This window comes from Streptomyces sp. NPDC028991 (genome assembly GCF_055564775.1).
Map to the genome: position 1 here is coordinate 121,026 of NZ_JBVHVP010000008.1, position 114,022 is coordinate 235,047.

95 protein-coding genes and 1 pseudogene (2 of these 96 only partly in view) are annotated in these 114,022 nt (G+C 73.0%); 48 read left to right on the forward strand and 48 right to left on the reverse strand.

The window, feature by feature from the left end; translation table 11 throughout:
- A protein-coding gene (gene alc / locus ACZ4V1_RS18635; RefSeq protein WP_468336831.1) for an allantoicase crosses the window boundary here: on the reverse strand, positions 1–892 show its 5' portion. It extends 239 nt beyond the left edge of the window; 892 of the gene's 1,131 nt are visible here — the first part of the coding sequence; the start codon lies at positions 890–892; its stop codon lies beyond the left edge, outside the window.
- A 61-nt stretch (positions 893–953) separates the two neighbouring features.
- A complete protein-coding gene (gene allB, locus ACZ4V1_RS18640; RefSeq protein ID WP_468336834.1) occupies positions 954–2,291 on the reverse strand; it encodes an allantoinase AllB in 1,338 nt (445 codons plus the stop codon).
- Between the two features lie 234 nt (positions 2,292–2,525).
- Here allB and allR point away from each other — a divergent pair, with 234 nt between their 5' ends.
- The gene (gene allR / locus ACZ4V1_RS18645; RefSeq protein ID WP_468336837.1) at positions 2,526–3,329 is read left to right on the forward strand and encodes an allantoin degradation transcriptional regulator AllR; all 804 of its coding nucleotides are present in this window, start codon (positions 2,526–2,528) and stop codon (positions 3,327–3,329) included.
- Positions 3,330–3,395: 66 nt separating this feature from the next.
- Here allR and ACZ4V1_RS18650 read toward each other — a convergent pair whose 3' ends face one another.
- On the reverse strand, positions 3,396–3,710 hold the full coding sequence (locus tag ACZ4V1_RS18650; RefSeq protein WP_468336840.1) for a DUF5955 family protein: 315 nt from the start codon (positions 3,708–3,710) through the stop codon (positions 3,396–3,398).
- A gap of 198 nt (positions 3,711–3,908) precedes the next feature.
- Between ACZ4V1_RS18650 and ACZ4V1_RS18655 the strand changes: the two genes are divergently transcribed.
- Both ACZ4V1_RS18655 and aceB read left to right on the forward strand, forming a co-directional pair.
- Positions 3,909–4,514 (forward strand): nucleotidyltransferase family protein, encoded by a 606-nt coding sequence (locus ACZ4V1_RS18655; protein WP_468336843.1) that lies wholly within the window; start codon positions 3,909–3,911, stop codon positions 4,512–4,514.
- A 184-nt stretch (positions 4,515–4,698) separates the two neighbouring features.
- Positions 4,699–6,321, forward strand: a complete 1,623-nt coding sequence (gene aceB / locus ACZ4V1_RS18660; RefSeq protein WP_468336846.1) for a malate synthase A — start codon at positions 4,699–4,701, stop codon at positions 6,319–6,321.
- Between the two features lie 71 nt (positions 6,322–6,392).
- On the opposite strand, the gene ACZ4V1_RS18665 is transcribed toward aceB, so the two are convergent.
- From ACZ4V1_RS18665 to bagB, 10 genes are all read right to left on the reverse strand, one after another.
- Positions 6,393–7,307 carry a HipA family kinase gene (locus ACZ4V1_RS18665; RefSeq protein WP_468336849.1) on the reverse strand — a complete coding sequence of 305 codons (915 nt, stop codon included), beginning with the start codon at positions 7,305–7,307 and terminating at the stop codon, positions 6,393–6,395.
- Between the two features lie 238 nt (positions 7,308–7,545).
- The gene (locus ACZ4V1_RS18670; RefSeq protein WP_468336852.1) at positions 7,546–8,232 is read right to left on the reverse strand and encodes a DUF6182 family protein; all 687 of its coding nucleotides are present in this window, start codon (positions 8,230–8,232) and stop codon (positions 7,546–7,548) included.
- A 25-nt stretch (positions 8,233–8,257) separates the two neighbouring features.
- The gene (locus tag ACZ4V1_RS18675; protein WP_468336854.1) at positions 8,258–9,388 is read right to left on the reverse strand and encodes a hypothetical protein; all 1,131 of its coding nucleotides are present in this window, start codon (positions 9,386–9,388) and stop codon (positions 8,258–8,260) included.
- Positions 9,385–10,251, reverse strand: a complete 867-nt coding sequence (locus tag ACZ4V1_RS18680; RefSeq protein ID WP_468336857.1) for a class I SAM-dependent methyltransferase — start codon at positions 10,249–10,251, stop codon at positions 9,385–9,387. The genes ACZ4V1_RS18675 and ACZ4V1_RS18680 overlap by 4 nt, the downstream gene beginning before the upstream one ends.
- Positions 10,252–10,352: 101 nt before the next feature.
- Positions 10,353–12,035: a GH3 family acyl-acid amido synthetase gene (locus ACZ4V1_RS18685; RefSeq protein ID WP_468336860.1), complete on the reverse strand. Its 1,683-nt coding sequence runs from the start codon at positions 12,033–12,035 to the stop codon at positions 10,353–10,355.
- Position 12,036: 1 nt separating this feature from the next.
- On the reverse strand, positions 12,037–12,726 hold the full coding sequence (locus tag ACZ4V1_RS18690) for a dTMP kinase (protein WP_468336863.1): 690 nt from the start codon (positions 12,724–12,726) through the stop codon (positions 12,037–12,039).
- Positions 12,727–12,930: 204 nt separating this feature from the next.
- Positions 12,931–14,037, reverse strand: coding sequence for a LuxR family transcriptional regulator BagY/FevT (gene bagY / locus ACZ4V1_RS18695; protein WP_468336865.1), 1,107 nt, complete (start codon positions 14,035–14,037; stop codon positions 12,931–12,933).
- Between the two features lie 122 nt (positions 14,038–14,159).
- On the reverse strand, positions 14,160–14,522 hold the full coding sequence (locus tag ACZ4V1_RS18700) for an SAV_915 family protein (RefSeq protein WP_468336869.1): 363 nt from the start codon (positions 14,520–14,522) through the stop codon (positions 14,160–14,162).
- A gap of 4 nt (positions 14,523–14,526) precedes the next feature.
- Complete coding sequence (bagC, locus tag ACZ4V1_RS18705; protein WP_468336872.1) at positions 14,527–15,633, reverse strand: bagremycin/ferroverdin biosynthesis 3,4-AHBA synthase BagC/FevH; 1,107 nt, start codon at positions 15,631–15,633, stop codon at positions 14,527–14,529.
- Positions 15,634–15,651: 18 nt separating this feature from the next.
- On the reverse strand, positions 15,652–16,425 hold the full coding sequence (bagB, locus tag ACZ4V1_RS18710; RefSeq protein WP_468336876.1) for a bagremycin/ferroverdin biosynthesis DhnA-type aldolase BagB/FevI: 774 nt from the start codon (positions 16,423–16,425) through the stop codon (positions 15,652–15,654).
- A 169-nt stretch (positions 16,426–16,594) separates the two neighbouring features.
- On the opposite strand from bagB, the gene bagA reads away from it, so the two are divergent.
- From bagA to bagI, 7 genes are all read left to right on the forward strand, one after another.
- Positions 16,595–18,184 (forward strand): bagremycin/ferroverdin biosynthesis tyrosine ammonia-lyase BagA/FevW, encoded by a 1,590-nt coding sequence (bagA, locus tag ACZ4V1_RS18715; RefSeq protein WP_468336879.1) that lies wholly within the window; start codon positions 16,595–16,597, stop codon positions 18,182–18,184.
- Positions 18,181–19,509 carry a bagremycin/ferroverdin synthetase BagE/FevW gene (bagE, locus tag ACZ4V1_RS18720; protein ID WP_468336882.1) on the forward strand — a complete coding sequence of 443 codons (1,329 nt, stop codon included), beginning with the start codon at positions 18,181–18,183 and terminating at the stop codon, positions 19,507–19,509. Before bagA ends, bagE begins: the two co-directional genes overlap by 4 nt.
- A gap of 3 nt (positions 19,510–19,512) precedes the next feature.
- Positions 19,513–20,547 carry a phospho-2-dehydro-3-deoxyheptonate aldolase BagF/FevY gene (gene bagF, locus ACZ4V1_RS18725; protein WP_468336885.1) on the forward strand — a complete coding sequence of 345 codons (1,035 nt, stop codon included), beginning with the start codon at positions 19,513–19,515 and terminating at the stop codon, positions 20,545–20,547.
- A 130-nt stretch (positions 20,548–20,677) separates the two neighbouring features.
- Positions 20,678–22,054: a bagremycin/ferroverdin biosynthesis FAD-dependent oxygenase BagG/FevA2 gene (gene bagG, locus ACZ4V1_RS18730; RefSeq protein WP_468336887.1), complete on the forward strand. Its 1,377-nt coding sequence runs from the start codon at positions 20,678–20,680 to the stop codon at positions 22,052–22,054.
- A 100-nt stretch (positions 22,055–22,154) separates the two neighbouring features.
- The gene (gene bagZ / locus ACZ4V1_RS18735) at positions 22,155–22,529 is read left to right on the forward strand and encodes a bagremycin/ferroverdin biosynthesis copper chaperon BagZ/FevE (RefSeq protein WP_468336890.1); all 375 of its coding nucleotides are present in this window, start codon (positions 22,155–22,157) and stop codon (positions 22,527–22,529) included.
- A gap of 34 nt (positions 22,530–22,563) precedes the next feature.
- On the forward strand, positions 22,564–23,487 hold the full coding sequence (gene bagH / locus ACZ4V1_RS18740; RefSeq protein WP_468336893.1) for a bagremycin/ferroverdin biosynthesis o-aminophenol oxidase BagH/FevF: 924 nt from the start codon (positions 22,564–22,566) through the stop codon (positions 23,485–23,487).
- A gap of 168 nt (positions 23,488–23,655) precedes the next feature.
- Positions 23,656–24,654 (forward strand): AfsR/SARP family transcriptional regulator BagI/FevR, encoded by a 999-nt coding sequence (bagI, locus tag ACZ4V1_RS18745; RefSeq protein ID WP_468336896.1) that lies wholly within the window; start codon positions 23,656–23,658, stop codon positions 24,652–24,654.
- Positions 24,655–24,737: 83 nt separating this feature from the next.
- On the opposite strand, the gene bagJ is transcribed toward bagI, so the two are convergent.
- From bagJ to bagL, 3 genes are all read right to left on the reverse strand, one after another.
- Positions 24,738–26,096: a bagremycin/ferroverdin transporter BagJ/FevB gene (gene bagJ / locus ACZ4V1_RS18750; RefSeq protein WP_468336899.1), complete on the reverse strand. Its 1,359-nt coding sequence runs from the start codon at positions 26,094–26,096 to the stop codon at positions 24,738–24,740.
- Positions 26,093–27,541: a bagremycin/ferroverdin biosynthesis FAD-dependent oxygenase BagK/FevA1 gene (gene bagK / locus ACZ4V1_RS18755; protein WP_468336902.1), complete on the reverse strand. Its 1,449-nt coding sequence runs from the start codon at positions 27,539–27,541 to the stop codon at positions 26,093–26,095. Before bagK ends, bagJ begins: the two co-directional genes overlap by 4 nt.
- Positions 27,542–27,615: 74 nt before the next feature.
- On the reverse strand, positions 27,616–28,071 hold the full coding sequence (bagL, locus tag ACZ4V1_RS18760) for a MarR family transcriptional regulator BagL/FevM (protein ID WP_468336905.1): 456 nt from the start codon (positions 28,069–28,071) through the stop codon (positions 27,616–27,618).
- Between the two features lie 60 nt (positions 28,072–28,131).
- Between bagL and bagM the strand changes: the two genes are divergently transcribed.
- From bagM to ACZ4V1_RS18830, 14 genes are all read left to right on the forward strand, one after another.
- Positions 28,132–28,779 carry a bagremycin/ferroverdin biosynthesis UbiX family decarboxylase BagM/FevK gene (gene bagM / locus ACZ4V1_RS18765; protein ID WP_468336908.1) on the forward strand — a complete coding sequence of 216 codons (648 nt, stop codon included), beginning with the start codon at positions 28,132–28,134 and terminating at the stop codon, positions 28,777–28,779.
- A complete protein-coding gene (bagN, locus tag ACZ4V1_RS18770) occupies positions 28,776–30,269 on the forward strand; it encodes a bagremycin/ferroverdin biosynthesis UbiD family decarboxylase BagN/FevL (protein WP_468336911.1) in 1,494 nt (497 codons plus the stop codon). Before bagM ends, bagN begins: the two co-directional genes overlap by 4 nt.
- Before the next feature lie 187 nt (positions 30,270–30,456).
- A complete protein-coding gene (locus ACZ4V1_RS18775; RefSeq protein WP_468336914.1) occupies positions 30,457–31,542 on the forward strand; it encodes a prephenate dehydrogenase in 1,086 nt (361 codons plus the stop codon).
- An 864-nt stretch (positions 31,543–32,406) separates the two neighbouring features.
- Positions 32,407–32,745 carry a MerR family transcriptional regulator gene (locus ACZ4V1_RS18780; protein ID WP_468336917.1) on the forward strand — a complete coding sequence of 113 codons (339 nt, stop codon included), beginning with the start codon at positions 32,407–32,409 and terminating at the stop codon, positions 32,743–32,745.
- A 367-nt stretch (positions 32,746–33,112) separates the two neighbouring features.
- Entirely contained in the window at positions 33,113–33,445 is a 333-nt protein-coding gene (locus tag ACZ4V1_RS18785) for an alkyl sulfatase C-terminal domain-containing protein (RefSeq protein WP_468336920.1), read from the forward strand.
- Positions 33,446–33,467: 22 nt separating this feature from the next.
- Entirely contained in the window at positions 33,468–34,691 is a 1,224-nt protein-coding gene (locus ACZ4V1_RS18790; RefSeq protein ID WP_468336923.1) for a cation:proton antiporter, read from the forward strand.
- Between the two features lie 226 nt (positions 34,692–34,917).
- On the forward strand, positions 34,918–36,405 hold the full coding sequence (locus ACZ4V1_RS18795) for an ABC transporter substrate-binding protein (RefSeq protein WP_468336926.1): 1,488 nt from the start codon (positions 34,918–34,920) through the stop codon (positions 36,403–36,405).
- Positions 36,402–38,168: an ABC transporter permease subunit gene (locus ACZ4V1_RS18800; protein ID WP_468336929.1), complete on the forward strand. Its 1,767-nt coding sequence runs from the start codon at positions 36,402–36,404 to the stop codon at positions 38,166–38,168. Before ACZ4V1_RS18795 ends, ACZ4V1_RS18800 begins: the two co-directional genes overlap by 4 nt.
- The gene (locus tag ACZ4V1_RS18805; protein ID WP_468336932.1) at positions 38,137–39,096 is read left to right on the forward strand and encodes an ABC transporter ATP-binding protein; all 960 of its coding nucleotides are present in this window, start codon (positions 38,137–38,139) and stop codon (positions 39,094–39,096) included. Before ACZ4V1_RS18800 ends, ACZ4V1_RS18805 begins: the two co-directional genes overlap by 32 nt.
- Complete coding sequence (locus ACZ4V1_RS18810) at positions 39,093–39,773, forward strand: ATP-binding cassette domain-containing protein (protein ID WP_468336934.1); 681 nt, start codon at positions 39,093–39,095, stop codon at positions 39,771–39,773. Before ACZ4V1_RS18805 ends, ACZ4V1_RS18810 begins: the two co-directional genes overlap by 4 nt.
- A 318-nt stretch (positions 39,774–40,091) precedes the next feature.
- Entirely contained in the window at positions 40,092–41,840 is a 1,749-nt protein-coding gene (locus tag ACZ4V1_RS18815) for a hypothetical protein (RefSeq protein ID WP_468336937.1), read from the forward strand.
- A gap of 3 nt (positions 41,841–41,843) precedes the next feature.
- Entirely contained in the window at positions 41,844–44,720 is a 2,877-nt protein-coding gene (locus ACZ4V1_RS18820) for an ATP-binding protein (RefSeq protein WP_468336940.1), read from the forward strand.
- A complete protein-coding gene (locus tag ACZ4V1_RS18825; protein WP_468336943.1) occupies positions 44,717–46,156 on the forward strand; it encodes a hypothetical protein in 1,440 nt (479 codons plus the stop codon). Before ACZ4V1_RS18820 ends, ACZ4V1_RS18825 begins: the two co-directional genes overlap by 4 nt.
- Positions 46,153–46,614: a hypothetical protein gene (locus tag ACZ4V1_RS18830; protein WP_468336946.1), complete on the forward strand. Its 462-nt coding sequence runs from the start codon at positions 46,153–46,155 to the stop codon at positions 46,612–46,614. The genes ACZ4V1_RS18825 and ACZ4V1_RS18830 overlap by 4 nt, the downstream gene beginning before the upstream one ends.
- A gap of 354 nt (positions 46,615–46,968) precedes the next feature.
- Here ACZ4V1_RS18830 and ACZ4V1_RS18835 read toward each other — a convergent pair whose 3' ends face one another.
- The gene (locus ACZ4V1_RS18835; RefSeq protein ID WP_468336949.1) at positions 46,969–48,507 is read right to left on the reverse strand and encodes an IucA/IucC family protein; all 1,539 of its coding nucleotides are present in this window, start codon (positions 48,505–48,507) and stop codon (positions 46,969–46,971) included.
- Between the two features lie 130 nt (positions 48,508–48,637).
- Between ACZ4V1_RS18835 and ACZ4V1_RS18840 the strand changes: the two genes are divergently transcribed.
- From ACZ4V1_RS18840 to ACZ4V1_RS18850, 3 genes are all read left to right on the forward strand, one after another.
- Positions 48,638–50,137 (forward strand): IucA/IucC family protein, encoded by a 1,500-nt coding sequence (locus ACZ4V1_RS18840; RefSeq protein WP_468336951.1) that lies wholly within the window; start codon positions 48,638–48,640, stop codon positions 50,135–50,137.
- 62 nt (positions 50,138–50,199) lie between these two features.
- On the forward strand, positions 50,200–51,465 hold the full coding sequence (locus tag ACZ4V1_RS18845; RefSeq protein WP_468336954.1) for a VWA domain-containing protein: 1,266 nt from the start codon (positions 50,200–50,202) through the stop codon (positions 51,463–51,465).
- Entirely contained in the window at positions 51,465–52,280 is an 816-nt protein-coding gene (locus ACZ4V1_RS18850) for a hypothetical protein (protein WP_468336957.1), read from the forward strand. The genes ACZ4V1_RS18845 and ACZ4V1_RS18850 overlap by 1 nt, the downstream gene beginning before the upstream one ends.
- 42 nt (positions 52,281–52,322) lie before the next feature.
- Here ACZ4V1_RS18850 and ACZ4V1_RS18855 read toward each other — a convergent pair whose 3' ends face one another.
- Positions 52,323–52,961 carry a winged helix-turn-helix transcriptional regulator gene (locus ACZ4V1_RS18855; RefSeq protein WP_468336959.1) on the reverse strand — a complete coding sequence of 213 codons (639 nt, stop codon included), beginning with the start codon at positions 52,959–52,961 and terminating at the stop codon, positions 52,323–52,325.
- An 88-nt stretch (positions 52,962–53,049) separates the two neighbouring features.
- Between ACZ4V1_RS18855 and ACZ4V1_RS18860 the strand changes: the two genes are divergently transcribed.
- The 4 genes from ACZ4V1_RS18860 to ACZ4V1_RS18875 all read left to right on the forward strand — a co-directional run bounded on the left by ACZ4V1_RS18860 (position 53,050) and on the right by ACZ4V1_RS18875 (position 56,399).
- Positions 53,050–54,258, forward strand: a complete 1,209-nt coding sequence (locus ACZ4V1_RS18860) for a pyridoxal phosphate-dependent aminotransferase (protein ID WP_468336962.1) — start codon at positions 53,050–53,052, stop codon at positions 54,256–54,258.
- Positions 54,259–54,641: 383 nt separating this feature from the next.
- A complete protein-coding gene (locus ACZ4V1_RS18865) occupies positions 54,642–55,241 on the forward strand; it encodes a histidine phosphatase family protein (RefSeq protein WP_468336965.1) in 600 nt (199 codons plus the stop codon).
- A 36-nt stretch (positions 55,242–55,277) separates the two neighbouring features.
- A complete protein-coding gene (locus ACZ4V1_RS18870; RefSeq protein ID WP_468336968.1) occupies positions 55,278–55,922 on the forward strand; it encodes a hypothetical protein in 645 nt (214 codons plus the stop codon).
- A 54-nt stretch (positions 55,923–55,976) separates the two neighbouring features.
- Positions 55,977–56,399, forward strand: a complete 423-nt coding sequence (locus ACZ4V1_RS18875; protein WP_468336971.1) for an acyl-CoA thioesterase — start codon at positions 55,977–55,979, stop codon at positions 56,397–56,399.
- 45 nt (positions 56,400–56,444) lie between these two features.
- Here the strand turns inward: ACZ4V1_RS18875 and ACZ4V1_RS18880 are convergent, their stop codons facing one another.
- From ACZ4V1_RS18880 to ACZ4V1_RS18920, 9 genes are all read right to left on the reverse strand, one after another.
- Positions 56,445–56,966, reverse strand: coding sequence for an SRPBCC family protein (locus ACZ4V1_RS18880; protein WP_468336974.1), 522 nt, complete (start codon positions 56,964–56,966; stop codon positions 56,445–56,447).
- Between the two features lie 187 nt (positions 56,967–57,153).
- A complete protein-coding gene (locus ACZ4V1_RS18885; RefSeq protein ID WP_468336977.1) occupies positions 57,154–58,542 on the reverse strand; it encodes a nucleobase:cation symporter-2 family protein in 1,389 nt (462 codons plus the stop codon).
- Between the two features lie 268 nt (positions 58,543–58,810).
- Complete coding sequence (locus ACZ4V1_RS18890) at positions 58,811–60,199, reverse strand: 8-oxoguanine deaminase (RefSeq protein ID WP_468336980.1); 1,389 nt, start codon at positions 60,197–60,199, stop codon at positions 58,811–58,813.
- A 72-nt stretch (positions 60,200–60,271) separates the two neighbouring features.
- On the reverse strand, positions 60,272–61,684 hold the full coding sequence (locus ACZ4V1_RS18895) for a nucleobase:cation symporter-2 family protein (RefSeq protein ID WP_468336983.1): 1,413 nt from the start codon (positions 61,682–61,684) through the stop codon (positions 60,272–60,274).
- 64 nt (positions 61,685–61,748) lie between these two features.
- Positions 61,749–62,684 (reverse strand): factor-independent urate hydroxylase, encoded by a 936-nt coding sequence (pucL, locus tag ACZ4V1_RS18900; protein WP_468336986.1) that lies wholly within the window; start codon positions 62,682–62,684, stop codon positions 61,749–61,751.
- 7 nt (positions 62,685–62,691) lie between these two features.
- Entirely contained in the window at positions 62,692–63,093 is a 402-nt protein-coding gene (gene uraH, locus ACZ4V1_RS18905; protein ID WP_468336989.1) for a hydroxyisourate hydrolase, read from the reverse strand.
- Between the two features lie 2 nt (positions 63,094–63,095).
- Complete coding sequence (gene uraD, locus ACZ4V1_RS18910; RefSeq protein ID WP_468336995.1) at positions 63,096–63,605, reverse strand: 2-oxo-4-hydroxy-4-carboxy-5-ureidoimidazoline decarboxylase; 510 nt, start codon at positions 63,603–63,605, stop codon at positions 63,096–63,098.
- Positions 63,606–63,791: 186 nt separating this feature from the next.
- Positions 63,792–64,160, reverse strand: coding sequence for a helix-turn-helix domain-containing protein (locus tag ACZ4V1_RS18915; RefSeq protein WP_468336998.1), 369 nt, complete (start codon positions 64,158–64,160; stop codon positions 63,792–63,794).
- Positions 64,157–64,423 carry a hypothetical protein gene (locus tag ACZ4V1_RS18920; protein ID WP_468337001.1) on the reverse strand — a complete coding sequence of 89 codons (267 nt, stop codon included), beginning with the start codon at positions 64,421–64,423 and terminating at the stop codon, positions 64,157–64,159. Before ACZ4V1_RS18920 ends, ACZ4V1_RS18915 begins: the two co-directional genes overlap by 4 nt.
- A 139-nt stretch (positions 64,424–64,562) precedes the next feature.
- Here ACZ4V1_RS18920 and ACZ4V1_RS18925 point away from each other — a divergent pair, with 139 nt between their 5' ends.
- From ACZ4V1_RS18925 to ACZ4V1_RS18940, 4 genes are all read left to right on the forward strand, one after another.
- Positions 64,563–65,402, forward strand: a complete 840-nt coding sequence (locus ACZ4V1_RS18925) for a TIM barrel protein (RefSeq protein WP_468337004.1) — start codon at positions 64,563–64,565, stop codon at positions 65,400–65,402.
- Between the two features lie 48 nt (positions 65,403–65,450).
- Positions 65,451–66,341: a 2-hydroxy-3-oxopropionate reductase gene (locus tag ACZ4V1_RS18930; protein ID WP_468337007.1), complete on the forward strand. Its 891-nt coding sequence runs from the start codon at positions 65,451–65,453 to the stop codon at positions 66,339–66,341.
- 178 nt (positions 66,342–66,519) lie between these two features.
- Entirely contained in the window at positions 66,520–67,998 is a 1,479-nt protein-coding gene (locus tag ACZ4V1_RS18935; RefSeq protein ID WP_468337010.1) for a catalase, read from the forward strand.
- Positions 67,999–68,466: 468 nt separating this feature from the next.
- Positions 68,467–68,712, forward strand: a complete 246-nt coding sequence (locus ACZ4V1_RS18940) for a hypothetical protein (RefSeq protein WP_468337013.1) — start codon at positions 68,467–68,469, stop codon at positions 68,710–68,712.
- A 234-nt stretch (positions 68,713–68,946) separates the two neighbouring features.
- Here the strand turns inward: ACZ4V1_RS18940 and ACZ4V1_RS18945 are convergent, their stop codons facing one another.
- Both ACZ4V1_RS18945 and gcl read right to left on the reverse strand, forming a co-directional pair.
- Positions 68,947–69,168, reverse strand: coding sequence for a hypothetical protein (locus ACZ4V1_RS18945; RefSeq protein WP_468337016.1), 222 nt, complete (start codon positions 69,166–69,168; stop codon positions 68,947–68,949).
- A 173-nt stretch (positions 69,169–69,341) separates the two neighbouring features.
- Positions 69,342–71,126 carry a glyoxylate carboligase gene (gene gcl, locus ACZ4V1_RS18950; RefSeq protein ID WP_468337019.1) on the reverse strand — a complete coding sequence of 595 codons (1,785 nt, stop codon included), beginning with the start codon at positions 71,124–71,126 and terminating at the stop codon, positions 69,342–69,344.
- A 146-nt stretch (positions 71,127–71,272) separates the two neighbouring features.
- Here gcl and ACZ4V1_RS18955 point away from each other — a divergent pair, with 146 nt between their 5' ends.
- Positions 71,273–71,959 (forward strand): hypothetical protein, encoded by a 687-nt coding sequence (locus ACZ4V1_RS18955; RefSeq protein WP_468337022.1) that lies wholly within the window; start codon positions 71,273–71,275, stop codon positions 71,957–71,959.
- Positions 71,960–71,974: 15 nt separating this feature from the next.
- Here the strand turns inward: ACZ4V1_RS18955 and ACZ4V1_RS18960 are convergent, their stop codons facing one another.
- Positions 71,975–74,188, reverse strand: a complete 2,214-nt coding sequence (locus tag ACZ4V1_RS18960; RefSeq protein ID WP_468337025.1) for a trypsin-like serine protease — start codon at positions 74,186–74,188, stop codon at positions 71,975–71,977.
- Positions 74,189–74,237: 49 nt separating this feature from the next.
- On the reverse strand, positions 74,238–74,774 hold the full coding sequence (locus tag ACZ4V1_RS18965; protein WP_468337028.1) for a hypothetical protein: 537 nt from the start codon (positions 74,772–74,774) through the stop codon (positions 74,238–74,240).
- Positions 74,775–75,207: 433 nt separating this feature from the next.
- On the opposite strand from ACZ4V1_RS18965, the gene ACZ4V1_RS18970 reads away from it, so the two are divergent.
- The 3 genes from ACZ4V1_RS18970 to ACZ4V1_RS18980 all read left to right on the forward strand — a co-directional run bounded on the left by ACZ4V1_RS18970 (position 75,208) and on the right by ACZ4V1_RS18980 (position 81,685).
- Complete coding sequence (locus ACZ4V1_RS18970) at positions 75,208–78,558, forward strand: ALF repeat-containing protein (protein ID WP_468337031.1); 3,351 nt, start codon at positions 75,208–75,210, stop codon at positions 78,556–78,558.
- Positions 78,559–78,681: 123 nt separating this feature from the next.
- On the forward strand, positions 78,682–80,610 hold the full coding sequence (locus ACZ4V1_RS18975) for a DNA/RNA non-specific endonuclease (RefSeq protein ID WP_468337034.1): 1,929 nt from the start codon (positions 78,682–78,684) through the stop codon (positions 80,608–80,610).
- Between the two features lie 31 nt (positions 80,611–80,641).
- Complete coding sequence (locus ACZ4V1_RS18980; RefSeq protein WP_468337037.1) at positions 80,642–81,685, forward strand: hypothetical protein; 1,044 nt, start codon at positions 80,642–80,644, stop codon at positions 81,683–81,685.
- Between the two features lie 6 nt (positions 81,686–81,691).
- Here ACZ4V1_RS18980 and ACZ4V1_RS18985 read toward each other — a convergent pair whose 3' ends face one another.
- Both ACZ4V1_RS18985 and ACZ4V1_RS18990 read right to left on the reverse strand, forming a co-directional pair.
- Entirely contained in the window at positions 81,692–83,341 is a 1,650-nt protein-coding gene (locus ACZ4V1_RS18985) for an AMP-binding protein (RefSeq protein WP_468337040.1), read from the reverse strand.
- Entirely contained in the window at positions 83,338–85,011 is a 1,674-nt protein-coding gene (locus tag ACZ4V1_RS18990) for an AMP-binding protein (protein ID WP_468337042.1), read from the reverse strand. Before ACZ4V1_RS18990 ends, ACZ4V1_RS18985 begins: the two co-directional genes overlap by 4 nt.
- A 124-nt stretch (positions 85,012–85,135) precedes the next feature.
- Between ACZ4V1_RS18990 and ACZ4V1_RS18995 the strand changes: the two genes are divergently transcribed.
- The 3 genes from ACZ4V1_RS18995 (at position 85,136) to ACZ4V1_RS19005 (ending at position 89,942) form a co-directional block, all read left to right on the forward strand.
- On the forward strand, positions 85,136–85,972 hold the full coding sequence (locus ACZ4V1_RS18995; protein WP_468337045.1) for a helix-turn-helix transcriptional regulator: 837 nt from the start codon (positions 85,136–85,138) through the stop codon (positions 85,970–85,972).
- 147 nt (positions 85,973–86,119) lie between these two features.
- The gene (locus ACZ4V1_RS19000; RefSeq protein ID WP_468337048.1) at positions 86,120–88,951 is read left to right on the forward strand and encodes an AAA family ATPase; all 2,832 of its coding nucleotides are present in this window, start codon (positions 86,120–86,122) and stop codon (positions 88,949–88,951) included.
- Between the two features lie 202 nt (positions 88,952–89,153).
- Entirely contained in the window at positions 89,154–89,942 is a 789-nt protein-coding gene (locus ACZ4V1_RS19005) for a S1 family peptidase (protein WP_468337051.1), read from the forward strand.
- Between the two features lie 103 nt (positions 89,943–90,045).
- On the opposite strand, the gene ACZ4V1_RS19010 is transcribed toward ACZ4V1_RS19005, so the two are convergent.
- Entirely contained in the window at positions 90,046–91,155 is a 1,110-nt protein-coding gene (locus tag ACZ4V1_RS19010) for a winged helix DNA-binding domain-containing protein (RefSeq protein WP_468337054.1), read from the reverse strand.
- A gap of 123 nt (positions 91,156–91,278) precedes the next feature.
- Positions 91,279–95,070 carry an nSTAND1 domain-containing NTPase gene (locus ACZ4V1_RS19015; RefSeq protein ID WP_468337056.1) on the reverse strand — a complete coding sequence of 1,264 codons (3,792 nt, stop codon included), beginning with the start codon at positions 95,068–95,070 and terminating at the stop codon, positions 91,279–91,281.
- Between the two features lie 340 nt (positions 95,071–95,410).
- On the opposite strand from ACZ4V1_RS19015, the gene ACZ4V1_RS19020 reads away from it, so the two are divergent.
- The 4 genes from ACZ4V1_RS19020 to ACZ4V1_RS19035 are packed head-to-tail and all read left to right on the forward strand — an operon-like array spanning position 95,411 to position 98,573.
- Positions 95,411–95,782: a hypothetical protein gene (locus tag ACZ4V1_RS19020; RefSeq protein ID WP_468337058.1), complete on the forward strand. Its 372-nt coding sequence runs from the start codon at positions 95,411–95,413 to the stop codon at positions 95,780–95,782.
- Positions 95,779–97,230: a tetratricopeptide repeat protein gene (locus ACZ4V1_RS19025; RefSeq protein WP_468337060.1), complete on the forward strand. Its 1,452-nt coding sequence runs from the start codon at positions 95,779–95,781 to the stop codon at positions 97,228–97,230. Before ACZ4V1_RS19020 ends, ACZ4V1_RS19025 begins: the two co-directional genes overlap by 4 nt.
- A 43-nt stretch (positions 97,231–97,273) precedes the next feature.
- The gene (locus tag ACZ4V1_RS19030; protein WP_468337062.1) at positions 97,274–98,206 is read left to right on the forward strand and encodes a polysaccharide pyruvyl transferase family protein; all 933 of its coding nucleotides are present in this window, start codon (positions 97,274–97,276) and stop codon (positions 98,204–98,206) included.
- A 58-nt stretch (positions 98,207–98,264) separates the two neighbouring features.
- Positions 98,265–98,573, forward strand: a complete 309-nt coding sequence (locus ACZ4V1_RS19035; protein WP_468337065.1) for a DUF3040 domain-containing protein — start codon at positions 98,265–98,267, stop codon at positions 98,571–98,573.
- Between the two features lie 185 nt (positions 98,574–98,758).
- Here the strand turns inward: ACZ4V1_RS19035 and ACZ4V1_RS19040 are convergent, their stop codons facing one another.
- The 12 genes from ACZ4V1_RS19040 to ACZ4V1_RS19095 all read right to left on the reverse strand — a co-directional run bounded on the left by ACZ4V1_RS19040 (position 98,759) and on the right by ACZ4V1_RS19095 (position 111,550).
- Positions 98,759–99,655 carry a glycosyltransferase family 2 protein gene (locus ACZ4V1_RS19040; RefSeq protein ID WP_468337068.1) on the reverse strand — a complete coding sequence of 299 codons (897 nt, stop codon included), beginning with the start codon at positions 99,653–99,655 and terminating at the stop codon, positions 98,759–98,761.
- Positions 99,652–100,623 carry a glycosyltransferase family 2 protein gene (locus ACZ4V1_RS19045; protein WP_468337071.1) on the reverse strand — a complete coding sequence of 324 codons (972 nt, stop codon included), beginning with the start codon at positions 100,621–100,623 and terminating at the stop codon, positions 99,652–99,654. The genes ACZ4V1_RS19040 and ACZ4V1_RS19045 overlap by 4 nt, the downstream gene beginning before the upstream one ends.
- The gene (locus ACZ4V1_RS19050; RefSeq protein ID WP_468337328.1) at positions 100,620–101,675 is read right to left on the reverse strand and encodes a glycosyltransferase family 9 protein; all 1,056 of its coding nucleotides are present in this window, start codon (positions 101,673–101,675) and stop codon (positions 100,620–100,622) included. The genes ACZ4V1_RS19045 and ACZ4V1_RS19050 overlap by 4 nt, the downstream gene beginning before the upstream one ends.
- A gap of 143 nt (positions 101,676–101,818) precedes the next feature.
- Positions 101,819–103,189 (reverse strand): D-glycero-beta-D-manno-heptose 1-phosphate adenylyltransferase, encoded by a 1,371-nt coding sequence (gene rfaE2, locus ACZ4V1_RS19055; protein ID WP_468337074.1) that lies wholly within the window; start codon positions 103,187–103,189, stop codon positions 101,819–101,821.
- Between the two features lie 8 nt (positions 103,190–103,197).
- Positions 103,198–103,806: a D-sedoheptulose-7-phosphate isomerase gene (locus ACZ4V1_RS19060; protein WP_468337077.1), complete on the reverse strand. Its 609-nt coding sequence runs from the start codon at positions 103,804–103,806 to the stop codon at positions 103,198–103,200.
- A complete protein-coding gene (locus ACZ4V1_RS19065) occupies positions 103,806–105,023 on the reverse strand; it encodes a glycosyltransferase family 4 protein (RefSeq protein WP_468337079.1) in 1,218 nt (405 codons plus the stop codon). Before ACZ4V1_RS19065 ends, ACZ4V1_RS19060 begins: the two co-directional genes overlap by 1 nt.
- Positions 105,020–105,973: a glycosyltransferase gene (locus ACZ4V1_RS19070; RefSeq protein ID WP_468337082.1), complete on the reverse strand. Its 954-nt coding sequence runs from the start codon at positions 105,971–105,973 to the stop codon at positions 105,020–105,022. Before ACZ4V1_RS19070 ends, ACZ4V1_RS19065 begins: the two co-directional genes overlap by 4 nt.
- The gene (locus ACZ4V1_RS19075; RefSeq protein WP_468337085.1) at positions 105,970–106,959 is read right to left on the reverse strand and encodes a glycosyltransferase family 9 protein; all 990 of its coding nucleotides are present in this window, start codon (positions 106,957–106,959) and stop codon (positions 105,970–105,972) included. Before ACZ4V1_RS19075 ends, ACZ4V1_RS19070 begins: the two co-directional genes overlap by 4 nt.
- Complete coding sequence (locus tag ACZ4V1_RS19080; RefSeq protein ID WP_468337088.1) at positions 106,956–107,669, reverse strand: D-glycero-alpha-D-manno-heptose-1,7-bisphosphate 7-phosphatase; 714 nt, start codon at positions 107,667–107,669, stop codon at positions 106,956–106,958. The genes ACZ4V1_RS19075 and ACZ4V1_RS19080 overlap by 4 nt, the downstream gene beginning before the upstream one ends.
- On the reverse strand, positions 107,666–108,703 hold the full coding sequence (locus ACZ4V1_RS19085) for a glycosyltransferase family 2 protein (protein WP_468337091.1): 1,038 nt from the start codon (positions 108,701–108,703) through the stop codon (positions 107,666–107,668). Before ACZ4V1_RS19085 ends, ACZ4V1_RS19080 begins: the two co-directional genes overlap by 4 nt.
- Positions 108,700–110,340 carry a carbamoyltransferase family protein gene (locus ACZ4V1_RS19090; protein WP_468337094.1) on the reverse strand — a complete coding sequence of 547 codons (1,641 nt, stop codon included), beginning with the start codon at positions 110,338–110,340 and terminating at the stop codon, positions 108,700–108,702. Before ACZ4V1_RS19090 ends, ACZ4V1_RS19085 begins: the two co-directional genes overlap by 4 nt.
- A gap of 217 nt (positions 110,341–110,557) precedes the next feature.
- Positions 110,558–111,550: an NAD-dependent epimerase/dehydratase family protein gene (locus tag ACZ4V1_RS19095; RefSeq protein ID WP_468337097.1), complete on the reverse strand. Its 993-nt coding sequence runs from the start codon at positions 111,548–111,550 to the stop codon at positions 110,558–110,560.
- Between the two features lie 257 nt (positions 111,551–111,807).
- On the opposite strand from ACZ4V1_RS19095, the gene ACZ4V1_RS19100 reads away from it, so the two are divergent.
- Together ACZ4V1_RS19100 and ACZ4V1_RS19105 are read left to right on the forward strand one after the other, a co-directional pair.
- Positions 111,808–112,248, forward strand: coding sequence for an SRPBCC family protein (locus ACZ4V1_RS19100; protein ID WP_468337100.1), 441 nt, complete (start codon positions 111,808–111,810; stop codon positions 112,246–112,248).
- An 85-nt stretch (positions 112,249–112,333) separates the two neighbouring features.
- A complete protein-coding gene (locus ACZ4V1_RS19105; protein WP_468337103.1) occupies positions 112,334–113,221 on the forward strand; it encodes an endonuclease/exonuclease/phosphatase family protein in 888 nt (295 codons plus the stop codon).
- Between the two features lie 50 nt (positions 113,222–113,271).
- On the opposite strand, the pseudogene ACZ4V1_RS19110 reads toward ACZ4V1_RS19105, so the two are convergent.
- Positions 113,272–114,022: pseudogene (locus ACZ4V1_RS19110) on the reverse strand (XdhC family protein); its annotated part runs 398 nt beyond the window's last position; the annotation flags it as partial.

Genomic DNA, 114,022 nt, shown 5'->3' on the forward strand with positions numbered 1-114,022 from the left:
CGGCCGAGTTGCCCTTCAGGTACGCCGTGTCGATCTCGACCGCGCGGATCCGGGAGCGGTCCACCAGCCGGTAGCTGATCCAGTCGTTGCCCCGGTCGCGGCGGCGGCGGGTCTCCCAGCCGTCGTCCATCTTGCGGGAGCGGCCCGGCTGGATGGTGTTGGTGGCCGGCGAGTAGAAGAGGTTGGAGGCGTCCTCGACCTGGCCGCCGTTCTCCAGGGCGACCACGTCGAAGGTGCCGAGGGCCGTGAGCCAGGCCGGGTCCGGGACGACCTCGCCGTACACGCGCAGACGGGCGATGCCGCCGTCCGGGTGCTGCTTGAGCCGGAGGTGGGTGAAGCGCTGCTCGGCCGAGACGGCGAAGCCGTTGGCCGCGTGGCCGCCGACCGCGGTACGCGGGACGAGGGTCGTCCACTTCACGTCGTGCGCGAGCAGTTCCTCGGGCGACGGGGAGCCGGCGACCGAGGCGCCCTCGACGGAGACCGCCTGCGGGTAGTTGCCGCGGAAGTGGGCGGTGTCGACGACGATGCCGCGGATCACGCCGGGCGCGCCGAGGCGGATCAGCGCCCAGTCGTGGTCGTCCTCGGTCGGCCAGGGCTGCTCGGCCGAGACGCCGCGCCGCCGGCGGGTCTCCCAGCCGTCCATGACCTTGCCCTTGTGCCCGAAGTGCTCGGGGTCGAACTCGGCGGGCTCGGGCACCAGCAGGTTCTCGCGCTGGGCGAAGAACTCGTCGTTGGCGGCGACGACACCCGCGCCGAGCTGCCGGTCGGCAAGGTTGGCGTACTGGGTGAAGGGGAGGTCGGCGGTGCGGTAGTCCGCGTACGGGTCGCCGCCTCCGTAGGGGTTCGCGTCGCCGGTGAAGCTGGCCAACGAGGGATTCTGCTGGGCCGTCACGGTGATCAGGTGTTCCTTCCGGGTCGTTCGGGATGATCTGGATTCAGGAGGTCCGGACCTGTCAGGGCCGGGTGAGGAGCCGTCCCTTCGGCTCGGTGAACGCGCCGTCCGCCACGACGCGCCGTCCGCGCAGCCAGGTGGACTTCACGACCCCGTACAGGGTCTTGCCCGCGTACGCGGTGACGCGGTTGCGGTGCTGGAGGGCGGCCGGGTCGACGGTGAAGGTCTCGTCGGGGGCGAGGACCGCGAGGTCGGCGTCGTGGCCGGCCGCAATGGCGCCCTTGCGCCCGTCGAGCCCCACCTGGCGCGCCGTGTGCGTCGACATCCAGCGCACGATGTCCTCCAGGCCCAGACCGCGCTCGCGGGCCGCGGTCCACATGGCCGGCAGGCTGAGCTGGAGGCCGGCGATGCCGCCCCAGGCGGTGGCGAAGTCGTCGGTCTTGAGGTCGGCGGTGGACGGCGAGTGGTCGGTGACCACGCAGTCGATGGTGCCGTCCGCCAGCGCCTGCCACAGCAGGTCCTGGTTGGCGGCTTCGCGGATGGGCGGGCAGCACTTGAACTCGCTCGCGCCGTCCGGCACTTCCTCGGCGGTGAGGGTGAGGTAGTGGGGGCACGTCTCGACCGTGACCCGTACGCCCTCGGCGCGGGCGTCGGCGATCAGCGGCAGGGCGTCGCTGGAGGACAGGTGGAGCACGTGCACGCGCGCGTTGAGCCGCTTCGCCTGGGCGAGGAGGGTGGCGATCGCGGTGTCCTCGGCGTCGCGCGGACGGCTGGCGAGGAAGTGGGAGTACTCCGGGCCGCCCTGCTGCGGGGCCGCGGCCAGGTGGTGCGGGTCCTCGGCGTGCACGATCAGCAGGCCGTCGAAGGCCGCGATCTCCGCCAGGGACCGGGCGAGCTGCTCCTGGTCGAGGTGCGGGAACTCGTCCACGCCCGACGGCGACAGGAAGGCCTTGAAGCCGAAGACCCCGGCCTCGTGCAGCGGGCGCAGGTGCTTGACGTTGTCGGGCAGGGCACCGCCCCAGAAGCCGACGTCGATGTGCGCCTTGTCGGCGGCGACCTCGCGCTTGGTGCGCAGGTTCTCGACCGTCGTGGTCGGCGGGATGGAGTTGAGCGGCATGTCGACGAGGGTGGTGATGCCGCCGGCCGCCGCGGCGCGGGTGGCGGTCCAGAAGCCCTCCCACTCGGTGCGGCCGGGGTCGTTCACGTGCACGTGGGTGTCGACCAGGCCGGGCAGGACGACGTGGTCGCCGACGTCCTCCAACCGGGCGCCCGCCGGGACGGGGGCGTCGTACGGCAGGACGGCTGTGATCTTCTCCCCGGTCACCGCGATCGACGCGGCGCGTATCCCCTCGGGAGTGATGACGCGCGTCGAGCGCAGCACCAGTTCGGCTTCGGACACCCGGACCTCACTTTCTGCCGCTGATTTCAACGTTCTGTTGAAGGAGTCTTCATTCCCGCTTCCGCGCCGTCAAGAGGCACCCTTTGTGCGGGCATGCCCAGCGGGTCCACCCTGGACGTTTCCACAAAGCGGAATTAGAATTCCAGCAAGCAGAACGTAGCTACGTACAAGCCGGTAGTCAACCGGCCGCCGGGTACGCTTCTTTCTCCCCGCCAGCCTCGAAAGGAACGTGCCGTGCCGACGTCCAGCGCCAGCACCACCGACTCCGCCAGGTCCGCCTCAGGCGGCGTCCAGTCCCTGGAGCGCGCCTTCGACCTGCTCGAACGGATGGCGGACGCGGGCGGCGAGGTCGGCCTCAGCGAGCTCTCCGCGAGCAGCGGGCTGCCGCTGCCGACCATCCACCGCCTGATGCGCACGCTCGTGGCCTGCGGATACGTACGCCAGCAGCCCAACCGCCGCTACGCGCTCGGCCCTCGGCTGATCCGGCTCGGCGAGTCCGCCGCCCGGCTGCTCGGCACCTGGGCCCGCCCGCACCTGGCCCGCCTGGTCGAGGAGACCGGCGAGACGGCGAACATGGCGCTGCTCGACGGGGACGAGATCGTGTACGTCGCCCAGGTGCCGTCCAAGCACTCCATGCGCATGTTCACCGAGGTCGGCCGACGCGTCCTGCCGCACTCCACCGGCGTCGGCAAGGCGCTGCTCGCGGACTTCCCCGCGGACGAGGTGCGGGCCCTGCTGGGCCGGACCGGGATGCCGGCCGCGACCGAGAAGACGATCACCACGCCGGACGGCTTCATCGCGGCACTGGAGGACGTGCGGCGCCAGGGGTACGCGATCGACGACAACGAGCAGGAGATCGGTGTCCGCTGTCTGGCCGTCTCCGTGCCGAACTCCCCCACCGCGGCCGCCATCTCGATCTCCGGCCCGGCCGGCCGGGTCACGGAGGCCGCGACCGACCGGATGGTGCCGCTGCTCCAGCAGGTGGCGGCGGAGCTGTCGGAAGCCCTGCTCACCTCGAACGGCAACCCGGCCGCGTAGCCGGCACCCGCGCCGCCCGCACCCGCGCCGCCCGCACCCGCGGCGCGGGACTCGGTGGCGCGGGACTCAGCGGCGCGGAGGGTCGCCGAACAGCTCCACGGCGTGACGAACCTCCGTCAGCCCCCGGGACAGGGCGCTGACGGAGCCGATCGCGCCGGCTATCAGCAACAGGGCCCGGTGCAGCCGCGGCACCTCGGGGACACCGTGGCTCGTCATCGCGGCGAGATCGGCGAGTTCGTCCTCCGCGATGGCCCGGTCCGGGAAGTCGGCAGGCAGCAGGGCGAGTTGGCGGCGCAACCGGGACACCGCGGTCCGCAGTGCCGCCACCCTCACGTCCTCGTCACCGACGGTCACTTGCCTCTGCCCCAAGCTCCGCAACACAGCCGTACCCCCTCGCACCCCGTTGTGCGCCCCTACCTGGTGATCGTGCCGAGCGCCCCTGACGCGGGTCGGGCGCCGGGGACGCGGGCCAGTAAACGCCACCTCGTACCGGACGCGCCACCGCGCGGACCGAATTTCAGTCTTCCTAAACCCCGCGCACGCCGGAGCGTCCGGCGGGCGGTCAGGTATGCAGGACGCATGACCGACAACGAAGGCCAGGTAGCGGGGCTGCTGCTCGCCGCCGGGGGCGGGCGGCGACTGGGCGGACGCCCCAAGGCGCTGCTCGAACACCGCGGACATCCGCTCGTCGAACACGCGATCACGGCGTTGCGCGCGGCCGGTTGCGCCCGCGTGCACGTCGTACTGGGAGCGCGGGCGGAGGAGGTACGCGCGCGGGCGACGGCGACGCTCGACGGGTGCGTCGTCGTGGACAACCCCGGCTGGGAGCAGGGCATGGGGTCGTCACTGCGTGCCGGGCTCGGTTCACTGGCCGGGACGGGCACCCGGGCCGCACTGGTCTCGCTGGTGGACCAGCCCGGCATCGGCGCGGAGGCGATGACACGCGTGCGTGCCGGATACCGGGACGAATCGTCGCTCGCCTCGGCGGTGTACGCGGGCGTGCGCGGACATCCCGTCCTCCTCGGCGCCGCACACTGGGCGGGAATCTCCGCGACTGCCACCGGCGACCGGGGGGCACGCGCCTACCTGAGGGACCACGAGGCGGAGATCGCGCTCGTGGAGTGCGGGGACGTGGCGCGGCCGTACGACATCGACACCGAGGCCGACCTGCGCCACCTTGAGTGAGGAGCGTGGCACTGGGCGCCACCTTCCCTCGACTCAGAGAATCTCGACATCAACAAACCATTGAAGTTCCACGATGAGGAAACTACTATCCACTGACCAGAAGCACCCGACCGCACAACGGGTGCGCTATGCCCCATACGTGCTCGTTGGCACCCGGTGCCACCGCTGAAGGAAGTGACAGCTCATGTCCGCACCAGCGCCGTCCACGCTGGCCATCGTCGACGCCGAGCCCCTGCCCCGGCAGGAGGAGGTCCTCACCGATGCGGCGCTCGCCTTCGTGGCCGAGCTGCACCGGCGGTTCACGCCCCGGCGTGACGAGCTCCTCGCCCGCCGTGCTGAGCGCCGCGCCGAGATCGCCCGCACCTCCACGCTCGACTTCCTCCCGGAGACCGCCGCCGTCCGCGCGGACGACTCCTGGAAGGTGGCCCCCGCTCCGGCCGCGCTGCAGGACCGCCGGGTCGAGATCACCGGCCCCACCGACCGCAAGATGACGATCAACGCCCTCAACTCGGGCGCAAAGGTCTGGCTCGCCGACTTCGAGGACGCCTCCGCGCCGACCTGGGAGAACGTCGTCCTCGGCCAGCTCAACCTGGCATCCGCCTACACCCGGAGCATCGACTTCACCGACGAGCGCACCGGCAAGTCGTACGCCCTGCGCCCGGACGAGGAGCTGGCGACGGTCGTCATGCGCCCGCGCGGCTGGCACCTCGACGAGCGCCACCTCCAGGTCGACGGCCGGCCGGTGCCGGGCGCGCTGGTCGACTTCGGCCTGTACTTCTTCCACAACGCGCAGCGCCTGCTGGACCTCGGCAAGGGGCCGTACTTCTACCTCCCGAAGACGGAGTCGCACCTGGAGGCCCGGCTCTGGAACGAGGTGTTCGTCTTCGCGCAGGACTACGTCGGCATCCCGCAGGGGACCGTCCGCGCCACCGTCCTGATCGAGACGATCACGGCCGCGTACGAGATGGAGGAGATCCTCTACGAACTGCGCGACCACGCCTCCGGTCTGAACGCCGGCCGCTGGGACTACCTCTTCTCCATCGTCAAGAACTTCCGTGACGGCGGCGAGAAGTTCGTCCTCCCGGACCGCAACGCGGTGACGATGACCGCCCCGTTCATGCGGGCGTACACCGAACTCCTCGTCCGCACCTGCCACAAGCGGGGCGCGCACGCGATCGGCGGCATGGCGGCGTTCATCCCGTCCCGCCGGGACGCCGAGGTCAACAAGGTGGCCTTCGAGAAGGTCCGCGCCGACAAGGACCGCGAGGCCGGCGACGGCTTCGACGGCTCCTGGGTCGCCCACCCCGACCTGGTCCCGATCGCCATGGAGTCCTTCGACAAGGTCCTCGGCGACAAGCCGAACCAGAAGGACCGCCTGCGCGAGGACGTCGACGTCAAGGCCGCCGACCTGATCGCGATCGACTCCCTGGACGCCAAGCCGACGTACGCGGGTCTGGTCAACGCCGTGCAGGTGGGCATCCGCTACATCGAGGCGTGGCTGCGCGGCCTCGGCGCGGTGGCCATCTTCAACCTGATGGAGGACGCGGCCACCGCCGAGATCTCCCGCTCGCAGATCTGGCAGTGGATCAACGCGGAGGTCGTCCTCGACAACGGCGAGCAGGTCACCGCGGAGCTGGCCCGCAAGGTCGCCGCCGAGGAGCTGGCGAACATCCGCGCCGAGATCGGCGACGAGGCCTTCGCCGCCGGCGACTGGCAGCAGGCCCACGACCTGCTGCTCACCGTCTCCCTCGACGAGGACTACGCCGACTTCCTGACCCTGCCGGCGTACGAGCAGCTCAAGGGCTGACGCCCGACTCGGTGCAGGCCCGTTCGCGCCCCCGGTACCGCACAGCACCGGGGGCGCCGACGTAGGCCGGGTCAGCCCAGGTGCACGGACCAGTCCTGCTCCGCGGGCGGCTTGCCGTGCAGGTCGGGTACGCGCTTGAGCCAGTCGGGACGTCCCCGCCGGGTACGCGCGGCACGGGCCGCGTTCTCGGCGGCGAGCTCCTCGCGGGTCGGGAAGCCGCTGGGCAGCCAGTCGTGGGAGGCCCGGACGCGGGCGTGCAGGTAGCCGACGTAGGCGTCCCGGACCTCCTCCGGTGTGCCGAAGCCGGCCTCTGGGGTCAGCCACACCTCCGGCACCCGCGCCACCACCTCGTGCAGCAGCTCCCGCGTCATCTTCGGCGCCAGCTCGGCGTCGGCGGCCCGGACGTCGGGCGCGGAGTGGCCGAGCGCGTGGTGGCGGAAGTCGTACGCCTTCTCCGGCGGGGAGGCGCCCCAGCGGTGGTGGAAGACGAGGGCCGCCCCGTGGTCGATGAGCCACAGGCGCGGGGCGGCGATACCGAGGGTGGGCCAGACCATCAGGTTGGAGCTGTGCACCGTGCGGTCGACGTTCACGGTGAGGGCGTCCAGCCAGACGACGCGGCCGGCCTCCCCCGGGTCCACCGGGAACACCTCCGCGACCTCGGGCGTGAAGTCGGCGCCGCCCGACAGGTAGTCCATGCCGAGGTTGAGTCCCGCGCTGGCGTCCAGCAGGTCCCGCACCTCCTGGTGCGGTTCGCCGGCGGCGATGGACGGGGCGAAGCGCACGAGGACCAGCTCGGGGACGCGCAGCCCGAGCTCACGGGCCAGCTCACCGACGATCACCTCGGCGACCAGCGCCTTGCGGCCCTGCGCGGACCCGGTGAACTTCACGACGTAGGTGCCGAGGTCGTCGGCCTCGACGACGCCGGGGACGGAGCCGCCGGTATGCAGGGGCTCGACATAGCGAGTGGCAGTGACTCTCCTCAGCATTTTCCCATCCCGTCGCCCCTGTCGGCCTTGAAACCCATGGCGCCCTCCTGCGGTCCCGCACAAAGGGACCGGCTCGTCCTCAGCCCTGGGGAGAATCCGGGCGAGGCCGGCCACCATGCCGATCCTCCCGCCTCCCCGGCAGTCCGTCGAGGGCCGTCCTTCCCCTGCCGCCGGCTTCGGGCATGAAGTGAGCATAGTAACCGAGGGTGATCGCCGGCGATGTCGACGAGGGTGCCGGTCAGCCGTGAGCGGACGCCGGGGCCGCCGCGGCGACACCCGCGCAGGCGCGCAGCCGGCCGTCGGCCGCGTCGCGGTCGGGGACGACCCGCAGCATGGCGTAGGGCCCCTCGGCCGGGTCGAGTCGGGGCAGGTGCCGGAGCACGACCCCGGTGCCCGCGCCGATCAGCCCGCTCAGGACCGCCTCGGCCAGGGTGTGGTGGACGTGCACGAGGTAGTCGGCGAGGGACACCCGGGTGGTGACGACGTCGAGCCGGACCGTGCGAGCGTCCGGGCCGGCGTCGGCCTGGGGCGGGATCTCGATCCGGGCGGGCAGCGAGGGCAGGGCGGCCGCGGGGAAGAGCCGCAGCAGGCGCCGCAGCGGCGGGGCTTCGCCGGTGTCCTCGGGCAGCGTCCACGCCATGGCGCCGTCCGCGCTGACGTGGTGGAAGGCGAATCGCGGACGGAGGTTGTCGGGGTTGCCGGAGAGGAAGACCGTGCGGGTGTACGCGCGCAGCCAGGGCTCGCTCAGGGTGTCCGGCAGGTTCAGGGTGTAGCGCACCGCGGAGCGCGCGAACGTCGTGGGCGCGAAGCGCCGCAGCACGACCGTCACGGCCGTCCGGCCCGGCTCGGGCACCGGGCCCGCGTGCGGGGCCCGGCCGTGGACGCGGCGCTCGGCGTGCTCCTGGAGGTACCGCTGGGTGAACATGGGCGTCGCTCCTTCTGCCGGGCGGTCAGAGGTAGACGGCGGAGGCCACGGCGCGCAGCGGCACCCGCTGGTGCCTGCGCAGCAGCGCGGAGGTGAGCCGGTAGGGGTCCACGTGCGGCCGCCCGCCGGTCTGCCGGCGTACGAACTCCGGGGCCTCCGGGGCGGACGGCGGGTCCTCGCGGGCGAGCAGTGCGGCGGCGCGCTCGACGGTCTGGCGCAGGAGGTCCTCGCGGTAGGACTGCCCGTTCGGGCCCTTGCCGAGCCCGGCGACGAAGTACAGCCTCATGCCGAGCCGGACGGCCTCCGGTGACGCGTGGTCCCGCAGCGCGCCGGCCAGCCCCGCGACGGTGTGCGCGTGGGCGACGCCGTGACGGCTGGAGCGCACCGCGCCGTCGAGCGGGACCCGGTCGAGGCAGACCCGGTGCGCACGGGCGCCGCCGAGCGCACCGAGGAGTTTCTGCAGCAGGACGTAGTCCTGCGTCAGCTCGCGGTCGTGGAGCAGGACGATCTCGTCGTACTCCTCCACCGCGGGCAGCAGATCGCGCAGGGCGCAGCCCAGGTAGTTGGGGCGGCCGGTGGCGGACGTGGCGGGGCGCAGGGGCAGCCCCTGGGCGGTGGCGTCCAGGTAGACGGGGCCGCCGTCGTCGCGCGTGTCCAGGCAGAGTCCGTGCTTGGCGAGCCGTTCGACCGTCTCCTCGAACTCGAGCGCCGGCCGCCGTGTCGCGGTGAGGCCCGGGTCGTGCATGCCCAGCCAGGCGAAGTGGCCGCGCCACAGCTCCAGCAGCCGTCGGCTCACCGGGTGGGTCCAGCCGGTCTGCTCGACGGCGCGGACGTACGGCAGCAGGGCCGCGTCGCCGGGCGGGTCGGCTCGGGCCTGGAACTCCGTGTAGAGCAGGCCCGCTTCGTCCTCGGTGACCGTGCTCGGATCGGCGTCGCCGTGGACGCGGTCGAGGTACTCCCAGAAGCCGGCGGTCTGCCGGGTGCCGTTGAAGGCCGTGTTGCTGTAGAGGTAGTCGACGTCGCGGTCGTCGAGCATCCGCGTGGCGCGGTACATCACGTCCACCCACAGCAGCCCCTTGAGGTGGCTGAGTCCGAGTGCCTTGGTGGGGGTGACGGTGACCGGCGCGATCAGCACCCTGGTGCGGGGCGCGGTCACCGGCGCCGGCCGTGGACGAGGAAGACGCGCCCGACCCCGGGAGCGTTCCGCGGGGGGACCGGGTCGGGCCAGCGGCCGAAGTCGGCGCCGGGCTCGCCGGGTTGCAGGACCGTCGCCTCGATGCCGTACCGGGCGAAGAGCGCCTCCGGCTCGTCGTGCCCGGACAGCCACGGGCAGCCCCAGGTCTCGAACACGGCGAGCAGCGGCGCGACGGCGGGTGCGGTGAGGGCAGTCGCGCTGACCAGGTCAGCGGCGACCGTGCTGCCGGGCGCGGCGGCGTCCCGCACCCGGCACAGCACCTGGCCGACCTGGTCCTCCGTGAGGTAGTAGAGGAATCCTTCGAGCAGCCAGATCGAGGGCCGGCCGGGGTCGTAGCCGGCCTCGGTGAGCGCGGCGGTCCAGTCCGGGCCGAGCAGGTCGGCACCGACCCGGTGCCGGGTCGCCCGAGGGGGCGGCGGCTCGGCGCGCAGCACCGACTCCTTGGCCGCGAGGACGTCCGCGCGGTCGAGTTCGTAGACGTCGACCGGGCGCGGCCAGGGCAGCCGGTGGGCCCGGGTGTCCATGCCGGCCGCGGCGATCACGACCTGGGGGCGGTCGGCCTCCGCGACGCGGGCGAGCAGGAAGTCGTCGAAGTACCGGGTCCTGATGGCGTTGTAGGCGAACGTGCTCGGTACGGGCTCCGCGGGGCCGGTGCGGTTCGGCCGGGTGGCGTCGCCGATCCGGCCGAACAGGTCGGTGCCGAGGACGCCGGCCAGCCGGGCGGCGAACGGGTCCCGGAACAACCGGTCCGGGCGCCGGCTCTCCTGGGCCCGCAGTGCCGCCGTCAGGAGGGAGGTCCTGGCGACCGCGTCGAGTGTTTCCACGCATGCTCCTTGAAGAGGGGAAGGGGTGCCGGACGCCGGGGAGGCGACGACCGCCTGAACCGTCCGCCGGTACTGCCGGCGCCCGGCTGGTGCGGGCCCGCTCAGGCGTCGAGCAGCCGGCGCAACGCGGCGTCGTCGTTCTGGAAGACCCGGTCCTTCACCTGGGCCGGCCGCGTGCCCTGAGCGACCCTGGCCTGCCAGTCGGCGGCGAAGCCGCCGGGCGCGACGCGGCGCAGGTCGGGAGCGCCGAGGCGGGCGCTCGCGCGAGCCGCCCGGTATCCACCGGACCGCCCGCCGAGCGCGCTGTCCAGGGCCCGGGCGAACGCCTGGGTCTCCTCGTGCGACCAGCGGCCGAAAGGTTCCACGGCGAAGGTGTACCGCTGCGGGCCGTCCGCGCCGGGCTCCGGCGGGCCCGGCCGCGCGGGGCGCCCGGTCACCCGGCAGGTGGCGTTGCGGATCTCCAGGCCGGTGGCACCCGTCGCGCCGTGCAGCGCACTGACCACGTGCCCCTCGCGCAGCCGCTCACCGGCGGCGTCGGACAGGGTGCGCCGGCCGGCGTACTCGAGCCGGGGCACGCCCGCGACCCGGTCCACGACACGCACGACGTCGCCGAGGGCGTACCGGTAGAGGCCGCCGACATGGCTGAGGACGACGTGGTACTCGCCGCCCGGCACCAGTTCGTCGCAGAGCAGCGTGTCGCTGCCGGGCGACAGTTCGTCGTCGGCGTCGACGAATTCCAGCAGCCCGCCGGTGACCGCGGGCGAGCCGGCGGTGGGATGCCGGTCCAGCGCCACGGCGACGAAGCCCTCCGAAGCCGCCGCGGGGGCGGGCAGCGCGCTCACCCCGGGCCCGAACGCCTCGCGCAGCCGGGGAAGGTAGAGCGAGGCCAGTCCGGTGGTCCAGCAGAACAGCACTTCCATGCGCGGCCAGACATGGGCGGGCAGCGGGGCGCCGGCGCGATCGGCCAGCCCGTCCAGGAGCCTGGCGCGCTCCGGGTCGGGCGCGGGTCCCGGGTGGCCGTCGACCGTGCCGTCGTGCAGGTCCTTGACCAGGCGCGGCCACCACTGCACGAGTTGATGGGGCAGCGCGGCCACCGCGGCGGGGTTGATGCCGATGACGCAGCGCACGTCGTGCGCCATGGCGGCGCGCAGCCGTACGTAGCTGCGCTGGAGGTGGTCGGCCGGGTCCACGAAGGACGGCAGGGTGCTCCAGGGGGCGCGGCTGCCCGGTTCCGCCGCCAGCCGCTCACCGAAGGCCCGGCCGAAGTCGACCTGGCTGGCGCCGAGATGGGGGTGGCCGGAGCGGGTCGCGGCCGGAGCGGGCGCGGGGTCGTGCTTGAGGTTGAGCGTGGCATCGGGCCTGCGGACGGCTTCCGGGTGGTGCTCGACGATGTTCGCCCAGGCGGCGTAGTAGGGAGGGAAGAAGCAGGTCCGCATGAACTCCCGGGTGACCGGTATCCGTTTGCTGTCGCCGGTGCTGCCGCTGCTCTTGAAGAAGACCACGGGGGGATCGGCGCTCAGCACGTTCGGCCGGCCGGCGGCGGCGGCCTCCATCCACGGTCCGAGGTCCTCGTAGTCGGCGATGGGGACGGCCGCGCGGAAGTCGTCGACCCCCCGGCAGCGGGCGAATCCGTGCCGGCGCCCGAAGTCGGTGTCGGCGTTCGCGGTCAGCAAGTGCCGCAGGGCGCCGTCCTGTGCCGCCCGCACGTCGCCGAGCGCCTTCCGCAGCCCGTCCCGCTCGGCCAGCACCCTTTCCCGGTAGGCGGGGAACAGTTCTTCCGCCATGTCAGACACCGGCCCGGTGCCCCGTCGCGTGCACGACGGCGTCGACGGCGCGGTCGATGCCGCAACCGTGTTCGAGGGTGGTCACCTTCATGCCCGCCACCTCTGTGTGCAGCATGTCGCGCAGATCGTCCTGGAACCGGGTGAACGCTTCCTCGGTGGGCGTGTCGCCGTAGTGCTCCATCGGGTTCAGCGCCGCTCCCCGCCCGCTGCGTTCCCAGGCGACGGCGGACGGAACGTCGAGGTAGACGACCCGGTCGGGCTGCGGGAACGAGCGCCACCAGGAGAACAGCGACGGATTGGCGTATCCGAGCAGCGCGCACTTGGCCATGATCTTCAGGTAATAGGAATCCACGATCACCGGCCGTCCGGGCGGTGCGCCGGTCACGCGGTCGCGCATGTGCACCACGGCCAGCTGCACCAGGGTGAGGAGGATGTCGGGCGAGTAGCGTCCGGCCGGCGCCCTCAGGGCCTCGGACAGCAGTTCCCGGCGGGCTCGGCCGATCAACGGGTAGTCCGTGTCGAGCGGTTCCTGGTCGCAGGTGACCACCGTCCACGAACCGCGGTCGGCGAGACGCCGCAGCACCGACGACTTGCCCGAGTAGTCCGGGCCCAGCAGAACGGTGAATTCCGGGCCGTCGGCCCAGGGCGGCGCATACGGCGGGGCGCCGTACGGCATGGGTGAGGTCGGCATCGTCACTTCCTGGTAGCTGCTCCGCGGCCGGTCCGAGCACAGGCCGGCCCCTGCGCACGGCCGTGGACGCGCGCGGGCACGGCCGCTCGGACGGCGGCCCGTGCGGGGCCGCAGCGCGGTCGGTTTCTTTGGGTTGTGCCGGTTCCTTCGGCGCGCCGGGCCCGGGTCCGGCGCCCGGTCCGGTCCGCGGCGGCGGACCGGGGCCTAACTCCGCCGGCCGGTGGCGGAAGGGCCCATGGGCTGGTAGTACTCGGTGAACAGTCGGCCCACCAACTCGCCGCGGCTGGACACGCCGAGCTTTTCGAAGATCGCCTTGATGTGGTCGCGCACGGTGTGCGGCGACAGGTGGAGTTCCTCGGAGATCCCGCTGGTCGACAGGCCGCGCGCCACCCGCTGGGTGACCTCGAGCTCCCGTTCCGACAGCTCGTAGGCCTGCACGACGAGCGGCGTGACGTCGGAGACCGGGGCGCGTTCGATGATCACCGCGGAGACGCCCAGGCGTCCGTCCGCCTCCCGCAGGCAGGACGCGTGGCACACGAGCCAGCGGCCGGTGCGGGTGCGCATCCTGATCCGCGCGGTGTCACCGCCGCGCTCCTCGGCGATCGCCCTGGCCCGCATCGCGGTGCCGTGCACCCACAGGGGTATGCGCAGACCGAGCGCGGTGAGCGATGCGGGGCCCTGCGGCATCTCCTCCAGATAGCGCCGTGCTTCGTCGTTGACCGAGACGAGGGCTCCCTCGGCGTCGAACAGCAGCAGCCCGGTGCCGGTCAGAGCCGCGCCGGAGGGTTCGGGGCGCTGTTTGGCGTACGCCCTGATCAGGCGGGCGACCGGCGTGCCCAGGTCCTCTACGAACCTGCGCTCCCCGGTGGAGAACTCGGGCCGCCCCTTCTCCCGGAACAGGGAGACGTACCCGTGGGGGCGGCCGTCCACCCGCAGCACGGCCCGCAACTCGTCGTGCACCCCGCGCGGCGCCAGAAAACCCCGGTACAGGGAGCTGCGCTCGGGCTCGCCCTCCGTGGTCGCCCACAGGCTGGCCACCGGCACCGGCGCCAGCGCGAGGTCCCGGAACAGGTTGATCTTCTCCGTGAACAGCTCGTACTGCCAGTAGACGGCACAGCTGTGATCCTCGATGTTCTCCGCGAAGATCGGCGACGTGATCATGCCGGTCTCCGGGTCGGTGGCCCGCCAGACGGCGGCGTCGTACGGGACCGCCCTGCGCAGTTGCGTCGCGAGCGTGCTGAACAGCGTGTGCGGGCTGTCCGCACGTCCGGCACGTAAGAGGAGTTCGTCGCGACCGGGCGCAGTAGGCATCTCTCCGGCACTCCGTTCCGGGGTGGTCTGCGGATGATGAGGTGAACCTTGCCTGTCCCAACCTGCCACCACCGTACGCTACTTGGCGGCTGCGGACCGGTGACGGCGGCCGGAACCGACCGTCACCACACCTCGTCCGGCAGCCACTGCGCGTACCGCCGCGGACCGGCCAGGACGGGCCCGTCCTCGCGGATGACCACGGCCGGCGGGCCGGTCGCCTCCGGCATCCTCGGCATTTCCGGTCCGACGTACAGCGGGTCGAGCCGGATGTGCTCGATTCCCAGTGGCCGGAGCAGCGCCAGGAGTGCGGGCCGGGACAACCGGATCCACCGCTGGGTGGGTCCCAGCGCGGCGTGGAGCCGTTCCTCGCCGGTGAAGGCGAGGCCGACCCGCTCCTGGCCGGCGCCCGGCCGGGCGGTGCGCACGACGGCCACCGCGCCATCGAGGTCGCCGGCCCGGACCGGGACGTACAGGAGCGCGTCCACTACGTCACGTCTCGAGGCAGAACTCGTCGAGGGGGTAGCCGACGTGCCGGTCCTCCGTCGGCAGGAAGCCGAGCACCTTGTCGCCGGGCTTGAGCTCGGTGCTGTTGAGGACCTTGCCGCCCGGGCCGAGCACCCGCACGTGCCAGTCGTCCTGGAGGATCAGATTGACCTCGCGGCCGTCGGCGGAGACCGCGTTCACCGAGATCAGCGGCCTGGTCTCGATCTTGACCCGGCCGACGGTGACGAGCCGGGTGCGGCCCTCCACGTCGGACGCCACGACCTTGCTGCCGGCCTTCAGCTCGCTGAGGTAGTTGGTCCGGCCGTCCTTGGACAGCGTGTACGAGTGGATGGCGCCGGCGTTCACCCGGAACGGGCGGGTCGGCATGTACGGCAGCGGGTGTGTCTCGCTGACGCAGAGGATCATGCCCTTGGAGTGCGACCCGACCAGGATGCCCTCGTCCTCGCGGAAGTAGGTGCAGGTGTCGACGCAGGCACGCTCGCCCATGCCGACGTGCTCCGTGCCGACGACCTCCAGTTCGGTCAGGGCCAGGTCGGGGGTCTCGGCGTTGACCACGGTCTTCAGAGCGGTGGCGTCGCCGACCTTGCGGGGCGCCATCATGACGCCGTCGGAGCCGTGCTCCAGCACGCCGAAGATGATCTCGGCCTCCTCGACGTCGGCCGCCACCGTGATCAGGCTGCCCCGGGCGGCGGCGGACGCCGCGATGACGATCTCCAGCGGGATCTTGGTCGGGTCGCGGAAGAGCAGCAGGCTCCACTGCTCGGTGCGCGCCGACTGACAGGCGTCCTCCAGCGTCTTCGCGTCGGTGATCTCCACGAACCGGCCGAATTCCAGCCCCGGGTGCGCGAGCCGCAGCTCGGCGGGGGTGATTTTGTGGAAGTCGGGGTCCACGATGACCACGGTGGCCTCGCCGAAGTCCTCCGGGAGGGTCTTGCCACGGGGGAACAGCACCTTGGTGACGGTCGGGGGCAGGCCCTCCAGGGACGCCGGGTCCGCCGCGACGATGCCGTCGATCCGCTGGTGCAGCGCCTCTTGGACGATGGCGTCCCGCGCCTCGTCGACGCCTCGGATGTCCAGCCAACTGAGCTTCATGTGCAGGGCTCCTAGAGATCACTCACTGTGGATGAGGTCGGCCAGCTTCGCGGCCATGACGCCGGGATCGGGCGCCTCGAAAACGTTGCGGCCCATGGCCACGCCCGCGACGCCGGCGCTCAGCGCCTCGCTGACGTGGGCAAGGACCTGGCCCTCGTCGTCGTTGCGCGGACCGCCGACGGTGATGACCGGGACGGGAGAGCGGGCGACGATCTCCTTCATCTCCGTCACCGAGCCGACGTACGGGGCCTTCACCAGGTCGGCACCGAGATCGGCGGCCAGGGTCACCGCGTGCGCCACCAGCGCGGGGTCGTGCGGGTCGCTGATCCTGGGGCCTCGGGGGTACATCATCGCCAGCAGCGGTACGTTCCAGCGGTCGCAGGCCTCGGCGACCGCCGCCAGATCGGATATCTGCCGCTGCTCGCCGTCCGAGCCCACGTTGACGTGGACGCTCACCGCGTCCGCGCCCAGCCGCAGGCTCTCCTCGACGCCGGCCACCAGGTACTTGGCGTCCGGGTCGGGAGCGTGCACGGTGCTGGCGCTCAGGTGGACGATGAGCGAGGTGCTGCCGAACCAGGCGGGATCGACGTGCCGGAGACTGCCCTTGTGCAGGACGATCGCGTCCACCCGGTTGACGGCCAGTCGGCCCACGAGTGCGTCGATCCCCTCGCCGCCGGTGATCGGTCCCTGACTCACCGAATGGTCCAGCGGCACGATCAACAGCCGTTCGGAGTCGTTTCGGTAGAGGCGCCGCAGGCGAAGTCGCCTGCCGAACGCGCCGTTGGAGATCATGGGGGTTCCTCATTTCTCCGTGCCGGTCTTGGATCAACACTGAAGAGGGCGCGTATCTTCGGTGTCTCATCCGCGTATCGCGTGCGGCCGGTTTCCGATATCGACGGGAAACATCAGCGGTCAAGACTCGTGGGCAACCGGCTAGAAAGGTGTCCACAAAGTGACGACCATGAAGATTGACGGGCACGGCCTGAGCATCGCCCAGACCGTGGCCGCCGCATCCCGCGAAGGTTCGGAATTCGCGGTCTCCGAGGACGCGTTGCGGGCGATGAACGCCTCCCGGAACCTGAAGCTGGAGATCCTCGCGACCGGCAAGCCCATTTACGGGGTGACGACGGGTTTCGGTGACAGCGTCAACCGGCAGATATCACCGGAGAAGACCGCGCGACTGCAGAACGAGCTGATCCGCTACCACCTGAACGGAACCGGCCCGCTGGCCTCCGACGAGGTCGTGCGCGCCACCGTGCTGATCCGCGCCAACTGCCTGGCCCGGGGCAACTCCGGCGTCAGTCTCCCCGTCGTGGACCTGCTGCTGGACTTCCTCCGGCACGACATCCTGCCGACCGTCCCCGAGCGCGGTTCGGTCGGCGCCAGTGGTGACCTCGTCCCACTCTGCTACCTCGCCTACGCCCTGACCGGCCAGGGCAAGGTGCGCCACCGCGGCGAGACCCGCCAGGCCGCGGAGGTGCTGGCCGAGCTGGGCCTCGAACCGGTGACGCTGGAGGCCAAGGACGGGCTGGCGCTGATCAACGGCACCTCCTTCAGCGCGGCGTTCGCCGTCCTGAACACCGAGGCGGCGGCCGAACTCGCCGACGTGGCCGACATCTGCACCGCGCTGGCCAGCGAGGGGATGCTCGGCAACCGGGGCCACTACGCTCCGTTCATCCACAACGAGAAGCCGCACGGCGGCCAGGGCGCCAGCGCCGCGTTCATCCACGAGATGCTCGACGGCTCCTCGCTGGCGATGACATACGACCAGGTCGTCGACCTGAACGTCCCGCTGGACGGCCGGCACTACCAGAAGCTCGCGCGCAGCATCCAGGACCGTTACTCACTGCGCTGCGCGCCGCACGTCAACGGCGTGCTGCGGGACATGCTCGACTGGGTCCGCACCTGGATGACGGTGGAGATCAACTCCTCCAGCGACAACCCGCTGTTCGACCCCTCCACGGGCGCCGTGTACAGCGGCGGCAACTTCTACGGCGGGCACGTCGTCACCGCGATGGACTCGCTGAAGACGGCCGTCGCCGGCGTCGCCGACCTGCTCGACCGGCAGCTCGCGCTCCTGGTCGACGAGAAGTTCAACAACGGCCTCACCCCGAACCTGATCGCCCGGGTGGACGACGACGACACCGAGGCCGGGCTCCAGCACGGCTTCAAGGGCATGCAGATCGCGAGCTCGTCGCTCACCGCCGAGGCGCTCAAGCACGCGGGCCCGGCCTCCACGTTCTCCCGCTCCACCGAAGCCCACAACCAGGACAAGGTCAGCATGGCCCCGATCGCGGCACGCGACGCGCGCAACGTGATCGAACTGACCCGTGAGGTCGCGGCCATCCATCTCCTCGCCGCCTGTCAGGCCGTCGAGCTGCGCGGGATCGACGAGATGAGCCCCCGCACCAGGGCCGTGCACGCGCGCATCCGCAAGGAGGTCCCCTTCGCCGCCACGGACCGGCAGATGGACGGCGACATCGCCGCGGTCGTGGAGATGATCGCCTCTGGCGCCATCACCGAGGCCGCTCGGGCGGGAGGGGACCTGTGACCGTCGCCCTGAACGCCGAAGCGGCCGCCTCCGGTCCGGCGGCCGGCACACTGCCGGCCATCGGCGACTGGGAGTCCTTCGACGAACTGCGGGCGCTCCAGCGGGAGCGGATCGAGCCGACGCTGCGGCACGCTCTCGGCTCGCCGTTCTACGCCGGGCGTCTGGAGGCCGGGCAGGAGCTGTCCACGGTGGGCCTGACCGGGAAGTCGGACCTGCGCGACAGCTACCCCTTCGGCATGCTCGCCGTGCCCAGGGAGCGCCTGGCCTCCTACCACGAGTCCAGCGGCAGCACCGGCAACCCGACCCCCGCCTACTTCACCGAGGCGGAGTGGACCGACCTGGCCGACCGATTCGTCCGCAAGACCGTCCCGCTCGGTCCCGAGGACACCATGCTGGTGCGCATCCCCTACGGGCTGGTGCTCGCCGGGCACATGGCCCACTGGGCCGCCATGCGCAGCGGCGCGACCGTCGTCCCCGGCGACTGCCGCTCGCTCGCGGTGCCCTATTCGCGGGTCGTGCGCGTGCTGCGCGACCTCGAGGTGACGCTGACCTGGTCGACGCCGAGCGAGAGCCTGCTGTGGGTCGCGGCGGCCAAGGCCGCCGGCTGCTCCGCCGACTCCTTCAAGTCGCTGCGGGCGCTGTACGTGGCGGGCGAACCCATGAGCAACGCGCGCCGCCGCCGGATCGAGGAGATCTGGGGCGCCCCGGTGATCGAGGAGTACGGCTGCACCGAGGTCGGACCGCTGGGCAGTGACTGTCCGTACGGCCGGATGCACTTCTGGGCCGACCGGGTACTGCCGGAGATCTACGACCCGCAGACCGGGGAGATCGCCGCCGAGGGCGCCGGGCAGCTGGTCATCACCCCGCTGTACCGCGAGGCGATGCCGCTGGTGCGCTACAACCTCGAGGACCTGGTGGAACTGCGGTACGAGGACTGCCCCTGCGGGTGGAAGCTCCCCACCGTGCGGGTCATGGGCCGGCTCGGCCAGGGCTACACGGTCGCCGGGCGGCGTCTCGGGCAGATCCAGGTGGAGGAGATGGTCTACCGGCTGCCCGCCTCCCACGGCGTGCTGTTCTGGCGGGCCAGGGCCGAACGGGACCGCCTGGTCGTCGAGTTCGAGGCGTCCGGTCCGGGCGGCGCAGAGGCCGCCGCTTCGCTCGCCGCGTCCGTCGAGGCGGAGCTCGACGTGCCCTGTGTGGCCGGGGCGGTGCCCGGGGGCACGCTGGTGCCGACCGCGTTGCTCGCGGAGCAGCTGGACGCCATGAAGCCACGCAAGCTGTTCGGGCCCGACGAGGACTGGGGGCAGGCCGTTGTCCGGGGTTGAGACATGGTGATCGTGATGGCGCCGCAGGCCACGGCGTCGGACCTAGCCGCGGTCGTCGCGCGGGTCGAGTCGGCGGGTGGCGAGGCCTTCGTCAGCCGCGGGACGAGCCGTACCGTCGTCGGACTGGTGGGCGACATCGAGCAGTTCGGGACGCTCAGCCTCGGCGCCCTGCGCGGGGTCGCCGAGGTGGTGCGCATCTCGGTGCCGTACAAGCTGATCAGCAGGCAGAGCCACCCCGACCGCTCGGTGGTCCGGGTGGGCGGGGCGCCGATCGGTCCCGGCGCGCCGACGCTGATCGCCGGGCCCTGCGCGGTGGAGACGCCGGAGCAGGCGCTGCGGGCGGCGCTGATGGGCCGGGCGGCCGGCGCGACCATCCTGCGGGGCGGTGCCTTCAAGCCCAGGACCTCTCCCTACGCGTTCCAGGGCCTGGGAGAGGCCGGGCTGAGAATCCTCGCCGACGTGCGCGCCGAGACCGGCCTGCCCGTCGTCACCGAGGTGGTCGACGCCCACGACGTCGAACTGGTCGCCTCGTACGCCGACATGCTGCAGATCGGCACCCGCAACGCGCAGAACTTCGCGCTGCTGCAGGCCGTCGGCGACGTGGGCAAGCCGGTCATGCTCAAGCGGGGGATGTCCGGGACCATCGAGGAGTGGCTGATGGCCGCCGAGTACGTGGCGCAACGCGGCAACCTCGACATCGTGCTGTGCGAACGCGGCATCCGGACGTTCGAGACGGCCACCCGCAACACCCTGGACATCTCCGCCGTGCCCGTCGTCCAGCGGCTGTCGCACCTTCCCGTCATCGTCGACCCCTCGCACTCGGGCGGGCGGCGCGACCTCGTGCTTCCCCTGACCCGGGCGGCGCTGGCCGTCGGCGCCGACGGGGTCATCGTCGACGTGCACCCCGACCCGGCGGCCGCACTGTGCGACGGACCCCAGGCGCTCGTCCACGAGGACATGGAAGAGCTCGGCGCGGCGATGCGGGGCGAGACGGCCGCGGGGCACAGGATCCTCGACGGGGTCGCCTCCCTCCCGTAACGGTGAAGGCCGCCGGGCCCTGCCCGGCGGCCGGTCGCCACATCCTCCTCAAACGGGGGGTGGGACACGGCCCTCGCGGTTGAAAGAGTCTTTCCGTCCCGCCAAACGACCGGGTCCGGGAGGACTGAGGATGACGACAGGCAAGAGCATCGAGAAGCCGTACGCGGCGGAGCTCTCCGGACTGCTCCGGGGCCGGGTCCTGCTTCCGGGAGACGACGACTTCGCCCCGGAACTGGACGGGTTCAACCAGATCACCGAGCACTCCCCGGACCTGATGGCGGTCGTGGCGGGAGCCGAGGACGTGCGCGAGGCCGTGTCCTTCGCCGCCGCCCGCAGGATGCCGATCGCCGTCCAGGCCACCGGCCACGGACCGTCGACCGCGGCGGACGGCGGACTGCTGATCAGCACCCGCGGGATGCGCGGCGTCAGTATCGACCCGGCCGCGCGAACGGCCCGGGTCGAGGGCGGCACGCAGTGGTTCGAGGTGATCGAGGCGGCCGCCGAGCACGGCCTGGCGCCGCTCAACGGCTCTTCCCCGCTGACCGGGGTGATCGGCTACACGCTCGGCGGCGGGCTCGGGCTGATGGCCCGCAAGTACGGCTACGCCGCCGACCACGTCACCGCCCTGGAGATCGTCACGCCCGACGGCCGGTCGCACCGGGCCACCGCCGACCAGGACACCGACCTCTTCTGGGCCGTGCGCGGCGGCAAGGGCAACTTCGGCGTCGTCACCGCCCTCGAGTTCGGCCTCGTCCCGGTGTCGCGGCTGTACGGCGGCGGGCTGTTCTTCGCCGGCGAGGCCGCCGCGGACGTGCTGCACGCCTGGCGCGAGTGGGCCGCGGCCGTGCCCGAGGAACTCACCTCCTCGCTGGCGCTGCTGCGGCTGCCGGACGTCGAGGCGGTCCCGCCCTTCCTGCGCGGCCGGCTGACCGTGCACGTCCGGATCGCCTACCTGGGCTCGGCAGAGGACGGCGACAAGCTGGCCGGTTCGCTGCGCGCCGCCGGTCCGCTGGTCGTCGACACGCTGGCCGACATGCCGTACACGAGGTGCGGAGAGATCCACAACGACCCCACCGAGCCGATCCCGTACAGCGAGCGGTCGATGATGCTCCGCGAGCTGGACGAGGCGGCCGTGCGCGCGCTGCTGGAGCTGGCCGGCCCGAGCGCCGACTGCATCGACCTGGCCGTGGAGCTGCGGCATCTGGGCGGCGCGGCCGGCCGGCCGTCGAAGACACCCAACGCCGTCGACCACCGGGACGCCGCCTTCGCGCTGTCGACCCTCTCGCTGCCCGACAACCGGCCCCCTCTCGTCGTGGACGGCATGGCGGCCTGGGGCACCGGGCGGCGCTATCTCAACTTTCTGGCCAGTCCCGACACCGCGAATCTCGCCGAAAGCGGCTATGAACCGGCCACTTTCGCCCGGCTGGCCGAGATCAAGGCCCGCGTCGATCCGGAGAATCTTTTCCGATTCAACCACAACATCGCGCCCCGCCCCCAGCAGGTCTGATCTCGCCACCGTAGGCGCGATATACCGCTGATAGATCCCATTGCGAAGCTGGCCGGGACGATTACCACCGTTCGGTGGTTTACCTATCGGGAGGACATCAGTGAAACGACGTGACGTGATGAAGGGCATGGCGGGCGCCGTCGCGGTCGCGGCGGCGCCCGCCGCCGTCATCCACGCGGGCAGCGACTGGGCCGCCTCGAACGACGACGCGGCCGTCACCCAGGCGGCCGGGGAAGAGCCGGAGGACCTGTACACCGAGCAGTACAAGGGCCGCACGATCACCGTGTCGAAGAGCACCGAGAAGGTGCGGATCGACGGCAACGAACTGCACCTGATGAAGATGGGCGAGGGCGCCTACCTCAGCTCGATGTGCCACTACCGGTTCGAGCCCACCCCGCTGGCCGCCGGCCGGCAGGCCGTCGACGAGCTGCGTGGGGCGAACCTGCTGCCCTCCGGCGGCCACCACCATGCCTGACCCGGACGTGAGAGAACCGAGAAGGAAGAAGCCCATGGTTCCCGTTCGCAAGAACCACCTCAACATGACCGCCACGGAGAAGAGACGCTTCATCCGCGCGCTGCTCCGGGTCAAGGAGACAGGCGTCTACGACGAGCTGGTCCGGATACACATAAAGATCAACTCGGGTGACTACCTGGACAAGGACGGCGGCGTCGGCAAGCGCTGGGGTCACATGGGCCCGGGCCTGTTCCCGTGGCACCGCCAGTACCTGCTGGTCCTGGAGCGGGCGATGCAGCGGTTCGACCCCACCGTCACCATCCCGTACTGGGACTGGACCAAGGACCAGAGCCCCGACTCGCCCCTGTGGGCCGACGACTTCATGGGCGGCAACGGCCGGCCCGGCGACGGCATGGTCATGACCGGCCCGTTCGCCCGCTGCAACGGCTGGAAGCTCAACGTCAGCGTGGTACCGGTCGGCGACGAGCACCCGGCGTTCAACGGCAACTACACCGCGGACGACCGGGACTACCTGGTCCGCGACTTCGGCACCACCAACCCCGACCTGCCGACGACGAAGGAGTTGGAGGACACCCTCGCCCTCCCGACCTACGACACGCCGCCCTACAACTACACCTCGGGGTACGGCACCGAGACGCAGTCCCTGCGCAACCACCTGGAGGGGTACGCGAAGTTCCCCCACGAGGCCAACCTGGGCAAGCTGCACGGCGCCGGCCACACCTGGGTGGGCGGCCACATGCTGTACATCGGGTCGCCGAACGACCCCATCTTCTTCATGCACCACAGCTTCCTCGACAAGGCCTGGTCGATCTGGCAGAAGCAGCACCCGGACGTTCCGCAGTACCTGCCGGTGGAAGAACACCCGGACGTGCCCTCGCTGCACACGAAGCTCGCGCCCTGGTACACGATGACGCCGGCCGATCTGCTGGATCACACGAAGTTCTACCGATACGAATAGAATTATCCGGGGGCACCGGGAACAAGCCGGCATGCCGGACTTCTTGCGCCGCCGACGACAGTTGCCATCGACATTCTCACTGATGCCGATGGCAACTTCATTGGCACAGTAACTGGCGTTTACGCGCCCACGCGTCACCACTCGCACATCACTACCGGGGGTATAGATATGTGCGCTGACTACACTTTTCGAATACTTGGCCCGCTGTTCGTGACAAACGGCGGGGAACCGATCGAAATAAGCGGGATCCGCCGACAGAAGTTACTGGCGGCGCTGCTGCTCCAACCGAATCAGATGGTCAGCCTGGACCGGCTCGTCGATGCCATGTGGGACGACAAGCCGCCCGCGTCCGCCCACGGGCAGATCCGCATCTGCGTCTCCGGCCTTCGCCGCCTGCTCAGGGGAAGCGAGCGCGACAGCGTGATCGAGACGCACCCCTCCTGCTACCGGATCAGCGTCCACGACGAGGACGCCCTGGACCTGTTCACGTTCGAGCGGCTGGTCTCCCAGGGGCGGGCGATGGTCCGGGACAACCAACTGGAGCGCGCCGACCGGCTGCTGAAGTCCGCGCTCGAGCTGTGGCGCGGACCGGTCGTGGCCGGCCTCGACAGCTCGGCGCTGGCCTCGCTCGTCGTCAAGCTCCACGAGGACCGGCTGACCGTCCAGGAGGAGTACTTCGACGTGGCACTGAAGCTGGGGCGTCACCAGCAGATCATCGGCGATCTGACCGGTTTCGCCACCGAGAACCCCTTCCGGGAACGTGCCTGGGCCCAACTGATGCTCGCGCTGTACCACTCGGGCCGTCAGGCGGACGCGCTGGAGACCTTCCGCACCATCAGGATGCGGTTCTCCGAGGACCTCGGCATCGAGCCGGCGCGTGACCTGCACGTCCTGCACCAGTCGATCCTGGTCGGACGGCTCTCCTCGGCGGCCACCCACACGTCGGACCTGCTGGCGCCGCCCTCCCCCCGCGCACAGGGCCACCAGGGCCGTCCGGCCGGCGTCGCGCTGCTCTCCCGGACCTCGCCGAACCCCGTCGGCGGCGACCTGATGGAGCAGCTGCGACTGGAGAACGACCTGCTCCGCGTGGAACGCGACGGGCTCCGCCGGATCCTGTCCCTGTGGCTGGACCTGAACGACGGCGACACGGGCGTCCCCGTCTCCTGAACCGCCGCACGGCAACGCCCCTCCCCCTGCTCTCCGACGGAGCGAACAAGGGGGAGGGGCGTTTGGCCTCTGCGCCGTACGCGTCAGGCTTCCTGCGGCGCCCGGGCGGACGGGAGCGTCAGGGCGATCAGACCGGCCAGCAGCGGGAGCGCCGCGACGACGGCGAGCGCGCTGGTGAGGTCCATGTGCTCGGAGAGGGTTCCGGCCGCTGCCGAGCCGATACCGCCGCCGACGAAGAACAGCAGGTTGAGCACGCCCATGGCGCCACCGCGCCGAGCGGGCTCGAGGCGGCTGGAGAGCACCGCGGTGGTGAGCACCTGAGTGGCGGCGAACGTCGCCATGCCCATGGAGGTGCCGATGAGCATGACGACGATGCCGCCGTCGACGAGGCCGACGATGCCGAGGAACACCGCGCAGCTCACGGCGGTCACTGCGAGCAGCAGGCTGCCGCCCTTGCCGGCGGCGAGCTTGCTGGCCACGCGGGCGGCCACGGCACCGACGACCGCTCCCGGCAGCAGCCAGGCGCCGATCTTGAACACGCCCCAGCCGTACTGCACGGTGAGGATCTGCGGCACCGCGTACATCGCGGCGAACAGCCCGGCGTAGCCGCCCACGCCGATCATCGCGGAGGTCAGGAAGGTGCGGTCGGTGGCCAGGTCACGCGGGAGGAAGCCGTCGGGGCGCTTGCCGAGCTGCCTCAGCAGACCGGCCACCGACACCACGAGGACCACCGCCAGCCCGACCACCAGCGGGGTGCCGAGGTCGAGGGAGGAGGCCTGGATGAGCAGCAGCAGCGAGGTCGCACCGGCGCCCAGCAGGACGCCGCCGGTCACGTCGACTGCCTTGCCGTAGCCGGGGCGGGAGGCCGCGAGTTCCAGGCAGAAGGGCACCAGCAGCAGCGAGAGCGCCGGCAGCACCAGGGTCAGCCGCCAGTCCAGCCAGTCCGTCACCATGCCGCCCATGAGGGTGGCGGTGGAGGAGAACAGCGCCATGGACGCGCCGAAGATGGCCAGGATCTTCGCCCGGAGTTCGGGCGCCGCCCCCGAGGCGAGTGTGAGGGCGCTGGAGGTCATGGCGCCGGAGCCCGCGGCCTGCACGAACCGGCCGGCGATCAGGGTGCCGAAGTCCTGGGCGACCAGGCACAGCACCGCGCCCACGGCGAGGAACAGGGCGCCGGTGAGAAGGGTGTTGCGCACCCCCCACTTCTCGGAGAGCCGCCCGAAGAACGCGGTGCCCACGCCGAGCGCGAGGGCGTGCGCCGTGAGCACCCAGCCGGCGACCGCCGGGCGGACCTCCATCTCCATGGCGACGTCGGGCAGCGCCACGCCCGCGGCGGTCACGCCGAAGATCACGGGGCCGAAGAGAGCTCCGAGCCTGAGCCCGGTCAAGCCCGCACCGGGTGCGGTTGTCGGCGGGGCCTGCACCGCGCTGTTGGTGGTCATCGAGAGTCAACCCTTCCAGGATTCGTGAGGTGTGCCGAGTCGGCGTCTTCGTGTGGTCGGGGGTTTTCCGCGCGGGGCGTGCGCACGGCCCGCACGCGCGGCGGGATGGTGTGGTTGAACCGGAAGAGGTTCTCCGGGTCGTACCGGGCCTTGATCTCGCCCAGCCGCGCGTAGTCGGCGGGCGCGTAGCCCCGGTCGGCCAGCCGGGCGGTCCCCGGCCCGGCGAGGAAGTTGAGATGGCTGCGGCCCGTTCCGCGGTGCGCCATGCCGTCCACGACGTGTCCCGGACGTCCGCCGGGCAGGGCCAGCGTGGTCAGGCAGTACAGGGCGTCGCGGTGCTCGGCCGCGCCCGGCACCGCGACCGGCCGGCCCAGCGCGCCGCCCATGTGCCGGAGCTCGACCATGACGTCCGTGCAACCGCTGCCGGGACCGGCGAGGCGGAGCAGGTCGTCGACCGCGTCCGGGCCCAGTTCGCGCAGCATGGCGGAGCGTTCGTCGTAGGGGGTGGGGGAGGCCGGGTCGTTGTGGATGTCCGCGAAGCGGGTGTACGGCATCTCCCCCAGCGTGTCCACGAGCGTCGGGGCGACGGTTCGCAGGGGCCTGACCAGTCGCTCCCCCTCGTCGCCCGGGCCGAGGTGGGCGACGCGGACGTGCACCACGAGCCCGCCCCGCAGGAAGGGCGGGATCGGCTCCTGGTCGGGCATCCTCAGCAGCGCCAGCGAGGAGGCGGTCCGCTCCGGCACGGTCTCCGTCCACGACCGCCAGGCGTGCAGCACCTCGGCGAGGCTGTCGCCGGGGAAGAAGAGGCCTCCGCCGTAGAGCCGGCTGACCGGCACGAGCCCGAACTCCAGGGCCGTCACCACGCCGAAGTTGCCCTTGCCGCCGCGCAGCGCCCAGAAGAGGTCCGGGTGCCGCCGCGCGGTGGCGGTGCGGGGCAGTCCGTCGGGGGTGACGATCTCCACGGCGGTGACGTGGTCGGCGGCGAGGCCGTACGCGCGGGACAGCAGCGCCAGTCCGCCGCCCAGGGTGTAGCCGACCACCCCCACCAGCGGTGAGGAGCCGTTGAGCGGAGCGAGTCCGTGGACGGCCGCCGCGTCGACGACCTGCCGCCAGCGCGCGCCGGCCTCGGCCCGGGCGACCCGGGCCACGGGGTCGACGGTCACGCCGGTCATCCGGCGGGTGCTGATGAGCAGCCCGGTTCCCTCGGTGACACGCGAGGGGCCGTGGCCGGTCGCCTGGACCGCCGTCGGCAGTGCGGTCTCGGCGGCGAAGGCGACGGCCTTGCGCACCTGCGTGGCGTCCTGTGCGCCGAGGACCATCGCGGGCCGGTGCCGCAGGACCCGGTTGAACCCGGCGACCTCGGCCGCGTATCCCTCGTCCCCGGGCCTCAGCACCGGACCGGAAAGGCGGCCGGCAAGCCTTTGCGCGGTTGCCGGTCTGTACATGCGTCAGCCCTCCCAGGCGGAGCCAGTCGGTTCGCTGATCACACTTCCAGCGCCGGCTCGGAGGGCCCACCCCTCTATTGAGGGGAAGTGGGTTCCGGCATGTCGCCCAGGACACGGAGCATCTCGACCAGCTGCCCCGTCCGCTTCTCGCCCAGCAGTTCCTCCACCCGTGCGTGCAGTCGCGCAGCCTCTTCGACCGCCTCGGCCAGACGCCGGCGGCCGGCGTCGGTGAGGGCGACGATGCGGCGCCTGCGGTTCGCCGGGTCCATCTCCTTGGTCACCAGGCCGCGCGCCTCCAGGCGGTCCAGCAGGACGGTGAGCGTGGACCGGTCGACTGCGGCCAGGGCCCCCAACGCGGACTGGTCCATGCTGCCGTGGTCGTCCAGGGCGAGCAGCACCGCGAACTGAGGACTGGTCAGGTCGGGCAGGCGCTGCTGCCACAGCGCCGTCCACGCCTGTCCGGCCCGGCGCAGCTGATGCGGCAGCGCCTCTTCCAGTTGTGGCCGCGGCCGAGGGCTTGTGTTCGTCATGGCGACCAGTATATTCAGTACAAGGATATTCCGTACACGGAAGATTGCGGTGGGGGCAGTATGCGGCTGATCGTGGGAATGACCGGCGCCACCGGCGCGGCGCTGGGCGTTCGACTGCTCACCGAGTTGCGCGGGAACCCGCGGGTGGAGACGCATCTGGTGCTCAGCCGCTGGGCGCGCGCGACGGTGGAGCTGGAGACCGGGCTGAGCGCCCGCGAGGTGGCCGCGCTGGCCGACGTCACCCACTCGCCCGACGACCAGGGGGCGGCGATCTCCTCCGGCTCGTTCCCCGTCGACGGCATGGTGATCATCCCGTGCAGCATGAAGACGCTGGCCGGCATCCGGACCGGGTACGCCGACGGACTGCTGGGCCGCGCCGCCGACGTGACGCTCAAGGAGCGGCGCCGGATGGTCCTGGTGCCGCGGGAGACGCCGCTCAACGAGATCCACCTGGCCAACATGCTGGAACTGGCCCGCATGGGCGTCTCGATCGTGCCGCCCATGCCCGCCTTCTACAACCGGCCGGAGTCGGTCGACGACGTCGTCGACCACATCGTCATGCGAGTTCTCGACCAGTTCGGGATCGAGGCCGTCGGCGCCCGGCGCTGGGACGGCTTCCCGCGGCCGCCGGCCGGCCGGGCGGGCCTCGCGGCCGACGTCCCCGCCCTACGCCACAACGGCACGAAACAGAGGAGCGCCCGCTCATGACCGACCCCACGACCAGGCAGGTGATCCGGTTCGGCGAGCTGCGCGGCTACCTCGACGCGCTGGAGACCCTCGGCGACCTGCACCGCGTCACCCGGCCGGTGAGCGCCGACCTGGAGGCCGCCGCGATCAGCCGCCTGTCCTGCGAACGACAGTCCCCGGCCCCGCTGTTCGAGAACGTGGAGGGCGTCGCGCCGGGCTTCCGACTGCTCGGGGCACCCGCCGCCCTCAGCTCCGCCCCCGGCAAGCCGCTGGCCCGGGTCGCGCTGTCCGTCGGCCTGCCCGCCGGGACCACCGCCGCCGAACTGGTCGACCACCTGGCCCGCACCCGCGACGCAAAGCCCGTGCCCCCTCGGCGGGTCGCGCCGGAGAGCGCGCCCTGCAAGCAGAACACGCTGCTGGGCGACGACGCCACCCTCGACCGCTTCCCGGTGCCGCGGGTCCACGAGTTCGACGGCGGGCCCTACGCCAACACCTGGGGCATCATCGTCGCCAGGACGCCGGACGGCCGGTGGACCAACTGGTCCATCGCCCGGATCATGCTGATCGACGGCAAGCACATGACCGGCCTGGTGATCCCGGCGCAGCACATCGGCATGATCTGGTCGGAGTGGGTGAAGATCGGCGAGCCGATGCCTTACGCGCTGGTCCAGGGCGGCGACCCGGCCATCCCGTTCGTCGGCGGCGTTCCGCTGCCGCCGGGGGCCGACGAGGCCGGCTACATCGGGGCGCTGCACGGCGAGCCGGTCGACGTCGTGCGGTGCGAGACGGTGGACCTGGACGTGCCCGCGGGCGCGGAGATCGTCATCGAAGGGCACCTGTCCGTCGGCCGCGACGCCCGGGAGGGGCCGTTCGGCGAGTTCGCCGGATACGGCTCCACCGAGACGTCGATGCAGCCGGTGTACACGGTCGAGGCCATCACCCACCGCGACGACCCGATCTGGCCGCTGGTGGCCGAGGGCCGGCCGGTGGACGAGTTCCACACCGTGACGGGCGTCGGTCAGGCGGCCGAGGTCCTCGCGGAGCTGCGCGCCGCCGGGCTGCCGGTCACCACCGCCTGGTCGCCGCTGCGCGCCGCGTCCCACTGGATGGTGGTCACCGTCCCGCGGGACTGGCGGGAGCGGCTGCCCGGCGTGGACTCCGCCGAATTCACGCACCGGATCGGCAAGGTGCTCTCCGAGTCCCACTCGGGCCGCGCCACGGCGGCCACCTTCGTCCTGGACGACGACGTCGACCCGGCCGACGACACCGACCTGCTGTGGGCGCTGGCCACCCGGATCCACCCCCTGGACCGGGCGGAGGCGTGGTACGGCTTCGTCCACCCGCTGCTGAACTGCTACACACACGAGGAGCGCGCCGCCCAGTCCGGCCCGATCGTCTTCCACGACGGGCTGCTGCCCGCCCCCGGCGAGGGCCGGCTCCCGCACAGTTCCTTCGCCCAGGCGTATCCGGAGCGGATCCGCCGCCGGGTTCTCGAGCACTGGGACGACTGACGCCGCTCCCGGACCGGGGCGGGCCGCGGCGTGGGCACCACGTGCGCGGGTCCCGCCGTCCGGGCCGGCGCGGTCTTGGTGAAGGGTCCCTCCGATCATGGATGGAGCACGTGAACACTGAGCAGCAGCACGAGGGGCTCGCAGCCCTCCCCCGCCGCGCGGCGGCCCGGCACGAGGACGGCGCCCGATGAGGACCGCCCTGGTCATAGGAGCCGGTCTGATCGGTACCTCCGCGGCACTGACGCTCGCCGGACGCGGCGTCACCGTCCATCTGGCCGACCACGACCCGGACCGCGCCCGGACGGCGGCGGCCCTCGGTGCCGGCAGCGACGAGCCGCCCCTCGGCCCCGTGGACCTCGCGCTCGTCGCCGTGCCACCCGCGCACACGGCCTCCGTGCTGGCCGGGGCCATGCGCGCGGGGGCGGCGCGCGGGTATGCCGATGTCGCCAGCGTCAAGGGCGGCCCCCGGCGCGAACTGGAGGACCTGGGGCTCGATCTCGGCTCGTACATCGGCACCCATCCCATGGCGGGCAAGGAGAGCTCCGGCCCGCTCGCGGCGAGCGCCGATCTGTTCGAGGGCCGGCCCTGGGTGCTCACCCCGACGCCGGACACCGACACGGAGGTGCTGAACCTCGCCCTGGAACTGGTCGCGCTCTGCCGCGCCGTGCCCGTGATCATGGACGCCGCCGCCCACGACCGGGCCGTGGCCCTCGTCTCGCACACGCCTCAGCTCATCTCCTCGATGGTCGCCGCACGGCTGCGGGCCGCCGAGGAGACGGTGGTCCGGCTGTGCGGCCAGGGCATCCGCGACGTCACCCGGATCGCCGCGTCCGACCCGCGGATGTGGGTCGAGATCCTCTCCGCCAACCCGGGTCCCGTCGCGGAGGTGCTCGCGGGGGTGGCGGCCGACCTGGAGGAGACCGTCGAGTCGCTGCGCGCCCTGCAGTCCGCCGACGAGGCCAAGCGGCGCGGCGGCGCGGCGGGCATCGAGGACGTCCTGCGCCGGGGCAACACGGGCCGGCTCAGGGTGCCCGGCAAGCACGGCGAGGCGCCCGCCGCCTATGAGACGGTCGCCGTCCTCATCAGCGACCAGCCGGGCGAACTGGCCCGCATCTTCGCGGACGCCGGGCGCGCCGGCGTCAACATCGAGGACATCCGCATCGACCACGCGACCGGCCGGCAGGCGGGCCTGGTCCAGCTCATGGTGAGCCCCGCGGCGGCCCCCGCCTTGAGCGCCGCCCTGAGCGAACGCGGCTGGTCGATCCGCCGTTGACGGCACGGGTCCGGCGGCGGCGCCGGGGGTCCGGTGCCGCCCGTCACCGGGGACGGAGGAGAAACGGCCAGGTCCGCCCGCGGGCCGGCCTCCAGGCTCGGCAGACCTCCGAGGGAGAGAGGTCGCACGTCCGCGTCTCCTGCCGGTTCTCGTACCCGAGAGCCGGTGCGGCGGGCCACGGTGGCTCGCCCTCCGCGTGGGCCGGGAGACCGTCGATCCGCTCCGTGATCCGCTCCGGTTCCCGGGCGATCCGCTGCGGGGCGGCGGCACCGGGTACCGACCGGCGTCCGCTCGACCACGGCCGTCGCCCCTGCCCACCTGACCGGATGGCATGGATGCAGAGAACCGGTCACCCGTTTGGAGTGAAACCTATAGTGACTGATGTAGACATGCGGCCATCGTTGAGGTTAGTGTCTTGTTGTAGCCAGGAAGTCAGTGAGGCGCGGCAGAGACGAACTGCCCGCATGCAGGACAGTGGTTCGGCACGGTGGTGGAGTGGCGTGGGCCAGAGGTTCCCAGGGTCCCGCCGCTGGCTGCCGGGCCAGGCGGCTTACCAGGGCCGCCGGTAGTACGCAGTACCAGCAGTACCAAGAGGTGCATCAGTAAGGAAGAGAGAAGGAGGCGGACGCCATCAGGATCGCCCGGGCGAGAAGGGTTCTCCCGGGTACCGCAGGCCCCGGAACGGAAGGTGGTCCCACGGTCACTCATCCGCGATCCCTTGACCGCCCGCCCCTGAACAGGGGCTGGTGCGGAAACGGAAAGCCGGCATCGCAGTAAGCCGGCAGATGGTGTTGCAAATCCCTCGGGGCCTTGGTGCCGTACGGCACCAAGGCCCCTCGACGCGTTCCCCGATCAGAGGTGCCAGTGACCGCAGACAATCCGCTCAACCGTATCGACGACGACGACTACCCCGCCTACACCATGGGACGAGCAGCGGAAATGCTCGGCACCACCCCCGCCTTCCTGCGGGCCATCGGCGAGGCCCGGCTGATCACCCCCCTGCGTTCCGACGGCGGTCACCGCCGCTACTCCCGTTACCAGCTGCGCGTCGCCGCCCGCGCCCGCGAGCTGGTCGACCAGGGCACCTCCGTCGAAGCCGCCTGCCGCATCGTCATCCTCGAAGACCAACTCGAAGAGGCCCGGCGCATCAACGAGGAACTGCGACGACGTCCCGCCGACCACTCCGACAAGGCCGACGCCTGACCCGCCTGACCCGCTCAAGCGGACGGCGGTCCTCGGGGTTCTCAGCGGGTGCCCGGCAGGGCTGCGGCCGCCCAAGTGCCGCAGCGACGCGATCATGGACGCGGAACGCTCCCGTTCACGCCGGCGGTCACTTGGGTGACCGGTTCGGCGGGTGACGCGGGACCGGATCGAGGGACGCGCTCCTTCGACTGCCGGCCGGAGCGCTCCTCGGCCCCGGCAGGGGCAAGCGGCCGATGACGTGACGCGGCGGTCCTTCCCCCTGACGGCGTACACCCGTTCGTCCCGACCGTCCGCGCGCGCGAGAGTGGCACTGGCCGCGCGACCGCCGCGCCGCGGGCCTCCGCGTGCCGTCCACGAGGGAGATGCGATGACTCGGACCATGTTCGACTCCCCCGCCGGCCGCGTGGACGGGCCGCGCGGCCGGGACGCGGACATCGCCGTCCGCTTCGGCCTCACCGACGGAGACCCGGTCGCCCTGCGGCTGCGCAACGGCTTCCTCACCCACGTCCGGGGCGCCGGCCCGGTCGGAGCCGTCCCCGACACCGGGATCACCCCCGGCGAGGCGGCCCCGCGTCCGGTCCTCCTGGGGACCACGCCACCCGACCGGCTGCCCGGCATCACCGGCGCCCCGGGGAAGCCGCCGGAACTCCTCGGTCTGCCAGGTGCCCCCGGCCCCGACCTCGCCGTCGTCACTCCGTGACCGGCCCGGAGGGCGGTGCGTCATGACCCAGCCGGGCACTCTCGTCCTGATCATGGCCGCCGCCGTCCTGGCACCACTCCTCGTACACGCCACGGGGCGCCGGCTGCGCATCCCGCTGGTCGTCTTCGAGATCGTCCTCGGCATCCTCATCGGCCCGCAGGTCCTGGGCTGGGCCCACCCCGACGAGGTCGTCGACACGCTCGCCGACCTCGGCCTCGCGATGCTGATCTTCCTGGCCGGTTACGAGATCGAGTTCGCCTCGGTGCGCGGCGACACCCTGCGCCGCGCCCTGTGGGCCTGGCCGGTCTCCCTCGCCCTCGGTATCGGCCTGGGCTTCCTGTTCAGCGGCGGTGAGGTCTTCGAGGCGTTCGTCGTCGGCACCGCCCTGACCAGTACCGCACTGGGCACGGTGCTGCCGATGCTGCGGGACCGCGGTGAGCTGCGAGGCCGCTTCGGGACCGTGGTGTCGGCGTTCGGCGCGGTCGGCGAGTTCGGCCCCGTCGTCGCCATGGCGCTGCTGCTCAGCGGACGCCGCCCGGCGGAGTCCGCGGCGCTGCTGGCGGCGTTCGGCGCCGTCACCGCCGCGGCCGTGTTCTGGGCGCTGCGTCCGCGCCCGCCGTGGTTCGGCGAGCTGACCGAGCGGACCCTGCACAGCAGTGGCCAGTTCGCGGTCCGGTTCGTCATGCTGCTGCTGGCCTGCATGCTGGGCCTCGCCGAGGCCTTCGGTCTCGACGTGCTGCTGGGCGCCTTCGCCGCCGGCGTGCTGACCCGCCTCGTGCTGCACCGGGCCGCGCCGGCGAGCAGCGCGGAAGTCCTCGGCAGGGTGGAGGCGATGGGCTTCGGCTTCCTCGTGCCCCTGTTCTACGTCGTCACAGGAATCGAGTTCGATCTCGACGCGTTGCTCGACGCCCCGGCCACCCTCCTGCTGCTGCCCGCTTTCCTCCTGCTGTTCGTGCTGGTGCGCGGCGGACCGGTGTACCTGCTCGCCCCGAAGGACCTGCCCCGCACGGACCGGACGGCCCTCGCGCTGTTCGCCGCGACCTGTCTGCCGCTGGTCGTCGCGATCACGACGATCGGCGTCGACCAGAAGCTCCTCGGAACGGACCGGGCCGCCGCGCTGGTCGGCGCCGCGATGATCTCCGTACTCGTGCTGCCGCTGGCGGCCATGCCGCTGCGGTCGAGGACCCGCGGAGCGGGGAGACCGCCGCGTGGTCCGGCGAAGGCGCAGGACACCGAGGCGTGGTGACCTGGACGTGGGGGCGGGGGACGGCCGGACCCTCACCCCTCCCGTGATCGGGGCCCCGGCCCGGCCGTGACCGAGACCTTCGGAGCGCAGCGGGGACCGTGGTCGTCACCGACCGGCCGGCAGCAGAAGCGCCGCGGGAGCAGAGCCCGTCTCTGAAAATGATTGTCATCGTGCTACGGTCGTCGAACGCTCAACCTTTGACCGGCTCTTTACCCGGAGTGACCCCGTGCGCGTCCCCGCCCGCCTCCTGCCCCTCCCCGCGGCACTCGCCGCCTCCGCCCTGCTCACCGGCTGCTTCGCGTCCACGGAAGCCTCCGGCGCCGACGCGGGCGAGCGGATCCGCGTCGCGATGATGCAGCCGCCGCGCTCGGGCCTGTCCCCGCTCTCCGACGACGCGTTCAAGCTCTCCCGCTGGTCGACGGCGGAGACCCTCGTGAAACTGGACGCGGACGGCGACGCCGAGCCGGCGCTGGCCACCGGGTGGAAGCAGACCGGCCGGAGCTGGACCTTCACCCTCCGCGAGGGCGTCACCTTCCACGACGGCACGGAGCTGACCGCCGAGGCCGTGGTCCGCTCCCTCACCCGGGCCGCCGGCGCCTCCCCCAAGCCCCGCATCCTCGACGGCGTCGAGCTGACCGTGAAGGCGGAGGGCGCCGGCACCGTGGTCGTCACCACCGCCGAAGAGGACCCCCTGGTCCCGCAGCGGCTCAGCTCCCCGCAGCTGTCGGTCCTCGCGGCGAAGGCCTACCGGGGGAAGTCGGTGAACCCGGTCGGCGCCGGCACCGGCCCCTTCGAGCTGACCGAGGTCGACGGCACCTCCTCCGCCGCCCTCGACCGCTACGCCGACTACTGGGGCGGCACGGCCAAGGCCCCCGGCATCGACGTGACGTTCGTGCCGGACGGCACCGCACGCGCCGCCGCCCTGCGCAGCGGCGAGGCGGACATCGTGGAGGCGGTTCCCGTCTCACAGGCCGCGCTGCTGGACGAGGAACTGATCACCGAGGTGCCGATGCCGCGCACCAACACCCTGTACCTCAACACGCAGAAGGGCGCCTTCAAGGACCCCGCGCTGCGGGCGGCCGCCCGCGAGGCGGTAGACGCCGAGTCGCTCGTGAAGGGGGTGTACGAGGGGAGGGCCGACGTGGCCGAGGGGCTGCTCGGGCCCGCGCTGCCGTGGGCGGCCGGGCTGCGCGAACCGGTGCGGCGGACGAAGGCGGGTGATCCGTCCGGCCAGAGCATCACCATCGGCACCTTCACCGACCGGTCCGAACTGCCCGAGGTGGCCGCCGCTCTGCAACAGCAGCTGAAGAAGGCGGGCTTCCAGGTGAAGCTGGAGGTCCGCGAGTACGCCAACATCGAGTCCGACGCCCTGGCGGGCGCGTTCGACGCCTTCATCCTCTCCCGGGCCACCGTCCTCGACTCCGGCGACCCGGCCGCGTACCTGTACAGCGACTTCGCCTCCGACGGCTCCTTCAACATCGCCCAGCTCGCCGACCCGGCCGTGGACAAGGCCCTGCGCAAGGCGGGCGCGACGCCGACGGGTGAGGCCCGGCGCCGGGCCGTCGTCGACGCCGAGGCCGCCGTGCTCGCCACCGACGCGGCCGTGCCGATGCTCCACGAGCGCGTGATCCAGGGCGACGCCGCCGACGTGGTCGGCGCGGCCCACGACCCGCGCGAGCGGGAGCTGGTCACACTCGACACGCACGTCAAGTGAGGCCGAGCGCAGCGGGGGTGACGCGCGCCGTCTCCCTCGTCACCGTGCTGGCCGCCGTCGGCCTGCTGCCCTGGCTGTCCGGCCGGGACCCGGCGCTGACCGTGCTGCGGGCCCGGTCGGCAGAACAGGAGCCGACCGAGGAGGCGCTGTCCGCGATCCGCCGGGACCTCGGCCTGGACGCCGGCCCGCTCTCCCTGCTGGGCGACTGGGCCACCGGGCTGCTCCGCGGCGACCTCGGCACCTCGTGGGTGTCCGGTACGGACATCCTGCCGTCCGTCGTCTCCGGACTGCAGGTCTCGCTGGGCCTGATGGCCGCCGCGCTGACCGTGGCGGTGCTGCTGGCCACGGCCCTGGTGGCACCCGTACTGGTGCGGGGGCGGGGGTCGGCCGGGGCGTTCGCCGCGATGGCCGCCGCCGTGCCCGAGTTCCTCCTGGCCACCGTGGCCCTGCTGGTGTGCGGAGTGTGGCTGGGATGGCTGCCGACGTCGGGCTGGCGGGGGCCCGAGTACCTGGTCCTGCCGGCCCTCGCCCTCGGCGTCCCGGCGGGCGGCCTGCTCGGCCGGCTCGTCGCGGACTCGCTGCCCGCCGTGCTGGACGAACGGTGGGTGGAGCTGTGGCGGGGCGCGGGGGTGAGCCGCGCCCGCGTCTCGGCCGCCGCGCTGCGCCGCGTACTGCCGCCACTGGTCCCGCAGTTCGGGATGGTGGCCGTCGGTCTGACGGGCGGCGCGGTCGCGGTGGAGACCGTGTTCGCGGTACCCGGCATCGGGCGTACCGCGCTGGGTGCGGCCAAGTCGCAGGACCTGCCGCTGCTCCAGGGCGCGGTCCTCGCCCTGCTCGCCCTGGGCCTGGTCACCGGCGCGCTGGCCGCCCTGGTCCGGCGCCGGCTGCTCGGCCCCGCCCTGCGCGACGCCGGGCTCGCGCTGCCCCCGGCCCGCCCGGTGCGGGCGCACCCGGCGGTCCCGGCCGCCCTCGCCGCCGTACTGCTGGCGGTGATCGGCTGGGGCCTGCTGCGCGACCCGTACGCGGTGGACACGGCCGCCCGGCTGACCCCGCCCTCCTGGGCGTACCCGCTGGGCACCGACGGCCTCGGCCGCGACGTGCTGGCCCGGCTCGGGCACGGTGCCGCGTCGACGGTCGGTACGGCCGCGGCGGTCTGCCTGCTGAGCCTGCTGGCCGGGCTGGCGCTCGGCTTCCTGCCCGGCGTCGCGGCGGGCGCGGCGGACATCGCCAACGCCCTGCCACCCGTGATCGTCGGCATCCTGGTCGCGGCGGCGGCCGGTCCCGGCACCGGCGGCGCGGCCCTCGCCGTCGCGCTGATCTCCTGGCCGCCCCTGGCCGCGCACGCGGCGGCGCTGGTGCAGGAGGTACGGGCATCGGCGTTCCTGACCGCGCAACGCGCCATCGGGGCACCGCCCCTGTGGATCCTCACCCGGCACGTCCTGCCCTCGGTCGCCGCCCCGGTCGCCCGCCACGCCCTCCTGCGGCTTCCCGGCATCGCCCTCGCCCTGGCCTCCCTGGGCTTCCTGGGCCTGGGCGCCCAGCCGCCCGCCCCCGAGTGGGGCCTGCTCCTGGACGAGTCCCGGGCCTACATCGAACGCGCCCCCTGGGCGGCACTCGCCCCGGCCGTCGCACTGGCCCTGCTGGCGGGGCTGGCCGTGACGGGGGCGGCGTACGCGCGGGGCCGCGGAGGCCGGCGCACGACCGGCCGCACGCCACGAAAGGAGACCGTCCATGCCGTCCGAGGCACTGCTGTCGGTGCGTGATCTGCGGATCGCCTTCGGCGCGGTCGAGGCGGTGCGCGGACTGACGTTCGACGTCCGCCCGCGCGAGGTGTTCGCCGTCGTCGGGGAGTCGGGCGCGGGCAAGTCCCTCACCGCCCGGGCGCTGCTCGGCATGCTGCCGCGCGGCGCAACGGCCGGCGGCGGCGTGCGGTTGCGGGGCGCCGCCGATCTCGCCGCGGAACGCGGACGCCGGATCACCCTCGTCCCCCAGGACGCCCTGTCCGCCCTCTCCCCCGTCCACCCCGTCGGCGACCAGCTCGCCGCCGCCGTACGGTCGGTGCGGCGCCTGTCCCGCGGCCGGGCGCGCGACCTGGCCGTGGCGGCACTCGACCGGGTCGGCATCCCGGACGCCGCGCGCCGAGCGCGGGCCTACCCCCACGAGTACTCGGGCGGTATGCGGCAGCGCGCGGTGATCGCCATGGCGACGGTCAACGAGCCCGACGTCGTCGTCACCGACGAACCGACCACCGCGCTGGACGAGGAGCGCCGGGAGCAGGTACTGCGGGTGCTCGCCGAGCAGCGGGAGGCGGCCGGCGCCGCGCTGGTCCTCGTCACCCACGACCTGGAGGTCGTACGGGAGCACGCGGACCGCGTGCTGGTGATGTACGCGGGCCGGGCGGCCGAACTCGGCCCCGCCCGGCAGGTCCTCGGCCATCCGCGTGCCCCGTACACGGCGGGTCTGCTGGCCTCGCTCCCGCAGGACGGCCCCCGGCGCCGCCGGCTGCCGGCGCTCCCCGGCACCCCGCCCGCGCCGGACGCCCTCGGGCCGGGCTGCGCCTTCGCGCCGCGCTGCCCGCTCGCGACGGACCAGTGCCGCGACCGCGAACCGGAGCCCCGGACCGTGGACGGACGCCTGGTCGCCTGCCATCACGCCGCCGACGTGCCCGATCCTCTCCGGGAGTTCGTGTGAACCCTCCTCTGCTGGACGTCCGCGACCTGGTCGTCCGCTACGGCCCGGTGACCGCCGTGGACGAGGTCTCGTTCACGCTGGACGCCGGTGAGACCCTCGCCCTCAACGGCCCCTCCGGCTGCGGCAAGTCCTCCACGGCCCTCGCGGTGCTCCAACTGCGCCGGCCCGACGGCGGGCAGGTCCGCTTCGAGGGCCGGGAGCTGACCACCCTGACGGAACGTGACCTGCGCCCGCTGCGCCCACGCATGCAGCCCGTCTTCCAGGACCCCTACGGTTCCCTGAGCCCACGGCACCGCATCCACGACGCGGTGGCCGAGCCGCTGAAGGTGCAGGGCGGCTGGAACCGGTCGGACGGACCCGCCCGCGTGGCCGAACTGCTCGACCGGGTCGGTCTCGACCCGTCGTACGGGGACCGTCGCCCGCACGAACTCTCCGGCGGCCAGTGCCAACGGGCCGGGATCGCCCGCGCCCTCGCCTCCGGACCGCGGCTGCTCGTCCTCGACGAACCGGTGTCGGCGCTCGACGCCTCCGTGCGGGCCGGCGTACTGAACCTGCTCTGCGACCTCCAGGACGAACTGGGCCTCGGCTACCTGTTCATCTGCCACGACCGGGCGGTCGTACGGCACTTCGCGGACCGCGTGGTCGAGATGCGGGAGGGGCGCGGAATCCACACCTGACGACTCCGCGCGCCCGGCCCCCCAGCCACCCCGCACCGGCTCACCGCGCACCGGCCGGTCCGCGACCACCATGACTGCTGTGGCGGTTGTGCAGTGAACCGAGCACGTCATACGGTCGGTCAGATAGCTTGTACGTTCCAGGTCTTGCGGGCTCGGTCCGCTCACGGGGGGAAGATCGTGCCTGACCGCACGGCAGTCGGAGAGTTGACCAACAGGATCTTCGTGCCCAGGCACCGGTTCGGCTGGCAGCACGTGCCCGAGCCGGGGCCCGAGGAAGTGGCGCACAGGCTTCCTGAGCCGGTCTGGCAGGAACCTCCCATGCCGGATGACACCGGGTTCACGGAGGCCGACCGGTACTGGTCGGGCCCTGCCTACGCGAGCTCCGCGGTGGCGGCCATCGCGGCGCTGGTGGGAGTGATCGCGCTCCTCCGGTCGCTGTGGCAGGTGGTCACGTTCAGTTTCGACGGGCTCGGAAGCCGGCTGCTGACCGCCCTGGTCTGCGTCGTCGTCTTCTTCATCGCCATCGCCGTCTGCGCGGGGCAGCGCAAACGGACCGCCCAGCGCGAGCGGGATCTCGCGCACGCGGCATACCGTCGTGACCATGCCGCTTGGGAGCGTGCAGTGGCGAATCAGGCGGCACAGGCCCGCACGTGGTTCCCGCTGGGGCTGAGCGCCCCTGTCCCGCGGGTGAACGTCTTCGGCGGCAACGGTGACGGCTGGGCCAGTCTCCTCATGACCACGTGCGCGACTCTGCTGTCCGCCGGACGGCGGCTGACCGTGGTGGACTTCACCGAGCAGGCGGTCGGCGGCGGGATCGCCACCCTGGCCGAACAGCGGGGCGAGCGGGTCGTCGATGTCGATCTCCCCAGCGGGTTCGACGAATACGAGCCGTGCAGCGGTCTGACCCCGGTGGAGGTCGGCGAGACACTGGCGGCGGCGGTCAGCACCATGCGCCCCGGGTTGCCCGACCCCGTACTGCAGGCCCTGGACGCGGAGCTCCTCACGACCGTGGCCGAACGGCTGAACGACTTCGTGACGCTGCCACGGCTGACGGCCGGCCTGCGGGTGCTGCGCCGGGTGCAGGACTTCGGTGACACCGGGCCACTCACCGAGTCGGAGTACATGCGGATCAACGAGTGTGTCGACACGGTGGCCGCAGGTGAGCGTGAGCGGCAGGAACTCCAGTTCCTCACCAACGTTCTGGCCGTGCTCACCCGCACCACGGGGGCGGGCCCGCGAGTGGCGTCGCACGGCGGAGGGCAGCTCAGCCTCATCGGGACGCGCAAGGTATCGGTCACCTCCGTGACCACCTCGGACTCCGACCAGCGGCGCAAGGATGTCACCGACCGGCTGGTCTTCCAGATGCTGCTCCACCAACTGCGCACCGGCCGCCGTGGCATGGAGGACGTCGTCCTCGTGGTCGCGGGCGCCGACCACCTGGGCCGGGACGCGCTGGAGACACTGAGCCAGCAGGCGCGCAGGAGCGGTGCCCAGCTGATCCTGCTGATGGAGCGCATCGGTGAGGACTTCGCACCGCTGCTGGGAGCGACGGACAGCGTGACCCTCCTGATGCGGCTGGGCAACCCACGTGACGCCGCGCTGGCCGCCGAGTTCATCGGCCGGGAACACAAGTTCGTACTCAATCAGGTGACCGAATCGGTCGGCCGGACCTTCACCGAAGGCACCAGCACCAGTGAGAGCACCGCCGAGTCGGTCGGCGGATCGCGCGGCACCAGCTTCTCCCGCGGCCGGCAGAGCGGGCCCTACCTGGGAGCGGGCAGCTCCTCGTCGTCGCGCACCACATCACGCATGTCGACCTGGGGACGCACGCGTACCTACGGCACCGGCACGAGCAGTTCGGTGGCCGAGGCGCGGACGCGCGGGACCACCGAGTCCAGGGTGTACGAGTTCGCCGTGGAGCCCACCGCCGTACAGGGGCTTCCCACGACAGCGTTCTTCCTCGTCGATGCCGACGGGCGCAGTGGCCGGCGGGTCGTTCTCGGCGACTGCAACCCGGGCATCGCGCTGCTCGACCGGGTCTCCGAGGAACCACTGGAGCTCGAGTAACACATGCTGAGCGGATTCGAGTTCCACCAGCTGACGGGCGTCCCCTACCTGCCGCTGGAGCTCATGGCACCGTCGCCGCTGGACACGGAGCTGTTCGCGGCCTGGACCGCCGCGCACGCCGAACTGTCGGGACCGGCCGGCACGGCGGATTCGCCGGGGCCGGACGACGCCGCGGTGGCGACGCTGTGGATGCGGTCGCCTGGCCGGCAGCAGATCGACGTGTTCGCGGGCGGCCGGCCGTACTTCCCGGCAGCGGTCCCGGGCGCGGACGGGGGAGCCGACGACGGCGGCCGGATTCTCTTCCCGCCGGGGGTCACGAGCACGCCCGCCGGGACACCTGATCTCAGCGCGTTCCCGTTCTGGATCCGCTGCGGCGGTCATCCGGACTCGTTGTGGACGCCGTCTCATCGGGAGAGCACTCCCCAACGGCGCGGCGGCTTCGACGACTTCGCCTCGCAGCTCGCGCATCCCTTCGCCTGGCTGGTCCTGGCACACCCGTGCCAGGCCGCGGAAGTCGACCGCGAGCTGCGGCTGCTGGAATCACTCGTGCCCCGGCTCCGGCAGCGGGCCAACGCCGAGATCGACCAGGTGCGGCTGGAGCGGGCCGAGTCGCGCTACCGGGAACTGGCTCGCCGCCGGAGCAGCGGAATGTGGCAGGTACACATTCTGGTCGGGGCGGCAACTCCAGCCGCCGTGAGGCGATCCGCCGCCCTGCTGTGCGCCGCGGTGGAGCTCGACGACCTGCCGTACACCCTGACGCCCGGTGCCGGAGCGGCGGACCTCGACAGCGCCTGGCACGACCAGAGCCCGCCCGCGGCGCAGCTGGACACCTCTGCCACCCCGTTCGTGGCCAGCACGGACCTGCTCTGCGCGATCGCCCGCCCGCCCCGCCGCGAGCTGCCTGGAGTACGGCAGATCGAGCGCGCCGACTTCGACCTCACGCCCGAGTGCACCGGCGACATGATGCTGGGCGCCGTACTGGACGAGTCCGACCGGGCGGCGGGGGAACTACGGATACCCGCCGGCTCGCTGAACCGGCACACCCTCGTCGCCGGTGCGACCGGCTCGGGGAAGTCCCAGACCGTGCGCCATGTCCTCGAGTCACTCCACGACGCAGGTACCCCGTGGCTGGTCATCGAGCCCGCGAAAGCGGAGTACGGGGCCATCGCCGGGCGCCTGGCCGGACGTGGCGAGGTCACCGTGATCCGACCGGGTAGCCCTGATGACGTACCGCTCGGCATCAACCCCCTGGAACCGGAGCAAGGTTTCCCGCTCCAAGCGCACATCGACTTGATACGGGCCTTGTTCCTGGCTTCCTTCGAGGCCTCCGACCCCTTCCCCCAGGTCCTGTCGCAGTCACTGGGGCAGTGCTACGAGGAACTGGGCTGGGACCTGGCGCTCAGCACCCGGCGGGGTCTGCCCCGCGCACCGCGCTACCCCGGCCTCGGCGATGTGCAACGGGCGGCGCTGCAAGTCATCGACACCGTCGGCTACGGCAAGGAGGTCGCCGACAACGTCAGAGGCTTCGTCAAGGTGCGGCTCGGCTCGCTGCGGCTCGGCACCACCGGCAGATTCTTCGAGGCCAAGACCCCGCTCGACATCGCCGAACTCCTCAGGCGCAACGTCGTGCTGGAGATCGAGGACATCGGCAACGACCAGGACAAGGCGTTCTTCATCGGAGCGGTCCTGATCCGCCTCTACGAGCATCTGCGCGTACACCGCACGGCACCGGCCGGCGCCGAGCAACGACTCCGGCACGTCACGGTGGTGGAGGAAGCCCACCGCCTGCTCAAGCACGCGCTGCCCGGAAGCCCCGCGGCACACGCGGTGGAACTGTTCGGCTCACTCCTCGCCGAGGTCCGCGCATACGGAGAAGGCATCCTGGTCGCCGAGCAGATCCCCTCCAAACTCCTGCCCGACGTCATCAAGAACACCGCGGTCAAGATCATGCACCGGCTGCCCGCGGCCGACGACCGCGCTGCCGTCGGCGCCACCATGAACCTCAACGCCCCTCAGTCCCGGCACCTGGTTTCCCTTCCTCCGGGAAGGGCGGCCGTGTTCGTCGACGGCATGGACCGCCCCGTCCGCGTGGCCGTACCCCTGGGCCAGGACCGGGAGAGCACGGCTGCGGCCACCCGCCTGCTGCCCGGTGCGCCGAACCCGCACTCCGTGCTCAGCCGCTTCGACAACGGCACCCCGTACACCCTCCGGGAGCTGAGCGAGGGATCGGCACTGGCCGGCGACCCCCGTCTCGTCCTGTGGATCGAACTGCTCACCATCGCCCACCTCACCGGCCGCAGATCACCCCGCCCGGACCCTCAGTGGCTGTCCACCCTGCTGAGCCTCACCGACCGCAGGCTTCTCGACTGCGCCGCTGCCACACTGATCGACCAGGCCATCGCCGAACGCTACAGCGGACTCAGCACCCACTACCCGCCCGAGGACCTCGCCACCCACCTCAGTGAGCGGGTACAGCACTCGCTCAACGGTGGCCTCGACACCTGCGACGGGAGAGAAACCCGCTGGCAGGCAGGGCAGTACCGGTGGGTCGACGTCATCGCCAGGCTCAAGCGAGCCCAGGCCTCCGGCCGGCACGCCCAAGGGCCGCATCCCGACACCGGCGCGTGGGCGGCCCGTGGCCTCGACCTCCCCGGCAGCACCCTGGACGAGCAGATCGCGCAGTGGCGGGAGCACCCCGACAACTGGCGTCCCACGAACACGGTCGTCCTCGGCCACAGCGCCGCCTGGCGCAGCGCGTGTGCCGCGCTGAGCAACGCCCCGGACACCCGGACCCGCCTCACCGCGGCCGCCCGGCACCTGGACGCTCCGTGGTGGCCGCTGGCACCGTTCACCACCCCGGCCGAAGGAGGAAACCCGTGAGCGCCGACAGCCCCAGCCAGTCCGAAGGTGAGCGTGCCGACGCTCCGCCGGGCGGCGACGGCGCACCCGCATCCGGCCAGAGCGACCGCGCTCCCTCAGGTGACGGCGAGGGACGCCCGGCGGACACCGGCCCGTCCCCGGCGTCCGACTCGGCAGCCGAGGCGCGCTCGCCCGACAGCGCCGCCGAGCGCGACATCGACTCCGCCGCGGCGGCGGACGAACACCACCGGCAGGGGGACGAGGGCGGCGCGGGAACCGGCCAGACGGCCGGCTCCGGGGAGGGCCGGCCGGACACCGACGGTTCACCGGCAGGCGACGACCACCACGGAACCCAGACGGCAGACGACGGCGCCGAGAGAGCGGCGGAAGAGGCGGAGCCGCGCGACGACCGGCCGGGTGCGGCAGCGGAGGACGACCTCGACACCGCGGCCGCTGCCGAGGACGGCACACGAGACGACGAGCCGGCCGGATCCGACGACGCATCGGAGCAGGACGACTCCCCCTCGGAGGGACGGCGGGACACTCCCGAAGAACCCGCGGAATCCGAGGAACCTGCGGAACCCGACGAGGACCGGTACGACGAACCGGCCGACACGGCGGACGACGAACCGGCCGAGGAAGGCTCCGACGAACCGGCCGACTCCGTGGACGACGAGCCGACCGACGAAGCGGAGTCCGGACAGGAGGACCGAGAGGAGGACCTGGAGGAGGACCGAGAGGAGGACCGGCAGGAGGACCGGCAGGACGACGAGGATCCGGACGACGACCCCTCCGGCGAAGGCGACGCTGCGGAGGAATCGTCCGACGACCATACTGACGAGGCCGGAGAGCACGACGAGCGGGACGAGGAAGAGGACGCCGCGGATTCCGCCGAGCCTGCCGAGCCTCAGGAGGAGGACACCTCCGACGGTCCCGAGGACGACCGGACACCGGCGGCGACCGACAACGTGTCCGCCGGCTCGGCGTCTGCCGGAGAACGAGCGGCGGCGAGCGGTGACGCGCGGCCATCCGGAGAGCGTCCGGTCCTAGCGCAGGACGGTTCATCGAGTCCGGACTCCGATACGACCAGGGCGGAGAAGCCCGATGACGCCGCGCTCGAAGACGACCGTGGCGAAGAGGCGGGGAGGGTCGTCGCAGAGAACACCGATTCGGACCGGTGGAACGCGGAGTCGCTCGCCAAGACCTACGACAGCCTGCTCAAGGCCGACGAGGCAATCCAGGACATGGGCAAGTCGGGGGACGCTCTGAGCACCACCGAAATAACGGACAACGCGACCGACGTGTGCGCGTTGCAGGGAGTCGCCGGCAGCCCGCCCCCTGACACCTACGTTGAAAGCAACGAGATGCAGGGCTCCATCACGTTCGCCGTCATGGGGCTCGGCGTGGTCTTCCTCAGGCTGTGGGACATGAACCGGTCGAAGGGCGGCAAGGCGTGAACGGATCGGCGGCTGACTCGGCGGCGGCACGCAGTGCCCTGCGCGCATGGCGGGCGGGTGAGCCGGAGACGTTCGCCCGACTGCTTGCCGAGCTCGCACAGGCTCAGGAGCATCCACGGAACCCGACCCTGTTCGCGCACATTCTGTTCCGGCTGGCGATGAGAGAGACCCGCACCACGGACGGGGAGTCGATCGGTCGGTTCCTCACCTCGGCGACCGAGAAGCTGCGCGGACGCGTCGAATTCGACCCGCCGATCGCCGTGGTTCTGTTCCGCGCGGCACTCGGGGCGCCTCAAGCACTCAGGGACGTCCCCGTCGGAATCACCGTGGCGCTCGAGCTGGCTCTCGCGGCCCTGATGCTGGCAGACACCTCCGATGACGAGCTGGACCGGATTCTCGGCGAAGCCGGCCGGCTCGTGTCCCGGAGCGCCGCCGACGAGGGACTCAGGCCGGGTTGACCGAGATGTCTCCGTTGCCGTTGGTCAGGTCGATCCGGTGGCGCCCGGACGAGCGCCATCGCGGCCAGACCGCCCGCGAGAACGGCCGCCAGACCGCCCGCGAGAACGGCCGAGAACGGGCGAGAACGGGCGTAAGCGCTCCGTCGTCATATTCTGTGTCTCCCTTCTCAACGGCGGTGGCCCGCTGAGAAGTCAACGGCGTCCGATCGGCCGGGGCCATGGTGGTGTCCCCCCCTTCTTCGGCCACCGGCTACCCCGCAAACGGTCCGGCGTCCGCGCCGGAGCCCGGCCACCCGGTACAGCCTGAGCCCGGTCGCCCGGTACATCGGCCAGGGGCGGGCCGGCCGTCGGCGCTCACGCCCCGGGCAGCGGGTTGGGCAGCGGCCGGTAGCGGGCGTCGGCACCGTCCGCGCCCGTCCAGCGCAGCAGGAGGTTGGTCTTGCCGGGGAGGGTGGGCGAATCGAGGAGGGCCGGGATCTCGGGCAGGTCGTCGTGGCGGGCCAGGGCGTGGCGGACGGCGTGCCAGGGGTCGAGGCCGGGATGGTGTTCGGCCAGGGCCGCCGCGATCTCGCTGAGGTGGTTGACGACGAGACAGTAGACCAGCCGTTCCCAGCCGGCCGCCCGGGAGGTGTCCGGCAGCAGCTTGACGCCCTCGGCGTCCCGGAACAGGGCCTGCACCGGTGTGCCGCTCCCGTCCACGGCGACCAGCGTGTTCTGCAAGTGTGCCTCCAGGACGACGCCGTCGTCGGCGAAGGCGGTCAGTACGGGTGGGACGACGGCGGCGAGGTAGGCCTCCCACCAGGCCGCCGGGTCCGCGGCGCCCTCCAGTGGGCAGCCCGGGAAGCCCTCGACGAGTGCGGCGGCGAGGAGCGGGGTCGCGCCAGGCAGGACGTGGTCGCGCAGTCCGTCGCGGACGACGACGGCCAGTTCCTCGAAGGCGAAGTCCGCGGTGCGGTAGCCGCGGTCGCCCAGCCAGGCAGCCGGGGAGGCGATGGCGGCGAAGGCCTCGGTGACCGCGGTGTCGGTGCGGCGCAGTTTCATGAGGTCGTGGCGCCACAGGCGGCGGATGTCGTTGGTGATGCGCACGTCGAGGCTGAATTTGAGGAACAGGTCGCGTCCCGGAAGGTGATCGGGTGCGTACACCGTGCGGATGGCGGCGGTCGGCCAGGTGGAGAAGCCGGTCGTGCCCACCCGGAGGAGGCGGCCGTCGGCGAAGGCCGGGGCCAGGGCGGGCGCGGTCAGGTCGAGCTGCCAGGGATGGGCCGGGAGCAGCCGGTAGCCGGGCGGGGCCTCGCCCAGGGCGTCCAGGGCGGCGGTGTCGCCCTCGTCGACGACCGCGTCCTCGCGCACGGCGAGCAGCGGCAGCGGGAAGCGGGCGTGTGCCTCGGGCGCGTAGGGCAGCCAGTCCGCGTGCGGGCCACCGCCGCGCGCCTTGGGGGCGGGGTGGTGGGTGTGGCCGGTGAGCAGGGACTGCTCGGAGCGGAGGTACGGGTCCTCGGGCGGGGTCGCTTCCGCGCGTGCCGTCAGCAGCGCGGCCACCGCGTCCCGGCTGTCGGTCATCTCGGTGGGCAGTTCGTGGTTGGGCAGCCCGGTGTGCCGGCGCAGCTCCTCCGCGACGAGTTTCACCAGCTCGGTGTGGCCGACGCGGTGCCAGCCGCCGGCCGCGCGCACTTCCGGCTCGGCGGGTCGCCGGCCTCCGCGTACGCGCAGCAGTCTGCCGCCGGGCAGCCGGTACACCGGCCGGGCGCCGGGATCCGGCAGCGGTTCGGCCACCTCGCGCAGCAGGCAGTTCAGCAGCGGCACCGCCGCGTAGGCGTCGGCGCGCCGCGCGACGTCGTCCCGACGGGCGGCGTCGGCGCCGGTGGGCGGGGGCAGGAGATCCACGCGTTCCACTCGTTCCCTACGGTCTGTCCATGCTGTCCATGCTGTCCATGGCCAAGATGGCGGGGTTGCCGGAGACGATCAGTATGTCTGTCGTCGACCGTCCGCCGTGACGTCCTACTCGTACCCGAGGAGCCCGCCCGTGCATCGTCCCCCCAGCGCAGAGGCCGAGGTCGCCGACGAGCTGACGGCCGTTCGCCCCGGTCTGGTAGCCCGGTTCACGGCCGGGCTGCCCGGCGCCCGCGCGGCCGTGCTCTCCCGGCTGTGGCGTGCGTTCGCCCATGAACCGCTGCCGTGGATCGCGGGCCGGGAGTCCGGCCGGGAGGAACTCGTGCTGCGCCTTCGGGACGGCCGCCGGCTGGCCGGTCCGGCCGCCGACCCGTACCGCACGGACGCGTACGTCCGCGCGGTACGGCTCGGCGGGGCCGCGTACGACGATGCGGCGCGGCTGGTGACGGACCTCGGCGTACCGCACTCCGACGGGTTCGCCGCCGAACTCGGGCACAGTGCCGCGTCGTTGGCGCTCTCGCGGGCGGGGAACGAGAATCACCCGGACGAGTGGCCGGACAGCGACTGGGCCTGGGAGCAGCGGGTGGTCGACGGGCATCCGTACCACCCCGGCTGCCGTTCCCGCCCGGGCTTCTCGGTGGCGGAGCAGCTCGCGTACGGGCCCGAGCACGGGCCGGTGGTGGGTCTGGGGCTGGTGCCGGTACCGGCGGCCGAGTGCCTGGTCACGGGGGTGTGGCCGCGGGAGCTGCGCGACGGGGCGAAGATCCTGCTGCCCGTGCACCCGTGGCAGGCCGCGCACGTGCTCAAGCGGCCGTGCGACGAGCGGCTCGCCGCCCATCCGCTGATGTCCCTGCGCACGCTCGCCCTGCCCGGCGGACCGCACGTCAAGACCGCGCTGAGCACCCGGCTGACCTCCTCCGTGCGGGACATCTCGGTCGCCTCGATCGCCGCGTCGGCGGACGTCTCGGACTTCGGGCAGGCGCTGACGGCGCGCGCGGACGGGCTGCTGCACGTCACCCGCACCCTGGGAGCGGCGGCTGCCGGCTCCCCCGACCTGGCCGCCGTACTGCGCGAGTCGCCCCGGGTGTACGCGGCCCCCGGCGAGCACGTCGTCCCGGTGGCCGCGCTGGCCGGCACCGGGCTGCCCGGCTCCCCCGCGTGGCGGGCGGGGTTCGCCCGCCTCGCCCTCGCCGTGGGGCTGCGTCTGCTGGAACTGGGCGTGGCCCTGGAGGCGCACGGCCAGAACCTCCTCGTCGTGCTGTCCCCGGCGGGCGATCCGCTGCGCCTGGTCTACCGCGACCTGGCCGACATCCGGGTCAGCCCGGCCCGCCTCGCCCGCCACGGCATCGCCGCCCCGGAGCTGCCCGCGCGCATGCTCACCGACGACCCGGTGGCGCTGCGCCGCAAGCTGTTCGGCTCGCTGGTGGGCGGCGCGCTGGCGGCGACGGTGGGATCGGGAGCGGCACTGCGGGAGGTGCTGGAGGCGGCGGTAGGCGAACTGCCGCGCACACCGGACGTCGTGGCGCTGTGCGGGGAGCCGCTGCCGGTGAAGGCGCTGACGCTGATGCGCACTTCGGCGGGGAGCACCGGGGACCTGTGGGCGGAGCTGCCCAATCCGCTGCACTGGAGGTGAAGTCGGGGCGTCGCCGCGGTCTCGTTTTGGAGCCCGGCACCACTGATCAATAGGATCCGCCGATGATCACAAGAACACGGCTGGCGGCGGGTGCCTGTGCCCTGCTCGCCGCGCTGACGGCCGGGATCGCCTTCCCGGCCGGAGCGGCCGCCGGTGAACCCACGGGCGAGGACGCGCCGAAGGTCAACCTGGTGCTCGACGTCAGCGGTTCGATGCGGACGCGGGACATCGACGGCGGTACGCGGATGGCGGCGGCGAAGCAGGCGTTCAACGAGGTGCTCGACGCGACGCCCGAGGAGGTGCGACTCGGGATCCGGACCCTGGGCGCCGGCTACCCGGGCGACGACCGCAAGACCGGCTGCAAGGACACCGCACAGCTCTACCCGGTCGGCCCGCTGGACCGCACCGAGGCCAAGACGGCGGTGGCGACGCTGGCGCCCACCGGCTGGACGCCGATCGGCCCCGCGCTGCTCGAGGCGGCCGACGACCTCGACGGCGGCGACGGTTCGAAGCGCATCGTGCTGATCAGTGACGGCGAGGACACCTGCGCCCCGCTCGACCCGTGCGAGGTGGCACGGGAGATCGCCGCCCAGGGCATCGGGCTGACCATCGACACGCTGGGCCTGGTCCCCAACGCCAAGATGCGGCAGCAGCTCAGCTGCATCGCCGAGGCGACCGGCGGGACGTACACCTCGGTCGAGCACACCGACGAACTCAGGGACAAGGTCAACCAGTTGGTGGACCGCGCGGCCGACCCGGTGGTGACGCCGGTCGCCGTCGAGGGCGCGGACGCCTGCGCGAAGGCGCCGACGCTGAAGTCGGGGCTGTACACCGACCGTGAGGAGTCCGGGCAGCAGCGCTGGTACCGGGTGGACGTGGCACCGGGCCAGGAGCTGCGTGCCTCGGTGAGCGTGGGCGCCGACCGCGCCGTGAACCCCTCCTACGGGGTGCTGCTGCGGGCGGTGACGGCGCACGGCCGGGAGATCGTGCGCGGCGAGGCGGCGGGCAGCGGCCGTACGGATGTGCTCTCCACGGGGCTGCGGTACCCGAAGGCGGAGAGCGACGAGGAGGACGCTCCGGCCGAGACCGTGTGTCTCCAGGTCACCAACTCCTTCTCCGTCGCCGCCGGGGTGAAGACCACGCCCGGACTGCCGCTGGAGCTGACCGTCGACGTCGTGGACGGTCCGGGCGACGCCGACGACGTGGCCTCGTTCGGTCTCGGACGCGGCTGGTGGCTGCTGGGCGCGCTGATCCTGGCCGGCTTCCTCGCCGGTCTGCTGTGGGGCGGGCTGTCGCGCCGGCGGTTCGCGGTCTGGAGGACCAACTGATGCGCATCACCCGGACACTGAGTGCCGCGACGCTGCTGCTCGGCCTCGCCGCGGCCCCCGCGGCGGCCGACTCCTCGCCCTCCGCGAGCCCGTCGGGCGACGGCGGTGCGCCGACCGAGGCGGGCACGTCCTTCCGTACGGCGACCGAACTCGAACAGGGTCAGCGGGCCACGGCGAACGGCTCCGCGGGCGACTACCTGTACTGGTCGTTCCCGGCCGACGCCGGACAGCGCCCCACCGTGAAGGCGACGGTGAGGCTGCCCGAGACGCACGCCGCCGAGACCTGGCGGATCGACGTGTACGACGGTCTGCGCCGCCGCCAGGCCTGCCAGTACGGCGCGCAGAGCCGCACGGCGACGGCGGACGCGTCCTCCGTGGAGCTGGCCTGCGTGCTGCGCACGGTCCGTGCCTGGGCGGAGCCGTGGGCCAACGACCCGCTGCCGGGGACGTACTACGTCCGGTTGACGGCGGTGAACCTGCCGACGTCGGACCTCGGTGTCCCGGTCGGCGCCGAGGTCCGGGTGGACTCCGAGGACGTCGGCGGGGCGGCGGCGGTGGACGGCTCGCTCGCCGAGCCGCTGGTGCCGGGCGTGGCGATGACGTCCGGTGCGGACTCCGGTGCGGACGGGGACGAGTCGGACCGCGGCGCGGTGCTGTCCGCGATCGAGCCCGAGGACGGCTGGTCCTCCGGCTGGTGGTCCGACCGATGGGTGTGGACCGGGATCGGCGGTGTGCTGGCCGCACTGGCGGGCATCGGCGGATACGCGCTGACCCGCGGGTCGGGACGGCCGGGGCGGGTGCCGCCGGGCGCCTGACATTCTCGCAGAAGGCCCGCCCGGTGCGGGCCTTCTGTCTGGTCAGCCCTCCCGGAGCGCCTTGGCCGCGGTTCCGTCGCCGCTCACCCCGACGCGGCCGTCCCGCACGGCGTCCCGCAGGTCCAGCTCACCGCGACCGATCGCGGCGCAGGTCCCGGCGTCCAGCACGAGCAGGGCGTCCGGCTCCCCCGCGGGCCCGTCGCCGTAGACGGGGCCCTCCCCGCCGCCGCCCGCGTGCAGGTGGAAGGTCCCCTCGTCCAACCGGACTTCGACGAGCCCCTCCCCCGCCCCGGCCTTCCGCAGGGCCCGCAGCAGGGGCAGCGCGAACCAGTGCGCCCGCAGGGCGTCCGTGGGCCGCCGCTCCCCCAGCTCGCCGGCGCCCCACGCGCCGAGCGCCTCAAGCACCGGCAGCAACTCGCGGCCCCGCCGGGTCAGTTCGTAGACGTAGGCCGCTCCGGGCGGGGGCAGCCGGCGCCGGGTCGTCAGCCCGCCCTGCTCCATGTCCTTCAGCCGCGAGGCGAGTACGTCCGTGCTGACGCCGGGCAGGTCGGCGTGCAGGTCGGTGTAGCGCCGCGGACCGGCGAGCAGCTCCCGGACGATCAGCAGGGTCCAGCGGTCGCCGACGGCGTCGAGGGCGCGGGCGGCGGAACAGTACTGGTCGTAGCTTCGGCGAGGTGACATGCGACGCAGTGTAGACAAGTTGTTGGACTTTCCAAGCTCCTACTTGGTAAAACCAAGCAACACCAGATACCGGAGGGGAAGCGCCGCCATGGAGTTCCGGCAGTCGAACAAGCTCAGCGAGGTCTGTTACGAGATCCGCGGCCCGGTCATCGAGCAGGCCGACGCGCTGGAGGAGGCGGGGCACAGCGTGCTGCGCCTGAACACCGGCAACCCCGCGCTCTTCGGCTTCGAGGCGCCGGAGGAGATCCTCCAGGACATGATCCGCATGCTGCCGCGGGCGCACGGCTACACGGACTCGCGCGGCATCCTCTCCGCCCGCCGTGCCGTCGCCCAGCGCTACCAGGCCCTCGGCCTGGAGGTCGACGTGGACGACGTCTTCCTCGGCAACGGCGTCTCGGAGCTGGTCTCCATGGCCGTACAGGCTCTGCTCGAGGACGGCGACGAAGTCCTGGTCCCCGCCCCCGACTTCCCCCTCTGGACGGCGGTGACGACCCTCGCGGGCGGCAAGGCGGTCCACTACCTGTGCGACGAGCGGGCGGACTGGTACCCGGACCTGGCCGACATGGAGTCCAAGATCACCGACCGCACCAAGGCGGTCGTCATCATCAACCCCAACAACCCCACCGGCGCCGTCTACCCCAAGGAGATCGTCGAGGGCATCCTCGACCTCGCCCGCCGGCACGGCCTGATGGTTTTCGCCGACGAGATCTACGACCAGATCCTGTACGACGACGCCGTGCACCACTCGGCCGCCGCGCTCGCTCCCGACCTGGTGGTCCTGACCTTCTGCGGACTGTCGAAGACCTACCGGGTGGCGGGATTCCGGTCCGGCTGGCTGGTCGTCACGGGTCCGCGGCAGCACGCACGCGACTACCTGGAGGGCCTGACCATGCTGGCCTCCATGCGCCTGTGCGCCAACGCGCCCGCCCAGTACGCCATCCAGGCCGCGCTCGGTGGCCGGCAGTCGATCCGCGAGCTGACGGCTCCGGGCGGGCGACTGCGCGAGCAGCGGGACGTGGCCTGGGAGAAGCTGAACGAGATCCCTGGTGTGTCGTGCGTGAAGCCGAAGGGCGCGCTGTACGCGTTCCCGCGCATCGACCCGAAGGTGCACGGGATCCACGACGACGAGCGGTTCGTCCTGGACCTCCTGCTGAGGGAGAAGATCCAGGTGGTCCAGGGCACCGGCTTCAACTGGCCCTCCCCCGACCACTTCCGCATCCTCACCCTGCCGCACGCGGACGACCTGGAGGCCGCCATCGGGCGGATCGGCCGGTTCCTGGGCGGGTACCGGCAGTAGCCGCCGCGGTGGGCCGCGTCCGTGCGCCGCGTCGTCGGCCGACGGCCGACAACCGACGACGGGGACCGACGACGGGGACCGGAGGGGAATGACCGGCCGTGGTCGCGGGTTGGTGAGGAGAACCACTTCGGCCTGGGTTTCGAGTACCTCGCCGAGCAGTACCCGTGCCTCGGGGAGGACTCCTTGGGCACAGCGGGGCCACCGGATCGCTGGGCCTCCCGGCCCCCGCGAGCGGGGTGGCGTACGCCTGCACGCGGCGCGCTTCGCCTTCCCGTCGGCTCGGGGCGCCTCCCCCGAGAACGGCCGTCTGACCGAGTCGGTTCTGCGGGCCGCGGGCGCGTGTGACACCGTGCTGACGAGCACGGCGGGAAGGGTTGGTGACCATGGGTGATCTTTTTCTGGTCCGGCACGGTGAGACCGAGTGGTCGCGGTCCGGCCGGCACACCGGGCTGACGGACGTTCCACTGACCGAGCACGGGCGGGAGCAGGCGCGCGGTCTCGTGCCGCTGATCCGGTCGCACCGGATCGGCGCCGCGTTCGTCAGCCCGTTCCAGCGGGCCCGGGAGACGGCCGAGCTGATCGGCCTGCACGGGGTGCGGATCGAGCCGGACCTGCACGAGTGGGACTACGGCGGGTACGAGGGGATCACGACGGTCGAGATCCACCGGACGCGGCCGGACTGGTTCCTGTTCACGGACGGCGTGACGCCCGGCCCGCCGGACCACCCCGGGGAGACGCCGGAGGAGGTCGGGGAGCGGGCCGACCGGGTGCTGGCCAAGGTGGAGGCCGCGTTCGCGAACACCGAGGGGTGCGTTGTGCTGGTGGCGCACGGGCACTTCCTGCGGGTGCTGACCGCGCGGCACCTGGGGCTTCCGGCAGCGGACGGCGCCCTGTTCCAGCTGGGCACGGGGACGCTGTGCCGGCTGGGCACGGAGCACGGACGTCCGGTGATCGCCGCCTGGAATGTCAGACCCCCGTCGTAGCCTTCGAGGCAGGAGGGCTGGGGGAAGGAGGACGCCGTGGCACTGTCACCCACCGCCGCGCAGCGGCGTGTCATCGACGACGCCGATCCCGTAACCGGGCGTCTGAGGGGGACTCAGGCGCAGCTCGCGGCGCTGGTGAGGCGGGGGCTCGCCTTCCGGCATCCGAGACCGCCGCACGACCACTTCCTGACGCCGGCCGGGCACCGGATACGGGAGTCGCCCGCCGAGCCGGCGGCGGCCGGGACGCCCGAGCCCGCCGCACCGGCCGCCGGCGGCGTGTTCGCCGCACGGGTGGGCGGGGAGGAGGCCGGGCCGGGCGACGCCGGGCCGGCGCGCCTGCGTGAGGTGCGCAGCGCCTGGCAGGGGCTGCTGGAGCTGCGCCGGATGACGCGTTCCGACGGGAGCACGGACCGGCCCTGCGGGTGGGAGCGGACGCACCTCGTGCAGGCCGCCGCGCTCGCCCTGGAGGCCTCGGGACACCGCCCGGCCGGTCCGGACGGCGGTGACGGCTACCGGGTGCGCGCGACGCCGCAGCCGGAGGCCGTCGCCGTGTACGAGCCCGACGGCGCGGCGCTGCGGGGCTGCGCGGCCACTCTGGAGGGCGCGGGCTGGCAGGTCGGGGAGTACACGGAGCCGCGCACGCGCATCCGTTACCTGCTGGCGTCCCCACGGAAGGTGTGACGCTCGCATGACAGGATCGGTCGGTCAGTACGTCCACGAGGAGAGGCAGCAGCGGTGAGCGAACCGTTTTCCGTCCCGGTGACCGTCCGCGGGTACGAGACCGACACGCAGGGCCATCTGAACCAGGCCGTGTACCTGAACTACGCCGAGCACGCCCGCTGGTCACTGCTCGAGGCGGCCGGGATCCGGCAGGCCGATCTGGTCGCCCGCGGCGTGGGGCCCGTGGCCCTGGAAACGACCATCCGCTTCCACCGCGAACTGCTCGCCGGCGACGAGGTCGAGGTGACCTGCGCGTTCGAGTGGGGCGAGGGCAAGGCCTTCCGCATCCGGCAGGTCATTCGCAAGACGGACGGCACGGTCGCGGCGGAGGTGGAGGGCGTCGGCGGGCTCATGGACCTCGAGGCCCGCAAGCTGGTGGCGGATCCGCGGCAGCGGTTCAAGGAACTGGCGTCGGATCCCGCGCTGTTCGGACCATGAGCGAGCGGGGCCACCGCCCGGGCCCCGGGGAGAGGCGGCGAACGCTCAGCCCCCGGCCGAGTGGGCCCGGGACGTCGAGGCGGCAAGCCCGGCCAGGTGGTGCAGCGAGTTGGTGAGATGCTCGGGGCCGAACGGCGGGAAGTGGAGGTACTCCCGGATGGACCGGGGCACCGCCGACCAGTCGTAGGTGAGCGTGACCTCGGTCTCGGACGGGCCGAGCGGCGCGAGGTCGTAGCGCCAGAACCAGCCGCCGAACTCCAGGTGCCCGTCGTCCTTCTCCTGCCCGGTCCGCCAGCCGATGGCGCGCGGCGGGTCGAGTACCCGGACCTGATTGGCCACCTGGTAGTCACCGTCCGGATGGTCGGGGTGGTACATGTCCATCCGGAAGATCTGCCCCACCTCGGTCAGCGGTGCCCGGTCGGCGGCTTCCTGGACCCAGCCGGTGCCGTCGATCGCGGAATGGGCCGTCGGGTCCGCCAGCACCGCGAACACCCCGGCGGCGGGCAGGGGGACCGTCAGAGTGGCGCTCACGCTCTCCTCGGCCATGGCCCGCACGCTCCTCGTCATCTCGCGTCGGTCCTCCCGCGGGCGCGGAAGAGTACTCCCGATACAAAGACGACGTGGCGGCGCGAAACTCATCGGTGCCCGCTCCCGTGCCACCTCCGCCCCGGGCCCCCGCCTCGTCGAGCGCGGGTGGGCCGGAGCCCCTCGACGGGTCGAGGGGCTCCGGCCCACCCGCGTCGGAACCTCGGGGTCACGGCGTGGCCGGGGCCCGGGACGCCTCGCTGATCTCCGTTCCGGACTCCATCGGGTGGGTCACGTCCTCCGCTTCCCGCCCTTGGCCGCCGATGTGGTTGAAGATCAGGTTGAGCAGGACGGCGGCCACGCAACCGGTCGAGATGCCCGAGTCGAGGATGATCCTCGCGTTCTCCGGGAACGAGTGGTAGAACGTCGGCGCCGCGATCGGGATGATGCCGACGGCCAGGGACACCGCCACGATCAGGACGTTGTTGTCCTTGTCGAGGCTCGCCCGGACCAGGGTCTGGATGCCGCTGGCCGCCACCGAGCCGAAGAGCACCACGCCGGCACCGCCGAGCACCGGGCGGGGCACGACGGCGATGAGTGAGGCGGCCATCGGACACAGGCCCATCAGGACCAGGAAGCCGCCGCCCGCGGCGACGACGTAGCGGCTGCGGATCTTCGTCATCGCGACGAGGCCGATGTTCTGGGCGAAGGCGCTGCACATGAAGCCGTTGAACAGCGGGCTGACCGCCGAGCCGAGGGTGTCGGCGCGCAGGCCGGCCGCGATGATCTTCTCGTCGGCCTTGCGGTCCACGATCTCGCCCAGGGCGAGCATGTCGGCGGTCGACTCGGTCATCGAGACCACCATCACCACGCACATCGAGAGGATCGCGGCGAGCTGGAACTGCGGGGCGCCGAAGTGGAACGGGGTCGGGAAGCCCACGACGCTCGCGTCCGCGACCGGCCCGAAGTCCGTGACGCCGAACGGGATGGCGATGAGTGTGCCCGCGACGAGGCCGAGCAGCACGGCGATCTGCTTGACGAAACCGCGGGTGAAGCGGCGCAGGAGAAGGACGATGACCAGGGTGATCGCGGCCAGACCCAGATTGGTCCCGGACCCGAAGTCGTCGGCCTCGGGGCTGGAACCCTGCGCCCAGCCGAAGGCGACCGGCAGCAGGGATATGCCTATGAGGGTGATGACCGTACCGGTGACGACCGGTGGGAAGAAGCGGATCGCCTTGCTGAAGAAGGGGGCCGCGATGAATCCGAGGAGTCCGGCGACGATGACGGCGCCGAAGATGATCGGCAACGCGTCGGACTTGTCCTCCGTGGAGGCGACGATCGCGGTCATGGGGGCGACGCCCGCGAAGGTGACGCCGTTGACGAAGGGCAGGCGGGCACCGATCTTCCAGATGCCGAGCGTCTGCAGGAAGGTGGCGAGGCCCGCGGTGAACAGGCAGGCGCCGGTGAGGAAGGTCAGTTCGGTGGCGGTCAGGCCGATGGCCGCACCGACGATCAGGGGTGGTGCGACGACTCCGGCGTACATGGCGGCCACGTGCTGCAGGCCGGTCGTCGCCATTTTCAGTGGCGGAAGTTTCTCGTCAACAGGGTGGTCGGCCACGGCGGCGTTCCTCCGGTCGGTAGCACGTCGGCTCTGACGTGGGTGTCAAGGAGGTGGTGCTGGGGATGGTCGTGCGGGACCGTGACGGACCGTTCGGGGAAACGGTGACCGCTCCGGGGGCGTGCGCATGGGCGCACGCCCCGGAGACGGCCGCCGTGGACCCCGCTCGGGTCCACGGCTACCGGCCGGAAGCCGTCCCTCCCGGCCGGAGATCATGGGGTGTTCGGTTGTGCGGTGGTGACCGCCGGAGGACCGGCGGCCGGGGTGTTCAGCCCTGCGCGGCGATCCGCGCCAGGCGTCGTGCCTCGTCCCGGGTGGAGCGGGCGATGGCGTCCTCGTCGACCGTGAGCAGCCGGCCGTTCTCGACGATCTGGCGGCCGTTCACGAACGACGCCGTGACCGGGGCCGGCGCGCCGAAGACCAGGGCGGTCACCGGGTCGGCGATGGAGGAGTGGGCGAGGGTGTCCATCCGCCACAGCACCAGGTCGGCCAGCTTGCCCGGCTCCAGCGAGCCGGTCTCGGCGGCCCGGCCCAGGACCCGGGCGCCTCCGTAGGTGCCCAGGCGCAGCGCCTCGCGGGCGTTCAGCGCGGCCTCGCGGTGGGCGCCGAGGCGGTTGACGAGCAGGGCGCCCCGCAGTTCGGTGTGGAGTTCGCCGGACTCGTTGGAGGCGGTGCCGTCGACGCCGAGGCCGACCGGGACGCCGGCGGCGAGCATGTCGGGGACGCGGGCGATCCCGGCCGCCAGCCGGGCGTTGGAGGACGGGCAGTGGGCGACGCCGGTCCTCGTGCGGGCGAAGGCGGCGATGTCGGAGTCGTTCATGTGGACGCAGTGCGCCATCCACACGTCCTCGCCGAGCCATCCGGTGGACTCGAAGTAGTCGGTCGGGCCCATGCCGAACAGCTCGTGGCAGAACTTCTCCTCCTCCACCGTCTCCGAGCCGTGGGTGTGCAGCCGCACGCCGAGCCGGCGGGCCAGCTCCGCGCCCTGGCGCATCAGTTCGGTGGAGACGGAGAAGGGGGAGCAGGGGGCGACGGCGACCTGGGTCATCGCGTCGAAGGAGGAGTCGTGGTGCTCCCTGACGGTGGCCTCGGTGGCGGCGAGCGCGGCGTCCAGGCTCTCCACCGCGAAGTCCGGCGGCAGGCCGCCGTCGGACTCGCCGCGGTCCATGGAGCCGCGGGCGAGGGTGAAGCGGACGCCCGTCTCGCGGGCGGCGCGGATGATCGCGCCGGACAGGTCGCCGGAGCCGCGCGGGTAGACGTAGTGGTGGTCCATGGCGGTGGTGACGCCGCCGCGGGCCATCATGGCGAGGGAGCCCTGGGCCGCCGCGTACGCCATCGGCTCGTCGAGGCGCGCCCAGGTCGGGTAGAGCGCGACCAGCCAGTCGAACAGGTTGTGGTCGGTGGCCAGGCCCCGGGTGAGCCACTGGTAGAAGTGGTGGTGGGTGTTGACCAGGCCGGGCGTGACCAGGTGGCCGGTCGCGTCGATCCGGCGCGCCACGTTCTCCAGGCCCTCGGGTGCCTGGCCCGCGCCGAGGGCCTCGATCCTGTTGCCGGCGAGGACGAGGTGGCCCGAGGCGATCTCGGTGTCGCCCGCGTCCACCGTGGCGATCGCACAGTTCTCGATCACCACGCGCTCGGCTGCCGATGATGCTGCCATGCTGCTTCCTTGTCTTTCAGTGGGGCCCATGGGCGGGGAGTCGAGTACCCACGGGGAGGGCACGGCAGGACCCTAGGAGGATTTGAGTGCCGCAGCCGTGGGACGGCCCCGGGTGCCGAGGTGGTGGAAGAACAGGTTGAGCGAGACCGCGACGAGCGCGCCGGCGCTGATGCCGGAGCCGAGGACGGTCTGTGCCCAGGCGGGGAACTCGGCGTAGAAGGTGGGCGCGGCCAGCGGGATGATGCCCGCCCCGAGCGCCACGGCCACCAGGATGATGTTGGAGCTGTCGTCGAGGCCGGCCTCGGACAGCGTACGGATGCCGCTGACGGCGATCGAGCCGAAGAGCACGATGCCCGCGCCGCCGAGGACCGGCATCGGCACCAGGGAGACGACCGCGCCGAGGACCGGGAAGGCGCCGAGGACCAGCAGGGTGGCACCGGCGACGGCGACGACGTAGCGGCTGCGCACCCGGGTGAGGGAGACGACGCCGACGTTCTGGGCGAAGGCGGAGGTGGGGAAGCCGCCGAAGACGGGGCCGACCAGGGTGGCGAGGCCGTCGGTGCGCAGGCCGCGGGTGATGACCCTGGCGTCTGCGCGGCGGTCGCAGATCTCGCCGAGGGCGAGCATGCCGGCGCTGGACTCGGTCATCAGGACCAGCATCACGATGCACAGCGAGAGGATGGCCGCGGGCTGGAACTCGGGGGCGCCGAAGGCGAACGGGGTGGGCAGCGCGGCGACCGGCGCGGACTCCAGGGCACTGAAGTCGGCCATGCCGACCGGGATGGCGACCAGGGTGCCGACGAGCAGGCCGAGGAGCAGGGCGACCTGCTTGACGAAGCCCTTGCCGAAGCGCTGGATGACGAGGATGACGCCGAGGGTGAGGGCGGCGAGCGCGAGGTTGCGCATCGAGCCGAAGTCGGCGGCGGCCTCGTCGCCGCCCTGGGCCCAGCCGACCGGGACCGGCATCAGCGTGACCCCGATGAGGGTGATGACGACGCCGGTGACCAGCGGCGGGAAGAAGCGCAGCAGCCGGCCGAAGAACGGGCCGACGGCGAGGCAGAAGACGCCGGCGACCATCACCGCGCCGTAGATGGCGGGGAGTTGGCTGCCGTCGCCGTTGGTCTCGGCGATGGCGAGGATGGGTGCGATGCCGGCGGAGGAGGCGGCGTTGACGAAGGGCAGGCGGTTGCCGACGAGACCCTTGACGCCGAGGGTCTGGAGCAGGGTCGCGACACCTGCGATGAGCAGGCTCGCGGCGATCAGCCGGGTCCGGCCCTCGAGGTCGAGTCCGACGGCCTGGCCGATGATGAGCGGAGGAGTGACAACGCCCGCGTACATGGCGGCGATGTGCTGGAGCGCGGCCGGGACGAGCCGCGAGGGGTGGAGCTTCTCGTCCACCGGGTGCACGGACGTGACGGCGTCCTCCTTGTGCACCGGCGGGGTGGAACCCGGGCCTGTCACGGGCCCTTTGGCAGGCAGTGCCATGTTGTTTCCTCCGGTGTGGCGCGCCCCCGGGTCCGGATGGCCGGCCGGGGGCGCGCTTTCCGCGTCAGAGGTTGGTCATGTCGACCGGGATGAGTTGCTCGGCGCCGTCCCGCAGGATGGTGGCCTCGATCAGGCCGTACGGGCGGTCGGCGGCGTAGTAGACGGCGCCGTCCTTGGCCTCGTTGTCGATCCCGAAGGGCGACAGGTCCGAGCGGAAGTGGTGCTTGTTGGGCATCGAGAAGCGGATCTCGTCGACCTCGTCGCGGGAGTTCAGCACCCGCACGCCCATCTCGAAGAGGGTCTGCTGGAGCGAGTACGAGTAGGTCTCGGCGAACGCCTGGAGGGCGTGCTTGCGCACTCCGCTGTACGAGCGGTCCCAGTCCGGGGCGTGCGAGTCGACGCCGTCCCAGTTGTGCCGCCACCAGGTGGAGACGGTGGTGGCGAGGATGCGGTCGTAGTCCTCCTGGAGGGTGGTGTACTTGTCCTTCAGGAAGCCGAAGAACTCGGAGCTGGTCGAGTTCAGTACGGTCAGGTCCTTGAAGCCGGAGAGCACCTGGATGCCGTGGCCGTCGTAGGTGATCTGCGCGACGCGGGTCTCCTGGCCCGTGCGGACGAAGGAGTGGGCGATCTCCTCCGCGCCGACGAAGCGGGCGCCGCCCTTCGAGGTCTCGATCCGCTCCCAGCCGTACTCCTCGACGCGGATGCGGGCCCGGTGGATGGGCTCGTTGTTGTCCACGAAGTGGCGGGCGAGCTTGACGCCGAGGTCCTCGGCGCTCTCGATCCCGTGCTCCTTGGCGAAGGCGAACACCGTGTTCTTGGTGGTGTCGGTCGGCAGGACGTTCGCGTTGGACCCGCTGCGGTGGACCTCCTCCATGTCGCCGGAGAGGGCGACGGAGACGTTCAGGTCCTTGATGTGGTGCGTGTCGCCGTCACGCGTGATCTTGACGACGCGGTTCTCTGCCTTGCCGTACTGGTTCTGTCCCAGGACGAAACGGGTCATGTGTCGGTCAGCTCCCTCGGTAAACGGAGTAGCCGAACGGGTTGAGCAGCAGCGGAACGTGGTAGTGCTCCCCGGGCACCACCGCGAAGGTGATGGTGACCTCGGGGAAGAACACGGGCCGGCCGTTCTCGCTGTCCCGGAGCGCGGGGGCGTCCTGCTGGGCCGCGGCTTGTTTCTTGGCGAAGTACGTCTCGGTGTCGAAGTCGAGCCGTACGTGTGTGGTGCCCTCCGGCAGGGCCGGCAGGTCCTTGCACCGGCCGTCGGCGTCGGTCGCGGAGCCGCCGAGCGTCTGCCAGTCCGCGTCGCCGCCCGAGCGGGCGGCGAGCCGGACGGCGACGCCCTCGGCGGGGCGGCCGACGCTGGTGTCCAGGATGTGCGTGGACACGGAGGCGGTGGTGCTGGTGCTCATGGTCAGGCGTCCTGTTCGACGAGTCGGGAAAGGCGGATGCGGTTGATCTTCCCCAGTTCGGCGCGGACGATCTCCCGCTCCTGCTCGGGCGAGTTGCCGATCCGCTCCAGAGCCGCGTCCCGCATCTGCTCGCCGGTCCGGCCGGTGGCGCAGATGAGGAAGACGTGGCCGAACTTGTCCTGGTAGGCCAGGTTGAGTTCGAGCATCTCCGCCTTGAGGTCGTCGGCGGCGCCGGCCATCCCCGCCTGCTCGCGGGAGGAGGTCGGGTCACCCGGCTTGGGACGTCCGATCGGCGGGTGCCCGGCCATCGCCTCGGCGAGGTCGTCCGCCGTCAGCTCGGCCATGGCGGCGTCACTGGCGGTGTAGAGGTCTTCCACGGTGGCGAAGGGGCGGGCTGCGAGCAGTTGCCGGGCCCACGCCGTGGAGGCACACGCCTCGTGGAGTTCGGCGAGCGCCGCGGACTCCTCACAAGCGTTGAAACGGGCCAGGCCCGGCGCGGAAGTGGACGTCACGGGAGCCTCCGTGGCCTTGTGCTGGACGGGCGTGCCGATAGCTAACGCCCTCGGAAACAAGCCGTCAACACTTTGTTGAAAATTCGGGGTGTCGAAAGCCGCCGCCCGGTAACCGGACGGCGGCTCGCCGTTCAGGTGGTCATACCTGGTCAGACCCGCGATTTCCGGCCGGACCCACGCTCCGAGTCAGGCGCCCTTCTCGCGGTTGAGGTAGTTGTAGACGGTGAAGCGGCTGACCCCGAGGGCGCCCGCGACGGTCTCCACTCCGTGCCGCACGGAGAAGGCGCCGCGCGCCTCCAGGGTCCGCACGACCTCCTGCTTGGCCTTCCGGTCGAGCTCGGCCAGCGGCCTGCCCTGCCGGCGCTCCATGGCGGCCAGGATGTGATCCAGGGAGTCCGCGAGCTGCGGCAGGCGTACGGCGACGACGTCGGCACCCTCCCAGGAGAGCACGACGTCGTCCGGCCCGGCCTCGTCCGGCGGGAGTATCTCGCCGCCGATGGCGTCGACCAGGGGCTTCACAGCCGCGATGAAGGGCTCCTCCCCCGGGCCCGTCACCGCTCGCCCTCCCCGGCCACGCTCTCCTCGACCACGTTGACCTGGAGCGAGATCCGGGTGGCGCCCGCCCGCAGGGACCGGCGCAGCAGCGCGTCCACGGCGGCGAGCACCGCGTCGGCGCCACCCTCGGCGGTGTTGCCGAACGGGCCGACGTCGACCTCGTCCAGCTCCGCGGCCTCGACGACCTCCCGGGCCACCACCGCGTGTGCGGGCGCCTCGTCCAGGTCGAAGGGCTCGGTCGTGAACTCCACTCTCAATCGCACCCGGTCAACCTAACGCGCGGTGACCGTTTCCGCCGCCCCCTCTTGACAAGGGCGAAGCCCTGGCGGCAATCTTCCATTAAGCAGAAACGAACTTCCGTAATGCGGAACACGATCGAAACGGAAGGGAGCGCGGCACCCCATGGGATTCGCAGATCAGCGCTTCAACGTCAACCTGTCGATCCTCTTCACGGAACTCCCGCTCCTGGAGCGTCCCGCGGCCGCCGCCGCGGCCGGCTTCACCGCGGTCGAGCTGTGGTGGCCCTGGATCGACTCGCCCACCCCCGAGCAGTCCGAGCTCGACGGCCTGAAGAAGGCCATCGAGGACGCGGGCGTCCAGCTCACCGGCCTGAACTTCTACGCCGGCCGGCTGCCGGGCCCCGACCGCGGCGCCCTGTCGGTCCCCGGTGCGGAGTCGGACCGGTTCCGCGCCAACATCGACGTGGCCGCCGACTTCGCGAAGTCGCTGGGCTGCACGGCGCTCAACGCCCTGTACGGCAACCGCGTCGAGGGCGTGGACCCGGCCGAGCAGGACCGGCTCGCGCTGGAGAACCTGGTGCTCGCCGCCCGCGCGGCCGACCGGATCGGCGCGGTCCTGCTGATCGAGGCGCTCAACAAGCCCGAGTCGCCGCTCTACCCGCTGGTGTCGGCACCGGCCGCCGTCGCGGTCGTCGACAAGGTCAACGAGGCCACCGGACTGGGCAACGCCAAGTTCCTCATGGACCTCTACCACCTGTCCATGAACGGCGAGGACCTGCCGCAGGTGATCGAGCGGTACGCCGCGAAGACCGGCCACGTGCAGATCGCCGACAACCCCGGCCGCGGCGCCCCGGGCACCGGCTCCCTCCCGCTTCAGGAGCTGCTCGACCAGCTGAAGAAGGCCGGCTACGACGGCTGGGTCGGCCTGGAGTACAAGCCGGGCGACAGTCCCAGCGCCGAGTCCTTCGCCTGGCTGCCGGCCGAGGCCCGCGCGGCCCGCTGAGCGCCGCCCCGCAGGAACTTTCCAGAGATTTTCAGAGAGGCACCCATCATGAGCACCCTTCCCAAGGTCGCCTGGATCGGTCTCGGCATCATGGGATCCCCCATGTCGGAGAACCTGATCAAGGCGGGTTACCAGGTCACCGGCTTCACGCTGGAGCAGGAGAAGCTGGACCGCCTGTCCGCCGCCGGCGGCACCGTGGCCGGCTCCATCGCCGAGGCCGTGCGCGACGCAGACGTCGTCGTCACCATGGTGCCCGCGTCCCCGCAGGTCGAGGCCATCGCCTACGGCCCCGACGGCATCCTGGAGAACGCCCGGCCCGGCGCGCTGCTGGTCGACATGTCCTCGATCACCCCGCAGACCTCGGTGGATCTGGCGAAGGCCGCGAAGGACAAGGGCATCCGCGTCCTGGACGCCCCCGTCTCCGGCGGCGAGGCCGGCGCCATCGAGGCCGTCCTGTCCATCATGGTCGGCGGTGAGCAGGCCGACTTCGACGAGGCCAAGCCGCTCCTGGAAGCACTCGGCAAGACCATCGTGCTGTGCGGTCCGCACGGCTCGGGGCAGACCGTGAAGGCCGCCAACCAGCTGATCGTGGCCGTGAACATCCAGGCGTGCGCCGAGGCCGTGGTGTTCCTGGAGAAGTCGGGCGTGGACCTCAAGGCCGCCCTCGACGTCCTCAACGGCGGCCTGGCGGGCTCCACCGTGCTGACGCGGAAGAAGGACAACTTCCTGGCCCGCGACTTCAAGCCGGGCTTCCGCATCGACCTGCACCACAAGGACATGGGCATCGTCACCGACGCCGCCCGCAACGTCGGCGCCGCGCTGCCGGTCGGCGCCGTGGTCGCCCAGCTGGTCGCGTCGCTGCGCACCCAGGGGGACGGCGGCCTGGACCACTCGGCCCTGCTGCGGGCCGTGGAGCGCCTGTCCGGCGCCCAGGTCTGACCGCACCCGGCTCACGAGACCTCCGGGCGGCGCCGTCGCTGACACCTGTCCTGTCGCGCCCGAGCGGCGGCGCCGCCCGGAACCCACTTCAACAAACTGTTGACGTGCTCGTCACCCAAATTTAGGCTCCACGAAGCGGAAACAGTTTTCCGCTGACCCCTCGCACGGAAGGTCCCCGATGTCGCAGCGCGTGCTCACGACGCGGACTCTCACCACGGAGTCCGGCGCCCCGGTCGCAGACAACCAGAACTCCGCCTCCGCCGGCATCGGCGGCCCCCTCCTCATCCAGGACCAGCACCTCCTGGAGAAGCTCGCCCGCTTCAACCGCGAGCGCATCCCGGAGCGCGTGGTGCACGCCCGCGGTTCCGGCGCCTACGGCCACTTCGAGGTGACGGACGACGTCACCGACTACACGCACGCCGACTTCCTGAGCACCGTCGGCAAGCGCACCGAGGTCTTCCTGCGCTTCTCCACCGTGGCCGACTCGCTGGGCGGCGCGGACGCGGTCCGCGACCCGCGCGGCTTCGCGCTGAAGTTCTACACCGAAGAGGGCAACTACGACCTCGTCGGCAACAACACCCCGGTGTTCTTCATCAAGGACCCGATCAAGTTCCCCGACTTCATCCACTCGCAGAAGCGCGACCCGTTCTCGGGCCGCCAGGAACCGGACAACGTCTGGGACTTCTGGGCGCACTCGCCCGAGGCCACGCACCAGGTGACCTGGCTGATGGGCGACCGCGGCATCCCGGCGTCGTACCGCCACATGGACGGCTTCGGCTCGCACACCTACCAGTGGACGAACGGCAAGGGCGAGTCCTTCTTCGTCAAGTACCACTTCAAGACCGACCAGGGCATCCGCACCCTGACCGCCGACGAGGCCGCGGAGCTGGCGGGCCAGGACCCGACCTCGCACCAGACGGACCTGGTGCAGGCCATCGAGCGGGGTGTGTACCCGTCCTGGACGCTGCACGTGCAGCTCATGCCGGTGGCAGAGGCGGCCAACTACCGCTTCAACCCCTTCGACGTGACCAAGGTGTGGCCGCACGGCGACTACCCGCTGCGCCGCGTGGGCCGGCTGGTGCTGGACCGCAACCCGGACAACGTCTTCGCCGAGGTCGAGCAGGCCGCCTTCTCCCCGAACAACTTCGTTCCGGGCATCGGCCCCTCCCCCGACAAGATGCTCCAGGGCCGCCTGTTCGCCTACGCGGACGCGCACCGCTACCGCCTGGGCGTCAACCACACCCAGCTCGCGGTGAACGCCCCGAAGGCGGTGCCCGGCGGCGCGGACAACTACGGCCGCGACGGCCTGATGGCGTCCAACGCCCAGGGCCGTGGCGCCAAGAACTACGAGCCGAACTCCTACGACGGCCCGGTCGAGACCGGCCGTCCGCTGGCGGCCCCGCTCGCGGTGTCCGGCCACACCGGCACCCACGAGGCGCCGCAGCACACCAAGGACGACGACTTCTTCCAGGCGGGCGAGCTGTTCCGCCTGATGCCCGAGGACGCGAAGAAGCGTCTGATCGCGAACATCGCCGGCGGCCTGTCCCAGGTCTCCCGGGGTGACGTGGTCGAGAAGAACCTCGCGCACTTCCACGCCGCCGACACGGAGTACGGCAAGCGCGTGGAGGAGGCGGTCCGCGCCCTGCGCGAGGACTGACCTCAAGGCTCGCGCACGGGCTCCGGCGGGGAGGCCGGGACCGTGTGCGCGGCCCGCGCAGGCACCGGAGCGGCCCGGATGAGGGGTGGCCGTACGGTGCCGGCGCGGGCAGGGCGAGGACCGCGGCGGCCTGCGAGCCAGTGCGGTGGTGAAGGGCCCGGGAGCTTCTCCTACGACCTGAGGGGAGAGGCGTCCCGGACCCGTCGCACCGCCGCGGTCCCAGCCATCACCCGCCCCTTCGCGGAAGGGGCCCCGGAACTCCGTCCGGCGGCGCGAACGACCTGTCGCGCCCAGCCTCGCGCTGTCGGACGGACACCACGTGGCTCACGTGGCATCACGTGGCATCACGTGGCATCACGTGAAGAACCTTCACCGGCTGAGCAGCGCCGGATGCGGACGGTCCCGCATCCGGCGCTTCTCGGCGTTCGCCGGGGTGCGGATCGGCTGTCCGCGCAGCAGCCTGAAGCCATGGCACATCCACCTGAGCATCCGCACGTCGTGGTCCACTCCCCCGCTCTCGACGGATCCCGCCGGGTCACCTCCGGTGACGAGACGCTGGGCGTCGCCTCGCACGTCGACGACGTCGCCGAGCTGCTCCGGCTGGCCGACCTGTACGTGACCGACGTGGCGGACAGCGAGCTGGTCGAGTGGCAGGGCGGCGGCCCGGACGACTGGCCGGGACTGCACGAGCACCATGGACACCACGAGGGCTGAACGCGCGTAGGCGCTCCCGGCAGCGGGCACAACCCGGGCACCCGGGGCGCTCCCGGGGGTGGTCTCAGGACGAGGACAGCACGGTCCGGCTCGCACCGCACGAGGTCGCGCTGCTGCGCGGCGGCCCCCGTGCCGCCGTGACGAGCCCCTCGCGATTCGGAGGCCGACCAGGCACCCGGACGTCCGCCTGGCGGTGGCACTGATGCGGATTCCCCTGGCGGAGGCCGTGCCGCGCTACCCGCTGCTCGGCCCGAGCCGGGCCGCCCGCCGCCGGTGCGAGCCCTCCGGGAGGCGCACCCGCTGCCCACGAGCCGGCGCGGTCTGACCGCCGACGACAGGCTGCTCGCCGTCGCCCTGCACGACGTGGCCGCCCTGCGTGTCCTGCTGCCCCGCTTCGCCCTGCGGGCCGGGCTCACCGACCGGGTGGAGGTGGCGGACAAGGGCCTGCTCAAGCACTCCCCACCCGAGCGCGGAAGCGGCTCGGGGGGCGGCATGGCGTACTACTGCGGCGGCGGGGGCGGAGGAGGCGCGTCGGCGTCGGCGTCGGCGACTGAGCGGGAACCCCGGCCGGCACGCGCGAGAGCGGCCCGTCCGTCAGGAACGGGCCGCTCTCGGCGTACTGCGTACGGTCAGGCCTTCAGCGTCCGGATGGCGGTCGGGGCGTGCCCCGGCTCGGTCGCCAGCTCCTCGAACTCCACGACGTTGCCGATGTCGTTGGTGCCCGACATGGAGATGTTGGTGATGCGCTCCAGGATCGCCTCGACCACGACCGGCACCCGGTGCTCGGCGGCGAGCTTCTTGGCCTGTTCCAGGGCCGCGCCCAGCTCGCCCGGGTCGGTCACCCGGATCGCCTTGCAGCCGAGGCCCTCGGCGACCTTGACGTGGTCGACGCCGTAGACGCCCAGCTCGGGCGAGTTGAGGTTCTCGAACTCCAGGTTGACCTGGAAGTCGATCTCGAACGCCCGCTGGGCCTGGCGGATCAGGCCCAGGTAGGAGTTGTTGACCAGGACGTGGACGTACGGGATCTTGTGCTGCGCGCCGACGGCCAGTTCCTCGATCATGAACTGGAAGTCGTAGTCGCCGGAGAGCGCCACGACCTGCGCGTCCGGGTCGGCCTTGGCGACGCCGAGGGCGGCCGGGACGGTCCAGCCGAGCGGGCCGGCCTGGCCGCAGTTGATCCAGTGCCGCGGGCGGTAGACGTGCAGCATCTGGGCGCCGGCGATCTGGGAGAGGCCGATCGTGGAGACGTACCGGGTCTCCGGGCCGAAGGCCTTGTTCATCTCCTCGTAGACGCGCTGCGGCTTGATCGGGATGTCGTCGAAGTGCGTACGGCGCTGGAGGGTGGCCTTGCGCTCCTGCGCGGAGGCGGCCCACGCGGAGCGGTCGGGCAGCCTGCCGGCCGCCTTCAGCTCCTTCGCCACCTCGACGAACAGCTCCAGGGCCGCCTTCGCGTCGGACGCGATGCCGTAGTCCGGGGCGAAGATCTTGCCGATCTGCGTCGGCTCGACGTCGACGTGGACGAACTTCCGCCCGGCGGTGTAGACGTCGAGCTTGCCGGTGTGGCGGTTGGCCCAGCGGTTGCCGATGCCGAGGACGAAGTCGGACTCCAGGAAGGTCGCGTTGCCGTAGCGGTGCGAGGTCTGGAGGCCGACCATGCCGGCGTTCAGCTCGTGGTCGTCGGGCAGCAGGCCCCAGCCCATCAGGGTGGGCACGACCGGGGTGCCGGTCAGCTCGGCGAACTCGACCAGGAGGTCGGCGGCGTCGGCGTTGATGACACCGCCGCCGGCCACGATCAGGGGGCGCTCGGACGCGTTGAGCAGGCCGATGGCCTTCTCGATCTGGGCGCGGCTCGCGGCCGGCTTGTAGACCGGGAGCGGCTCGTAGGTGTCCGGGTCGAACTCGATCTCCGTCATCTGGACATCGATCGGCAGGTCGATCAGGACCGGGCCGGGCCGGGCGGAGCGCATCAGGTGGAAGGCCTGCTGGAAGACGCCGGGGACCTGCGCGGCCTCCAGGACGGTGACGGCCATCTTGGTGACCGGCTTGGCGATGGAGGCGATGTCGACGGCCTGGAAGTCCTCCTTGTGGATCACCGCGGTCGGCGCCTGGCCGGTGATGCACAGAATCGGGATCGAGTCGCCGATCGCCGAGTAGAGGCCGGTGATCATGTCGGTGCCGGCCGGTCCGGAGGTGCCGATGCAGACGCCGATGTTGCCGGGGTGGGTCCGCGTGTAGCCCTCGGCCATGTGCGAGGCGCCCTCGACGTGCCGGGCGAGGGTGTGGTTCACGCCGCCGGATGCCTTGAGCGCCGCGTAGAAGGGGTTGATCGCCGCTCCCGGCACACCGAACGCGTCGGTGACGCCCTCGCGCTTGAGGATCTCAACTGCCGCTCGGGCAGCGGTCATACGAGCCATCGAGTACTCCTGCTCCGGCTGTCGGATTCGCACGCCCGTCGCGCCCCGCGGTGAGCTCTTCCGTAGCAACTTCCGTATAGCGAAATTTGTTTTCTACGATCTGGAAGTAATGTAAGTGGGTAGCCGAGGGCCGTCAAGAGAGGACGATGGGGGCCATGTCCGAGACCATCTCGGTGTGCTGCACCGCCTGCGGGCGCCGGCACCGCTACACGGCACCGTCGTACCCCTGCGCGTGCGGGGCGCCCGTCGCCCCGGAGCTCGACCCGCGCCGGGCCGCGACCGAGGTCATCCACCGGACGTGGGACGAGGAGTGGATCGGCGTGCGCTGCGCCGCCTGCGGGACCGAGAGCCGGTGGCCGCGGCCGGAGCTGGGCTGTCCCTGCGGGACGGTGCTGCGCGTGCCGGTGGACCGCGCGGCCGCCGGCCGGTCCGGGCGCGCCCCCGGGTCGCGGGTCCCGGCCCACCGTGCCGTCCCGATCCGCACCGCCCGCGACGCGGTCACCGCGGCCGTCCTGTATCTGCGCGGGCTGGGCCACCGGGACGTCCGGCGCGCCGAGCAGCGGCCCGTGTCCGGCATCGGGCTGGCCGCACCCGGCGTCGTCGTCCAGGTGGATCCGACGGTGGGCCCGGCCTCGGTGCGGGATGTGGAGTGCCTGTGGCTGACGGCGATGGCGGAGTCCGCGACCTGCGTCTACTTCTCCCTCGCCGGGTACACCGAACAGGCGCGCGCCCGCGCCGACCTGCTCGGCGTCCCGCTCTTCGTCCTCGACCCCGCGGGTGTGCCGCGTCCGGCAAACGCGCCGGCCGTGGCGCTGGACGCCACGGCCGGTTGAGAACTGTCGCGGTGACTACCTCGCCGCGTACCCGAAGGTGGCGCCGGACGCGGGGAGACCGCCCTGTCCCGGCTGGTAGGCGGTGACCGCGGCGTTGGGCTCGCCGAGGGTCACGTTGGACATCGGCAGGGCGTAGAGCGCGCCGGTGCCGGCCGGACCGTAGGGCATGCCGACGTACAGCTGGGTGCCGGTGAAGTGGATGCTGGAGCCGAGGCGCTGGTTCGCGCCCGGAGCACCGGGGATGCCGTCGCCGTCGCCGGACTCGATCCACTTGTCGTTGGCGCCCGGCGAACCGAGCATCGAGAAGACGTGCACCGCGCCCGCCTTGGCCACGGATCCCAGGGCCTCGTCCGGAATGCCGACGGCCATCTTCATGGTCGCCTCGGTGCTCACCGCGCGCGGCGCGGTGTTGACCGCGGTCAGGGTGGAGCCGAAGTGGTCACCGGCCTCCGAGGTGCCGGAGACGTCGTCCTCGCCGGTGCCGGAGGAGTATCCGGCGAGCTGGGTGTAGGTGCCGGTGGCGGTGACCCGGAAGGTGAGGACGCTGCCCGTCTCCGCCTTGCTGACGCCGTTCACGTTCAGGGCCTCGCCCGGTGAACCGACCGCGAGGATCGACTCGTCGGCGGTCGCGGACCCCGACGGACGGTACGGGGCCAGCGCCAGAGCCGCGCCGAAGCGGTCGCCTGCCTCGGCACCGCCGGAGACGGTGTCCAGGTCCTGGTCGAGACCGAACAGCGGGGTGGGCCGGCTCTCGCTGTTCAACTTGTGCGAGAAGACCGCGAGGTTGCCGGCCGCGGCGTCGCCGTTGATGGACTCGTTGGGCGCTCCGATGGCGAGGTGGTTCGCGTCGGCGGCGAGTACGGCGCCGAAGCCGTCGTTGGCCTGCACCGCTCCGGGCACGCCCAGCTTGTCCTGGTGGACGGAGACGTTGGTGCCGCCGCGGACGTAGAACGCCTCGCCCGCCTTGGCAGCGCCGCTGAGGCCCTCGCCGGGCGTGCCGATGACGACGAAGGGCTCACCGGCGGCGGTGGTGCCGGCGGCCATCGCCTGCCCCATCACGTCGCCGGTCTCCGGGGTGGAGGCGTTGATGGAGCCGTTGCCCGTCGCCTGCTGGAAGTGGGTGTTCTTGGTGGCGCCGGTGCCGATGCCGCCCGGGGCTCCGTACAGGAGGTCGGCCATGCCCGCGTCCACGGCGTCGCCGAGGTTCTCCCCCGGGGTGCCGACGGCCAGGTCGGTGCAGCCGTCCTGGTTGTAGTCGACGGTGGCGATGGCCTGTCCGAAGAGGTCGTTGGCCTCGGAGCCGCCCGGGACCCAGCCGAGGTCCTGGTTGATCTCCGCCGTGCCCTTGCCGCCGCCGTACACGATGCGGACCAGACCCGCCTTGGCGTCGCCGCCGACGGTCGCCTCGGGGTCGGCGATCGCGATGTCCTCGACGCCGTCGCAGTTGAAGTCGGTGATCCGGTTGGCGCCGGTCTTGGACACCACCCAGGAACGGAGGTCGTCGACGCGGGTGACGACGCCGCCGGTACGCGTTTCGGTGGCGTCGATGCCGAAGCAACCGCCCTGGTAGGAGCGGCTGCCGAGGGCGGCCAGCTGCCTGGCCCCGTTGACCGTGCGGACCAGCGGGCCGCCGGTGTCGCCCATGCACGCGGCCACGCCGTCCTTGCCGGTCACGGTCGCGGTGGTGGCGGCGGCCGCGTCCACCGAGAACACCCCGGTGTGCAGGTTCAGCGGCGCCCACTCGCTCTTGGTCCGGCCGTAACCGGCAAGAGTCAGCTCCTCGCCGGCGGTGGGCGCTGCGGTGGCCAGAGCGACGGGGGTGACGTTCGTGACGGGGCGGTTCAGCCGGGCCAGCACCACGTCACGGTCGGTGCGGGGCGCCAGCTCCACGACCGTGCGGACCGCACCGCCGGTTCCGGCGAGGTCGGCGCGGCCGATGGTCGCCGTAGTGGTCCGGGCCGGCTTGCCCGCGGGTACCGCGAGACTCTCGGCAGGGTTGTCGGCAAAGCAACTGGCCGCGGTGAGCAGCCACTCGGCGTCGACCAGGACGCCGGAGCAGCCGCGGTCGTGGTTACCGACGACGATCTGCGCCGTGTAGGCGTGCGTCGTGTCGGAGGAAGCGGAGGCGGGGCCCGTCACGGCGGCGGCCGGAACGGCGGTCATGACGACCGGCCCCGCGGTCAGGGCTGCGGCCAGTGCGGCCAGGCGCACGGGTCTGGTGTGTCGCATCAGTTCAATTCCTCGGTGGCAGATCTCGGCAACGACAGTCGGCTGGGCGCTACTTGGTGGTCCTGATCTCCACGAGCAGGTGCTCGCGGCCCTGCTCGTCCGCGCTCTCTCCCACCGAGGTCCAGGTGTTCTTCTCGAGGTCGAAGGACTTCTCCTCGTCACCGACGGTCATGTCCACCTGCGTCTCGTAGTCGTTGCCCCTCATGACGTAGACGGCGGGGATCTCCAGCGTCAGCCAGCCCGAGTTGCCGACCGTCCTGAAGCAGATCGTCTCCGCCTCCCGCCGGGCCATGACCTGCAGGAGGCCGGGGCCGTCGGCACAATCGGCCAGGGTGATGTGACCGTCACCGCGCTTGAGGACGATGCCCTGCTCCTCGAGGATCTTGTCGGCCTGCGGATAGGCGTAGTCCTCGACCGCGTAGCCGGGAGCCTCGTCCGCGACGGCCACCGCCGGGCCGCCGGCCTCGGGCTGGACTCCGGACGCCAGCGCGGCCCATGCCAGGCCCCCGGCTACCAGCGCGCCCAGCGCGCGCGCCACGAGTCTCTTCCGCTGCGGCTTCACCGCAGTGGTGGTGCGTACCTTCATCGCAGTCCTAAATTTGTTTTCTTTCGGCCGGATGTCCGTCATCCAGCCCGGTAAAAGGCATGAAGGCTCCGCAATTCAACGAGGGCCCCCAACCCCTCGCGGAAATACCGGGAAGAAATCGAATCCCAGCCCGGACCCCCGCTTGAGCCTGTCCATGCCACCTCGATCTTCGAACGCTGTCCACACCTCGAACCTACCCAAATCGGACGCGAGTTGAAGATCCAGTGTGACTCCTGACACTCCCTGGAAAGGTTGTACCGACTTACGTGAAGGAACTGTGAAGACGTGAACGGGCTGCATATCAGGCTTTGCTGTCGGACAGTCAATTTCGCTCAGCATCAACCTATTTCGTCGTCGACACCGTTGATATGGTCACCTGCAGAGCACAGTCTTCTACTTTCCTTTCGACACAGACCGCGAGGACAACGCCCTTATGCAGACAATGTTCTGGAGTCGCAGACGGCTCCTCGGCGCAGCCGCCGCCGTGACGGCCGCCGCTGCCGCTCCGCTGTCGTTGACACCCCGGGCGCACGCCGCCGACCAGGACACGCCGACCGATCCGCTCGCCCTGCCGGACACCGAGCGGGCCAAGGTGGTCGAAGCGTGGGTCACGGGAGGCAAAGCCACCAAGGCCTCGGCCGCCTACGCGCTCTACGGCACCGACACCGAGATCCGGACGTTCCTCACCGAGACCCTGCCGAAGGTCACCGCGGAGGACAACCGTGTCGCCGTCGCCAGGTACCTCGCGCGTGCCGGCAAGGGGCTGCGCCGCGAGGCGGTCGCCGCACTCGACAACGGTGACGACGCCATCGCCGCCTTCCTGAAGGAGACGTACAAGCCCGCTCTGCTCGAGGATCTGAGCGTGGCGGCCTCCCTCGTATCCGCCACCGGCGACAGGGCCGTCCGGCGGGAGGCCTCCGCCGCACTGGACGCCGGCACCCGGCAGGCGCTCGAGACGTTCCTCACCGACGGCCAGTACGACGCGCGGCTGGAGGACGCCAGAGTGCAGGCGTCCTCCATGCTGTTCCAGGCCGGACCCGAGGTACGGAAGTACGCGGACCGCGCCCTGAGTGGCACGCCCACGGACGTGCAGTGGTTCCTCGACACCGGCCAGCACATCGCCCGGGCCCGGGACCAGGAGTCGGCGACCATCGCGGAACTCGTCGCGGTCGTGGAACGGGAGGGCAAGCGCGCCCAGGCCGAGACCGACCTGGCCGTCGAGGCCTCCGCGCGTGCCCTGACCGCCGCCGAGAAGGCCAAGGAAGCGGCCGAGAAGGCCGCCGCGGAAGCCGCGGCCGCCAAGGAGGACGTACGGAAGTCCGCAGCGGCGGCCCGCAAGGCGGCGAGTGCCGCCAAGGGTGCGGCCAATGCCGCCCGCAACGCCATCAACGCCTCCAACGCCGCCGTGACCGCCTCCCGCCGCGCCTCCTGGGCGGCCGCCGCGGCCTCCCAGGCCGCCGCGACGGCCGGGAACGCCGCCTCGCGCGCCTACAACGCCGCCATCGCCGCGTCCAAGGACGCCTCCAAGACCGCGGCGGCCAAGAACGCGGCCATCGCCGCCCGCAACGGTGCCGAGAAGGCCCGGTCCGCGGCCAAGGCCGCCGACTACGCCGCGGCCGCCTCCGCGCAGGCCGCGAACGCCGGTTCCTCGGCCGCGTCCGCCGCTCGCAACTCCGCCGCGGCCGCCACCGCCGCCGCGCAGGCCGCCGGGGCCGCCGGTGCCGCCCAGTCCGAGGCGGCCGAGGCCAAGCGCCAGGCGGCCATCGCGACGACCGCCGCCAACCGCGCCACCAACGCCGCCTCCACGGCCCAGGCGCTCGCCAACAAGGCGGCCTCCTCGGCGCGTACCGCGCGGGACGCGGCCTACTCCGCCGCCGACCACGCGGAGAAGGCGGCCGACGCCGCCGACGAGGCGGTGAAGTACGCCGGCCAGGCCATCGACTACGCGAACAAGTCCACCGCGCACGCGGCTGAGGCGGTCAAAGCCGCGGACACCGCCACCAAGGCCGTCGAGGACGCCATGGCGGTGGAGCAGGCGGCCCGGGACGCGGAGGTGTCCCGGCTGGAACAGGACAAGCTGCAGGGCATGGACGAGGCCCGCCTGCTGTCCCAGATCGAAGCCCAGGAGCAGGCCGAGTACGAGGACAAGCGCAAGCAGGAGGAACAGACCGGGCAAGCCGTCAGGGAACTGATCGCGGCGGCCGAGAAGGCCCTTTGGGAGACCGGCGACCTGGCGCTCGCCGCCACGCTCGGACGCAAGGCCGCCACCGGCCTGCTACAGGCGAAGGGCGCGTTCACTCGGGAGGCCGCCCAGTTCGCTCTGTCCGGCAGCGACGACGACGTGCTCTCCTGGGTCGACCTCGACCGGAACCTCGCCCAGAACCAGGACGACCGGGAGACCGTCCTCTACCTCGCCCAGGTATCCAGCCCCGCCATCGCCGAGGCGGCCCACGCGGCGCTGGCGAGCTCCAGTTCCACGGCGGTGGGCGACTTCCTGACGTCGGGGGTGATCCGGGCGTCGCAGGACGACAACAAGGTTCAGATCGCCCGCATCCTCAACGACAAGCCCGGCAAGGCCGTCACCCAGGCCGCCAACGACGCGCTGGACGCGAACACCCCGGAGGCGCTCCAGGACTTCTTCAACCGCACCTACCCCGAAGCGATCCGGGAGGATGACGCGGTCGAGACCGCGACCTCGGTGGCCACCGGGGGCGAGTACGTCAAGTCGTACGCGGAGGTCGCCCTCGAGGGGCCGACGTGGATGCGCAGGAACTTCGTCCAGACCGTGCAGTACACGGCGGCACAGCTCGACCACGACTCCGCCACCCACGTCGCGGCGATCCGCGGGACGATCGCGGCCGCGGCGAAGATCGCGTACCACGCGCAGGAGAACGCGGCACTCGCGTCGAAGGCGGCGGCGGAGGCCCGCGAAGCAGCGGAGAAGGCCCAGGAGTGGGCCGACAAGGCGCTCGACGCGTCACGCAAGGCGAACAACTACGCCACCCAGGCGAAGCAGAACGCCGACGCCGCGGACCGGTCGGCGGCGAACGCGCAGGCCTCGGCCAACCAGGCCAAGTCGGCGGCGGCGACCGCGCGCAGCGCTTCCCGGTCGGCCAACTACTCCGCGAACAAGGCCGTGGACGCGGCCCGTTCGGCGCTCCAGTCCTCCTACAGCGCCCAGGCGTCCGCCGCCAGTGCCCGCCAGTCCGCTCTGCAGGCCGGCAAGGACAGGGCGACGGCGGCCGCGGCGGCCAGCCAGGCGCGCAGCATCGCCGTCCAGAAGCGCCAGGCCGAGATCCGCGAGGCCGCCCGTGAAGCCGCCGAGAAGGCGAGGCAGGAGCGGGAGGCGGGCCGGAACCCGGCCGACAGCGAGACTCACGACGAGGTACGCCCGAACGGCACCGGTTCCGGGAAGGAGGACTGGTGGTCGGACGCCGGCTGGTGGGCCGACGCCGCCAACACGGTCAGCATCGCCTCGGGCATGATCGCCGCCGGTCTCGGCCTGGCCAGTCTGGTCTTCCCCCCGCTGGCGGCGGGCGCGGCGTTCTTCGCCGGTGTGTCCGTGGTCGCCGGCGGGCTGGGGACCCTCTTCACCGGCATCGAACACGGCTTCACCAGCGGCGAGTTCATCGACTCCCTGGGGGGCTCCGTGCTGAACCTGGCCACCCTCGGCCGGGGCGGCCTGGTGAAACCGCTCATCAGCAAGGCGAAGCCGGTGGTCACCAAGGTCGCCCAGGAGGGCAAGGAGCTCGTCTCCGACATCATCTACTCCCTCGCGGCCTGAAACACGACGGGCCGGCCGGACTGCACCCGGCCGGCCCGTCACACTCGAAAGGACAGTCGCACGATGAGACCATCGTCTCGAATACCGCGCTCCCGACCGCCTCGAATACGGCGCTCCCGGCACGTGCTCCTCTCCCTCCTGGCCGTCATGGCGCTGGGCGCCACCACGACGGCCATGGCCCCGGCGCAGGAGGCGCCGAAGGCACAGGAGCAGCCCGGACGCCAGGCGGACCACGTCGACCTGGCCGATCCGACCGGCGTTCCCACCCCCACCACCAAGACCCGGCCCGCCCCGGTGGCACCCGGAGAACACTGCGAGCCCACGCGCCCCGGCTCCCGTGAGCGCAGGGCGGGTGCGTCGCAGGCCTGCGTCACCATGAGCACCACGCCGGTGACGTCGGCCAAGCGGCAGTCCCTCCCCGCCGCGCAGCCGCAGGCTTCGGCCGCCGCCGACTCGGCCAGTTGCGCACTCACGACTCCCGGGACGTGGAAATACAGCCGCTTCAGCTACTGCGTGAGCGGCCTGACCGTGCTGTACGTGCTCAAGGACAGCAACGGCAAGCAGATCGGCACCGGCACGCTGGACGTCCTGACCAGTGCCCTCCTGCCCGCCGAGGGCACGACGTGGAACGAGCACGTCACCGTGACCATGACCGGAGCGACCGGGGCCGTCACGTCCCTGACCGCGAAGTTCAGAGCCGCGTGCTCGGCCGGCTGCAAGACCACCAAGTCCGCCCCGTGGTACGGAGGCACACTGGTCAAGGGCGACTCCCGCAACGGCCATGTGGCCTACTCCTCCTCCCCGGCCGCCGGCACGAAGGTCGAGTTCACGACGTCGTACCAGCTGTACGTGACCTCCCCCGGCGCCCAGATCACGGACCCGAGCGCCTCGTGGAGCAACCCGGAGCAGATCCGCTGTGACGACGACGTCCGGGACACCGGTGCCACCGGCGCCCCCGGCCCCGGCTGCGTGGTGCCCAGCGTCATGCCGGTCGTCGGGATGAACGGCGCGGCGGGCGCCGCGGCGGCCGGATACCTGTGGGCCCAGAAGAACCTCGCCGACGGCTGGGGGCGCGACAAGCCGCTGACGCGGGCGAAGAGCGGCATAGCCGACCGCACCAGTCGCACCTGCGGGGGTTCGAAGCCCTTCCAGGCCATGACGGACTTCGTCCCGACCGACAGCTGTGGCGCCTTCCCCTTCGGGGCCACCCATGAAGGGGGAATCGACGGCGCTCAGTGCGCCGAGATCATCCCCAACGACACCGGCGGAGGGTGGAACATCCACCGGTTGGGCACCGCGGACCCCAGCAGGCCCTGCGTGCGCGCACACGTCCCGCTCGCGGACAACCAGGCCGCCGAGGCCCAGCTCTCCGACGGCTTCGCGAACCAGCGCGTGCTGGAGGCGGAACAGTTCAAACTGGAGATCACCGGCTCGACCGCCAAGCCGCAGGCCGCCTGCCTGCAGAACGCGCCGACCGGGTCGCTCCCCAACGGCAACGGGTGGATCAGGAACACCACCGAACCGGTCGCGCACGTCAACAAGACCACCTCCCCGCTCGGCCCGGCCGGAACCCGGGCGACCACGGCACAGGCCTGCGTGGGGAAGAACCCCCCTGACGGCAGCCATGCCGTTGGTGACATCACCGGTTGGCAGGACGCCGAGCTGTTCCGCGACAGCAACTTGCCCGGAACCGGGCTCGCCCGGTGTCACCTGATCGCCAAGGTCCTCGGTGGAAAGGGCCAGATACAGGACGGCGGACAGGACAATCTCGTCCCCTGTTGGCAGGTCGGCATGAACACCGGCACCCCCAGCATGCGGACCTTCGAGACGGCGGCCCAGAAAATGGTGAAGACGGACCTCAACTTCGGGGCGGACGACGCGGTCTTCTACCAGGTGACGCCCAGGTACCTGGACGCCACCAGCACGATACCCGTGGGTGTCGAGATGAGCGCTAGAGTCGAGCGGGCGGACGGAACGTCGCAGCCGCTGATCCCCGACGTCTACGTCCCCAACACCAAGGGCAACACCGGGATGTACAACCTCGGAAACTGAACCCTGCTGATCCGCGCCATCGGGAGCCAGTATGAGTCGTACCACTCCACCGCGGCCGTTCGACGTCACCGCGCTCTTCCCTCAACTGGCCCCGCTGGCTCGCACGGCGACCCGGCTGCACCCTCGCGCCGGGTCTCCGTCGCGGCACGACAGTTCGGTCGGCGGGCCGCTGCTGTGGCCCGCCGACGAGCCGTGGCCGTACTGCGACGGCCCGCACGAGTGGGACCAGGTGAACGAGCCCGTCGCCCCGGAAGACGTGCGGCTGCTGCGGCGCATCCAGGCGGCCGCGGCGAGCCGGCCGCAGAGCGGTCCCCATGTGCCCCTGTACACACCCGAGGAGCGAGCGGCCATCGAGCGGATCAATGCCGGTTGCCCGTGGCCCGAGGGTCCGATCGCCATGCTGCCCGTGGCCCAGTTGTACGTGCGTGACATCCCCACCCTGCGCCCACCGGGACCGGCCGAGTCCGACCTTCTCCAGGTGCTGTGGTGCCCCTTCGACCACCCGGCCCACCCCAGGACCGCGCTGTTCTGGCGGTCCACCGCCGCGGTCACCGACGTCCTGGGCACACCTCCCGAGCCGCCCGCGGTCCAGTTCGCCGACTACGTGCCCCAGCCGTGCCTTTTCTCACCGGAGGAGGTCACCGAGTACCCCAGTTTCCTGGAACTGAGCAAGGAGCTGCAGCAGCAGCTGGCGGACTGGAGCAGGTGGCAGCCGGCCGGAGACGCGGTGGACAGCGCCTACGCCGTGGCGCCGCAGGAGTTCTACATGAACAGGCTGTCCATCTCCCCCGGCTGGAAGGCCCGTGGCTGGTCCCGTTGGGGCCTCACCGATCCCATGCCCCGGATCTGCTCCGCATGCGGCACCGGGATGGACCCGCTGCTGACGATCGCCACGACCGAATGGGACAGCAGCACCAGGAACTGGGCCCCCGAAGAGGACCAGGTCCGCGACTCGCTCCCCCCTGGTGTCTCCCCGGGAAACCACACCCAGATCGACATCGCCCGAGGCTACGACCTGCAACTCCACGTCTGCCCGGTGTCCGCGGACCACCCGCACCTCGAGCTGGTCCAGTGAGCACCGTCAGCGGCCGTGCGGTGCCTCCGGGGCGTCGTACCGCTCCCGCAGCTCCACCTTGCGCACCTTCCCCGACACGGTCATCGGGAAGGAGTCCAGGAGCTGGAGGCGGCTGGGCACCTTGTAGTGGGCCAGCTGCCCGGCGCAGTAGGCGCGCAGTTCCTCCAGGGTGAGCGGGTCGGCCGCGTCGCGCGGGATGACGCAGGCGAGGACCTCCTCGCCGTAGCGCTCGTGCGGTACGCCGACGACCTGGACGTCCGCGATCTTCGGGTGGGCGTAGAGGAACTCCTCGACCTCGCGCGGGTAGATGTTCTCGCCGCCCCGGATGATCATGTCCTTGATGCGGCCGACGATCTCCACGTAGCCGTCCTCGCGCATCACCGCGAGGTCCCCGGTGTGCATCCAGCGGCCCGCGTCGATCGCCTCGGCGGTCTTCTCCGGCTCGTCCCAGTAGCCGAGCATCACGCTGTAGCCGCGGGTGCGCAGCTCCCCGGCGCCGCCGCGCGGCACGGTCACGCCGGTCACCGGGTCGACGACCTTCACCTCGATGTGGGGCAGGACCCGGCCGACGGTGCCGGTGCGGTGTTCGAGGTCGTCGTCCATGCGGGTCTGGAGGGAGACCGGGGAGGTCTCGGTCATGCCGTAGCAGATGGAGACCTCCTCCATGTGCATCTCGGCGACCACCCGTTTCATCACCTCGACCGGGCAGGGGGAGCCCGCCATGATGCCGGTGCGCAGGGAGGTGAGGTCGTAGGAGGCGAAGTCGGGGTGGTTCAGCTCCGCGATGAACATGGTCGGTACGCCGTACAGGGACGTGCACCGCTCCCGCTGCACGGCCTCCAGGGTGGCGGCCGGTTCGAAGGACGGGCCGGGGATGACGATGCAGGCGGCGTGGGAGGTGGCGCCCAGGTTGCCCATCACCATGCCGAAGCAGTGGTAGAAGGGGACGGGCAGACAGACCCGGTCCTGCTCCGTGTAGCCGACCGTACGGCCCACCCAGTAGCCGTTGTTGAGGATGTTGTGGTGGGAGAGTGTGGCGCCCTTCGGGAAGCCGGTCGTGCCGGAGGTGTACTGGATGTTGACCGGGTCGTCGCAGCTCAGCTCGGCGGCGATCGAAGCGACCCGCTCCTGCGGCACCGAGGCGGCGCCCGCCGTCAGCGCGTCCCAGGACGGGTCGCCGATGTACACGGTCTCGCGCAGTTCCGGGCACCCGCCGCGGACCTGCTCCACGATCGCCCGGTAGTCGCTGCTCTTGTGGGAGAGGGAGGCGATGAGCACGGCGATGCCGGACTGCCTGAGCACGTACTCCAGCTCGTGCGCGCGGTAGGCCGGGTTGACGTTCACCATGACGGCGCCGACGCGGGCGGTCGCGTACTGGACGAGGACCCACTCGGGGCAGTTGACCGCCCAGATGCCGACCCGGTCGCCCTTGGTGACGCCCTTCGCCAGCAGGCCGCGCGCCACCTCGTCGACGGCGGTGCCGAACTCCGCGTAGGTCCACCGCCGTCCGGACGGTACGTCGACCAGGGCCTCGCGGTCCGGGTGGGCGGCGATCGCGCGGTCGAGGTTGGCGCCGATGGTGTCGCCGAGGAGGGGGGTGGTGCTGGTGCCGTGGGCGTACGACGGTTGTGGCGATCGTGGCTGCTGTGGCGTCACCGGAAGTCCTCCTCGCGGTACTCGTTCGCGGAACCGGCCGCCGTGGCCTCGCGCAGTTCGACGCGGCGGATCTTGCCGGAGACGGTCTTGGGCAGTTCGCCGAACTCCAGACGGCGGATGCGCTTGTAGGGGGCGAGGGTCTCGCGGGAGTGCTCGAACAGCGCCTTCGCGGTGTCCGGACCCGGCTCCCAGCCCGTCGCCGGCACGATGTAGGCCTTCGGCACCGCGAGGCGCAGTTCGTCCGGGGCGGGCACGACCGCGGCCTCCGCGACCGCCTCGTGCTCCAGCAGCGCGCTCTCCAGCTCGAACGGGGAGATCTTGTAGTCGGACGCCTTGAAGACGTCGTCGGCGCGGCCGACGTAGGTGAGGTAGCCGTCGGCGTCGCGCGCGCCGATGTCCCCGGTGCGGTAGTAGCCGCCCGCCATCGCCTCCGCCGTGCGGTCGGGATCGCCGTGGTAGCCGGTCATCAGGCCGACGGGACGGTCGGACAGGTCCAGGGCGATCTCGCCCTCGTCCGCGCCGGGCGTGCCGGTGACCGGGTCGAGGAGGGCGACGCGGTAGCCGGGGCCGGGGCGGCCCATCGACCCGGTCTTCAGCATCTGGCCGGGGCTGTTGGAGACCTGGACGGCGGTCTCCGTCTGTCCGAAGCCGTCCCGGACGGTCCTGCCCCAGGAGCGGCGGACCTGCTCGATCACCTCGGGGTTCAGCGGCTCACCGGCGGCGACGACCTCGCGCGGCGGGGTGGCGAGCCGGGTCAGGTCGGCCTGGATGAGCATGCGCCACACGGTCGGCGGGGCGCAGAAGGTGGTCACCCGGGCCCGGTCCATCTCGGCCATCAGCCGGGCCGGGTCGAACCGGGTGTAGTTGTAGAGGAAGACGGTCGCCTCCGCGTTCCACGGTGCGAACAGGTTCGACCAGGCGTGCTTGGCCCAGCCGGGCGAGGAGATGTTCAGGTGGACGTCGCCGGGCTTGAGCCCGATCCAGTACATCGTCGCCAGGTGCCCGACCGGGTACGACACGTGGGTGTGCTCGACCAGCTTGGGACGGGCGGTCGTGCCCGAGGTGAAGTACAGCATCAGCGGGTCGCCGGCGCCGGTGGGGCCGTCCGGGACGAAGGCGTCGGAGGCGGTGTACGCCTCCTCGTACGGGCGCCAGCCGGGTGCCGCCCTTCCGCCGACCGCGACGCGCGTGTAGTCACCGGGTACGTCGGCGAACTTGCCGGTGTCCTCGGCGCGCGCGACGACGTGCTTCACCCGGCCGCGGTCGACGCGGTCGCGCAGGTCGGCGGGGCCGAGCAGCGGGGTGGCGGGGATGACGACGGCGCGGAGCTTCATCGCGGCGAGCGCGGTCTCCCACAACTCCGCCTGGTTGCCGAGCATGACGAGGACGCGGTCCTCGGGGCCGACGCCCCACTCGCGCAGCCGGTTCGCCACGCGGTCGGAGCGGGCGGCCATCTCGGCGAAGGAGACCCGTACCTCGGTGCCGTCCTCCTCGACGATGTGCAGCGCGGTGCGCTCGTTGCCGTCGGCGATGGCGTCGAACCAGTCCAGTGCCCAGTTGAAGTACTCGGGCCGGGGCCACCGGAACCCCTCGTAGGCGGCGGTGTAGTCCTCGCGGTGTTCCAGCAGGAAGTCCCGTGCGCTGCGGAACAGCTCCGTGGCCGTCGTCATCTGTCCTCCTCGGTGCCGGACCTTGCCGGGCGGCTCCGTGCCATCGTCTAATCCGTGATGTGGGTCTCACTACCCCCGATCGGGGGTGTGCGCCTCGGGCGGCGCGAGGAAGAGGGCGGAACGAGTGGTGGTGGACGCGGCCGACACGGTGGAGATCCGCGGCGCGCTGACGCGGCTGCGGCGCACGACCGGACTGCCGGTCGCCTTCGGCGGGCTGATGGAGGCCGGGCGGCGGCGGGTGCGCATCAGCGAGCTCAGCGGCACCGCCACGGCCGCGCTGAGCTCCCTCGCGGTGACCTCGGGCACCGGCCTGGGCGGCAAGGCGGTGGAGCTCACCCGGCCGTGCGCCGTGACGGACTACTCCGCGTCCCGGCGGATCAGCCACGAGTACGACCTCCCCGTCGCCGCCGAGGGACTGCGCTCGGTGCTGGCGGTACCGGTGGTCGTACGGCGCCGGGTACGCGGCGTGCTGTATGGCGCGCTGCGCACGGCCCAGCCGCTGGGCGACCGCACGCTGGGCGCGGCCGTGGCCGCGGCGCGGGACGTGGAGCAGGCACTGGTGCTGCGGGACGAGGCGGGCGAACTGCTGGCGGCGGCCCGGCCGGAGCCGGCGCGCGACCCGGCGGGCCCGGCGGCCTGGGAGCAGGTGCGGGAGGCGCACGCGGCACTGCGGGCACTGGCGCCCAGGATCACGGACCCGGCACTGCGGGACGAACTGCTGCGCGCGTGCGGGCTGCTGGCGGCGGGCGGCGGACCCGAGCCGGGGACCCGGCCGGCTCCGCGCGAGGTGGACGTGCTGGCCTGCGTCGCCGCCGGGGCGACGAACGCGGCGGCCGCGCGGCGGCTCGGCGTGCGGCCGGAAACCGTCAAGAGCTACCTTCGCTCGGCCATGCGCAAGCTCGGGGCGCGTACCCGCGGAGAGGCGGTCGTCGCGGCCCGCCGGGCGGGGTGGCTGCCGTAGCGCGGGCGCGGAGCGGGTCCAATTTCGCGGGCCTTTGTGTTTTCGGAACCGGCGTTTGTTATTCGGCTCACCTTCTCGTCCCGACGTAATTCAATCGACCGATGCCTAATATTGGCCGGGACACGACATCGGAGGGGAGCGGTCACCGTGGGACGGGACTTCGCGGAGTCTGCCGGGTGCCGTTCCGACCTGGTCATCGGGCGGGAGGAGTCGTTCGGCGCGGCGCGGGAGCAGCTCGCCCGAGGGGGGAGTGTGCTGCTGCACGGGCCCGCGGGAATCGGAAAATCGACCGTCCTGCGGACCCTGGCCGCGGAATATGCCCGCACGGCCCACACCATCTTGCGTTGCTCGGCCACCGAGTCCGAATCCCATCTCCCCTTCCTGGCCCTCGCCGACCTCCTGGGGCTGGTCCTGGACGACGTGTCGGACGGGCTGCCCGCCGCGCAGCGCACCGCGCTGGAATCGGCGCTCACCGGCCGCGGCGAGTCCACCCTCCAGCGCGACGGTCTCGCGCTGCGTCTCGCCGTGCTCTCCGCGCTGCGCGCGCTCGCCGCCGAGGGCCCCGTCCTCGTCGTCGCCGACGATCTGCAGTGGCTGGACCCGGCCAGCGCCGAACTCCTCGGTTTCGCCGCCCGCCGCCTGGGCGACACCCCGGTACGGCTGCTGTGCGCGGTGCGGACGGAGGGACCGGAGACGGAGGGCGCGGAGTACGACCGCCATCTGCGCGCGTCCCCGCCGGACACCCGCGCGGTCCGCCTCGGCCCGCTGACCCGCGCCCAGGTGTCGACGCTGCTCGACGAACGCGGCTACTCGGGCCTGCCCCGGTCCACGGTCCGCGACATCCATCGCACCAGTGGCGGCAATCCGCTCTTCGCGCTGGAACTGGGCCGGGCGCTGGCCGAGAGTCCCACCCCGCCACGGCCCGGCGAGCCGCTGCCGGTGCCGACCTCGCTGCGCGCCCTGGTCCTGTCCCGGCTGGAGATGCTGTCGGACGAGGCGCGCCGCACCCTCCTGGTGGCCAGCGCGGGCGCCCGCCCCACCCCGGCCCTGCTGCACGCGGCCGGCCGGGAGAACGCCGAGGCCGAGACCGCCCAGGCCGCGACGCTCGGGCTGCTGGCGACCGACCCGGGGGCTCCGACCGTACGGTTCGCGCACCCGCTGATCTCGGCCGCGCTGTACGCCGAGGCCCCGGCGCCCGAACGGCGGGCCGCCCACGCGGCGCTGTCCACGGCGGCCTCCGACCCGATCGAGCGCGCCCGGCACCTGGCCCTGGCCACCACCGGCACCGACCCGGAGGTGGCGGCCCGGCTGGCCGAGGCCGCCGCGCTGTCCCGGGACCGCGGGGCGCCCTCGGTGGCCGCGTCGCTGGGGCTGCTCGCGGCCCGGCACACCCCGGCGGACGGCGTGCCGGGCCCGGACGAGCGCCGGCTGACGGCGGCGGAGGACGCGATCACCGCCGGCGAGCCGGACCTCGCCCGGGACATCGCCCGCGAGGTGCTGACCCGGACCGGCGCGCCCGGCGAGCGGGTACGCGCCTGGATGGTGGTGATCGAGGCGGCCGGGCAGGCCATCGGCGAGGTCGACGCCGTCTTCCCGCAGGCCCTGGCCGACGCGGGCGACGACCCGCGGCTGATCGCCCTGGTCCACTACCAGCTGGCCTGGCGCTCTCTGGTGGTACAGGGCGACTTCGCGCAGGGCCGGGAGGAGGCCGCGCACGCGGCCCTGCTGGCGGCGCGGGCCGGGGACCGGCGCACCGAGCTGCTCGCGCTCGCGTTCCAGGCTCAGGCGGAGACGCTGATGGGGCATCCGGCCGCTCCGGCGACCATCCGGCGGGCGCTGGAGGAGCCGCAGGACCCGCGGGTGGCGTGCCATCACAACGGGGCGGGTTCCTCACGGTTCCGGTGGCTGGTGATGAGCGACCGGCTGGCCGAGGCGCGGACCACCGTCACCGCGCTGCTGCGCGAGGTGCGCCGGCGCGGCATGGCCGAGAGCGAGGTCCACTACCTGCGCTTCCTCGCCGAGACGGAACTGCACTCCGGGCACTGCGGCCGGGCCCTGGAACTGTCCCGGGAGAGTCTGACGCTGGCCCGGGACGCGGGCATCGGCGAGGGCGCGGGCGCGATGCAGGCCGCGCTCGCCGAGGCCGCCGGCGGTGACGTGGAACGGGCGCTGGCGCTGGCCCGGGAGGCGGTGCGGCGGGCCGAGGAGGACGGCGACGCCGTGTACCTGTCGCGGGCGCTGGCCGCGCTGGGGCACGCGAGCCTGGTCGCCGGCGACGCGGAGGCCGCCGTGCGGGCGCTGCGCCGGGTGCGGGAGCTGGAGGCCGGCGCGGGCATCACCGACCCGGCGCGCGGCCGGTGGCAGGGCGACCTCGCCGAGGCGCTGGTGCGTACCGGGGAGCCGGCCGAGGCCCAGGACGTCATCGAGGTCACGCGCGCGCACGCGCTCCGGCTCGGGCGGGAGAGCGTCCTCGCCGTGCTGGACCGGGCCGAGGCGCAGATGCGGGCGGCGCGGGGTGAACACCGGACCGCCGTCACCCGGCTGGCGTCGGCGCGGGAGCGCCTCGCCGGGCTGGGCTACGGCCTGGAGGAGGCGCGGGCGGCGTTCGCGCTGGCGGCGCTGCACGCCGGGCGGCCGGGGCGGGCGCCGGGTGCCGCGTCGTACGACGAGGCGGCCCGGCTGTTCCGACGGTGCCGGGCGCTGCCCTGGCTGCGGCAGGTGGAGGCGGCGGTCGCGGCGCAGGCGGCCGGGCCGCCCCCGGCGCCGGCCGCCGTGCCGGACGGCCTGGCGGGGCTGGCCCCGATGGAGCGTCAGGTCGCCGCGCTCGTCATGGAGGGCGCGACCAACCGGGAGATCGCCGCCCGGCTGTTCGTCAGCGTCAAGACGGTCGAGGCGACGCTGACCCGGGTCTACCGCAAACTCGGGATCCGTTCCCGGGTCGACATCGTCAGACTGGCGGCGCGGCGGCGGACCGACTGAGAGCGGCGGGGTTTGCCGACGGTCAGCCGAGGGTTTTCCCTGCCCGGCTCCGCCTAGGGGCTTCCCTCATTGGGCGGTCCGTACCGCCGGTTCTAGCGTGAGCACGTGCCGCTCGCCCGGGCATACGGGGGTCTGTCCCGAGACCCCCGTGCGACCCCCCACGCCCGTGCGACCCCCCACCGGCAACCCCTTGAGGAGACTCATGTTCGGGCTCACCCGCGCCAGATCGGCCGCCGCCGCCCTGGCCACCGCCGGCGCCGTCGCCACCGCGCTGCTCGCCGCTCCCTCCGCCGTCGCCGTACCGCAGCCGGTCGTCGGCGGTTCGACCACCACGACGAGCGCCTATCCGTTCGTCATGCAGATCACGGACGCCTCGCAGAACCAGTTCTGCGGCGGCACCCTGGTCAGTCCCACCAAGGTCGTCACCGCCGCCCACTGCCTGGTCGGCGAGACCACCCGCAGCGTGCGGGTGGTCGGCGGACGCACCTACCTCGACGGCTCCAACGGTACGGTCGCCCGGGTCGGCAGGATCTGGATCCACCCGGACTACACCCGCGCCACCGGCGGCGACGACGTGGCCGTACTGACCCTGTCGACGTCGATGCCGTACACCCCGGCGAAGTACGTCTCCTCCTCGGACACCTCCGTCTACGCGGCCGGCACCACCGCCCGCGTCCTCGGCTGGGGCACCACCCGGGAGAACGGCAGCTCCTCCAACCAGCTGCGGACCGCGACCGTTCCGGTCGTGTCGGACACGGACTGCCGCGGTTCCTACGGCTCCGACTTCGTGGCGAGCGACATGGTGTGCGCCGGATACACGTCCGGCGGCGTGGACACCTGCCAGGGCGACAGCGGCGGACCCCTGCTCGTCGGGGGCGTCCTGGCCGGTGTCACCTCCTGGGGCGAGGGCTGCGCCCGGGCCGGCTACCCCGGGGTCTACTCCCGGCTGACCACGTTCTCCGGTCTGGTGACCGCGCAGGTCACCTCGTAGCCCCGCGCCGGTGGCCCCTCCTGATCTCCTGAGTATCCCTCAGGTGTGAGACCGGGGGGCGTTGCGAGCCTCCACGAGCGGCCCGCAACGCCCCCTTTCCACGTCAGCCGCGTACCGTCCCGAAACGGATGCCGTACGCGGCTTCCGGGTGCATCGTCCCCAGCATCCGCTCCCCCTCGGCCACCACCTCGTCGCGGCTCGTCCCCGTGAGGCGGCCGAAGGGCTCGACGACGAGCGCGTCGTCGTCGAGCCTCCACAGCCCGGCCACGAAGCCGTCGACGAGGAGGACGCGGTGGGCCTGGTTCTTCTTCCAGGTGCGGCCCTTGTAGGCGGGCGGGACGACGCGGGCGCGGTCGGCGTGCGAGAGGAGCAGGTTGTCGAACTCGGGCAGGAAGCGCGGCGGGGCCGGTGTGTCCGGGTCGGGGCGGGGCGCGTCCGGGAGGTCGAACAGCTCGGTGCCGTCCTCGCTCCGGAAGGTGACGAGCCGGGGGCGGAGCCGTTCGAAGGCGTCCCGCAGGCGGGTCAGCCCCGCCCAGGTCTGCATGTCCCTGACGGAGGCGGGACCGAAGGCGGCGAGGTAGCGCAGCACGGTGTCGTCCGGTGCCGGCGCGGGCAGCGCGGGGCGGCCGAGCCAGTGCTCGGCGGTGGTGAGCGTGACCTGGCCGCTCCTGCCCCACAGTCCGCGCGGCGTCACCTGCACGAGCGGGAGCCGGCAGCGGGCGGCGACGGACAGCGCCTGCGGGTCGGCGTCGGGCCACTCGGCGAGGAGGGCCTCGCGCAGCTCCCCCATGGTGCGCGGCGCGGCCTCGACCAGTTCGCGGGCGAGGACGGCGAGGCGGTCCAGGTCGACCCCCACCAGGCCCCCGCGGAAGCCGCCCAGCTCCCTGTCCCGGGCGGCCTGCACCAGCGGTCGCAGGGTCAGGCAGTCGTCGGCGGTGTGGGTGTGGATGGTCGAGCGCATGGTGACGAGGCGGGCCACCCGGCGGTCGGCCATGGGCCCGGCCAGGTCGTCGGGCATGAAGCCGTCGAGGCGGGCGGCGAGCGCGTAGTACGGGGGCTTCACGTTCTGCGCCTGGAGCCCGACGAGGTGGGCGACCGCGGCCTCGGCGGACATCGGCGCACGGCGCAGCAGCAACTGCCGGTCCAGGGTGGCGCGGTTGAGGGCGCGGGTACCGAGGACGGGGGCCGTCGTCGTTCGTGCCTTGGTCGTCATGGTGTGCACGGTAGCGGGGGTCGCGGACAGGTTCCGCCCGCGAGCCCGCCCGGACACGGCGAACGCCGCGCCGGGGTGAGTCACGCCCGGCCGCCCCCTGCGCGGTGCCGGCCGGGGGCCGCGCTACCCGCAGGTGGGCCGGTAGGCGAGCTGCGGCAGGAGTTCGTGCCAGGCGGCGGGGGTGAGGTCGCCGCCGGTACGGGCGCAGACGTGACGGACCGTCCGTTCCGTGTCGAGCGTCCAGAGCCGGGCCGTGAGGTCGATGCCCGCGGAGGCGAGGGTGCCGCCGTCGGAGCTGAAGGCGACCGAGGTGACCGTCTCCAGGTGGCCGGTGAGTGCGTCGCCGTAGGGCTCGGCACGGTCGGGGGCCGTGACGTCCCACAGGCGTACCTCGTGGTCCTCGGCGCCGCTCGCGAGGGTGCGGCCGTCCGGGGCGAAGGCCACGGAGGTGACACCGCCGCGGTGCCCGGTCAGTTCCTCGCCCAGGGGGCGGACCCGGACGGGGTCCGTGACGTCCCACAGCCGTACGGCCCGGTCCCGGCCGCCGGTGGCCAGGGTGTGGCCTTCCGGGGCGAACGCCACCGAGTTGACCCAGTCCCCGTGGGCGGTGAGGGGCTCGCCCACCGGACGGGCCCGGTCGCGGTCGCTCACGTCCCACAGCCGGGCCGTCTTGTCCTGGCTGCCGGTGGCGAGGGTGCCGCCGTCCGGCGCGAAGGCCACGGAGGTGATCCAGTCCGTGTGGGCGACCAGGGGCTCGCCGGCCGGCCGTACGCCGTCCGGGCCGCCCGCGTCCCACAGCCGGACCCTGCCGTCCGCGCCGCCGGTGGCGAGGGTGCGGCCGTCCGGGGCGAAGGCGACGGCGAGGACGCCGCCCGGGTGCGCGTCCCGGAGAATCCCGGCGGGGGCGGGGCGGGCCGGTTCGGAGACGTCCCACAGCCGTACGGTGCCGTCCTCCGCGCCGGAGGCGACCGTGCGGCCGTCGGGGGCGAAGGCCACGGCCAGTACGGGGGCCTCGTGGCCGGTGAGGTGGCGCGGCAGCGGGACCGGGTGCCCCGGCCGGCGGACGTCCCAGAGGCGGATCAGGGCGTCGTCGGTGCTGGCGGCGGCGAACAGGCCGCCGTTCGGGCCGAACGCCACGGAGGTGAGCGGGTTGGTGAAGTCGGTGAGGACGGTCTCCGGCAGGTGCCAGAGGCGGACGCCGCGGTCGGCGCCGGTGGTGGCCAGGGTGCGGCCGTCCGGGGCGAAGGCCAGGTCCCACAGGCCCTCCGTGTGGCCGGTCAGCGGCTCGCCGATCTGCTGCGGGTACTCGGGGTTGGCCACGTTCCACAGGATCACGACGTCGTCCTGCCCCGCCGTGGCCAGCGTGTGCCCGTCCGGGCCGAACTCCACGCCCCACACCGCGGCGGAGTGCGCGGTGAGCGGATCCCCCAGTGGGCGTGGGGCGCCCGGGCCGGACACGTCCCACAGGCGCACGGTCTCGTCGTAGCCGGCGGTGGCCAGGGTGCCGCCGTCCGGGGAGAACGCGACCGACCAGACGGCCTCCTCGTGTGCGCGCCGGGGTTCGCCGAGCGGGGTCATCCCGTCGGCGCCGTCGAGTCTCCACAGGCGTACGGCGCCGGTGTGGCCGGCCGTGGCCAGGGTGCGGCCGTCCGGGGCGAAGGCGACGTCGCGGACGCTGCGGGCGTCGGCGCGGGCCGGTTCGCCGAGCGGTTCGGGTCGGGCCGGGTCGCCCACGTCCCACAGGCGGACGGTGCCGTCGTCGCCCGCGGTGGCGAGGGTGCCGCCGTCGGGGGCGAAGGCGACGGCGACGACGGATTCGCCTTCGTGGCTCACCAGGGGCCGGCCCTCGGGCCGCGGCCGCTCGCGGTCGCGTACGTCCCACAGCCGGATGGCTCCGTCGTGCCCGGCCGCCGCCAGCAGGGCGCCGTCGGGTGAGTAGGCCACCGCGCCCACCGGTCCGCCGTCGAGGCTCAGCGGCTCGCCGAGCTGTCCGCCGGAGCCCGGTCCCGCCGTGTCCCACAGCCGTACGGTGCCGTCGTGGCCGCCGCTGGCGAGGGTGCGGCCGTCGGGGGCGAACGCCACGGCGCTGCCGATGTCCTCGTGCCCGGCCAGCCTGCTGGACAGTACCCGGCCCGCGTCCGTGGTGAGCCGGGTCCGCAGTTCGGGGGTGGCGCGCATGCCGAGGGCGGCGACGTCGAGCCGGGCGGTCAGCGCGGTGTTGGTGCCGCGCAGCCGGTCGGCTTCCGCGGTGATCCGGCCGAAGACGGCGTCGTCCCGCTCGGCCTGCGCGCCGGCCCGTGCCCTCAGGGCGGCGACGGCGGTGCCCGTGGCGACCAGCACCAGTAGCACGAGAGCGGCCGACAGGCCGCGCCGCAGCCGTACCGCGCGACGTCGCCGGTGGTTCGAGGCGGCCAGGAACTCGCGTTCTGCCGGGGTGAGTTCCGCGCTCCGGTGGTCCTGCGGGAAGGCGTCGTGGGCGGCGGCCAGGCGCGAGCCGGCGTAGAGCGCGGCGCTCTCCCGGCCGAGGGCCAGCCAGGTGCGGGCCGCTTCGGACAGCGCCCGGTGGACGCGCAGCCGGTCGCGTTCGGTGTCGATCCAGCCGCGCAGCCTCGGCCAGGCCGTGATGAGGGCCTCGTGGGCCAGTTCGACCGTGCCGTCGTCGAAGGTGAGCAGCCGGGCCCGGACCAGCCGGTCCAGCACGGCACGGGTGCCGTCGGGGTCGCCGAGGTCGAGTTCCGCGTGCTCGGCGGGCCGCCGGGTGTCGGGGGTGCCGTCGCCCGGGGCGACGAGCCGCAGCAGGATGCGGCGGGCCAGGTCGGCCTGGGGCGCCGTGAGTTCGCCGTACGTCTCCTCGGCGGTGCGGACTACGGCGCCGCGCAGACCGCCGGCCGCCTCGTAGGCGGACTCGGTCAGGGACCGGCCGGTGCGGTGCCGCCAGGTCTCCAGCAGCGCGTGCGACATCAGCGGCAGTCCGCCCGGCGCGTCCTCGACCTCGTCGAGCAGCCGCGCGGTCAGGGCGCGTTCGACGACCAGTCCGGCCGCGGCGGCGGGCCGTACGACGGCTTCCCTCAGCTCCTCGCGGCACATCGGGCCGACGAGCAGGGTCGCCTCCTGCAACGCCGCCGTGAGCGCGGGGTGTTCGGCGCACCGCCCCAGGAAGTCGGCGCGGACGGCGATCACCACCCGCAGTGGGCTGCCGGGGCCGGTCGCGGCGAGCAGCCGGCCGACGAAGGCGTCGCGCTCGGCCGGGTCGGCGCAGAGGGTGTACAGCTCCTCGAACTGGTCGACGACCAGCCAGGTGTCCGCGTCCGTGTCCGGCACGGGGGCCAGCCGGTCCGCGTGGCTGCGCAGGGGGTGGGCGCCGGGGGTGAGGATGCGTACCGCCGCGGGGGGCCGGGGGGCGTCCGCGTCGGTTCCCGGCTCGCGCAGGCGCGGGATCAGGCCGGCCCGCAGCAGGGAGGACTTGCCGCTGCCGGAGGGGCCGAAGACGGCGGTGAAGCGGTGCCGGCGGGTCAGTTCGGTCAGCCGGTCGACCAGCCGGTCGCGCCCGAAGAACAGAGCGGCGTCGTCCGGTTCGTACCGCGTCAGGCCCCGGTACGGCGGTCGCGTGTCCTCGTCGGCGGCCGCGAGGGCGACGGCCGCCGCGCTCGTCTCCCGCCAGCGGCGCTCCCACTCCGCCACGTCGCCGCCGCAGACGTCCACGTAGGCGAGGGTCACCGCGAGCGTGGGCAGCTGTCGGCCGGCCGCCGCCTGCGACAGGGCGGTGACCGAGAACGGGACCTTCTGCGCCATCGTCCGGTACGTCGGCCGCCCCACCGACTCGCGCAGGGCGCGGAGTTCCGCGGCGAACCGCTGCACCGGTCCGGCCCCCGGGTCGAGCCGTCGTTCCCGGCGTCCCACTCCGCGTCCGCTCACGTATCCCCGCCCGCCCGTTGCCGCTTGTCGCTCTCGGTTTCCGTCCGGGTGCCCACGGTAGGGAGCCGCCGGACGGGGCGGCAATCGCACAGGTGTTCATCGACGGGTGGCACACGGGGAGTTCACGGCGCCTTCACGCGGGTTCCGCACCCTCCCGCGGCGATTCCGGCCGTGCCGCATTGTTCAGTTCCGGGTCCGGGCTGCTGAACAACGGTCCGGCGCGGTGGAATCGGTGGCCGGGGGAGTGCGGGGCGGCGCGAACACCGTGTCCGTCTCGGTCGCGCCACCCCGCGCCCACTTCGCCCCGCTCCAGGGAAAGGCACATGAGGGAAGTGATCCGATGACCACCCACGCGACCCGCCGGCCGCGGAGTGTGACGCTGGCGGTGGTGCTGTTGATCCTCGGGACGTTCATGGCGGGGACGACGGCGGCCGGCCCGCACGGGGCGCCGACGCCGACGCTCCTGCTGGTGGCGGCCTGCTTCTGGTTCGCGGTCCGGGCCGGCCGCGGGCGACGGGTCGCCCGGACCACGGTGACGTGTCTGACCGGACTGGTCCTCGTCGTCGTGTCGCCGTTCGCGCTCGACGATCCGCTGTACGGCGGCACCACTCTGGCGCTCGCCGCGGTCCTCGTGGTCGCGGGCCTGGCCCTGCTGTACCTGCCGGCCGCCGAGGCGTACGTCCGTGCCCGCAGCGAGGAGGCCGGAACATGACCCAACCGCCTTACGACGAGCCCGGGTCCCCCGAGTCCGGGGCTCCCAAGCCGGAACCCCGGCCGCCCGCGCCGTCCCGGGAGCCCCGGGCACCTCGCGAGCCCGATCCGCTCGCCGTCGCCGTCGGCAACGCCTCGCTGCTGGGGGCGGGGTACCTGATTTTGGGGCGGCGGGGGCTGTTCTGGGGCGCCGCGATGGTCACCGGGTCGCTGGTGTGGCTGACGGTCTCGAGGGCCGAGACCTGGTGCGAGCTGGTCCTGCTGCTGTGGTGGGCCGCGGTCGTCGCGCACGGATGGCGGCTGGCGCGGCGGAACCCGGCGGCGGGCGCCCGGCGCGGACAGCGGGTGCTCGCGCTCGCCCTCACCCTTCCGGTGCTGGTGACCGCCGGGTGGCTGCGCTTCGACGCCCACGGGATCGAGGACGCCGTCGACGAGGCCCGCGAGGACGGGGACTGCGTGGGCGTGGTGGCCGCCCAGGACCGGGTGGGCTTCGGCCACCGGCTGGCCGCCGCCCCGGTGGCCGCCCGCGGCGACACGGTGGTCGAGGCGTGCGAGCGCCTGGACACGGCGTCCGGCTATCTGAGCGGCGGGCTGACCGGCGATCTGGACATGCTGAAAACCGGCTTCGGGCGGCTCGGCACGGTTCTCGGGGAGCCCGGCAACGAGCGGACGGTCGAGGCGACCCTGAACCACTTCCTCGACGACCTGCCCACCGAGGACGGCTGCCGGACCGTACGGATCGCGGACTGGCTGCGGGACCGCGGGACCGGGCCGAAGGACCTGGCCGGCCCCTCCTCCGCCACCGCGGCCCGGATAGCCCCCGGGGCCCTGGTGGAGTGCGGTGACGCCCTCATGGCCGACGAGGAGTGGGCGAACGCGCGCGACCGCTACCGGCGGCTGCTCGACGAGCACCCCGGGGACGACCGCGCGAAGGCGGCCCGCGAGGGGATCAGGAAGGCGGGTCTGGCCATCGAACTGGACCACGTCCGGGAGCTGGTGACGGCGACGAACGGCATGAGCACCGGTTACTGCCGCACGCCGGCGAAGTACTCGCAGGCCCCCGCCTACCGCAAGGGCACGAACCGCGCCCTGTTCGTGGGCGACGGCGAGTACACGGACAAGCTGCCGGACGGATGGCATGCCTCCGACGCGGCCAAGGCGGCGCTCGTGGTGTGCGTGGGCCCGGCGGGCATGGGCGACACCGTCGAGACCTGCCAGTACCGGGACGACGACGAACGCATCCGCAGCGTCACGTTCCGCAAGGTCGAGGTCCGGGTGAAGGCCTACGCGCTGCGGACCGGGAAGCTCGTGACCGACCGCAAGCTGCAGATCAGCGGCTCCAGCTGCCCGTACTTCATCTCGTACTACGGCAGTCCGCCGTCGCAGAAGTCGGTCACGCCGTCGGACTCCGACGTGCGCAACGCCTTCGATTCGGTGGTCGAGCGCTGACCGCGGGCCCGCCGGTGATTGCCGGGCCGCCGTCGGGGCACCCATGGGCACTGTGCACGGACGAGACAAGACCCTGGTGACCGGCTGGTTCAGCTTCCTGCACGGGGAGGCGACCGCTGGGGACGTGCTGGCGCTGCGGCGGGTGGAGGAGGTGCTGCGGGGCGCGGGGCTCGCGTACGACGTCGTGTGGAGCCCCGGGTTCCGGGCGGACGCGCCGCACCTCGCGGACGTGGACCCGGCGGCGTACTCCCGGCTGGTCTTCGTGTGCGGGCCGGTGCACGGGCCGCAGGTCGAGGAGCTGCACCGGCGGTTCGCGCACTGCGTGCGGATCGCCGTCGGCGTCTCCGTCGTCGACCCCGCCTCCCCGGCCGTCACCGGCTTCCACGAGGTGCTGGCCCGGGACGCCGCCGGTGCCGTGCCGACGCCGGACCTCGCGGCCCGCGCACCCGCGTTGCCCGCCCGGCCGGTCGTCGGGGTGGTCCTCACCCACGGGCAGCACGAGTACGGGGATCAGCGGCGGCACGAGGAGGTCGCCGCCGGGCTGACGCGCTGGCTGGCCGGCAAGGACTGCGCCCGGCTGGAACTGGAGACGCGGCTCGACGCGCACGACTGGCGGCTGTGCGGCACCCCGGCCCAGCTGGAGGCGGTGCTGGCCCGGCTGGACCTGGTCGTCACCGACCGGCTGCACGGGCTGGTCCTGGCGCTGCGGGCCGGGACGCCGGCGCTGGCGGTGGACCCGGTCGCGGGCGGTGCGAAGGTGACGGCACAGGCCCGGGCCTGCGGCTGGCCGGCGCTGGTGGGCGCCGAACGGCTGGCAAAGGGCGTGCTCGAGCACTGGTGGGACTGGTGCCTGACCGGCGGGCGGGACGAGGCCCGGCGGATCGGTGCCGGGTTCCGGGCGGCGGACGCGGCCGCGGACACCGCGGACGGTCTCGTGGCGGCGCTGGAGCGGCCGGGGCCGCGGCCGGCCGGTTAGCTCGCCGGCCGCGCGGGCACTCGGCGGCCCGTCGGTCCGCCCCCCGGGAGGAGACATCGTGAGCATCGGCCGACTCCCCGAGCACGAGCAGCGCGTACTCGACGAGATCGAACGGGAGCTGCGCCGCGACCGGCGCCTGGACCGGCGCCTGCGCACCCTGCGGCCCGGCCGCCGCCCCGGCGTCGACCGCCTGGCGGCGTACCGCCCGCGCCCCCTGACCGTCCTCCTGATGCTCGCCCTGTCGGTCGCTTTGCTGGTCGCCGGCATCGTCACGTCCGCACCCGGCGTGATCTGTGCCTTCGCCGCGGCGTGGCCGGTGACGCTGTTCGCGGTGTTCCGGCTGCTGTGCCGGTGGACGGAGGGTTAGGCGGCGACGGAGGGGCAGGCGGCGACGGAGGGGCAGGGGTTCCGTGGATCTCGCCGGGGCCGCTCCGCCTGACAGCCCGGCGAGCGGTCCCGCCCTTTTCCTCCCGCCCCTTTCCGCCCTCCCCGGCCGGCCCCGCGTCCCCTCGGCGCGGGGCCGGCCCGTGTGCGCCCCCGTGGTGGCGGGCGTCAGCCCGTGTAGCTGCGGGCGGTCGAGTCGCGCTGGGCGGGTTCCAGTGAGCGCAGGCGGGCCTCGACCTCCGGCGGCAGCACCCGGCGTTCGCGCAGCACCCACGGCAGGGCGGCCGTCGCCTCGGCGAAGGCGCGCAGGGACGCGGCGTCGCGCGGGACCGTGCGGGCCAGGTGGAGGGTGCGGCGCAGGGCCGGGCCGGCCGGCCGGCGCAGCCAGGTGAACCACAGGGTGTTGCGGATGCCGTGCGCCCGCCGCAGCGTGGAGTCCCGCACCCGCGAGGGGTAGTGATGGATCGTCAGGTCGTCGGCGTACGTCAGCCACCAGCCGTTGGCCGCCAGGTCGGCGGCGAGCAGCTCTTCCTCGCCGCCCAGCCACAGCCGGGGGTGGAAGCCGCCCGCGGCCCGGAAGGCGTCGGTGCGCAGCACGGTCGCGGCGGCCAGGAAGGACCCGAGGGCCGGTCCCGGGAGCCAGTCCGGGCGGGGCACGGGTGAGTCGCGCAGTTCCTCGACGATCGGGTCCTCGGTGCCGTCGGGTTCGACGAGGATGCGGGCGGTGACCGAGCCGACCGCCGGGTGCCGGTCGAGCAGGTCGGCGGCTCCGGACAGGGAGCCCGGGGCCCACCAGGAGTCGTCGTCGCAGAAGGCGACGTAGGGCGTGCGGACCTGACGGACGGCCAGGTTGCGGCCGACGGCGCCGAGGTTGCGGCCGGGGCGCAGGAGCCGTACGTCCGGGTGGTGGCGGGCGACGGCGGACGCCGTGCCGTCGGTGGAGGCGTTGTCGGTGACGATCACCGGCGGCTTCTCGGGGAGTTCGGCGAGGCGGTCCAGGGTGCGCAGGAGTTCGGGGCACCGGTTGTGCGTGATGACGACGACGGTGGTCCGGGTGTCGCTCATGAGGCCACTCCGTCGGCTCCGTCGGCTCCGTCGGCTCCGTCGGCTCCGTCGGCTCCGTCGAGGAGCCTCGCGGCGCGCTCCACGTGCGGGGGCAGCGGCCTGCGGGCGCGCAGCGCGGCGGGCAGGCGGGTGAGCGTCTCGCGCAGGGCGCGCCGGGCGTCCGGGTCGCGGCGGGCGTCGGCGGCGAGGGCGCGGGTGCGGGCGAGCGCGTGCGGGAGGGGGCGGCGCAGCCAGGCGGTGAGCAGTGCGTTGCGGCGTACGACGGCCGCGCGGTCGGTACGGGGGCCGGGGTCCGGGTGGTGGTGGGCGACCACGTCGGGGCAGTGCGTGACGCCCCAGCCGCGGGCGGCCAGGTCGTAGGCGAGGAGGGTCTCCTCCGCGCCGAAGAACAGCAGGGGGTGGTAGCCGCCCGCGTCGAGGTAGGCCGTGCGGCGGGCGACGGCGGCGCAGCCGAGGAAGCCGAGCACCTGGGTGCCGGGCAGGTCGGTGGCCGGGCCGAGGGGGGAGGCGGCGAGCAGGTCGTTGAGGGGGTCCGCGGCGTCGGCGGGGCCGACGAGGGTACGGGCGGAGAGCAGGCCGAGCCGGGGGTGCTCGTCGAAGTGCCGGGCGGCGGCGGAGAGGGCGCCGGGGGCCCACCAGGAGTCGTCGTCGCTGAACGCCACGTACGGGGTGTCGAGGGCCCGTACGCCGTGGGTCCGGGCGAGGGCGCCGCGGTTGAAGGGCAGGGAGACCACGCGCACCCGCGGGAAGTCGCGGGCCAGCATGGCGCGGGTGTCGTCGGTGGAGGCGTTGTCGACGACGAGGACCTCGGGCCGTTCGGGCAGGGCGAGCAGGTGCCGCACGGTGACGGCGAGGCGCGCGGAGCGGTTCCGGGTGGCGATGACGATGCCGACGGGAGCGGGCTTGACGGGGCCGGCGTGGGACCGCTCGCGGGTGGTCGACGGGCCGTGGTCGGTGGCGCGGTTCATGGTGCCTCTTCCAGGGCGTCCAGGACGTCGAGTGCGGCCAGGACGTCGTCGGTGGTGATCCTCAGCAGCGCGGGGTCGGTCTCGTGGCCGTGCGGGTCGCCGTGGTCGCCGTCCGGGCCCGGGTGCCACAGGGCTCGGTGCCGGGGGTGGTCCGGCGGGCCCCAGCGGCTGGGCGGGACCGGACCGAAGAGGGTGACGGAGGGCGTGGCGTGGGCGACGGCCAGGTGTGCGATGCCGGTGTCGCCGCTGAGGACGGCGCGGGCGTCGGCCACCAGGGCGGAGAGCCGGTCGTAGGGCAGGCCGCCGCCGAACACGTCCGTGTCGGGCAGGTGGGCCAGTTTCGCCAGCCGCGCCACCAGGTCCGCCTCGTCCGCTCCCCCGGTGACGACGACCCGGCGCCCCTGGGCGCGCAGCGCTTCCGCCACGGCCGCGTACCTTTCCACGGGCCAGCAGCGGGAGGGGGCGCCGGCGCCGGGGTGCAGGACGACGGCGCCGGGGGCGGGGGACGGCGCGTCCGGACGCGGCAGCCGCAGGTCGGCGGGGTCGGCGTCGATGCCGTACGCCCGCAGCAGCCGGCACCACCGGTCGCGTTCGTGCTCCTCGGCGTACCAGGGCGGGCCGTCCACCTCGGGCGTCTCCGGGTGCGCGAACGCCAGCAGCTTCAGCGGGCCGAGGCCCGTCAGCAGGCGGTGACTGGGCGGTCCGTTGCCGTGCAGGTCGACGGCGACGTCGGGGGGCGGTCCGGTCCAGTCGAGGGTGCGCGGGACGGCACGGCCGGGCCCGGCGGCGGGCAGCAGCCGGTCCACGGCGCCGGTCGCCGCGACGACGGGCGCCAGTTCGGCAGGGGTGGCCAGCACCAGTTCGTGCCCGGGGTACGCACGGCGCAGCGCGCGCAGCGCGGGCACCCCGGCCAGCAGGTCGCCGAGTCCGAGGGCTCGCAGGACGAGCACGCGGGGCCGCGCGCCGCCACCGGCTCCGTGCTCCCCCGTACCGCTGCCCGGCACCGCGTCCGGGGCGGCGTACGCCAGGCCGGCGTCGGGCGGGTGCGCCATCCCGGGGGACGGCGGATGCACGGGATCGCCCGTCACGGGACCGCCGGCCGAGGCCGGGGACGTGGGGCCGTTCGCCGGGTCGTCACCGGTGGGCGGCGGTGGGGACGGGGCTCGGCCGCGTGGTGTGGCCGGGGTGTCGTGGCTCATCGCACCCCCTCCGCGGCGCGGGCCATCAGGGCCGTCGAGGAGCGGCCGTCCAGGTAGGGCAGCAGGACCGCCTGGCCGCCCCACTCCTGGAGGAGCGCGGCCTCGGGGAGGTCCGCGCCGGCGTAGTCGCCGCCCTTGACCCAGACGTCGGGGCGCAGGTCGCCGAGGAGGCGTTCGGGGGTGTCCTCGTCGAAGACCGCGACCGCGTCGACGCAGGCCAGGGCGCGCAGGACGCGGACGCGGTCGGCGAGGGGGTTGACGGGGCGGCCGTCGCCCTTGCGGCGCTGGACGGAGGCGTCGGAGTTGACGCAGACGACCAGGCAGTCGCCGAGCCGCCGGGCGGCCTGGAGGAGGCCGACGTGTCCGGCGTGCAGCAGGTCGAAGCAGCCGCCCGCGGCGACCACCGTGCCGTGCTGGGCGCGGATGCGGGCGGCCAGGGCGTGCGGGTCGTCGGTGTCGGGTGACGTGGCCGGGGCCGGGCCGGCGTCGGCGGGGGGCAGGGCGCCCGCGCCGCCCGCGGCGACGAACGCCGTCGCGGCGGCCACCGCCCCCTCGACGGCCTCCCCCACCAGCGCCCCGTCCGCGAGCAGCCCGGCGGCGGTGGCGGCGAAGCGGTCCCCCGCGCCACAGGAGTCGCCGTGGTGGGCGGCGGGCGCGGGGACGAGCAGGGGGTGTTCTCCGTAGGAGAGGAGGGCGCCGCGGGAGCCGAGGGTCACCGTCACCGCGGCCACCCGCCAGTCCCGTACGAGGGCCGCGGCGTCGAGCGCGGCGGCGCGCAGGCCCCCGGCCGGGTGGCCGTCGCGCGGTCCGAAGCCGTGTGCCTCCTGCTCGGCGGGTGTCACCAGCCGGGTGCCGGGGACCGGCGGGCCCCCGCGCGGGTGCGGGTCCCAGACCAGCGGCGGGCGTGCGGTCAGTACGTCCCGCAGGGCGTCCGCCGTGCCGCGGCCGTAGTCGGAGACCAGGACGGCCCGGGCGGAGCGCAGCGCGGCGCGGGCCTCGTCGGTGGCCTCGCGGGCCCGGCCGCCGCCGCGGTCGAGGCGGACGACGGGGCGGTCCTGCGCCAGGACGCGGGTCTTCTCGGGCAGTGTTCCGCTCAAGGGGAGGGGGACCAGGGTCAGCCAGGGGGCGAGGAGTTCGCGCAGGGCCAGGCTGGCCGGGTCGTCGCCCGCGCCCGTGATCAGCGTGACCTCGCGGCCGTCGCGGGCGGCGAGATACGCGGCGAGCGCGGCGCCACCGGGACGGACGCGCTCGGCGCACTCCGACACGACCGGCACCGGCGCGTCGGGCGCCAGCCGGTCGGCGGAGCCGGTCAGGTCGCGGTCGAGCAGGGCGTCGCCGACCACGACCAGGGGGGTCCTGTCAGCCATGCGTCTCGTCACCTCCGCGTTCCCTTGCCACGTGCCCCCCGTACGCCCCGCTCCAGGGCGGCGTCGAAGGCCGCGCAGATCATGTGCACGGCGACCAGGTGGATCTCCTGGACGGTGGCCGTCGAGGGGGCTTCCACGCACAGGGACTCGTCGCTGCCCGCCATGAGCGGGTTGGGGGCGCAGCCGGTGAGCGCCCACACCCGTACCCCGGACGCGCGGGCGGCGTCGGCCGCGGAGAGCAGGTTGGCGCTGGCGCCGCTGGTGGACAGCAGCATCAGCACGTCGCCCTCGCGGCCGTGGGCGCGCACCTGGCGGGCGAACACCTCGTCGACGCCGTAGTCGTTGGCGATGGCGGTCGTGGAGGAGGTGTCGGCGTGCAGGGCGATGGCGGAGAACGGCGGCCGGTCGTCGCGGTAGCGGCCGACGAGTTCGGCGGTCAGGTGCTGTGCCTGGGCGGCGCTGCCGCCGTTGCCCGCGGCCAGCAGCCGCCCGCCGCCGCTCAGCACCGCGGCGAGCCGCGAGCCCCAGCGTTCGGTGATGTGCGCGGAGTCGCGGAACGCCCCCAGCGCGTCCTGGAGTTCGTCGCAGTGCCCGGCTACGGGCGGGTGCACGGTCATCACGCCACCTCCTTCGACAGTGTGTGGTCGGCGAGGGTCAGGCGGTACACCTGTTCGGCGCCGTCGGCGACGCGCGCCCAGGTGTAGTGCCGCAGGACGCGTTCGCGGCCGTTCCTGCCGTACTGGCGGCGCAGCCGTTCGTCGGCGAGGAGTTCGCGGGCGGCGTCCGCGATGGCTCCGGGGTCCTGCGGGGTGACCAGGCGGCCCGTGGTCCCGTCGGCCACGGAGTCGCGGTGGCCGCCGACGTCGGTGGCGAGGACCGGCACGCCGCAGGCCATCGCCTCCAGCGGCACGATGCCGAAGGGCTCGTAGACGGGGGTGCAGAGCACCAGGTCGGCGCTGCGGAGCAGGGCGGGCATGTCCTCGGGGTCGACCGCGCCGAGCAGCCGGACGCGGTCGGCGACGCCGGTGCGGCGCGCGAGCCCGGTCAGGCGCCGCGCCTCGGGGTCGGCGTCGAGGCCGCCGGCGGGCGGGCCGCCCGCGATGAGGAGTTCGGCGTCGGGGATGTCGGCCAGGGCCCGGATGGCCTGGTCGTAGCCCTTGCGGGGGACGAGCCGGCCGCAGGCGAGCAGCCGGTGCCGCTCCCGTCGGTCGGGGGTGCGGCCGGTGTCGGCGGTGGGGTGGAAGTGCTCGGCGTCCACACCGCAGGGGACGATGGACACCCGCCGGGGCGGTACGCCCATGTCACCGAGTTCGACGACCTCGTCGGTGCAGGTGGCCAGGACCCGTTCGCAGGCGCGGCCGAGCTGCCGTTCGATGCCGATGCGCTCGTAGGGGCTGGTGTCCCGCATGCCCTGGTGGCGCCGCTTGACGGTGCCGAGGGCGTGGAAGGTCTGCACGAGGGGGACGCCGTGCGGCCGGACCCCGATCTGGGAGGCCATGCCGGACATCCAGAAGTGGGCGTGCACCACGTCGGGCGTCTCCCGGGCCCAGGCGCGGGCCAGGTGGGCGCCGAAGGCGGGCATGTGCGGGAACAGTTCGTCCTTGGGCACGACCGCGGGCGGTCCGGCCGGCACGTGCTCGACGACCGCGCCGCCGGGCAGCGGCACCCGGTCGGGCAGACCGGTGGCGTCCCGGCGGGTGTAGACCGTGACGTCGTGTCCGCGCTTGGCCAACTCCTCGGTGAGGCGGGCCACGTAGACGTTCTGTCCACCGGCGTCGACGCCGCCGAGCGCGGCGAGGGGGCTCGCGTGCTCGGACACCATGGCGATCCTCATCGGGTCACCTCCTTCAGCAGCCGCTCCCAGTCGTCCAGGAAGCGGGACAGCCCGTAGCGGGACAGGGCCGCCGCACGGGCCCCGTCGCCGACCGTCCGCGCGTGCAGCGGGTCGGCGAGGAAGTCGCGTACGGCGTCGGTCAGTACGTCGATGCGGTTGGAGACCACTCCGGCGCCCGGGGGCACGGCCTCGGTCACCTCGGTGGTGGCGAGGGCGACCACGGGCATGCCGAGGTGCATGGCCTCCAGGAGGGACAGGCCGAGGGAGGTCCAGCGGACGGGGTGGACGTAGACGCGGCGGCGGGCCAGTTCGGTGTGCAGGTCGCTCTGGGGGACGTCCCGCGTGCGGCAGCGGCCGGGGTCGACGCCGATGTGCTCGGCGAGCCCTTCGGTGCGCATGCCGAACACGTCGAGCGGGGCGGCGCGGGAGAACGCGGGGAGCAGGTCCGTGCCGGTCGTACGGCCGCGCCGGATCGGTTCGTTGACGACGACGGCGGCGCGGTCCAGCTCGCCGGTCCAGCGGTGGCCGGGGTCGACGATGCCGTGTTCGACGACCGTCGTCTCCGTGGCGCCCGCGTCCCACATCAGCCGGTTGAAGTGGGTGACGTGGACGAGGGTGGTGACGTCGGGGATGTCCGCGGCGGGGTGGCGGGTGTCGGGGACGTCGCCGTCGGGGGCGTTGTGCTCCAGGTACACCAGCGGGGGGCGGCGGCCGAGCCACCGGTCGACGAGGTCGAGTTCGTGGGGGCGCTGGATGATCACGAGGTCGATGTGCTCGTCCCGCAGGCGCTGAGGCGGTACTTCGACGACGGAGTCGGGCCAGTCCCAGGTGCGGGCGCGGCCGAGGCCGTCGGGTCCGCGGTCCGGGGTGACGGGGACGAGGTAGGTGTGCGGGCCCTGCACGAAGGCCGTGGTCCACGACCCGTGCACGTGCCAGATGAGGATCCTCATGCCTCCCCCAGGAGTTTCTCGACGGCGGCGGCCACGTCGGTGGCCGTGACGGTGTTCAGGCAGGGATGGCCGGGGACGGGGCAGTCCCGGGCCCTGCTGTCCGCGCAGGGCGCGTCCTGGTCGCCGAGCAGGACGTACGGGACGCCGTACGGCCGCCAGCGCTCGGCCGGTACGACCGGGGCGAACAGGGACACCACCGGGGTGCCGACGGCGGCGGCGAGGTGGGCGGGCGCGGTGTTGCCGGTGACGACGACGGCGGCGCCCGCGAGGACGCCGGCCAGTTCCGGGGCCTCGGTGCGGCCGCCGAGGTCGGTGCCGTGCGCGCCCGCGACGTAGGCGGTGAGGTCGCGTTCGTCGGGGCCGCCGGTGACCAGCACGCGGTGCCCGGCGGCGGCGAGTTCGCGCACGGCCTCGGCGGCGCGTTCGGGGCTCCAGGCGCGGGCGGGGACGCTGGCGCCGGGGTGCAGCACGACGTAGGGGCCGGAGCCGGTCAGCGCGTCCGCGCGGGGCGGCGTGCGCACCCGCAGCCGGCCGTCGTCGGGGCGGGGGAATCCGGCCGCCTCGGCGAGGTCCAGCGCGGCCTCGGCCTCGTGGGCGTGCGGGGCGCGCTGGTGGCGCAGGTCGAGCAGGGAGCCGGGGTAGTCCACGCTGTCCGCGGCGATGTGCCGAACACCGGCGAGCCGCAGGACCAGGGCGGTGGGCAGCGGGGACTGGTGGAAGGAGGTGAGGATCAGCGCGGTGTCGGCGTCGATCCGGTCGACGAGCGCGTCGATGTCCGCGCGGCTGACGTCGGGCGGCTGGAACCCGCCCCAGGGCGCGTCCCACACCAGCACCTCGTCCACGCCGGGCAGCAGGCGGGCGGCGGGCGCGCCGCGCGATCCGCACAGCATGGTGACGTGGTCGGCCCGGGCGGCCACGGCCCGGACGGCGGGTCCGGCGAGCAGTACGTCGCCGAAGCTGTCGAGCCGGGTGACGAGTGCCTTCATCGCGGCCTCCCGCGGGTGTCCACGGCGGCACGCGTCCGGCCCGCCTCAGGAGCGAGGCCCGCCTCAGGAGCAAGCCCCGCCTCAGGAGCAAGGCCCGCCTCAGGAGCGAGGCCCGTCTCGGGAGCGAGGCCCGTCTCGGGAGCGAACGCCGCTGCGACGGGCCGTTCGTCCGCGAGGACTCGGCCCTCGGGCGGGCCGGCGAGCACCGCCCGTACGGCGGTCAGGAGGTCCGGGGCCACGTGTGCCGCGGTGGCGGTCTCCTCCGGGCGGGTCTGCGCGTTGGGGACGAGGATGCCGTGGGCGCCCGCGCGTTCGGCCGCCTCGGTGTCGGCGCCGATGTCGCCGATGACGACGCAGTCGGCGGGGGCGGCGCAGACGCGCCCGGCGGCCCAGAGGACCAGGCCGGGCTCCGGCTTGCGGCAGTGGCAGCCGTCGTCGGGGCCGTGCGGGCAGACCGCCCAGACGTCGAAGGGGCCGATGAGGTCGTCGATCCGCCGGTTGACGTGGCGGACGTCGGTGTCGCTGATCAGACCGCGGGCGATACCGGACTGGTTGGTGACGACGCCGGCCCGGATGCCGTGTTCGCGCAGCAGCGCGACCGCCTCGCGGGCGCCCTCGACGGGCCGGACGCGTGCCGGGTCGCCGTTGTAGGGGACGTCGTGGACGAGAGTGCCGTCGCGGTCGAAGAGCACGGCCTTGACGGGGCTCATGCCGCCACCTCCTGCCAGCCGGGGGCGTTGCGGTGCCGCCACAGTCCGCTCAGCCGGTGCCAGGTCGCGGCGGGCGGGATGAGCGCGCTGGTGACCAGCATGGTCGTGACCTCTTGGCGAGTGCGCGGGCCCGGGACGATACGGGCCCAGGCGAACTCGGCGGTGCCGGCGGCCCACCCGAGCCCGGCGACCGCGGCGGCGCGGGGACGGCCGGCGGCGGCGAGGGCGAGGGCGGCCGCGCCGGCGGCGGTGATCGCCGCGTGGCGTCGGATCCGGCCCTTGGGCGCCACCGCCTTGGCCCACCAGTCGGGGCCGTGCAGCCGCAGCATCAGGGCGTCGTCGGCGTTGCCGCGCTGCTGCTTCAGGGACGCCCAGCGAGAGGCGGGGCGCACGGGGTGGCGGGTGGTGCGGCGGCCACGCCGGATGCGCCAGCCCGCGTCGAGCACGCGCAGCGCGAGGTCGGCGTCCTCGCGGAAGGCGCGGGTGAAGCGTTCGTCGAAGCCGCCGACCTGTTTGAGCACGTCGGTGCGGTAGGCCATGTCGGCGGTGATCCACTGGGCCCGCGCGAGACCGGCGGTGCCCCGCTCCCAGTCGGTGGGGCGGCGCTCGCCCGGCAGCGGCACGGCGATCACGCCCTGCACGGCACCCGTGTCGGGGGCCGCCTCGGAGAGGTCCTGGACCAGCTGGTCGCACCAGTGCGGGCCGACCTGGACGTCGTCGTCGAGGAAGGCCGTCCAGGGTGAGGTGACCGCGCGGAGGCCGGTGTTGCGGGCGGCGGCGGGACCCCGTCCCCCGCTGCGCAGTACCACCGTGCGCTCGCGCAGGTCGCCGAGGACGGTCAGGGGGTGCTCCAGCGCGTCCGGGTCGGCGTCCGGTCCGGGCCGGTCGTCGACGAGGACGATCTCGTCGGGGCCCGGCCCGGTGGCGGCGGCCAGCGCGGCCAGGCAGTCGGCCAGCGTGTCGCGCACGAGGGTCGGGACGACCACGGCGTAGCCCGTCCTGCCTCCGCCGCCGGTCAGGGGGGCGCCGGTCATGCGAACGCCCTCCCCCGGCGGACCGCGAACGGGCCGATCGCCAGCAGGTCCACCGGTGCCGAACCGAAGCACTCCAGCGCGTCGCGCGGGTCGTCGACCATGGGCCGCCCGGCGGTGTTGAGGCTGGTGTTGACCACGACGGGCAGTCCGGTGCGGCGTTCGAAGGCGGCCAGCATCCGGGCGACGAGCGGCTCGCGGCGCTCCTCGACGGTCTGGATGCGGGCGGTGCCGTCGACGTGCACGACCGCCGGGATGCGGTCCCGCCACGCTGCGGCTACGTCGTGCACGAAGAGCATGTACGGGCTGGGGATCGGTCCGGTGAAGATGTCGGCGGCGCGGTCGGCCAGCACCATGGGCGCGACGGGGCGGAACTCCTCGCGGCCCTTGACCTGGTTGAGCCGCTCCAGGTTCTCCGCCCGGCCCGGGTGGGCCAGCAGTGAGCGGTGTCCGAGGGCGCGCGGCCCGAACTCGCTGCGGCCCTGGAACCAGGCGACGACTCCGTCGCGGGCCAGTTCCTCGGCGACCGTCTCGGCGATGTCGTCCGGCTCCTCGTAGGGGATCGCGGCCGTCTCCAGCCAGGTGCGGATCTCCTCGTCGCTCCAGCCGCGGCCGAGGTCGGCGCCGGGCATGGGCTCGGGAGCGGTGCCCGTCTGGGCGGCGGCCACGTGCAGGGCGCCGCCGAGGGCCGTGCCCGCGTCGCCGGCGGCGGGCTGCACCCACACGTGCCGGTACGGGCCGCGGGCGGCGATCTCCGAGTTGGCGACGCAGTTGAGCGCGACGCCGCCCGCCATGGTCAGCGCTTCTCCCCCGGCCTCGCGGTGCAGCCAGTGGACGAGTTCGAGGAGCAGTTCCTCCAGTACGGCCTGGGTGCTCGCGGCGAGGTCGGCGTGGTCCTTCGTCCAGTCCTCGCCCTTGGCGCGGGCCGGGGCGAGGGCCGCCCAGTCGACGCCGTGGGCGCAAAAGCCGCCGTCGCCGGTGGCGTGGACGCGCTCGCGCAGTTGCTCCAGGAACCGGGGCTTGCCGTAGGAGGCCAGGGCCATCACCTTGTACTCGTCGCTGCTGCGCAGGAAGCCGAGGTGCTCGGTCAGTTCCTCGTAGACGAGGCCGAGCGAGTGCGGCAGCGCCTGCGTGGCGAGCGTGTCGAGCTTGCCGTCGCGGTAGCGGCCGGCCAGGTGGGAGGCGGACTCGCCGCGGCCGTCGAGGACGAGGACGTCGTTGTCGGGGTGCGGTGAGGCCGGTCCGGCGGAGGCGGCGTGCGCCACGTGGTGCGGGACGAAGACGACCTGGTCGGGGTCGAGTCCGGGCAGCGCCTCGGCGAGGAACTCGGGGGCGCGGCGGGCGTACTCGAGCCGCAGCGGGTCCCACGGGTCGTCCAGGCCCATGTCGCGGGCGGGCCGGGCGAGCTTGGGGTCGAAGGAGTACGCGACGGCGTCCAGTTCCTCGGGCCGTACCCCGGCGTGTTCGAGGCACCACCGCGCCGACAGCTCCGGTACTTCCCACGCGGAGAAGGGCACCGGCCGCTTGCCGTGCTTGCGGCGGCTGAAACGCTCTTCCTCGGCGGCCGCAACGGTCCGGCCGTCGACGACGAGTGCGGCGGCCGGGTCGTGGAACAGGGCGTTGATACCAAGGATGCGCATGGGGGGTGCTCCGTCCCGGGCGGCTCGTGAGTCTCTCTGGTTCGTTCCGGTCTCTGTGGTCTCTGTGGTCTCTGTGGTCTCTGTGGAGCCTCTGGATCTCTCTCGGCTCGCGGGTGCCGCGGTGCGGCTGGCTCAAACACTTGGAGACAACTCAGTTCCCGAAAAGAGCGGATATATCACGGAAGGTGATGATCCGGGGTCAGCCCCGCGTGGCGGGCTATGCGGCGATGGAGTGCGCGAACCAGCCGATGGTCCGCTCCAGCCCCTCGCTCCAGCCGGTCCGTGGCTGCCAGCCGAGCCGTTCCCGGGCCAGGGTGGTGTCGGGCCTGCGCCGGCCGGGGTCGTCGACGGGGCGTTCGACGAAGCGGATACGGGAGCCGGAGCCGGTGAGCTCGACGACGCGGCGGGCCAGTTCCAGCATGGTGATCTCGTCGGCGCCGCCGATGTTCACCGGCCCGCTCTCCCCGGACCCGGCGAGGGCCAGGACGCCGTCGACGGTGTCGTCGACGTAGCACAGGGAGCGGGTCTGGCCGCCGTCGCCGGCGACGGTGAGCGGCATGCCGTCCAGGGCCTGCGCGATGAAGGTGGGCACGGCGCGGCCGTCGCCGGTGCGCATGCGGGGGCCGTAGGTGTTGAAGATGCGGACGATGGCGGCGTCCGTGCCGTGCACCTGGCGGTGGGCGGTGACCAGGGCCTCGGCGAAGCGCTTGGACTCGTCGTAGACGCTGCGCGGGCCGATCGGGTTGACGTTGCCCCAGTAGGTCTCGCGCTGCGGGTGCTCCAGCGGGTCGCCGTAGACCTCGGAGGTGGAGGCGAGCACGAAGCGGGCGCCGTCGGCGCGGGCCCGCTCGAGTGCGTTGCGGGTGCCGGTGCTGCCGACGTCGAGGGTCTCCAGGGGCAGCCGGAGGTAGTCGGCGGGCGAGGCCGGGCAGGCGAAGTGCAGGACGAGGTCGAAACGGCCGGGCAGGCCGCGCAGGGCCGCCGGGTCGGTGGCGTCGGCACGGACGAACCGGAAGCCGCGGTGCCGCTCCAGCTCGGCCACGTTGCCGTGGGAGCCGGTGGCCAGGTTGTCGAGGCATACGACGTCGGTGCCGGCGTCGAGCAGGCGGCCGCACAGGTGGGACCCGACGAATCCGGCTCCGCCGGTCACCAGGGCCCGGCGCCAGACGCGTCCACTCACGGGGCTGTCGCCCACGGGGCTCTCGCTCACGGGGTCCTCCTCACTCTCACCGTCACTTGCGTGTCGGCTGAGTAACCCGGTGACCGCTCCCACTACCTCGAACTTGGATTCGAATGAGGTGCGAGGGTGCCTGTCGCACGGGGCGCCCGCCACGCGCACGGGGCGGCATCACCCTCCGCACCCGCCGGGCCGCACCACCCTCCACGCCCGCCGGGCCGCACCACCCCGCCACCCGACCGGCACGTACTGCCGCCGGTCACCTGCGGGCGGTTCCCTACGATCGGTGCGTGGCCACCTTCTCTCTCGAACGCACCGCTCCCCTCCCACCGGACGAGGCATGGCGCCGGCTCACCACATGGCAGCGGCACGGCGACGCGGTGCCGCTGACCCGGGTCACCGTCGCGACTCCCGGCCCCACGCGCCGGGGCACGGTGATCGTGGCCCGCACGGGCGCCGGGCCGCTCTCCTTCGACGACAGGATGGAGGTGACCCTCTGGCAGCCGCCGGGCGACGACGCCCCCGGCCGGTGCCGGCTGGACAAGCGCGGCCGCCTGGTCGGAGGCTGGGCGGAGCTCGAGGTCCACCCGGGCCCCGGCGGCCGGTCCCGCGTCGTGTGGCGCGAGGAACTGAGGGTCCGTCTCCTCCCGTCGCTCTTCGACGGCGCACTGGGCCGCACCGGGCGGTACGTCTTCGGCCGCGCGGTCAACCGGCTCCTGCGGCGCCCGTGAACCGCGGGTTGCCCACGAGGTACGGGGCGCGGACGGGTCCGCGTCGTACGCCACGCCCCGGGCGTTTCCCGCGTACCGTGCCGGCATGTCCGCAAGAACGCGCACCTTCGTCCAACTGTCCGTAACCGGCGCCCTGTTGAGCCTGGCCGTGGCGGCTCCGGCCGCCTCCGCTGACCAGGGAACCGCGGTCCCGCTGCGCATCGCCACGTACAACATCCACGCCGGAACGGGGTCGGACGGCGTCTTCGACCTCAACCGGCAGGCCGCCGCGCTGCGCGCCCTCGACGCCGATGTGATCGGCCTCCAGGAGGTCGACGTGCACTGGGGTTCCCGCAGTCAGGGGCTCGACGTCGCCGAGGAGTTGGCGCGACGGCTCGGCATGCGGGTGTCGTTCGCGCCGATCTACAGCCTCGACCCCGTCGAGGCAGGCGGTCCTCGGCGCGAGTACGGCGTGGCGGTGCTCTCCCGCTTCCCGATCCGTTCCGCGGCGAATCACGAGATCACGCGCCTGTCCACCCAGGACGAGAACCCCGTCCCCGCGCCCGCGCCCGGGTTCGGCGAGGTGACGCTCAAGGTGCGCGGAGTGCCGGTGCAGGTGTTCGTGACGCACCTCGACTACCGCTCCGATCCGGCGGTCCGGGTGGCGCAGGTGGCCGACACCCGGCGGATCATGGCGCGGGAGCGGGCCACTTCGCCGGGGGCCCGGCAGGTGCTGCTCGGCGACTTCAACGCGGAGCCCTCGGCCCCCGAACTGCGACCGCTGTGGGCGGACCTGCGCGACGCCGGAGGGGGGACCGGTGGCACGTATCCGGCCGCGGCGCCGGTGAAGCGGATCGATTACGTGGCCGTGGGGAACGGTGTGCGGGTGCGCGGCGCCTCCGTACCCGAGGAGGCCGTGGCCTCGGACCACCGGCCGGTGGTCGCCGACGTCTCACTGCCGCGGAAGCCGGGGAAGGGGTACGGCGCGGGCTGAGGCCGGTCACCGGGCCTGCCCGGCGGGTCATGCCGCGAAGGCGGGGTCGGGGCCACCGAGCCGACGCGGCCTGCCCCAGAGGGCGGGCCGTCGTGGTGGATGGGGGTGTGGGCGCCGGTCAGGGAGGCGCCCGTGCCGCCCCGGCGGGTCGCGACGATCTCGGCGGCGATGGACAGGGCCGTCTCCTCGGGCGTACGCGCGCCCAGGTCGAGGCCGATGGGGGACCTGAGGCGGTTCAGCTCCGGGTCGCTCACGCCGACCTCGCGCAGCCGTGCGTCGCGGTCCAGGTGGGTGCGGCGGGAGCCCATCGCGCCGACGTACGCCACCGGCAGGCGCAGCGCCAGTCGGAGCAGGGGTACGTCGAACTTGGCGTCGTGGGTCAGGACGCACAGCACGGTGCGCGCGTCGACCTCCGTGCGCCGCAGGTACTCGTGCGGCCACTCGACGACGATCTCGTCCGCGTCCGGGAAACGGACCGGCGTGGCGAAGACGGGGCGCGCGTCGCACACCGTCACGTGGTAGCCGAGGAACTTGCCGGCCCTGACCAGCGCCGAGGCGAAGTCGATCGCACCGAAGACGATCATGCGGGGGGCGGGGACGGAGGACTCGATCAGCAGCGTGAGCGGTGCTCCGCAACGCGAGCCCTGCTCTCCGATCTCCAGCGTGCCGGTGCGCCCGGCGTCCAGGAAGGCGCACGCCTCGGCGGCCACCGTGCGGTCCAGTTCGGGGTGGGCGCCGAAACCGCCGGTGCGGGAGCCGTCCGGGCGGACGACGAGCGCGCGACCCGTCAGTTCCGCCGGG

What these genes read in the sequence shown, in the direction of transcription:
- ACZ4V1_RS18940 (WP_468337013.1), top strand. Translation starts at nt 68,467, where the DNA reads ATGGCACATCCACCTGAGCATCCGCACGTCGTGGTCCACTCCCCCGCT.
- ACZ4V1_RS18665 (WP_468336849.1), bottom strand. Translation starts at nt 7,307, where the DNA reads ATGCTGAGGAGAGTCACTGCCACTCGCTATGTCGAGCCCCTGCATACC.
- ACZ4V1_RS19085 (WP_468337091.1), bottom strand. Translation starts at nt 108,703, where the DNA reads ATGACCGGCGCCCCCCTGACCGGCGGCGGAGGCAGGACGGGCTACGCC.
- bagG (WP_468336887.1), top strand. Translation starts at nt 20,678, where the DNA reads ATGACGACAGGCAAGAGCATCGAGAAGCCGTACGCGGCGGAGCTCTCC.
- ACZ4V1_RS19065 (WP_468337079.1), bottom strand. Translation starts at nt 105,023, where the DNA reads ATGAGGATCGCCATGGTGTCCGAGCACGCGAGCCCCCTCGCCGCGCTC.
- ACZ4V1_RS18890 (WP_468336980.1), bottom strand. Translation starts at nt 60,199, where the DNA reads ATGGCAGCATCATCGGCAGCCGAGCGCGTGGTGATCGAGAACTGTGCG.
- ACZ4V1_RS19020 (WP_468337058.1), top strand. Translation starts at nt 95,411, where the DNA reads ATGACCACCCACGCGACCCGCCGGCCGCGGAGTGTGACGCTGGCGGTG.
- ACZ4V1_RS18850 (WP_468336957.1), top strand. Translation starts at nt 51,465, where the DNA reads ATGCGCATCACCCGGACACTGAGTGCCGCGACGCTGCTGCTCGGCCTC.
- ACZ4V1_RS19090 (WP_468337094.1), bottom strand. Translation starts at nt 110,340, where the DNA reads ATGCGCATCCTTGGTATCAACGCCCTGTTCCACGACCCGGCCGCCGCA.
- ACZ4V1_RS18790 (WP_468336923.1), top strand. Translation starts at nt 33,468, where the DNA reads ATGACCCAGCCGGGCACTCTCGTCCTGATCATGGCCGCCGCCGTCCTG.
- ACZ4V1_RS18965 (WP_468337028.1), bottom strand. Translation starts at nt 74,774, where the DNA reads ATGAAGGTACGCACCACCACTGCGGTGAAGCCGCAGCGGAAGAGACTC.
- ACZ4V1_RS18935 (WP_468337010.1), top strand. Translation starts at nt 66,520, where the DNA reads ATGTCGCAGCGCGTGCTCACGACGCGGACTCTCACCACGGAGTCCGGC.
- bagN (WP_468336911.1), top strand. Translation starts at nt 28,776, where the DNA reads ATGACCGACCCCACGACCAGGCAGGTGATCCGGTTCGGCGAGCTGCGC.
- rfaE2 (WP_468337074.1), bottom strand. Translation starts at nt 103,189, where the DNA reads ATGGCTGACAGGACCCCCCTGGTCGTGGTCGGCGACGCCCTGCTCGAC.
- bagL (WP_468336905.1), bottom strand. Translation starts at nt 28,071, where the DNA reads ATGACGAACACAAGCCCTCGGCCGCGGCCACAACTGGAAGAGGCGCTG.
- bagK (WP_468336902.1), bottom strand. Translation starts at nt 27,541, where the DNA reads ATGTACAGACCGGCAACCGCGCAAAGGCTTGCCGGCCGCCTTTCCGGT.
- ACZ4V1_RS19010 (WP_468337054.1), bottom strand. Translation starts at nt 91,155, where the DNA reads ATGACGACCAAGGCACGAACGACGACGGCCCCCGTCCTCGGTACCCGC.
- ACZ4V1_RS19075 (WP_468337085.1), bottom strand. Translation starts at nt 106,959, where the DNA reads ATGAAGGCACTCGTCACCCGGCTCGACAGCTTCGGCGACGTACTGCTC.
- ACZ4V1_RS18980 (WP_468337037.1), top strand. Translation starts at nt 80,642, where the DNA reads ATGAGTCGTACCACTCCACCGCGGCCGTTCGACGTCACCGCGCTCTTC.
- ACZ4V1_RS19030 (WP_468337062.1), top strand. Translation starts at nt 97,274, where the DNA reads ATGGGCACTGTGCACGGACGAGACAAGACCCTGGTGACCGGCTGGTTC.
- bagF (WP_468336885.1), top strand. Translation starts at nt 19,513, where the DNA reads ATGGTGATCGTGATGGCGCCGCAGGCCACGGCGTCGGACCTAGCCGCG.
- ACZ4V1_RS18925 (WP_468337004.1), top strand. Translation starts at nt 64,563, where the DNA reads ATGGGATTCGCAGATCAGCGCTTCAACGTCAACCTGTCGATCCTCTTC.
- ACZ4V1_RS18865 (WP_468336965.1), top strand. Translation starts at nt 54,642, where the DNA reads ATGGGTGATCTTTTTCTGGTCCGGCACGGTGAGACCGAGTGGTCGCGG.
- ACZ4V1_RS18820 (WP_468336940.1), top strand. Translation starts at nt 41,844, where the DNA reads ATGCTGAGCGGATTCGAGTTCCACCAGCTGACGGGCGTCCCCTACCTG.
- ACZ4V1_RS18880 (WP_468336974.1), bottom strand. Translation starts at nt 56,966, where the DNA reads ATGACGAGGAGCGTGCGGGCCATGGCCGAGGAGAGCGTGAGCGCCACT.
- bagM (WP_468336908.1), top strand. Translation starts at nt 28,132, where the DNA reads ATGCGGCTGATCGTGGGAATGACCGGCGCCACCGGCGCGGCGCTGGGC.
- ACZ4V1_RS18895 (WP_468336983.1), bottom strand. Translation starts at nt 61,684, where the DNA reads ATGGCACTGCCTGCCAAAGGGCCCGTGACAGGCCCGGGTTCCACCCCG.
- bagJ (WP_468336899.1), bottom strand. Translation starts at nt 26,096, where the DNA reads ATGACCACCAACAGCGCGGTGCAGGCCCCGCCGACAACCGCACCCGGT.
- ACZ4V1_RS18655 (WP_468336843.1), top strand. Translation starts at nt 3,909, where the DNA reads ATGACCGACAACGAAGGCCAGGTAGCGGGGCTGCTGCTCGCCGCCGGG.
- bagA (WP_468336879.1), top strand. Translation starts at nt 16,595, where the DNA reads ATGAAGATTGACGGGCACGGCCTGAGCATCGCCCAGACCGTGGCCGCC.
- ACZ4V1_RS18690 (WP_468336863.1), bottom strand. Translation starts at nt 12,726, where the DNA reads ATGCCGACCTCACCCATGCCGTACGGCGCCCCGCCGTATGCGCCGCCC.
- ACZ4V1_RS19045 (WP_468337071.1), bottom strand. Translation starts at nt 100,623, where the DNA reads ATGAACCGCGCCACCGACCACGGCCCGTCGACCACCCGCGAGCGGTCC.
- ACZ4V1_RS18815 (WP_468336937.1), top strand. Translation starts at nt 40,092, where the DNA reads ATGCCGGATGACACCGGGTTCACGGAGGCCGACCGGTACTGGTCGGGC.
- ACZ4V1_RS19050 (WP_468337328.1), bottom strand. Translation starts at nt 101,675, where the DNA reads ATGGCGCACCCGCCCGACGCCGGCCTGGCGTACGCCGCCCCGGACGCG.
- ACZ4V1_RS18990 (WP_468337042.1), bottom strand. Translation starts at nt 85,011, where the DNA reads ATGACGACGGCCACGGAGCTGTTCCGCAGCGCACGGGACTTCCTGCTG.
- ACZ4V1_RS18670 (WP_468336852.1), bottom strand. Translation starts at nt 8,232, where the DNA reads ATGTTCACCCAGCGGTACCTCCAGGAGCACGCCGAGCGCCGCGTCCAC.
- ACZ4V1_RS18970 (WP_468337031.1), top strand. Translation starts at nt 75,208, where the DNA reads ATGCAGACAATGTTCTGGAGTCGCAGACGGCTCCTCGGCGCAGCCGCC.
- bagC (WP_468336872.1), bottom strand. Translation starts at nt 15,633, where the DNA reads ATGAAGCTCAGTTGGCTGGACATCCGAGGCGTCGACGAGGCGCGGGAC.
- bagB (WP_468336876.1), bottom strand. Translation starts at nt 16,425, where the DNA reads ATGATCTCCAACGGCGCGTTCGGCAGGCGACTTCGCCTGCGGCGCCTC.
- ACZ4V1_RS19080 (WP_468337088.1), bottom strand. Translation starts at nt 107,669, where the DNA reads ATGAGCCCCGTCAAGGCCGTGCTCTTCGACCGCGACGGCACTCTCGTC.
- bagH (WP_468336893.1), top strand. Translation starts at nt 22,564, where the DNA reads ATGGTTCCCGTTCGCAAGAACCACCTCAACATGACCGCCACGGAGAAG.
- ACZ4V1_RS19025 (WP_468337060.1), top strand. Translation starts at nt 95,779, where the DNA reads ATGACCCAACCGCCTTACGACGAGCCCGGGTCCCCCGAGTCCGGGGCT.
- uraH (WP_468336989.1), bottom strand. Translation starts at nt 63,093, where the DNA reads ATGAGCACCAGCACCACCGCCTCCGTGTCCACGCACATCCTGGACACC.
- ACZ4V1_RS18955 (WP_468337022.1), top strand. Translation starts at nt 71,273, where the DNA reads ATGGGGGCCATGTCCGAGACCATCTCGGTGTGCTGCACCGCCTGCGGG.
- ACZ4V1_RS18960 (WP_468337025.1), bottom strand. Translation starts at nt 74,188, where the DNA reads ATGCGACACACCAGACCCGTGCGCCTGGCCGCACTGGCCGCAGCCCTG.
- ACZ4V1_RS19070 (WP_468337082.1), bottom strand. Translation starts at nt 105,973, where the DNA reads ATGAGGATCCTCATCTGGCACGTGCACGGGTCGTGGACCACGGCCTTC.
- ACZ4V1_RS18805 (WP_468336932.1), top strand. Translation starts at nt 38,137, where the DNA reads ATGCCGTCCGAGGCACTGCTGTCGGTGCGTGATCTGCGGATCGCCTTC.
- ACZ4V1_RS19005 (WP_468337051.1), top strand. Translation starts at nt 89,154, where the DNA reads ATGTTCGGGCTCACCCGCGCCAGATCGGCCGCCGCCGCCCTGGCCACC.
- aceB (WP_468336846.1), top strand. Translation starts at nt 4,699, where the DNA reads ATGTCCGCACCAGCGCCGTCCACGCTGGCCATCGTCGACGCCGAGCCC.
- ACZ4V1_RS18775 (WP_468336914.1), top strand. Translation starts at nt 30,457, where the DNA reads ATGAGGACCGCCCTGGTCATAGGAGCCGGTCTGATCGGTACCTCCGCG.
- ACZ4V1_RS18930 (WP_468337007.1), top strand. Translation starts at nt 65,451, where the DNA reads ATGAGCACCCTTCCCAAGGTCGCCTGGATCGGTCTCGGCATCATGGGA.
- bagY (WP_468336865.1), bottom strand. Translation starts at nt 14,037, where the DNA reads ATGCCTACTGCGCCCGGTCGCGACGAACTCCTCTTACGTGCCGGACGT.
- ACZ4V1_RS19040 (WP_468337068.1), bottom strand. Translation starts at nt 99,655, where the DNA reads ATGAGCGACACCCGGACCACCGTCGTCGTCATCACGCACAACCGGTGC.
- ACZ4V1_RS18860 (WP_468336962.1), top strand. Translation starts at nt 53,050, where the DNA reads ATGGAGTTCCGGCAGTCGAACAAGCTCAGCGAGGTCTGTTACGAGATC.
- ACZ4V1_RS18855 (WP_468336959.1), bottom strand. Translation starts at nt 52,961, where the DNA reads ATGTCACCTCGCCGAAGCTACGACCAGTACTGTTCCGCCGCCCGCGCC.
- ACZ4V1_RS18845 (WP_468336954.1), top strand. Translation starts at nt 50,200, where the DNA reads ATGATCACAAGAACACGGCTGGCGGCGGGTGCCTGTGCCCTGCTCGCC.
- ACZ4V1_RS18685 (WP_468336860.1), bottom strand. Translation starts at nt 12,035, where the DNA reads ATGGCGGAAGAACTGTTCCCCGCCTACCGGGAAAGGGTGCTGGCCGAG.
- ACZ4V1_RS19105 (WP_468337103.1), top strand. Translation starts at nt 112,334, where the DNA reads ATGTCCGCAAGAACGCGCACCTTCGTCCAACTGTCCGTAACCGGCGCC.
- pucL (WP_468336986.1), bottom strand. Translation starts at nt 62,684, where the DNA reads ATGACCCGTTTCGTCCTGGGACAGAACCAGTACGGCAAGGCAGAGAAC.
- bagI (WP_468336896.1), top strand. Translation starts at nt 23,656, where the DNA reads ATGTGCGCTGACTACACTTTTCGAATACTTGGCCCGCTGTTCGTGACA.
- gcl (WP_468337019.1), bottom strand. Translation starts at nt 71,126, where the DNA reads ATGGCTCGTATGACCGCTGCCCGAGCGGCAGTTGAGATCCTCAAGCGC.
- ACZ4V1_RS18785 (WP_468336920.1), top strand. Translation starts at nt 33,113, where the DNA reads ATGACTCGGACCATGTTCGACTCCCCCGCCGGCCGCGTGGACGGGCCG.
- ACZ4V1_RS19060 (WP_468337077.1), bottom strand. Translation starts at nt 103,806, where the DNA reads ATGACCGTGCACCCGCCCGTAGCCGGGCACTGCGACGAACTCCAGGAC.